This is a genomic window from Cellulomonas palmilytica (genome assembly GCF_021590045.1).
Classification (GTDB): Bacteria; Actinomycetota; Actinomycetes; order Actinomycetales; family Cellulomonadaceae; genus Cellulomonas; species Cellulomonas palmilytica.
Window position 1 is genome coordinate 1,257,520 of record NZ_CP062221.1, and the last position, 115,343, is coordinate 1,372,862.

Consider the following 115,343-nt stretch of genomic DNA (forward strand, 5'->3'; position numbering starts at 1 on the left):
TCCGTCCGGCAATCTCGTGGGCTCGCTCGTAGCCCATGCCGGTATCCATCAGCTCCGCCTCCGTCAGTTCGTGCTTCACAAAGTTCCGCTCGCCAGCGGTTAGTGACCTGCCCTCTGCCGCCGCAGAGCGCAGACGCGCTAGCATCGCATCGTTGGCGACGGAGGAATCCAGTCGTGCAAGGTGGGCCTCGATTCGCGCCGTATCGGCCAGTATTCCCTCGCTGCGACTCCCAGCAGTGAATAGACGTTGAATTCTGCCCACGAGGGACGCGATCCGGCTCCCCGTGCGAGCGACGCCTACGGGAGCGCCTGCACCACCCGTCGCAGCCGCCAAAGCAAGGTCGGGCGCAATTGTGCCATACGAGAACTGTAGATCGTAGATGAGGCCCTTGCCCGCGTTCGGATTGCGCACCTCAGGAAGGATCACGTTCAGTCGCTGAGCCCGCGCACCAGTAACTACTATCTCCCTCGCCCAGTATGCGAGGCCAGCCACCTGCGACTGAATAAGGTTGACGGGTACTGACTCTCCGTTTGAGTCCCAAAGTAGGTTGCGCGCGTACCTATAGGGCGCGCGAGCGAATTCCGCGATACTGGGCCGCCCGGCCTGGCTTGTTCGGGTGCGGTCGCGGATCCAGGCGGAGGTATCCGGGTCGAGACCGGTCGGGTCCGACCACGTGGTGGGGTTGTTGTTGGCGTAGGCGTAGCCGTTCCATTGTTGGGGGTCGGACAGGTCCAGCAGTGGGTCGAGGCTGATGAACCGGCCGGTGTGTTCGTCGTAGTAGCGGGCGCCGATGAGGGTCAGGCCGGTCTGGTCGCGGGTCTTGTCGAGGAACTGTCGGTCGCCCGGGACAGTCACGGGGGTGCCGCGGGTCGCGCCGAACGGGTCGGTGTACTGCTTGATGACCGACGTCGTCTTCCAGGACCCGTTGGGCACCGCGGCCAGGGTCGTGCCGTGCATGTCCGCGACCAGTGAGGTCACACCGCCCAGGCCGCGTCCTGTGCGCACGGCGACGCTCTGACCGGCGAAGGTGTAGTAGCGGGTCGCGGTGACCTTCCCGCCGCTGATCGACAGTTCCTGGCCACCGGGCAGGTAGACCGTCGTGCCCGTGCCATCGACGCGCACGAGGCGGTCACCGTTGGCGTCGTACACGGCCGAGGTGTCCGTGCCCACCGACGTCAGCTCACCTTCGGCGTCCCAGGTCAGATCGACCTTCGACCCGTTGGTCGTGCGCGTGCTCTGGTGGCCCGCCGGGTCGTACGCGTACGTCGCCGTGGCACTGGCCGCGCCGGTGGTGCTCGCCGCGAGCAGCTGGTGCGGCCTGGTCGAGGAGTACGTGTACCTCGTCGTCGTGACCGCACCGTTCACACCGGTGGCGGTCGCGGTCGTGCGGTTATCCAGGACGTCGTAGGTGTACGCCACGTCGTACGGCGCCGGACTGCTCGAGATGGCGTTCGTGGCGTTCTTCGCGCACTCACCGGTGTCGTTCGCGGTCCACGCCCGGGTGAGCCGACGCAACCCGTCGTAACGGAAGTTCTGCACATCGCAGCGGTGCACCCCCAGGGCCGTGTTCCCCGGCTCGTCGACAGCCGAGGTGAGGTTGCCCGCGTCGTCGTAGGTGTACGTGACGTCAAGGTCCGTCCCGCCGATCTGCTCGCGCATCAGCGCGACACCAGTCAGCCGGCGCGTCAGGTCGTCATAGGAGTAGGCGACCGCAGCACCGTACGTCGTACCCAGATCCAGGGCGTTCGGCTGACCGATGAAGTCGTAGCTGGAGTCCGCGACGTAGGTACCCCACCCGAACCCGCCCGCCATCCACCGAGGCTTGGACGCCTGGTCGTAGTACGTGCGCACGGTTTCCGCGCCCAGGACGCTCTCACCACCGGACGCGCCCTCGGTCGTCACCGCGGGCAGCGCGACGGACTCGACCTGACCGTCGGCCATGTACGTGTACGCGGTCGTGAACGACCGGTTCTCCAGCTCGCTCAGCGCGCCGACGGCGGGCAGCGTCACCGTCGTGCTCGTCGGACGGCCCGCGACGTCGTAACCGTCCACGGCCGTGGTGTACACGTCGCTGCCGATTGTCCGCGACGACGACGCGAGCTGACCGAGCGCCAGCCTCTCCTTCCCGACGAGCGGGGCGGTGTCGTAGACGAACGTCGCCGTGCTGAGGGTCGCACCAGCAGAGGTCTTCCCGACGACGGCGGTCTTGCGTCCGAGCTGGTCGTAGGTCGTCGACGTCGAGTACCCGCGCGCGTCGGTGACCTGGACGACCTGGTCGACGGCGTCGTACACGGTGCGCGTCGTGCCGTTGTCCGGGTCCTGCGAGGAGACCTTGCGGCCCGCCTTGTCGTACGTGTACGTCCAGGTCGGGCTCTCGCTGGTCGTGGAGTCCTGCACCACGGACTTCAGCTGGCCGGCCCGCGTGTAGGTGTACCTGGCCTCCACGTACCCGGCCGACGACGCCGTCCTCGGGTCCAGGGACACGGTGGAGTCGTTGAGAGTGATCTGGACGGTCGGGCGGGTCGTGTACTGCCGCGCCGCGACCGTCCTGCCCCTGCCGTCCACGATCGTCGTCGAGGCCGTCCCACCCTGAGGCGGCACCACCGTGGTGTACCGGCCGTCGTAGAGCGTGACCGTACGGAACTTCTCGTTGTTCGAGTTCGAGGTGGTGTTGTGCCAGACGATCTCGTCGGTGACCCGACCCGCCTTGTCGTAGCGGTACGTCGTGACCCGACGACTGGAGCTCGGCGTGTCCTGGGGCACCGCGGAGGGCACCGTCTTGGAGACGACCCATGGCCCCGCGACCTTCTTCACGCGGCCGGCGGAGTCGTAGTACGTGTGCGACAGGACCGTCCCACGCTGCGCGGCCGTCTGCCCCTTCGTGGTGACCGCGGGATTCTCGTCCTGCGTCTGGAACACACGCAGGAGCCCGTCGTACAGCGCCGCCTTGACGTGCTGGGTCTTGCCATCGGCGCCCAGGGTCCTGGTCACGACGGCGTTCTGCCCGCGTGCGTTGACCTCGTACTCGTACTGGATCGAAGCAGGGCCCGACCCTGCGTGCTGGGGGTACCTCACGCTCGCCAGTCGCCCGAGAGCGTCGTACTCGGCCGTGGTCACGAGCTTGTTCGCGTCGGTCGACCGCACCGGCCAACCGGTCTGCGGGACATAGGTGGTCGTCGTCGTGAGGCGGTCACCGTTGGCGGTCTGCGGGGTCGTGACCGACACGCTCTCGACGAGCGAGGCGCCCATGGGTGCGTACGCGGTTGTCGTGGATCTGCCGAGGGAGCCTGCCCCGGTTTCCCGGACACCTGCCGTGAGGTGACGATGTCACCTTCGAGAGGAGTCCTTGTGCCTGCAGCCAAGCCGCCGGAGTTCCGGCGCCGAGCAGTGGACCTGGCCCGCAGTGGCCAGCAGCCGGTCGCGAAGGTCGCGGCCGACCTAGGGATCAGCGAGTCGTGCCTGCGTCGGTGGATGGCCCAGGACGACGTGGACACCGGCCGTCGGGAGGGTCTGACCAGCGAGGAACGCAAGGAGCTGGTCGAGCTGCGCCGCCGGACCCGGGTGCTGGAGATGGAGAACGAGATCCTCAAGCGCGCCAGCGCCTACTTCGCCCGGGAGAACGTCCTCCCAAAATGACGTTCCGGCTGGTCCGTGAGCTCGCCGAGGACGGGGTGTCCGTCGCGGTGGCCTGCCGGGTGCTGAAGGTCTCCAGGTCCGGCTACTGGCAGGTCCGGCCGCCCTCGGCCCGGTCGCTGGCCGACGCCGAGCTCACCGCGACGATCGTGGCGGTCCACCAGATGTCGCGGTGCACCTACGGGGCTCCCCGGGTCCATGCCGAGCTGCGGCTCGGTCTGGGTCTGGCCAGCGGGCGCAAGCGCGTGGCCCGGCTGATGCGCTCCGCGGGCCTGGCCGGGGTGTGTCACCGGCGCAAACGTCGTGGACAGCGGCCGCTGCCTGCACCGCACGAGGACCTGGTCCGCCGGCGCTTCACCGCCGACAGCCCGGACCGGTTGTGGTGCACCGACATCACCGAGCACCCCACGAACACCGGGAAGGTCTACTGCGCCGCGGTCCTGGACGTGTTCACCCGCAAGGTCGTGGGGTGGTCGATCGCGGACCACATGCGCTCCGAGCTGGTCGTCGACGCCCTGCAGATGGCCATCTGGACCCGCCAGCCCGCGCCGGGCGTGATCGTCCACGCGGACCGCGGAGCCCACACCTCGTGGATCTTCGGGCACCGGCTGCGCTCGGCCGGCCTGCTCGGGTCCATGGGCCGGGTCGCCTCGAGCGTGGACAACACGATGATGGAGTCGTTCTGGTCGACCATGCAGCGCGAGCTCCTGGACCGGCGCACCTGGGCCAGCCGCGAGGAGCTCGCCGCGGCGATCTTCGAGTGGATCGAAGGCTTCTACAACCCCCACCGGCGCCACTCCGGCCTCGGCTACCGGTCCCCGAACGACTTCGAGGACCTTCACACCACCGCTACCGCGGCGGCATGATCAACCAACCCGAACTGTCCGGGAAACCGGGTCAGGCTCCCTGGCCAATGGGTGAGGAGTTGGTCTTCCAGTGACAGGGCCTGGGGCTGATGCACGAGTAGGTGACACCCACCTGTGGCGCCGGAGGCGCCGCTGGAAGGATGTGCATCGTGCCCAGACCCTATCCCCAGGAGTTCCGCGACGACGTCGTGGCCGTGGCTCGCCGCGGGGATGCTCCGATCAAACAGGTCGCAGCCGACTTCGGGATCGCCGAGTCGTGCCTGCGCAACTGGCTGCGTGACGCCGACGTCGCCGACGGCAACCGTCCCGGCGTGACCCGGACCGAGTCCGCTGAACTGCGCGAGGCGCACCGGCGGATCCGGCTGCTGGAGCAGGAGAATGAGGTGCTGCGCCGCCACCCGAACGGCTCGTGCGCCAGTCGGCGCGTGACCGTGTCCCGCACGAGGCCCTCCGCACCGCACTGGCGGCAGAACTCGTCGCCCGGCACCGGGACGACCCGGCACTCGAGCACCGTGCGGCGGTCGGTGACGTGCTGGCCGACGACGACCAGGCCGAGGTCGTCCAGACGGGCGAACGTGGTCAGGTCAGGCGGGCAGAAGGTAGCGTCGTCCAACGTCGAGGCCTTTCGGATGGGTTGGTGTGAGAACCCCCATCTTCGGAAGACCTCGACGCCTTCCCCCACCTCGACACGCCCGCCACCACGCCCGACGTCTCACGACATCGTCGACACTCCTACACCCTCATCTGTGATGAGCCCCATTCCCTCCGGACGGGGGCCGATAAATTGACTATCGAAATTCCGCCAATTGAAGAGCTCGATGACCTGGGCATCGTAGTCGAGTCGCTTGAGAGCGATACCGTCGCCGTGTGTCTCACGGCCTGGGCGGCGGACGGCGACATGGTGATGGTCACGTGGAGTGGCGAGCACAACTCAGTGAGTGTCCGATGGGAGCGAGAGGGCCGCGAGCTGCTTTTCATCGAACGGGAGTGCGTTCGCAAGGTGTCGGCACGAAAGTCCGGGCGAGTCGTCACCTTCCTGGCCTGGACTGTCCATGGGGAGGTTGGCGGAGAACTTTCTGTGGCTGTAGGTGACACCGTGTATGTTCGCGACGTGCTCCTGGAAGGACAGACCGTGCCGTAGCGCACAAGCAGGCTCGTCGCCGAGTTGCTCCAGGCGCGCGAACTCGGGGATTGGGCGGGTGTGGAACGAATCCAGGATCTTCTCGGCGCGGGCGCGGCCCGAGTCGGTGTGATTCACGCGGAAGGCGGCCTGCAGGTCCTGGGCGCCGCGCCAGGCGACGTAGACCTCTTCGTGGGCGTCGTGCGCGGTGATCGCTCGTTCGAGGCGGGCGAGCTGGCGGTCGGTGAGGGTCTCCGCACCGGCGCGCACGATCGTCTGGATGCCGAACAGAGCGTCGCCCATGCGTCCGTGGTGCCAGGTGGTGCCCTGCTGCAATCGACGGTGGACCTCGTCGACGACCTGGATGCCGAGTTTGCCGACGTGGAACGCGTCCAGGACTGCGGTCGCGTCGGCCAACTCGGCGTCGATCGCGGACGCGCACGTCGCCGGGCGGCACGTCGCGCAGCGACGCTCCAGCGAGCTCCAGCTGACCGCGACCATCCCGCAGTCCGGGCAGCCCTCCAGGTGCCAAGGCGTTGAGACCGTCAGGAAAGGGAGAGGGCGTAACATGTTTCTCTCGCGCGCGAAGGGCCAGCGGGTGTTGACGGCCCGGGTTGACGGCCTTGGTGCCGACGAAGTGTCACACCTCGTGTCAGAGGTGGTGGACGTCTGGACCCCGGCGTGGATCCAGATCGACGCGATTGCGGGCGCGGAGGGGGCTCCGCAGTGGGCGCTTGATCGGCTGCTCGCGCGCGCACCGAAGAACACGGGTGGTGCCGGCGTGGTTCTCACACCCACGGAACCCGATCGAGATGCGCTGATTGCGTTTGCGCCGTACTCGATCTACGTGCAGTTGGGTGAGAGGTCGGCTCGTCCATATCTCCAGATCGATGACGCGGACGACATCGCGCTGTATGTCGAGGCGCGCGATCCTGCGTTGCTTGACGTGAGACTCGACGTGCCGCCCTGGGAATGGGCTCGGCAGCGTCGCATCGGCTCTCGGTTCACAAGGGACGTCCCCTGACCTGGTCGAGAGCATTGGAGCGTCCCGACGATCACATCCCCTGGCGTCGCAGGAGTCTGGACGGACTCGAGGGCGTCGCTCGAGCGTCTGAAGGAACTGCGATTCCGACAGATGTTCGGCGCGGGCTCGTGGAAACGGGAATGTCTGATGCGAATGCGTGAGATGCGTGGCCGGCACGATCCGTGCCGGAGGGCGTCAGTCGGTTCGCGTCTCGGGTGCGGTCGGGAGCTCGACGCGGACGGTGGTGCCGCCGCCGGGGGTTTGGGTGAGGTCGACGTGGCCGTCGTGGGCGGTGACGATCGCGGCGACGATGGCCATGCCGAGTCCTGAGCCGCCGGAGTCGCGGCCGCGGGAGGCGTCGACGCGGTAGAACCGTTCGAACACGCGGGCGGCGTGCTCGGGGTCGATGCCGGGTCCGTGGTCGCGGACCTCGATCACGCCCACGGGCGTGTCGGGGCCTGCGGGCTCGTCGGGACCGGGCGTGCGCTGCGCGAGGCCGACGGCGATCTCGACGGGTGTGCCGGCGGGGGTGTGCTGCACGACGTTCCCGACGAGGTTGGCGACCACCTGGCGCACGTGCGCCTCGTCGCCCTGGACGACGACGGGGCCCGTGGCGCCGCCCGAGGTGAGCGGGACGATGCGCGTGGTGCGCGTCGGGTCGAGCGCGCGCAGGTCGCTGACCGCGTCGGCGGCCACCACGGTCAGGTCGACTGGCTCGCGCCGGGCCTCGCGCTTCTCGTCGAGCCGGGCGAGCGAGAGCAGGTCCTCGACGAGGGTGCCCATGCGGGTCGCGGAGCCCTCGATGCGGCTGAACGTGTCGTCGACCTGCTCCTTGGAGGTCAGCGCGCCCATCCGGTACAGCTCGCCGTAGCCGCGGATCGCGGCGAGCGGGGTGCGCAGCTCGTGCGACGCGTCGGAGACGAACCGCCGCATGCGCGCCTCGGAGGCGGTGCGCGCGGCGAACGCCTGCTCGACCTGCGCGAGCATCCCGTTGAGCGCGGCACCGAGCCGGCCGACCTCGGTGGACGTCGGTGCGGGCGGGACGCGCTGCGAGAAGTCGCCTGCGGCGAACGCGGCCGCGGTGTGCTCGATCTGCCGCAGCGGGCGCAACGACCGGCGCACCGCCCACCAGCCCGCGAGCCCGCCGAGCAGCAGGATCACCACGCCGGAGACGGCCAGCACCCCGATCATCGAGCGCACCGTGGCGGACACGTCCTCGAGAGGCAGCGCGATGATGATCGCGACCGTCTCACCGGTGGAGTTCTCGGTCCCCGGGTACGCGACCGCCCGCCACTTCGACCCCGTGTCCGATGACACCGTGAACGGTCGGCCCTCGCGCGCCTGTGCCTGCTCGACCGTCAGCGCGGGCAGGTTCGGCACACCGCGCTCGTGCAACGCCGACGTCCGCGGTGCGAACAGGGTGCCGAACCGGCCGTCCTTCACGTACACGCCGAGGTAGTCCGTGGGTGGGCCGGAGCCCTCCCACGGCGGCGTTCCAGCGGTCGCGTTGACGAGCGCGAGCCCCTCGGTGCGGAGCTTGTCGTCGACCTGTCCGACGAGCGTGCGCTGCAGCAGCGCGGTCGCGGTGACACCTGCGAGGACCAGCCCGACGAGCAGCAGCACCGTGGAGATGGCGACGAGCCGGCCCGACAGCGGCATGCCCCGCCACCAGTGCAGCCCGCCGGTCGTGGCGTCGGCCCGCTCCTCGGCGGTCGTCTGCTCGGTGACCGGCTCGGTCGTGCTCGTCGTCGGCGGGACGGGCGCGTTCGTCGCGGCACCCGCCGCACCGCCGCGGCGAGGAGGCGGGGGCGGGACGGGTCCCGGGTCCGTCAGGCTCACGACATCGAGCGCAGGAGGTAGCCGACCCCGCGCTTGGTGTGGATGAGGGGCGGCAGCTTCTCCCCGTCCGGGCCGGTGAGCGAGTCGACCTTGCGGCGCAGGTAGGAGATGTAGGACTCGACGATGTTCGCGTCGCCGCCCCAGTCGTACTGCCACACGTGGTCGAGGATCTGCGTCTTGGACAGCACGCGCCCGGCGTTGAGCATGAGGTAGCGCAGCAGCTTGAACTCGGTGGGGGACAGGTCGATCTCCTGGCCGGCGCGGTGCACCTCGTGCGAGTCCTCGTCGAGCTCGAGGTCCGCGTAGCGGATGAGGTTCGAGTCGTCCTGCTCGGCGGGGGACGTGCGGCGCAGGATCGCGCGGATGCGCGCGACGACCTCCTCGAGGCTGAACGGCTTGGTCACGTAGTCGTCGCCGCCGACGGTGAGTCCCTGCACCTTGTCCTGCGTGTCGTCGCGCGCCGTGAGGAACAGCACGGGCATGTGCTGGCCCTTCTCGCGCAGGCGGCGCGTCACGGTGAAGCCGTCCATGTCGGGCAGCATCACGTCGAGCACCAGCAGGTCCGGGTCCAGGTCCCGCGCGAGGCGCAGCGCCGAGTTCCCGTCCGCGGCGGCGTGCACCTCGAACCCCGCGAACCGCAGGCTCGTCGCCAGCAGCTCGCGGATGTTCGGCTCGTCGTCGACGACGAGGAGCCGGGCCTCGGCCTCGGACGCGTGCGTGCTCATGGAGCGATCTTCGCGCCGCAGGCTGGAGGTTGCCTGGGAAACGCCTGGGTGACGGCGGGTCGGCGCGGCACGCGTCGGTCCCCGTACGGGTGGCTTCGCCCGAATCGGTTGGTCCGACGGGCGGCCTGAGCAGCGCGTTTCGGACCGACGACCAGTAGCGGGTACCGTCGGCGGACGTGACCGTTCGACTGACCGTGGTGCAGAGCTCGCCCGAGGCCCCGCTCGACCGCCTCGCAGGCTGGTGGAGCGACGTCGAGCTGACCGTCGTGCGCGCCGACCAGGGGGATCCACTCCCGACGATCGACCGCGTCGGCGACGGGCTCGTCGTCCTCGGCGGCCTGATGAACGCCTACGACGACGCCGGCACCCCGTGGCTGCCCGGGCTGCGCGCGCTGCTCGCCGACGCCGTCTCCTCCCACGTCCCGACGCTCGGCATCTGCCTGGGTGCGCAGCTCCTCGCCGCCGCGACCGGCGGGCGCGTGCAGGTCGCCGCGCCGCCCGGACCCGAGGCGGGTGTGGTGGACATCTGGTGGCGCCCCGAGGCCGGCGCGGACGCGCTGTTCGGGCCGCTCGTCGCGGGCCTGCCCGGCCCCGCCGAGCGCAAGGTCAGCGCGCAGCCCACCCTGCACTCCGACGCGGTGGTCGACCTGCCGCCGGGTGCCGTGTGGCTCGCGTCGTCCAACCAGTACCCGTACCAGGCGTTCCGGGTCGGCTCCGCGTGGGGCGTGCAGTTCCACCCCGAGGTGTCCGGGCCGACGCTGCGCGGCTGGGCCGAGGGCCACGAGTCCGCCGACGCGGACGCGATCCTGGCCGACTACACGGCCCGCGAGGACGAGCTCGTCGCGACCGGCGCGCTGCTGGCCGCCTCGTTCCTCGACGTGGTCCGCGAGGCGGCCGACGCACCCGTCTCCGCCTGAGCCGCACGCGTGCCGTCGTACCGCGTGCGCGCGTTCGTCGGCACGTTGCGGCCCGGCACGTCCGCGCCCGAGCTGCTGCCGGAGGCGGTCGACCTCGCGCGGACCCTCGTGACCGTCGAGGCGTGGGACGTCGAGGTCGTGAAGCGCCGTGCGCGCGTCACGATCCGCTACCAGGCCGACGACGACGCGTCCGCCCGCCAGGCCGGCTGGGCGGTGCTGCACCACCTCGACGAGCGCGCCGAGATCGAGGGCCGCACCCTCACGCGCCGCTTCGGCTCCCGCTGGTACCCCGTCCGCGCCTGACCCGCCCGCGCTCGTCGTCGACCCCGACGACCCTCCCCGACGACCCTCCCCGACGACCCTCCCCGACGACCCTCCCCGACGACCCCGCGGTTGCTCCGGCTTCGTCGTCCCAGACCCGGAGCAACGACGGTCTCGTGCGAAAGGCCGGCCGCGACCCCGCGGTTGCTCCGGCTCCGACGTCGGATACCCGGAGGAATGACGGGGTCGCGGGCGAGGGGTCAGGGGGACGACGAGGGGGACGACGACGGTCAGGCGACGCCCAGGTCCTCGGCGTCCTTGATCGTGTACGCGTAGCCCTGCTCGGCCAGGAACCGCTGGCGGTGGGCGGCGAACTCCTGGTCCACGGTGTCGCGCGCGACGACCGTGTAGAAGTGCGCCGTCCGCCCGCTCGCCTTGGGCCGCATGATGCGGCCGAGCCGCTGCGCCTCCTCCTGCCGGGACCCGAACGACCCCGACACCTGGATCGCGACGGACGCCTCGGGCAGGTCGATCGAGAAGTTCGCGACCTTGGAGACGACGAGCTTGGTGATCTCCCCGGCGCGGAACGCGTCGAACAGGCGCTGCCGCTCGCGCACGGTGGTCTCCCCGGTGATGAGGTCCGCGCCGATGTGCTCGGCGAGCTCGTGCAGCTGGTCCAGGTACTGGCCGATGACGAGCGTCGGCTCGCCCTCGTGCTGCGCGACGAGCCGCTCGACCACGCGGTTCTTGCCGGACGCGGTCGCGGCGAGCCGGTACTTCTCCTCGGGCTCGGCCGTCGCGTACGCCATGCGGTCGGCGTCGGGCAGCGTCAGGCGCACCTCGATGCACTCCGCGGGCGCGATGTACCCCTGCGCCTCGATGTCCTTCCACGGCGCGTCGAACCGCTTGGGTCCGATGAGCGAGAACACCTCGTCCTCACGCCCGTCCTCGCGCACCAGCGTCGCGGTCAGGCCGAGCCGGCGACGGGCCTGCAGGTCCGCGGTCATCCGGAAGATCGGCGCGGGCAGCAGGTGCACCTCGTCGTACAGGACCAGGCCCCAGTCGCGCGCGTCGAGCAGCTCGAGGTGCGAGTAGACGCCCTTCCGCTTGGTGGTGAGCACCTGGTAGGTCGCGATGGTGACGGGCCGGATCTCCTTGCGGGCACCCGAGTACTCGCCGATCTCGTCCTCGGTCAGCGACGTGCGGCGCACGAGCTCGTCGCGCCACTGCCGCGCGGAGACGGTGTTGGTGACGAGGATGAGCGTCGTCGTCGAGGACTTCGCCATCGCCCCTGCGCCGACGATCGTCTTGCCGGCGCCGCAGGGCAGCACGACGACGCCCGACCCGCCGTGCCAGAACCCCTCGACGGCCTGCTGCTGGTAGGGCCGCATGGCCCAGCCGTCCTCCTCGAGCGCGATCGGGTGCGCCTCGCCGTCGACGTACCCCGCGAGGTCCTCGGCGGGCCAGCCGAGCTTGAGCAGCACCTGCTTGAGGTGGCCGCGCTCGGACGGGTGCACGACGACGTCGGTCGCGTCCAGCCGCGCGCCCAGCAGACCGGCGGTGCGCTTGGACTTCATGACCTCGGCCAGCACGGCCGGGTCGAGCGCGTGCAGCACCAGCCCGTGCACGGGGTCCTGCACGAGCTGCAGCCGCCCGTACCGCGCCATCGTCTCCGCGACGTCGACGAGCAGCGCGTGCGGCACCGGGTAGCGCGAGTACTCCAGCAGCACGTCGACGACCTGCTCGGCGTCGTGCCCCGCGGCGCGCGCGTTCCACAGGCCGAGCGGCGTGAGCCGGTAGGTGTGCACGTGCTCCGGGGCGCGCTCGAGCTCCGCGAACGGCGCGATCGCGCGACGGCAGGCATCGGCCTGGTCGTGGTCGATCTCGAGCAGCAGCGTCTTGTCGCTCTGGACGATGAGCGGTCCGCTCACGTGACCTCCTGGTCGTGGTCCTGGTCGTACCCGCTGTCGTCGGTCGCGCGCTGCACGACGCCGATCCGGTGGACGGCGACGGTCAGCTCGGACTCGCGCACGGGGTCGGCGGCACGCAGCCGCCCTCCCTCGACGCGCAGCGGTCGCAGCAGTCGGCGTTCGGGCCGCCCCTGGGGTCCGACGAGCTCGACCCACACGTTCTCGCGTGCGGCGGCGGCCTCACGCAGGAGTGCCAACGCGGCGGCGGGGTCGTCTGTTCCGGGGCCCGGTGCGGGGCTGCGCGCCGGGGCGGGGGTCGCGGCGGCCGGGTCGGTCGCGTCGGGCGTGGGGTGCTGGTCCGACGAGCGCAGCCGGCGCACCAGCGCGGCGGTGTCGGTGGTGCGCGTGACCACGGGCGCCGCGGTGCGCCGGGACCCGCGGCGGCGCGCGCGGCGGACCGTGCGCTCCAGGTGCAGCACCTGCCCGTCGGGGGCCTCGGCGACGGGCGAGAGCCCGTGCGCGCGCAGCGTCTCGACGAGCTCGTGCGTGGACGCCTGCGCCGCGAGCACGGTCGGCGCGAGCTGCACGAGGCCGAGGTCCGCGAGCCGTGGGTCGTCCGCGAGACCCGCCAGGAGCGCGGGGTCGTCGGCCCGCAGGTACGACGAGGCCGCGCCCGCCCGCAGGCGCCCGTGCCGCCGGGCCGCGTCCCGCACCAGGTAGTCCAGGGCCTGGGGGATCCCGCCGCGCGCGAATGCCGTCAATCGCTCGACGAGCTCGTCGGCCGTCAGACCGTCGTCCAGCGCGCGTCGCACCGACTCGGGCGTGAACCGCACGGTGACCGCGCCGCCGCGGGACTCGACGACGGCGGCACGCTCGAGCAGCGCCTCGAGCTCCGCGGCGGGCCGTCCGGGCACGATCCCGGTGAGGTCGCCCTGCAGCAGCAGGTCGCCGACCTCGGGCGCCAGCCCCGCCGCGAACACCGCCGCGGCCTGCACCCCGGCGCCGTCGCCGCCCGCGTCGAGCAGGGCGCGCGCGGCGTCGCTCAGCGCACCGGCACCCGACGCGCCCAGGCGCGACGCCTCCGTGAGCACCGCCTCGACCGCGCTGCGCGGCGGGACGGTCCGCGGCGTCGCCCAGCCCAGCGCGTCGACCACGGCGTCCGCCCCGGGCGCGCGGCCCGGCTCGCGGGCGAGCACGCCCAGCACCGCGCGGCGCAGCCGCGGCGCCCACGGCCGCGCGAGCTCCGGGTCCAGCGCGGCGATCAGCGACCCGCGCTCGTCGCGCGAGCCCACGAGCCACGGCGTGCGGGTCGTCGCGAGCCACGCGGACGCGAGCGCGACCCAGCGCTGCGGCAGGTCGAGCGTGGACCACGCGTCGGCGTCGGTCGTCGGGGCGAACACCGCCGGCTCGTCGTCGTCCACCGCGAGCAGCCCCGCCGCGAACGCGAGCTCGACGACGAACGCCGCCTCGCGCTCGTCCACCTCCAGGGTCGCGGCCGTGCGCCGCAGCTCGCGCACCGCCAGCCCGCCCGCGCGCAGCACGCCCGGCGGGTCCTGCTCCCACGCCCGCAGCAGCCGCGCGACCAGCCGGACGCACCGCTCACCGGCGCTCGCCGACTCCGCGGCCACGGTCGCGGGGGAGCGGTGCGGGACCTGCGTGAGGTCGGGCGGCACGGCCACGCCGCGGTGCGTGCGCCCGCCGCGCAGCGCGAGCGCGACCGACGCGGGCAGCAGCACGTGCCGCCCCGCGCCGCGCACGAGCAGGCGCCGCGCGACGAGCATCGCGACCGCGTCCCCGGCGGGTGAGCCCGGACCGGGCGCGAGGCCCACAGGCGGCCCCCACGTGAGGGCGTCGAGCACCGCGCGCGCGGGGGCGGCGAGCGGGTCGTCGTCGGACGGCAGCGCAGTCGGGTCGGCCGGGCCCGCGACCTCCAGCGCGAGACCGGCGGGGTGCGCGCCCAGCAGCTCCGCGACGCCCGGCGCGAGCACGAGCGCACCCTCGTCGTCCGGGTGCAGCAGCGCGAGCGCGAGCCCCTCGTCGGTGGCCCGCGCGACCTCGTCGTCCGGACCGCCCGCGACCGCCTCCTGGATCGCGGCGTGCGTCGCACCGCCCAGCGCGACGACGGCCTCGAGCACCTGCACGACGACCGCGTCGACCCCCGCCAGCGCGCGCTCCAGGCTCGCGCGGCCCGTGGCCCGCACCGCGAGCGACGTGAGGTTCCCCGGGAACGGGGAGGCGAGGTCCGGGCGCCGCGCGAGCAGCACCGCGAGCGCCTCGTCGGACGACGAGCGCAGGTGCGCGGTGAACGTGGGCATCCGCACCACGATACGTGCGCCACCTGCGCGCACGCAGCGCCGCCCGGCCGACCACTCCCTGCGGCGGGCGGTAGCGTCGGGCCCGACGAGCACGCGAGCAGCGGAGGATGACGTGGGAGAGCCGACCGGCCTGTACGACGACGCGCAGGCGATGCTGCCCGAGCTGGCGAAGCTGCGGCACGCACTGCACCGCGTCCCCGAGCTGGGGCTGCACCTGCCGCGCACGCAGGCCCTCGTGCTCGAGGCGCTCGAGGGCCTCGGGCTGGAGGTCACGACGGGCGAGTCGCTGACCTCGGTCGTCGCGGTCCTGCGCGGTGCACGCCCCGGCCCGGCGGTGCTGCTGCGCGGCGACATGGACGCGCTGCCCGTCACCGAGGACACCGGCGAGCCGTTCACCTCCCAGCACGAGGGCCTCATGCACGCGTGCGGTCACGACATGCACGTCGCGGGGCTCGTCGGCGCCGCGCGTCTGCTCGCCGCCCGCCGGGACGAGATCGCGGGCTCCGTCGTCCTCATGTTCCAGCCCGGCGAGGAGGGCGACGGCGGCGCGGAGTACATGATCCGCGAGGGCGTGCTCGACGCCGCGGGCGAGCGCGTGGTCGCCGCGTACGGCGCGCACGTCTCGGGCGGGCTGCTGCCCTACGGAGTCGTCGCGGGCCGTGCGGGCACCGCGATGGCCGCGCCCGACGACGTCACGGTGACGGTGCACGGCATCGGCGGGCACGGCTCCGCACCGCACCGCGCGGCCGACCCGGTGCCCGTCGCCGCCGAGATCGTGCTCGCGCTGCAGGCGATGGTCACGCGCCGGTTCAACGTGTTCGACCCGGTCGTCGTGACGGTCGGCGCGATCCACTCCGGCACGGTCAACAACGTCATCCCGTCGTCGGCGACGCTCGAGATCACCGTCCGCACGTTCTCGCAGGACACGTGGACCGCGGCGCCCGAGCGGCTGCGCGAGGTGTGCGAGCACGTCGCCGCCGCGCACGGCATGACCGCGACCGTCGACTACCGGCGCGGCTACCCGGTCACCGTCAACGACGCGCACGAGCTCGAGCGCACCGCGCGCCTCGCGCGCTCGCTGTTCGGCGACGACGCGTGGCTCGAGATGCCCGACCCGCTCGCGGGCGGCGAGGACTTCTCCTACGTCCTGCACGAGGTCCCCGGCGCGTTCGTGTTCGTCAGCGCGATCCTGCCTGGCGAGGACCCGCGCACCGCGCCCTACAACCACTCGCCGCAGGCGCGCTTCGAGGACGCCGCGCTCGCCCGCAGCGCCGCGCTGCTCGCCGGCCTCGCCCTGGACCGCCTCGCGGAGGGCTGAGACGACCCGCGGTTCGGGGGTCAGTCGCGCAGGGCCGCGGCGAGGGCCTCGGTCGCGGGGGCGAGCTGGCTGAACGACTCGCGGTACAGGGCGTCGGAGCCGCCGTACGGGTCGACGACGTCGTCCTCGCCCCGGTCGGCGAGGTGCCGCACGGCGGTCGCCAGGCGCGGCAGCGCACGGACGCGCTCCCCGGGGGTGTCGCCCGCGGCGCGCAGCTCGGCGGGGTCGACGTGGTCGAGCAGGCGCGCGAGCTCGAGCAGCGTGAACGTGCGGCGCACGAGCGCGGGCACGGTCTCGACGATCGCGGCCCGGTGCCGGCGCGTGAGGGCGAGGACGAGGTCCGCGTCGCGCGCGATGCCCGGGCTGAGGCGACGCGCCACGAACCCGTCCGCGCTCGCCCCGGCGGCCTCCACCAGCGGGACCATGGGCGGGCTCACGGGTGCGCCGACGACCGCGCGCGTGCCGGCGGACGCCACGACGACGTCCGTCCCCGCGAGCCGGGCCGCGAGCAGCCGCTCCACCGCGGGGGAGCGGCAGATGTTGCCCGTGCAGACGGCGAGGACGAGGGCGGGGTCCGGGGCGGTCGTCACCCGGCCATGATGCCGGAGGCCCGCGCGCCGCGGCGCCCGATCAGCGGCGGGCGGCCACGTGTGCGCCGCGCCTGTCCGAAGCGTCCCGGTTAGCATCGCCACGGGTCGGCGGGGCAGTCGGTCCGCGACGGCAAGTGTGGGGGCGCGGTGCAGCCGAGGCAGGACGGGCCGGGTGGCCGGCGAGGGGGGCGTCGCCGCCGCCGTCGGGTGCTCGCGGTCGCGGGTCTCGTGCTGCTGGCGGTCGTCGTCGTCGGGGCCGTCCTGGCGGTCGACGCATTGCGGGCGCGCGGCGCGCTCGAGGCGACGGCGACGGACCTGGCCCGGCTCCGTGAGCAGGTCGCGGACCCGGCGGGGCAGGACGCCGAGGCGACGCTGGCCTCCGCGCAGCGGCATGCACGCACCGCGCGTGACCACACGGACGGGCCGCTGTGGGCGCTCGCGGGCCGGGTGCCGGGGGTCGGGGCGAACACGCGCGCGGTCCAGGAGGTCGCGCGGTCCGTTGACGAGCTCACGCACCGGGCGCTGCCGTCGCTGGTCGAGGTGACCAGCGTCGTCGACCCGTCGGTGCTCGCGCCGGTCGACGGCCGGGTGGACGTCGCGCCGCTCGCGGCGGTCGCGGACCGGGTCGCGCGGGCGGACGAGGCGGTCAGGGCCGCCCACCGACGGGTCGCGGCGGTCGGCACGGACGGCCTCGTCGGGCCCGTCGCGGACGCGGCGCGGCGGCTGCGCGACGAGCTCGCGAGCGTCGCGGTGGACACGGGCACGGCCTCGCGCGCGGCGGCGCTCCTGCCGTCGATGCTCGGGTCGGACGGCCCGCGGGACTACCTGGTGCTCGTGCAGAACGAGGCGGAGCCGCGCGCGACGGGCGGCATCCCGGGTGCGGTGCTGCGGCTGCGGGCCGACGACGGGCGCGTGCAGGTGCTCGAGCAGCGCCGCGGCGGCGACCTCGCCGGGTTCGCCGAGCCCGTGGTCGCGCTGACGCCCGTCGAGCAGGACCTGTTCGGGCCGCGGCTCGCGACGGACATGCGCGACGTGACGTTCACGCCGGACTTCGTCCGCTCCGCACAGATCGCGCGCGAGGTGTGGTCGCGTGACACGGGCGTCGACGTGGACGGTGTGCTGTCGGTCGACCCGGAGACCCTCGCGCTGGTCCTGCGCGTCACCGGGCCGGTGACCCTCGACGACGGGACCACGCTCACGGGGGACGACGCGGTGCGCGTCCTGCTCAACGACGTGTACGTGCGCATGACCGACCCGCGGGACCAGGACGCGTTCTTCGCGGAGACCGCCGCGGCCGTGTTCGCGCGGGTCGTCGCGGGCTCGTCGGACCCGGCGGGTGTGATGGACGCGCTCGCGGAGGCGGCGCGGCGCGGCCGCCTCATGGTGTGGTCCGCGCACGACGACGAGCAGGCGCTGCTGCGCGGCACGGTGCTGTCCGGCGAGCTCGCGGGCCGTGTCGGGGACCGGCCGGTCGTCGGGCTGTTCCTCAACGACGGGACGCAGGGCAAGGTCGGGTACTACCTCGACGCGGACGTGTCGGTGGACGACGTGCGGTGCCTCGACGACGGCGCGCAGCGGTTCGTCATCCGGGCCGGCTACACGTTCGCGCCACCCGATGGGATCACGGAGCTGCCCTGGTACGTGGTCGGGGACGGCAGCGTCGTCGAGCCGGGGCTGCTGCGGACCAACCTGCTGCTGTACCTGCCGACGGGTGCGCGGATGGAGCATCTGGAGGTCGACGGTCGGCCCGCGCAGGTGCACGCCCAGGTGCACGACGGGCTCTCGGTCGGTGCGCTGACCTGGACGTTCGAGCCCGGCGCGCGCCGCACGATCGAGGTGCAGGTGGTGACCGGGCCGGACGCCCCCGGGCCGGTGCTGGTGCGCGGGACGCCGCTCGCCTCGGGCTTCGACCGGGTCTCTGCGGTTTCGTCCTGCCGGGATCGGGGTTAGTGTCCTGATTGCGACCGCCGTCGCCTGAGGCGACGGATCGCGTGCCAGTCATTCATCAGGGGGGAGATGTCATGAGAGTGCGTCGCGCGGTCGCCTCGGCCGCCATCGTGGGGGCGCTCGTCCTGTCCCCGTCCGCCGCGTTCGGGTACGGCGCGGAGGACTACACGGACACGGGCACGGCGTCGACCACGACGCCCGCCGTCGGGCAGAGCTTCACCATCACCGTGGTCGGGCCACCTGGTGCCCGAGTCACGCTCACCATCACGTCCAGCGCGAACATCCCGGACTCCGCGATCCAGATCGCCGGGACCAAGTCGCTCACGCGGACCGCGGACGCGTCCGGGACGGCCGTCTTCACGGTGACGCTGAGCCAGGCGGGTACGTTCACGGCCGTCGTGACCGACGCGGAGTCGGGCGAGGTGCTCAGCACCCAGACGTTCCAGGTCGCCGGCAGCGTCGCGGAGGCGCCCGGCGGCGAGCTGTCCTCCACGGGCAGCGACGTGCTGCCGCTCGCGCTCGGTGCGGGCGCGGTGCTCGTCCTCGGCGCGGGCGCGGTGGTGTACGCCACCAAGCGGCGCGAGCGGACGCAGGTCTGACGTCACGACCACGGGCGGGGAGGCCGCAGGGCCACCCCGCCCCTTCGTCGTGCCTCAGTACGCGTCGTGCCTCAGTACGCCCCCTCGCGCGCGAGGACGGCGCGTGCGGTGCGCGCCAGGATCAGCACGTCGCCGGCGAGCGTCCAGTTCTCGACGTACGCGACGTCGAGCCGCATCGCGGTGCGGGGGTCGAGGCTCGAGCGTCCCGACACCTGCCACAGCCCCGTCATGCCCGGCCGCACCAGGAGACGCCGGTGGGCGACGCGGTCGTACGTGGCGACCTCCGCCTCGATCTGCGGGCGCGGTCCGACGAGGCTCATGTCGCCGCGCAGGACGTTGACCAGCTGCGGGAGCTCGTCGAGCGACAGCCGACGCAGCACGCGACCGACGCGCGTCACCCGCGGGTCGTCCTTGAGCTTGTAGAACGCGCCGACGCCGTCGACGCCGTTCGCCGCGAGCACCGCGGCGAGCTCGTCGTGCGCGCCGACGCGCATCGTGCGGAACTTCAGCATGCGGAACCGCTCGCCGTCCTTGCCGATGCGCTCCTGCGCGTACAGCACGGGCCCGGGGCTGGTGAGCTTCACGAGCGCCGCGATGGTCAGCATGAGGGGGGCGAGCAGGACGAGCAGCGCGAGCGCGGTGCACCAGTCGAACAGCGACTTCGCGGCGTAGCGCGACCCGCTGAACCGCGGCTCGTCGACGTACATGAGCGGGAGCCCGTTGACGGGGCGCATGAGGACGCGCGGACCGGCGACGTCGGTCAGGGCGAGCGTCAGCGCGAGGTCGATCCCGGTGCCCTCGAGGTCCCAGCCGAGGCGTCGCACGGCGTCGGCCGTCATGGCGTCCGCGCCCGCGACGGCCACCGCGGCGACGCGCTCGTGCCGCGCGATCGCCGCGGCCTGCTCGTGCGTGCCGAGCACGCGCACGCCCCCGACGACGTCGGGTGCGCTCGCGGGCGCGTCGGACAGGCACACGCCGGTCACGCGGTAACCCGCACGCGGGTTGCGGTGGAACTCGTCGACGAGCGTGGTGACCTTGTGCTGCGGGCCGACGACGAGCACGGGGCTCACGTCGAGGCCCGCGTCGCGCCGCCGGTGCAGCGAGCGCCGCCAGGCCAGGCGGGACGCCAGGAGCAGGACGAGACCGAGCGGCGCGGCGATCCCGAGGAACCCCCGACCGAGGTCCATGCGCGCGAGGAACCCGACGATCGCGACGCCCGCGAACAGGTGCCACGTCACGACGCACACGCGGGACAGCTCCTCGGTCCCGGAGCCGAGCAGCCGCCGGTCGCGCGTCCGGCCGACGGTCAGGAGCGTGAACCACGCCGCGCACAGCGCGACCGACACCGCCAGGTAGGAGGGCGAGTACTCGCCGGACACCGCCATCGAGGACCGCAGGGGGAACTCCAGGCCGTACGCGACGGCCACGGCCGTCGTGATCGCGAGGGCGTCGGTGACCGCGATGCGTCGTGCGTACGGGACGCTCCACGACGTGAGCGCGCCCGGCGGGCTCACGGCCGGGACCGTGGGGCGGCGGCGCCCGACGAACGGGTGTGTCGTCGACGTCATGGGCCATCCCCCCGTGTGGCTGCCACTCGTCTCGGTGACGCCGAACGTAACAGGGGGCAACTGACATGGCGACCGCTCGGGGTCACCACGTCGCCCGAGGGTGGCGTCGCCGCAGGTCAGGGGCCGACGAGGACGAGCGAGCACACGAGCTCGTCGCCGTCGTGCACGCAGCCCGCGCGTGCGTGCGTGAGCGTGGGGTCCTCGAGGTTGGCCCGGTGCCCGGGCGAGCGTTGCCACGCCTCGACGACCTCCGCGGCGGGTGCGGCGCCGCGGCTGAGGTTCTCCGCCGCGGTCGTCAGCGGCACGCACGCGGCGAGCACGTCCTCCAGCGGCGCGTGCGTGAGGTGGTCGCCGACGAGCGCGCGGGCCCGGTCGCGCGCGAGGTCGCCGACGCACGGCGCGTCCCGCCACGCGGGGAGGCCTGCGGCCGTGTGCGCGGCGTCGGCCGCCACGAGCAGCTCGGCGGCGTACACGTCGGGGTCGACGCCCGAGTACGAGGAGACGCCCGGGCGGTCGTCGTGCCCGCGCGCGAGCAGGAGCGCCGCCCCGGCGAGCAGCGCCGCGACCAGGACGGCCACGGCGAGCACGGCCGTCCCCCGGCTGGTCCTGTCGCCCGCCCCCTGGCTGCGGGTGCCCCGCTCGCGGCTCATCCCCGCGATCGTCGCACGCGCGTCGGTGCCGCACGACAGGTCGGCACGAAAGGACGTGCGCGGGCCGGTAGCCTTGGGCGCGACTGGTTCTTCTCACGACAGGGGTCTGCCGTGCCTACCGGCAAGGTCAAGTGGTTCGACACCGAGCGAGGGTTCGGCTTCATCGCGTCCGACGACGGCGGCGAGGTCTTCCTGCACGCGTCGGCGCTGCCCGCGGGCGTGACCGCGCCCAAGCCGGGCGCCAAGGTGGACTTCGGCGTGGCCGACGGCAAGCGCGGCCCGCAGGCGCTCTCGGTCAAGCTCCTCGACCCGGTCCCGTCGGTGGCCAAGGCGCAGCGCCGCAAGCCCGACGAGATGGTGGTCGTCGTCGAGGACCTCATCAAGGTCCTCGACCGGGTCGGTGGTGACCTGCGCCGCGGGCGCTACCCCGACCCGTCGCGCGGCAAGGCGTACGCGCAGGCGCTGCGCGCCGTCGCCGACGAGCTCGAGGGCTGAGCGTGGCGACCGCCACGAGGACCCGCGACGCCGTGCTGGGCTCGGCGGTCGACCTCGCGCGCGAGGTCGCGGTCGAGATCGCGTCCGACCCGTCGGACGTGGGTGAGCACCTGGGCGTGGTCGTCGAGGGCGAGCGCCTCGTCTCGCACCGCTTCGCGTGCCTCGCACGCGGGTACCGCGGGTGGGAGTGGACGGTCACGGTCGCGCGCGTGCCGCGCGGTCGCACCGCGACGGTCTGCGAGGCCGAGCTGCTGCCCGGCCCCGACGCGATCCTCGGCCAGCCGTGGGTGCCGTGGGCGGACCGCCTGCGCCCCGGCGACATCGGCCCCGGTGACGTGCTGCCGTTCCGCGCGGACGACCCGCGCCTCGAGCCCGGCTGGACGCCCACGGGCGACCCGGAGCTCGACGAGGTCGCGATCGACGAGCTCGCGCTCGCCCGGGTGCGCGTGCTCGCGCCGCAGGGTCGCGACGAGGCCGCCGAGCGCTGGTACCGCGGCGCGCGCGGTCCGACGAGCGCGGGCTCGCTCGCGTCGTCGGGTGCCTGCTGGTCGTGCGGGTTCCTCGTGCCGCTGCAGGGTGCGCTGGGCACGGTGTTCGGCGTGTGCGCGAACGCGTGGTCGCCCGACGACGGCAAGGTCGTCTCGCTGGACCACGGGTGCGGCGCGCACTCGGAGACGGACGTCGAGCCCGGCCCGAGCGACTGGCCGGCGCCGGACCCGCTGATCGACGAGATGCGTCTCGAGCTGGTCCCTGCGCGCGCCGAGGAGCCCGAGGCTGTCGAGCAGTCGGCCGACGAGGCGCTGACCGACAAGCCGGTGGCCGACGAGGCGTCGGCCGACGAGCCGCCGGCCGACGAGCCGCAGACCGACGAGCCGCAGGTCGTCGCCGAGGGGGCCGACGCGACCGGGTCGGCGTCCCACGAGCAGGTCCAGCAGGACCAGCCGGGCACGGACGACCAGCCCGAACTGGAGCAGTGACGCCCGACGCGTTCGGCACCGCCGCGCTGCGTGCGGCGGTCCTGAGCGCGTGGCGCGCGTCGCAGTCGCGCCTGCGTGAGGACGCGAACCTCGAGGAGGACCACGCGCGCGGCTACTACCGCGACCGCGTGGTCGTCGAGCTCGCGCAGAACGCGGCCGACGCGGCGGTGCGCGCGGGCGTGCCCGGGCGGCTGCTGCTGCGGCTGACCCGCACGGACGAGGGGACGTCGCTCGTCGCGGCGAACACGGGTGCGCCGCTCGACGAGGCGGGGGTCGCGTCGCTCGCGTCGATGCGTGCGTCGACCAAGCGCGCCGACGGTCCGGCGGACGTCCGCGTGGTCGGGCGGTTCGGGGTGGGGTTCGCGGCGGTGCGTGCGGTGTCCGACGAGATCTCGGTGCTCTCGACGTCGGGGGCGGTGCGGTTCTCGCTGCGGGACACCGCCACGGAGCTGGAGGAGCTTGCGGCCCAGGTCCCGGCGCTGGCGACCGAGCTCGTGCGACGCGACGGCTCGCTGCCGGCGCTGCGGCTGCCGTTCGCCGCGCAGGGGCGCCCGCCGGAGGGGTTCGACACGGCGGTCGTGCTGCTGCTGCGCGACGAGGTCGCGGCCGACGAGGTGCGCGCGCTGCTGCACGCGGTGGACGACGCGCTGCTGCTCGCGCTGCCCGGGCTGACGGAGGTGGTCGTCGAGGACGAGACGTCCGACGGCGGGCCGCGGCGGCTCGCGGACGTGGACGCGCGCTGGTTCGTCGCCTCCGCGGAGGGGGACCTGCCGCGGGACCTGCTCGCGGACCGCCCGGTCGAGGAGCGCGACGCGACGGGCTGGCGCGTGACGTGGGCGCTGCCGCGCACCGACGCGGCGCGGACGGCGCGCGTGGACCCGTTCGCGGAGGCTGCCGCGGCGGGCCCGCGCGTGGTGCACGCCCCGACCCCGACGGACGAGCCGCTCGACGTGCCCGCGCTGCTCGTCGCGACCCTCCCGCTCGACCCGACGCGCCGCCACGTCGCCACCGGGCCGTTGACGGACGCGGTGCTGCGGCACGCGGCCGACGCGTACGCGGACCTCGCGCTCGCGCTCGTCGCGGACGGCGAGGACCCGCTCGCCCTGGTCCCGACGGCCCTGCCCGCGGGGCCGCTGGACGCGGCGCTGCGCCCGCTGCTCGTCGAGGCCCTGGCCGGTGCGGCGATCCTGACGCCCGCGGCCGACGGCGAGCCCGTCGCGCCGCGGCGCGCGGTCGCGGTGGCCGGCGGCGGTCCGCGCGAGGCGCTCGCGGCGCTGGGGGAGCGGGTCGGCGCGCTCGTCGTCGTGCCCGCGGGACGGGACGTGCAGGCGCGTGCGCTCGGCGTGGAGGTGCGCGCGCTCGCGGACCTCGTCGAGGACCTGCCGGGCGCGCCGGACGACGACTGGCCCGCGCTGTACGAGGCGCTGAGCGCGCTCGCGGCGGGCGACCCGGCCGGGCCGGAGTCGCTCGCCAACGTGCCCGTGCCCCTCGCCGACGGCCGCGTGGTGCGCGGTGCGCGGGGCGCGGTGCTGCTCGACGAGGCGCTCGCGCAGGCGGTCGCGCCCGTGCTCGACACGCTCGGACGCTGGGGGGTGCGTGTGGTCGACCCGGCCGCGGCGCACCCCCTGCTCGAACGGCTCGGCGCGCAGCGGCCCGACGCGCTCGGTCTGCTGCGGCTGCCGGCCGTGCGCGAGGCCGTGCTCGCGTGGGACGAGGACGACGAGCCCGACGAGCCGGACCTCACGACGACCGTGCTGACGCTCGTCGCCGCGCACCTGCCCCCGCGCGACCCGGGGCGCTGGTCGGCGACCACGGGCGCCGCCGACGCGCTGCCCGGTGACGTGCGCGAGTGGCTCGCGCTGCTGCCGGTCGGCGCCGCGACGGGCGATCTCGTGCCGGCCGACGGGCTCGTCGTGCCGGGGTCGCCCGCGCACCACGTGCTCGACGGGCGTGTGCTGACGGCCGTCGCGCGCGACGAGCTCGAGCGGTGGGGTGCCGCGACGCTCGTCGCGGCGGGCGTGCGCGAGGTGCTCGTGACGGTCACCGTGCCGGACGTCGTGACCGACGAGGAGCCCGCGCCCGACGCGCGGGGCGCGCTCACCGCGCAGGCGCTCGACGCGTGGCCGGAGTACCTCGAGCACCTGGCCGACGTGCTCGGGCCCGGTGCGTACGCGGGGGACCTGACGGCCGTCGCGGACCTGGACGCGGTTGCGACGCAGGCGTGGCCGCAGGTGCTGGAGCTGCTGTCCCACGAGCCGGCGCTCCGGCGCGCGCTGCTCGAGCCGGTGCGCGGTGACCGTGGGTCGGTCGCGCCGTCCTACACCGCGTGGTGGCTGCGCGAGCGTGCGCCCCTGCGGGTCGACGGCCCGTTCGTCGTCGGGGAGCCCGGTCCGCTCGCGGCGCTCCTGCCGCCGGCGCCCGCGGCCGTCGCGCACCTGGACGCGGAGGTGCAGCGCGCGCTGGGTGGGGTCGCCGCGCCGCAAGACCTGTCCGGGGCGGCGTGGTCCGACGTGCTCGACGCGTGGTCCGCGGGCGAGCGTGTGCCGGTGCGCGCCGCGGCGCTCGTGTGGCGCCACGCGCAGCCCGACGAGCCGCCCGAGCGGGTGCCCGCGCTCGTCGGCGACGGGCGCGTGCTCGTCGTCCCGGCGCACGACGCCGCGATCGCGCCCAGCCCCATGTGGTGGCAGCGCACCGACGTCGCGGCCCTCGTGCCCGCGCGCGACGACGCCGAGGCGCTGCGCCTGGCGCGCGCCCTGGACCTGCCGCGCGTCTCCGAGCTGACGCCCGGTGTCGTGACGCGCGACGACGGCCTGGCCGCACCCGTCCCGCAACCGGTGCGTGACCTGCTGCCCGACGCGCCCACGCGGTGGTGCGAGCACGAGGACCTGCGCGTCGACCACGTGGGCGTGGACTGGTGGGTCGACACCGTGGACGACGAGGTGCGTGTGCACGCGACGACGCTCGCGGGCCTGGCGGCGGCGCTCGCGCAGGCGACCGGCCGCTGGCACCTGCGGTACGCGGTCGAGGCGGTGCTCGCCGACGAGGAACGCGGCGGCGACGTGCTCATGGAGGTCGCGCTCGACGAGCACCCCACGCCCGCAGACGACTGACGCCGCCACCCAGAGGGGCGACGGCGTCAGCTGTGTGGCGTCAGGTGCGGGAGGCGTCAGGCCGAGTGCTTCGCCGGCCGGGCGTCGGAGGTGTCCTCGACCGCGGCGAGCGCCGGCAGGTTCGCGACCTTCGGCGTCTCGTGCGGGCGGTAGTGGTAGTACGTGTACGCGTCACCCACGGCCCGCTTCTGGCCGTTGACGACGACACCCAGCACGCGCGCACCGACCGTCTCGAGGGCACCCATCGACTCGCGCAGCTGGTCGCGGTGGATCTTCTGCGCACCCGCGATGACGAGCGCACCCCCCGACAGCTTCGCGAGGATCGCCGCGTCCGTGACGGGCAGCAGCGGCGGCGCGTCGATGATCACGTGGTCGTACTCGGCGGTCAGCCGGTCCAGCAGGCGGCCCATCGCGGCCGAGCCGAGCATCTCCGACGGGTTCGGCGGGATGACACCCGACGTGAGGACGTCCAGGCCGCCCTCGCCCCACGGCTGCACGACGTCCGCGAGCTCGGCCTGGCCGATGAGCACGGTCGTCAGACCCGCGGAACCCTCGAGACCCATGTACCGCGCGACCGACGGGCGGCGCAGGTCCGCGTCGACGAGCGCGACGCGGCCACCCGCGTCGGCGAGCGTGATCGCCAGGTTGATCGCCGTGGTCGACTTGCCCTCACCGGGCACCGACGACGTCAGGACGATCGAGCGCGGACGGTCCGCCAGGTCCAGGAACTGCAGGTTCGTGCGCAGGCGGCGCAGCGCCTCCGCACGCTCCGACTGCGGCGAGCTGTGCACGATCAGCGGGTGCGCGTCCGCGTCGTCGTCGAAGCCGATCGTCGCGATCACCGCGGCGTCGGTGACCTGCGCGACGTCCTGCGCGGTGCGGATGCGCGTGTCGAGCACGGCCCGCAGCACGGCGACGCCGATGCCGAGCGCGAGCCCGACCAGCAGGCCCAGCGCCACGTTCAGCTTCGTGTTCGGCGACGACGGGGCCGACGGCGCCGACGCGGGGCGGACCGTCGAGACCTTGACCGTCGACGCACCACCCTCCGACGGCGTCTCCAGCTCGTCGATCACCGCGGCGAACTCCGTCGCGACGGTGTCCGCGATCGCGGCCGCGACCGCGGGGTCCTCGTCCGTGACCTGGATGTTGATGAGCGAGGTGTTCAGCGGCGAGTTCGCCGAGACGCGCGCCGCGAGGTCCGACGACGAGAGGTCGAGCCCGAGCTCGTCGATCGCAGGGCCCAGCACGAGCGGGCTCTTCACGAGCTGCGTGTACGAGGTCACCTGCTGGCGCGAGTAGTTGCTGCCCTGGAGGAGGTCGCTGCTCGTGGCCCCGCCCTGCACGGACACGTACAGCTGCGTCGAGGCGGTGTACTGCGGCGTCGTCGCGAGGGACAGGCCGAGTGCCGCGCCTGCAGCGACGAGCGTGATGAGCAGGATCGAGAGCCACCGCTTGCGCAGGATGCCGAGGTAGTCGTGCAGCTCCACTGGTGGGATCTCCCAAGATGTCGTGAAAGGTCGGCTCCGATTGTCGCACTCGTCGAGCGGCGCGACCGGCCGAGGTCCGTCTTGGCTATCGACTGAACGGGTGGCAGCCTTGAGCGAATCGGACATCCCTCATACGGCGTATGACTCATATCACCCTCGCGGGTGGTCTTGGACAACTGTGCAGGTCGGACATGGACGTGGCGCGGATCACGTCCGCTGTTTCCGTTTCCTCCTCAACCTGGGCGACACAAATGCCGATGCCTCGGTCAATCCACCAATGTCGATTCCCAGGGGGACGCATGTCGATCGACACCAACCGGGCGGTGCCCGCCGGAGAGCGGCTCTCCACCGTGCCCACGCAGCGCGGCGCCGCACCCGAACCGCCGCCGTCGCTCACGCTCGGCCGCCGCCTGCACCGCGCGCTCGTCATCGGCGACGTCATCTGCGTCGCCCTCGCCATCACCACCGCCTGGGCCCTGCGCATCGGGTTCGAGGGCGACCAGGTCGTCTCCGGCGACCTCTCCGTGCACTACCTGACCGTCTCGCTGCTCCTCGCCGTCGCGTGGCCCGCAGCGCTCACCGCCACCCGCTCCCGCGACCGCCGCGTCATGGGCCAGGGCGGTGCCGAGTACCAGCGCGTCTGGGGCGCCACCTGGCGCCTGTTCGCCGTCGTCGCCGTCGTCGCGTTCCTGCTCCACGCCGACGTCGCCCGCGCCTACCTCGCGATCGCCGCCCCCCTCGGCCTCGGCCTGCTCATCGCCTGGCGCGCCCTCGCCCGCCGCCGCCTGCACCAGGCCCGCGCCCAGGGTCGCGGCCTGCACGACGTCGTCGTCGTCGGCCCGCGCGAGAAGGTCGCACGCTTCCCGCAGATGCTCGGCGACGGCACCGCGAGCGGCTACCGCGTCGTCGCCGCCTGCGTCCCGCACGGCGCCATCGAGCCCGACGAGCACGTCGCCGGCGTCCCCGTGCTCGGCGGCCTCGACGACGTCCGGCTCGTCGCCGAGACCGCCGGCGCCCGCATGGTCCTCGTCCTCGGCTCCGACGCCGTCTCCTCCCAGACCGTCCGCCAGCTCGGCTGGGACCTCGAGGGCACCGGCATCGACCTCGCCCTCAGCCTCGCGCTCGTCGACGTCGCCGGCCCCCGCATGACCGTCCAGCCCGTCTCCGGCCTGCCCTGGGCGTTCGTCGACGAGCCGCGCTTCACCGGCTGGCGCTACGTCCTCAAGAACCTGTTCGACCTCCTCGGCGCCGGCATCATCACCCTCCTGCTGTCGCCCGTGCTCCTCGCCGTCGCCGCGATCATCAAGATCACCAGCCCCGGCCCCGTGCTCTACCGCCAGGAGCGCATCGGCAAGGACGGCCAGCCGTTCCCGATGCTCAAGTTCCGCTCCATGGTCGTCGACGCCGACAAGCGCCTCGCCGAGGTGCTCGCCGCCGAAGGCCGCGAGGTCGGGATGTTCTACAAGCCCGTCAACGACCCGCGCGTCACGCCCATCGGCCGGTTCATCCGCCGCTACTCCATCGACGAGCTCCCGCAGCTGTTCAACGTCCTCCGTGGCGAGATGAGCCTCGTCGGCCCGCGCCCGCAGATCCAGGCCGAGGTCGACCTGTACGACCGCGCCGCGTTCCGCCGCCTGCTCGTCAAGCCCGGCCTCACCGGCCTGTGGCAGGTCTCGGGCCGCTCCGACCTGAGCCCCGAGGAGTCCATCCGTCTCGACGTCCGCTACGTCGAGAACTGGTCCGGCTTCGGCGACATGATGATCCTTGCGCGCACCGCCAAGGCCGTCGTGGCCGGCGAGGGCGCGAGGTGATGGTGCTCCGCGGCGCATCACGAGCAGCCACGGAGCACCTGACATCGAAGAGGACGATCCTGCCGCGACACGACGCCCGCGTCGCGCGGCTTCTCGAGGGGGCGTAACGAGCATGCCCGATCCGTTGCACCAGGGTCCCCGGGTGGTCCCGTGCTGATCCTCCTCGCAGCGGCCGCGTGCGTCGTCGCCGCGATCGTGCTTCCGATCTGGGGGGTGCGTCGCGCGATCTGCGCCGCACTGCTGACGTCGCTCACGATCGCACCGGCCCGCCTGCTCGGTGGAGGTAGCCCGGACGAGCAGTACCTCGTCGGCATCTCATATCCGGCACCCGCAGTCGCGACGTTCACGATCCTCCTGCCGCTCGCGACGATCGTCGCGCTGGCGCGACCGGAGGCTCGGCGACAGGCCGCGCTGGTCGTGCCCTTCCTGCTCTACGTGGCGGCGGGCACCGCCGGGTTCTGGCAGGGCTCCGGGCCTCTCGTGTCCGGTGCGGCGCAGGTGGGTCTGATTGCTCTGGCGTGGATCGCCGGGACCGGGCTCGCACCAGTCATGCGGAGCGAGTTCGGCGTGAAGCTCATCCTCGTTCTCGTCACGATCCTCGCGGGGTCCGTGCTCCTGCAGGTTGTGCAGGGCGTGGGCGCCGAGGACTACGGCTCCCGTGCCAGCGGGCTGTTCGGGCATCCGGCAACCGTCGGGAAGCTCGCACTTCCGCTGACGGCAATGCTGTTGCCGCAGACGGAAGCGAGCTCGGGACGAGCTCGCCGCCTCGCCTACGCGGGCATAGTCATGTGCGTCGCCATGACGATGCCGACACAGAGCCGCGCGAACATCTCGGGGATCCTGCTGCTCGTCCTCGGCTGGGTCGTCATCAACAGGACCAAGGACGGCCGCGGCCGGCGGTACGGGATCGCGCTCGTCGCTGCCATCGCCGCCGCGCCGTACATCCCCGTCGTCATCACACGGTTCGTCCGAGACCCGGAGGGAGGCGAGCGCCCGGAGCTGCTCGCAGCCGGCCTCCGAGAGTTCGCAGCCGCGAGGTGGACCGGCCTCGGCCCGAACAACTTCGTGCCGACAGCACAGGCCCGCGAGATCATCGTGGCGGTCACCGGCTACCCGGTGCACAACGCATTCGTCCTCGCGCTCGCGGAGCTCGGGCTCATCGGGTGCTTCCTGGCGCTGGTCCCGCTCGGCTATGCACTCATCAAGGCCATCGGCGGGATGCGGCTGCGCGCAGGGCATGTCGCTGAGGCAAGGGCGCTCGTCCTCCTGGTCGCTGCCGTGGCTCTCGTGAGCTGGTCAGGCTGGGGCACGCTGCGCTATCCGGTCGGTCAGCTCATTGCATTCGCGTGCGCCGTGCTGGCGACCGGCGTCCCGAGCCTTCGTGAGCAGCGCGACCGGATCACGGCCTCGAGGACATCGGTTCCACACGAGCAGGACGCATTGCGGGGCGGGCCGTCCGGTGCGCACCGGACGGTGCCCCGGGACGAATCACGCGGAGAGGCTGCGGAGCCGCACCACACAGCCAGAGGAGCGCTGAGCGCCTGATGCGCATTCTGCACGTGAGCCAGCCGATCGAGGCAGGCGTGGCCAACGTCGTCCGGGACCTGGCCGACCACCAGTCGAGTCTGGGCCACGAGGTCGCTGTGGCCTGCCCCGACGGGGGTCACCTCGCGCGCGAGTTGCGCTCGAGAGAGATCACCCACCTCCCGTGGGAGGCCACCCGCAACCCTGGACCTGGAGTTCTCCGGGAGTCGTCCGCGCTTCGGCGCTTGGTCGGGCAGTTCGCGCCGGACCTCGTCCATCTGCACAGCACCAAGGCCGGGCTGGCCGGCCGGCTGGCGTTGCGGGGACGGGTCCCGACGATGTTCGAGCCGCACGCGTGGGGCGACTGGGCTGCATCGGAGCCCGTCGCGACGGCCATCCGCGTCTGGGAGAAGATCGGCGCCCGATGGACGGATCTGACCATATGCCTGAGCGAGGCGGAGGCCGCGCACGCCGTCCGCCTGGGCATCCATCGGACGATCACCATCCCGAACGGCGTCGACACGAGCCGGTTCGCACCGCGCGACAGGGCCCGTGCGAGGCGGGAGCTGGGCGTGGACGACGGTGCCCGGGTGACGCTGTGCGTCGGGCGCCTCGCACATCAGAAGGGGCAGGACCTCCTGCTGCGATCCTGGTCCGCGACGGCTACCGACCCGGGTGCCCTGCTCGTGCTGGTGGGCGGCGGTCCCGATGAGCAGGCCCTGCGTGCACTCGCGCGCGAGATAGGCGAGTCGCGGGTCCGGTTCGTCACCGACTGCGACGACCCGCGCGACTGGTATGCGGCGGCAGACGTCGTGGTCGCGCCGTCGCGGTGGGAGGGCGCAGCGCTCGTGCCTCTAGAGGCGATGGCGATGGGACGTCCGGTCGTGGGTTTCGACGTCGGTGGACTCGCGACCACGATCGGGCCGAACGGCGCAGCCATCGAGCCTGGTGACGTCAACGGTCTGGAGAACGCGCTCGCGAAGATCGACCGAGGTGACGCGAGGTTGCCCGGGGCCTCGGCCATCACCGCGTACGTCAGCGAGCGCCACAGCGCGCGTGTGGCGTTCGATCAGATCACTGCGGCGGCGGCACGCTTGGTGGAGGAGAAGGCGTGATGTCGGATCAGAAGCCGAGGAACGTCTACCTGGTCCACTGGGGCCGGACGGGAGCTGGTCCTCTCTTCCTGCGCGAACTCACGTCGGCGTTTGTGGCTCGTGGCGATCGCACGGCGGTCTCCTACAACGTCGACGCCGAGGGCGCTGACCGCTTCCCTTCGGGAGCGCGCTCGCTCCCGGTCCGGACGTATCGCTCCGCGATGGGCGCCGTGCTCACGCTGCCGCGATCCGCGCTCAACGCGTGGCGGCTCTACCGCGACCTCAAGGGCGTACGCGATCCCGTGGTCATCGGGACGATGGAGCACCTGCACCAGTCCCTCATGATTCCGGTCGTGGCTCGTCGCGGTGGGACGTACGTGTCGATCATCCACGACGTGAAGCTGCATTCCGGCGACGCCAACATTCTGCGGCGGTTCAACCGCTGGGTAGAGTTGCGATTCGCCGATGTGGTGGTGACCCTGTCGAACGCCGACGAGCTACCTCCGCGTCAGGGGCAGCGGGTGCTCCAGAGTGTCCACCCGGCGTTCGGTTCGCCCGCGGCGGATGCAGAACGGGAAGCACGGAACCCTGGGGCGCCGGTCCGCGTCGGGTTCTTCGGGCGCCTGGTGCCCTACAAGGGGCTCGAGCTCATCCCGGAGATCGGTCGCCTGCTCGCGGAGGCACTCCCGAGCGAGCCGATTCGAGTTCACGGTTCTGGACCCCTCGCTGGCGCGAGCTACCTCGTCGACAGCCCCCACGTCGATCTTGACGCTCGCTGGATCCCTGAGGACGAGGTCCCCACGCTCGTCTCACGACTGGACGTGGTGGTCCTTCCGTACACCGAGGCGAGCCAGTCCGGCGTCATTGCGTTGGCAATGGGCCTGGGCGTGCCGTGCGTGGTGACGCCGGTCGGGGGACTGATCCAGCAGGCGAAGGAGACGGGTGCGGCACGCGTTGCCCGAGACGTCACCGCCGAGGCCGTCACGGAGGCACTCGTCGAGGTGCTGACCGACCCCGAGCTGTACGCGGGGCTCATCGAGAGCGGCTTGGCCTCCGCTGCGAACGAATACTCGTGGGGACGGCTCGCCGACGACATCCTGGGTTCCGTCGACGAGAACTCGGCTTCCCCAGGCGGTGCGCGTGGGTAGTCCGCTCGCCAGGCTGAAGAGGGCCGATCGCCGTCAACTCTGGGCGCTTGTCGAACGCGCCGCGCCTCGAGCCGCGACCGCGCTGACCTCCGTCGCGCTGGCGCTCCTCGTGAGTCCGGAAGAGGTGGGCGTGTTCGCCCTCGGGATCGTGGTGCTGACGCTCGTCCAGGCGCTGACGGATGTCGGCGCTCGCCAGTCGCTCCTTCTGCACTGGGCCCGCGGGGAGACCCGAGTCTTCATTCGGCGGTTCACGGCGATCGCGGTTCCCGGGTCCGTCCTCGCGATGGCCGGAGGCTTGACGGTCGTCGCGCTCGTGGCCACAGGAGCGGACCGGTCCTCGTTCGCGCTGCTGATCCCTCTGCTCGTCGTGCCCGGGCTCGCGATCCTGTCGATGCCGTACATGGTGGGCCTGCAGGCCGGGGGGCATTGGCGGCAGGCGACAACGAGCCAGGGCATCGGAGCCATCGCGGGGCTGGCCGTCGGGCTCGTCGTCATGATCGCGACGAGGTCGATCCTGGGTAGTGCGGTGCAGTTCGTCGTCGCTGAAGCCGTGACGCTGCTCCTCGCTGCGTCAGCCGGAAGGCGTCGTATCACTCCTGTCGACGGTGAGGACGCCCCGGGAGTCGCCCGGGACTACGTGCTCACGTCGTCGTACGCGGTGCTCGGCTGGGGGCAGGGGCAGGTCGATCGACTAGCGCTCGGTGCCTGGGCGGGTGCATCCACGCTCGGCCTCTACACGTTCGCGTCTCAGGTGTCGCGGAGTCTTGCGGAGGCGTCCGCTCAGGGAACGAGCTCGGTGCTGCGCGCTGACCTCGGGCAGACCGACTCGTCGGCGGACCGCCGTACGCTTGGCGGCATTGCCAGCCGTGCGATGGTGCGCTCGACGTTCCTGGTCGCGGGCGTTGCGACGGTGTCGATAGTCGGTGCCGCCGTGCTTGCTCTAGTCCTGGACCCTGACTGGCGCCCTGCACTGCTCGTCGTCCCTCTGTTCGCCGCGTCAGGCTTCGGCACCGCCGCGGCCTGGAACATCACCGCGCTCCTGCAGCGACTCGGACTGGTCGCTCGGGCGATGTGGGTGCGGATCATCGGCGTTGGGATGGCGTTCCCGATCGCGTGGGCCGCGTCCCACTCTCTCGGCCTGGCCGCGAGCCTGGTCGTCTTGCGAGAGATCGTGGTGGCATTGCTGCTCGGCCTCGCCTGTGGCCGCTCCGCTCCGGTTCGTGGCCTCGTGACCGCGTGCTCCTGGACGGCGGCATTCTCACTCCTGGGCGTGGTCGCCCTCTGGATCTTCTAAGGAAGCGCAATGCTCGGTGTGTACTGGTGGTCTCCGCTTCGTAGCGCTCGGACGCTCGCAGCAGAGGCGCGGTCGAACGCCAAGGCCTGGACGGTCATGGCGCGGCAGAACTCGGGCCGCATCTACAACTTCGGCGACGAGATCGCCCCCTACGTGCTTCGAGAGCTCACTGGCGAGAAGGTCTCCTGGCGCCCGCCGAGCCGAGCGGACGTCTTCTCGGTGGGTTCCATTCTCGAGATCTATGGGAAGCGGGCGCGGGGCGCGAAGATCTTCGGATCGGGAATCCGCTCCGGGTCCTGGCCCTTCGCGCAGGTGACATCCGACGTCGTCTGCTCGGTGCGGGGGACCTCCACTCGTGACGCCCTCGGCCTGCCGGAGAGCACGGTCCTCGGCGACCCGGGCCTGGCGGTGGCTGTGCTCGATGTCGGAACCGTTCGGCGCACCACGCGTCCTGCTGTCGTCCCGCACTTCGGCACGTTCAGCTCGATGGAGGGCCGAGCGACTCTGAGCTCGCTGCGAGCCCGCGGGTTCGACATCCTCCTTCCGAACACGAATGCGCTCGACATGGTGAGGCGGATTGCGGGCGCGTCGTACGTGGTGACCAGCAGCCTGCACGGCCTGGTCTTTGCCCACGCGCTGGGCGTTCCTGCTGTCCTGACGTCCTTCAGCGGCCATGCGGAGCCGACCTTCAAGTACGACGACTACATGAGCGTCTTCGGAATGCGAGCCGAGTTCCGGCCGGTCGATTCGGCCTATGTGCTCGGCGGCGACGCTGCCGTTGAGGTCCGCAAGGCAGAGGACGCCCAGAGGATCCTCGCCCTCGTACCCGAAGTGGTCGAGGGTATGCGAGAGGCGTCGCAGCGGCTCGTGCAGTAGAGCTGCCAACCACACGAACGAACTTCGTCGATCTGTGAGGGCCCGGACATGGGATTTGCTGAGACTCTGCGCGGTGACTGGGCCGCCAACACTCGCGGTGACCGATCGCGGTCAGGTGCGTTGGCCACGTTCCTGTCGGCGCGCTGGCAGAGCGTTCTGCTCTTTCGCTTGTCGCAGACCATTCCGGCGCCGGCATCGCCGCTCGCCAAGCTGGTGAAGCAGTTCAACCAGATGGTGACCGGCGCAGACCTCGCGGTGAGCGCGGACGTCGCCCCGGGCCTCGTGCTGTTCCACCCTGTCGGAGTCGTGATCGGGCCTGGAGTCAGCATCGGGTCGAACTGTGAGATCCAGCAGGGCGTCACCGTCGGTTCGCGCTACGGCGGCTGGGACGAGCACGACGACTGGCCGGTCCTCGGAGACGGTGTTCGGCTCGGCGCGGGCGCGCGTGTCCTCGGCGCTGTCCACATCGGTACCGGCGCGGTCGTCGGCGCCAACTCGGTCGTCCTGTCGTCGCTCCCGGACGGCGCGGTCGCGGTTGGCGCCCCCGCCCGGGTCGTGAAGGTCGTCAATGAGGCCCTGTGACATCGCCCGCCCGGCGAGTCCGATGACGGGGCTTCCGAGCGAGGATTCCACCACCACGCCCGCCTTGAGCGACGCGAGCACCCTCGCGAACGGGTTGCCGTCGGCCAGGTCGACGCAGATCGCTCGCGTGTGCGCGCCCTCGGGATGTCTGGAGGGCCGGCCCGCGAGGCTGTCTGCCTGAGCAAGACGTCCTGCACCAGAGCGTCTGGCGCCCTGGACACCGGCGTGGGACCGAGACCGTCGAGCGCAGGAACGCGCTCGACCGACCACCCCCAGCAGTCGCCGGACGGCTCCTTCGTGGAGGACTGCGTTGGTGTGATCGGCGACGAGATCTCGCGGCGGTGGCTGCGCCGTCGCGTCGCGAACTTGCGGGTACGCCGAAGGGGCGGCCCTTGCGGACCGCCCCTTCGGCATTGCTCGTGTCAGGTCGTCAGCTGGCCTTGACCGACTTCGACGCCGTCGACGAGGCGTAGTTCTTGTTCGTCGGCGTGAGCTTGACGGTCACCTTGTAGGTGCCGGCCTTCTTGGCCTTCGTGGCGAACGAGACGACGTTCGTCGTGTTCGCCTTGACGGAGACGGTCTTGGTGACCTTGAACCCGCTGGGGCCGGTGATCGTCACGACGGCCTTGCCGGCCTTCGACGGGACGATGCGCACGCTCGGGGTCTTGCCCTTGACGACGGAGGCCGACTTGATCGTGACCTTCGACGGGGCTGAGGTGACCTTGGCGGTCGCGGAGGCGGAGGAGGCCTTGAACTCGGAGCCCTTGGTCGGGGTGTAGTTCACCTTGACCGTGTAGGAGCCCTTGTTCAGGGTGCCGAGGCTGAGGGAGACCTTGCCGGCGGAGAGAGCGCGGACGTAGCTCTTGCCGTTGAAGGCGATCTTCACGGAGCCGGTCGGCGTGCCGGTGCCGGCGGACACCTTGACGGTGACCTTGGAGGTCTTGCCGTAGGTGACGGACGGCACGGAGGCCTTCGTCACCGTGGGGACGGTGTTGGGGTACTGGGCGGCGATCGTCGTGCTCGCGGCGCCGGCGACGGCGGCGGGCGTGGCGACGACCGGGGCGGCCTCGTCTCCGGCGGCCATGGCCGGGATCGCGAGGGCCGCGGGGACGGTCAGTGCCGCCGCCAGCGTCAGTGCAAGGGTCTTCTTCTTCAGCACGAGTGAGTCCTCTTCTCGTCAGCGGGTCGTACGAACACGTCCCGTAGGACTGGTCGCCTTCTAGATGATCGGTCATCCCATGGGTCCACCTGAGCCGGTCGGGCGAATCCCCAAGAATTGCCCCGGGATATCACCCGATCGGAGCAATGTCCGATCCGACATGCGGGACGATCAGCCAAAAGTGTGATCTGGGCCACGCCGGGATCGGTCATCCCGGGCACTGGGTTGCCACGTTCGGGTGATCGCCGTGAGCGGTCGGGGTGGTGCTCACGACGAGGTCGCCGGACAGCTCCGCGGGCACCGAGAACGTCGCCCGGACAGTCGTCCGCTCGCCCGGCGCGAGCTCCGTGGCCCACTGGGCCACGTCCAGCCCGAGGTACGTCGTCTCGAAGATCTCCTCGGGCTCGCCGTCGATCTCGACGGCCTCGAGGGCGCCGCCGGCGGGTGCGTAGAGGTCGTACGTCGTCCGCACGTTGCCGGGGGTGTCGAGGTAGTCGCCGACGACGTACGCCGGCAGCCCCGCGCCACCGGCGGGCCCGGTGTTCTCGAGCGAGAGCTCGACGTCGACCAGGCGCGAGCCGTCCGCCTCGCAGCGCCGCACCTCGGCGGAGACCGCCGTGTCGAGGTACCAGGACATCTTCGCGCCCGACCCGTCGTTGAGGTACACGCCGACGACGGGGGAGTCGCCCTCGCGGCCCGTGACCTCGCCCGCGATCCTCGTCCCCGCGAGGCGCGCCTGCTCCTCGTCGTGCGCGGACCACACCAGGAGCCGACGCTCGTCGACGGCCTGCCCCAGCCCGTCCAGGAGCGACGTCGTCGAGGCGCTCGACCCGGTCGAGACGAGACCGTCGAGCACCGCGCCAGCCGCCGTCGCGAAGTACGCGTCCTGCTCTGCGGGGTCGGTGATGCGCAGGTACACCTCGTTGAGGAACAGCCGCGCGGCGTTCTCGCCCGTGACGGTCGTGCCGTCCGGCAGGTCGACGGGCGCGGAGCGCTCCAGCAGATGACCCAGTGCGACCGGGTCGGTGGCCAGCACACCGTCCACCTGCGTGCCCGTTGCGCGCTCCCACATGGCACGCGCGAGCTCGGCGGCGCGCGGGAACTGCGGCGTGAGCGTCACGTCCTGCACGAACACGGCGATCTGGTCGCCGAACATCGCCTGCTCCTCCGCCGTGAGCGGCAGCACCGGCGCGGTGTCGGGCGTGTTGATCTGACCGGCGCCGCGCTGCTCGACGACGCTCAGCAGGCCGTCCTCGGCGTGCAGCTGCAGGATCGCGCCGGGGATGCCGCCGGACGCGCGCAGCTCCGCGTTGGACTGCACGAGCACCAGGTAGTCGCGCGGGCCGTCCGCGCCGAGCATGGGCGGCAGGAGTGCCGCGGCGCGTGCGGCACCCGCGGTGCTCCCGCTCACCGAGTCGACCGCGTCCTGCAGGCGGGTCACCGCGTCCGCGACGCGCTCGTCGTACTCACCACCGGCCACGCCGGCGAGCCGGACCTGCGCGCTGCGCACCGCGTCGTCGGCCGCGACGATCCCCGGCGCGACCTTCGCGATCGCGGCGACGTGGATCCGGCCGTCGTCACCGACGAGCGTCTCCGGGTCGAGGGTCTCGACGGCGTCGAGCACGCCGGGCATCGCCACCCCCGCGAGGTCGTCGACCGTCCGGGCCAGGGCCCGCACCGCCGAGACGTCGTCGCCGATCCCCGGCAGCGCCTGCGCGAGCGTCAGGGGCAGCCGGTGCGCCGCGGCGTCCGCGGAGGCCGCGGCGTCGGCCGCACGCTGCGCCGGGGAGCGTGCGCCGGCCGCGTCGCCCTCCAGTGCGAGGTCACGTGCGACGAGCACCTCGCGCGCCGCCTCGTCGAGACCCGTGTAGGTACGACGAGCGTCGACCGCACCCCACACCGCGAGCACGACGAGCAGGGCGACCACCCCGAGCGCCCACCACAGCGCGCGGCGCCGCCGCGCGGGCTTCCGCTCCTCGGGCTCCGGACCGGTCGCCGGGGCCGCCTCGTCGGGCGTGGGGGTGGTGGGGTTCTCGTCGTGCATCGGGCTCTCTCGGGTGTCGGCCCACGGCGCGCGCACGCGAGCGTCGGGCCGTCGTCGGTCAGGAGCGCCGGTCGAGGACCGGGCGGGCGGGCGCCGCCGACAGGCAGCTCACCGCGGAGCGGACAAATGCCGCTGCACCCGTTATCGGCACGCGCGGGCCCGGACATGAGCCCGGCTCGTCCGCGGTGTCGACCTCAGCGTCGTCGTGCCGCCCAGCGGAACGCGAGACCACCCAGCGCGACCCCCGTCGCGCACACCGCCGCCGGGACCCAGTCCGTCGTCCCGACGAGCGCGAGCACCGTCGTCACGACGAGCCCGACCAGCCACAGCGCGGACCCCACCACCGCGACGCGGGTGAGGTCGACCTCGACGGGAGGCGGGGGCGGCTGGTCGATCGGCACCCGCGAAGCCTAAGCCTCAGGCCTGGCCGGACAGCGCGTACGCCTCCTCGACGCGCGCCTTCGCCGGGCGCCACCAGTCCTCGTGCTCGCGGTACCAGGCCACCGTCGCTTCCAGGCCCGAACGGAAGTCCGTGTACCGCGGCTCCCACCCCAGCTCCGTGCGCAGCAGCGTCGAGTCGATCGCATACCGCAGGTCGTGGCCCGGGCGGTCCGTCACGTGGTCGAAGTCGTCGGCGTCCCGGCCGAAGATCTCCAGCAGCGTGCGCACCACCTCGAGGTTGTTGCGCTCGCCGTCCGCACCGATGAGGTACGTCTGCCCGATCCGCCCGTCGGTGAGGATGCGCCACACCGCCGCGTTGTGGTCCTCCACGTGGATCCAGTCGCGCACGTTCGCACCCGCGCCGTACAGCTTGGGCCGCACCCCGTCGATGAGGTTCGTGATCTGCCGGGGGATGAACTTCTCGACGTGCTGGAACGGGCCGTAGTTGTTCGAGCAGTTCGAGATCGTCGCCTGCACCCCGAACGAGCGCACCCACGCGCGCACCAGCAGGTCCGAGCCGGCCTTCGTCGACGAGTACGGCGACGACGGGTTGTACGGCGTCGACTCCGTGAACCGCTCCGGGTCGTCGAGCTCCAGGTCGCCGTACACCTCGTCCGTCGAGACGTGGTGGTAGCGCACACCGTGCCGGCGGACCGCCTCGAGCAGCGTGTACGTCCCGACGAGGTTCGTCTGCACGAACGGCCACGGGTTCGTCAGCGAGTTGTCGTTGTGCGACTCGGCCGCGAAGTGCACCACCGCGTCCGTGTCGGCGACGAGCCCGTCGACGAGCGCGGCGTCCGCGACGTCACCCTCGACGAGCGTCACGCGGTCGTCGAGCCCCGCGAGCGACGCGCGGTTGCCCGCGTACGTGAGCTTGTCCAGCACCGTCACCCGGACGTCCGGGTGCTCGGCGACGCTCTGGTGCACGAAGTTGGCCCCGATGAACCCGGCGCCGCCGGTGACGAGAAGACGCATGTCGGAAATGTACCCACCGCCTAGAGTGCTCCCGGGCGGACGAGAGGGTGACATATGCGCTGGGTGGTCGTCGGGGCTGCGGGGATGCTCGGTCGGGACGTCGTCGCACGCCTGCGTCAGGGCGACGACGAGGTCGTCGAGCTGGACCGCGCGGGGCTCGACATCACGTCGCCCGACGAGTGCGCCGCGGCCGTCGCCGGCGCCGACGTCGTCGTGAACTGCGCCGGGTACACCGCCGTCGACGACGCCGAGACGCACGAGGCCGAGGCGTTCACCGCCAACGCCGTCGGGCCGGCCACGCTCGCGCGCGCCACCGCCGACGCGGGCGCGCGGCTCGTGCAGATCTCCACGGACTACGTGTTCGACGGGCGTGCCACCACCCCGTACGACGAGGACGCGCCCCAGGCGCCTCGCGGCGCGTACGGGCGGACCAAGGCCGCCGGCGAGTGGGCCGTCGCCGCGTCCGGCGGCGACCACCTCGTCGTGCGCACCGCGTGGCTCTACGGCGCGCACGGCTCGAGCTTCCCCCGCACCATCGCGCGCGTCGCCCGGGAGCGCGGGTCGCTCGACGTCGTCGACGACCAGCGCGGGCAGCCGACCTGGACGGTGGACGTCGCCGACGCCGTCGCGCGGCTCGTCGCCGCCCGGGCGCCGCGCGGGACGTACCACGCGACGTCGTCGGGGGAGACGACGTGGTTCGGGTTCGCCCGGGCCGTCGTCGCCGCCGCGGGGCTCGACCCAGCGATCGTCGCGCCGACGACCTCCGAGAAGTTCGTGCGCCCCGCGCCTCGACCCGCGTACTCGGTGCTCGGGCACGGGGCGCTGGCGCACGTGGGGCTCGCGCCCATCGGGGACTGGCGCGAACGGTGGGAGGCGGCCGCCGGGGCCGTCCTGGGCGAGGAGGAGAGCTGATGGGCATGGAGCCGCTGGCCGTCGACGGCGCGTGGAGGGTCACGCAGCGCGTGTTCGGGGACGCCCGTGGGGCCTTCCTCGAGTGGTTCAAGGCCGACGAGCTCGAGCAGGTCACGGGGCGGCGGTTCGACCTGCGCCAGGCCAACCTCTCCGTCTCCGCCGCGGGCGTGCTCCGCGGCGTCCACTTCGCCGACGTGCCGCCCGGGCAGGCCAAGTACGTGACGTGCGTGCGCGGCGCCGTGCTCGACGTGATCGTCGACATCCGCGTCGGGTCGCCCACCTATGGAGCCTGGGACGCCGTGCTGCTGGACGACGAGTCGCGCGAGGCCGTGCTGATCTCCGAGGGGCTCGGGCACGCGTTCTGCTCGCTCGAGGACGGGTCGACCGTCGCGTACCTCTGCTCCGCGCCCTACAACCCGACCGGGGAGCACGGCGTCCACCCGCTCGACCCGGCCATCGGGATCGCCTGGCCGACCGTGGGGCGCGACGGGTCGCCGCTCGAGTACGTGCTGTCCGAGAAGGACGCCGCGGCGCCCACGCTGGAGGAGGCCCGGGTCGCCGGGCTGCTGCCGCCGCTCTCCGACGTGCGGGCGTTCGTGTCGACGCTGGCGCCGGTCGCGGGGTAGTCCGCTGCCGGCGGTCCGGGCGACCGTCTCTCGGGTCCTCGTCCACAGGTCGGGTCCGAGGGTTGTTCGAGCTGTCCTGATTGCGTAGAATCGTACACATGTTCGAGACGCCGCGTGACGAGGGTGCGCTCGCGGCCGGCGGTGCGGTCGCGGGCTCTGCGGCCATGTCCCGCGCGCCCGACGTAGGTCGGCGGCTGGAGGCGGTCGTCGATGAGCTGGTGGCGCTCGCCGGTGCCACGCGTGAGGCCGCAGGGTGGACCGGCGTCGAGCGTGCCCGGATCCTCGCGGTGCTCGACCGCGTGCCCGGGCTCGTGACGAGCGTGCGGGCGCCCGTGCTGGTCGCGCAGCAGCGGGCCGCAGCGCGGGTCGGGGCGGAGCGCGAGTTCGCCGACCAGCGGGCGCGGGCCATCGCCGGATCGCGGTTCCAGGCGGACCGTCAGGTGCGGGCCGCGCATGCGCTCACGCGCCTCGACGAGGTCCGCGACGCCGTGCACGAGCGGCGGATGCTCGAGCCCCACGTGGACGCCCTGGCGCGCGTGCTCGACACCGCGTCGACCGAGGTCGACGCGTTCCTCGCCTCGCCCGAGGGGCAGCAGCGGGTCGTGGCCCTGGCGGATGGCTCCGACGCCCGGCAGTTCGCCCGCGACCTCGCCGTGCTCGCCGCGAGCCACGACCCGCAGGCGACCGACGACGCGCGCGAGGCCGCGCGCAGGGCGCGGTTCCTCCACCTGACGCACGCGTCCGACGGGACGTTCCTGCGCGGCCGGCTCGACCCGCTTGCCGGGCGAGCGCTGCAGGCCGCCCTCGACGCGACGGGCCACCGCCCCGACGACGACCGCGCGCCTGAGCAGGCCCGCGCCGACGCGCTCACGGCCCTCGCCCGCCACGCCCTCGGCGCGCGGGCCGGGTCGTCATGCGCAGCCGCGGGCGCCTCCGGGCCCGAGCAGGCGGTCCCTGGCGTCGAGGACGAGCCGGTGGTGACCGCCGGCGGGCAGGTCGTGAGGCCCGGCGTGGTGCCGGACGGTGATCAGGACGGCACGCCGGGCGTGGTGCCCGACGGTGCTCAGGTCGTGACACCGGGCGTGGTGCCGCAGGTGAGCCTGGTCGTACCCGCAGCGACCTGGCACGCGGTGCGCGAGCGACTACGTCGCCGAGGTGCCGGCACCGTCGGCGACCAGAAGGGCGCGAGCCGGCGCGGAGCCGTGGGCGAGCGCGTGGCCGCGGGTGGTCGCGCCGACGGGGGCGTGAGTGCGTCGGAGCCCGTCGAGCGCGAGGACGCCGGCGGGTGGCCCGCCGACGGGATCGAGCCCGCGCGGAGCGATGACGGGACGGTCGTGACGTCGCACGAGCTCGCGGCCGCACTGTGCGACTGCGAGATGACGCGCGTGGTGACGAGCGCGCAGGGAGTGCCGCTCGACGTCGGCCGGACCCGGCGGATGTTCACCCCCGCGCAGCGACGGGCCGTCGTGGTACGCGACCAGGTGTGCGCGTGGAACGGCTGCTCCGTCGCGCCCGCGTACTGCCAGGTGCACCACATCGCGTGGTGGCACCGGGACGGCGGGCGGTCGGACCTGGCGAACGCGGTTCTGCTGTGCGACTTCCACCACCACGAGGTGCACCGCCTCGACCTCTCGGTCGTCCGCGAACCGGTCGGTCGGCAGCGGCGAGCAGCCGAGGCCGTGCGACCGGGCGGTCCGACGCGGGCCCGCTACACGTTCTGCGACCGCGCGGGCCGGACGCGCAACGCCCCGCCGCGCCCGACTGCCCCGCCGCGCCCGACTGCCCCGCTGCGCACGTGACGCCGGTGCCGCACAGCGCGAGGGAGCGTTCGCAAGGCGTCGGTCGAGGGCGGCGCTTCGGCGGAGGAGGCTCGGCGGAGCAGGCTCGGCTGAGGAGGCTTCGGTCGTGGGTGCTTCGGTCGCGGAGGGTCAGTCGAGGAGGCTCGGCCGGGGGTGCTTCGGTCGCGGGTGCTTCGGTCGCGGAGGGTCAGCCGAGGGTGCTTCGGTCGCGGAAGGTCAGTCGAGGAGGCTGAGGAGGTAGGTGCCGTAGCCGGACTTGCCCAGGGCGGCGGCGCGGGCGCGCAGGCCGTCGTCGTCCAGGAAGCCGCGGCGCCAGGCGACCTCCTCGGGGGCGCCGATCTTGAGGCCCTGGCGGTGCTCGATCGCGCGGACGTAGTCGCTCGCGTCGAGCAGGGACTCGAACGTGCCGGTGTCGAGCCACGCGGTGCCGCGGGGGAGGACCGAGACCTGCAGCGAGCCGCGCTCGAGGTAGACGCGGTTGACGTCGGTGATCTCGTACTCGCCGCGCGCCGAGGGCTCGAGGTCGCGGGCGATCGCGACCACGTCGTTGTCGTAGAAGTACAGCCCGGGGATCGCGTACGGCGAGCGGGGCTTCGCCGGCTTCTCCTCGATCGACAGCGCGCGACCTTCGTCGTCGAACTCCACGACGCCGTACGCGGTCGGGTCGGCGACGCGGTACGCGAACACCGCCGCGCCGTCGACGTCGGAGAACCGCAGGAGCTGGTCGCCCAGACCGGTGCCGTAGAAGATGTTGTCGCCGAGCACGAGCGCGACCTTCTCGTCGCCCACGAAGTCGGCCCCGATCACGAACGCCTGTGCGAGCCCGTTCGGCTCGGCCTGCACGGCGTACGAGATCGAGATGCCGAACTGGCTCCCGTCGCCCAGCAAGCGCTGGAACTGCTCGGCGTCGTGCGGGGTCGTGATGACCAGCACGTCGCGGACGCCCGCGAGCATGAGCGTCGAGAGCGGGTAGTAGATCATCGGCTTGTCCCAGACGGGGACGAGCTGCTTGCTGACGCCGAGGGTGATGGGGTGCAGTCGCGTTCCGGAGCCCCCCGCAAGAATGATGCCGCGCATCCACCGAGTATGTCTGAATCACCGGGAAGAGCGGGTGTGATGCGCGCCGCTCGCGGGACCACGATGTGACACGAACTGTCCACATGGGAAACCTGTGTCTGCCACACTTCGCGCATGGCTTCGACCCCTCCTGCGGCTGACGTCCGCGTCATTCCCCCCAAGAACGCCATCGACCGGTTCTTCAAGATCTCCGAGCGTGGGTCCACGATCGGCACGGAGATCCGTGGCGGTCTCGTCACGTTCTTCACGATGGCCTACATCATCGTCCTCAACCCGATCATCCTCGGCGGGTCCGACGGCACTGGCGCCCCGCTAGCGGAGCCGACGACCATCGCAGCGACCACGGCGCTCGTCGCCGGTGTGCTGACGATCCTCATGGGCGTGATCGCGAACTTCCCCCTCGCGCTCGCGGCCGGCCTCGGGCTCAACGCGGTCGTCGCGTTCTCGATCGCGATCCTGCCGGACGTGACGTGGCAGGACGCGATGGGCATCGTCGTCCTCGAGGGCATCGTCATCTTCGTCCTGGTGCTGACCGGGTTCCGCAAGGCGGTGTTCGAGGCGGTCCCGGCGTGGCTGAAGACCGCCATCAGCGTCGGCATCGGCTTGTTCATCGCGTTCATCGGCTTCTTCGACGCCGGCTTCGTCAACGTGCCGTGGAACCCGGACTTCCCGCCGTCGGTCCCGGTCGAGCTCGGCGTCGGCGGCTCGATCTCCACGTGGCCGGTCGCGGTGTTCGTCTTCGGACTGCTGCTGACGATCATCCTCATGGTCAAGAAGGTCCGCGGCGCGATCCTCATCTCGATCCTGGGCACCACGGTGCTGGCGGTCATCGTCAACGCGGTCGCCGACGTGCAGTGGAAGCTCACGACGCCCGAGGTGCCGGACAAGGTCGTCTCGACCCCGGACTTCTCGCTCGTCGGTCACTTCTCGCTGTTCGGTGCGTTCGAGAAGATCGGCGTCCTGTCGGTCCTTCTGCTGGTGTTCTCGCTCCTGCTCGCGGACTTCTTCGACACGATGGGCACCATGGTCGCCGTCGGTGGCGAGGCCGGGCTGCTCGACAAGGACGGCAACCCGCCGAAGACGCAGCAGATCCTCATCGTCGACTCGATCGCCGCGGCCGCGGGTGGTGCTGCGGGTGTCTCGAGCAACACGTCGTACATCGAGTCCGCGTCGGGTGTCGGTGACGGTGCGCGGACGGGTCTGGCCTCGGTCGTCACGGGCATCGCGTTCCTGCTGGCGACGTTCCTGGCCCCGCTCGTCGCGGTCATCCCGTCGGAGGCGGCCGCCCCGGCGCTCGTCGTCGTCGGCTTCCTGATGGTGACGCAGGTGCTCGACATCGACTGGCACGACTACACGATCGCCATCCCGGCGTTCCTCACGATGATCCTCATGCCGTTCGCCTACTCGATCACGGCGGGCATCGGCGCGGGCGTCATCCTGTTCGTGATCCTGCAGGTCGTCGTCGGCAAGGGTCGCAAGATCCACCCGCTGATGTGGCTGATCACGGTGATGTTCGTCCTGTACTTCGTGCGCGGCCCGATCGAGAACCTCGTCGGCTGACCGATCCGCGCTCGACGCACGTCAACGACGGGCCGGTTCTCCTGCGGGGGAGCCGGCCCGTCGGCGTTCGGCTCGGCGAGCCCGGCGGGCGTCGAGCAGGACGACGGCGGCTGCGCCGAGCAGGGCGCCGAGCGTGTTCATGACGACGTCCTGGACGGTCGGGACGCGCGTGGGCAGCCAGGTGCGCTGCGCGAGCTCGATCGCGCTGGACAGCACGAGGCCGGTGACCGTGCTGAGCGCGACCACGCGGGCGGGTCCGCGCAGGGGCGCGGGGGTCGGGTCGGTGCCGACGAGCAGCGTGAGCAGCACCCCGAGCGGCACGAACATCACGACGTTCGCGAGGGCCTCGGTCACCTCGAACGACAGGGGGACGCCGTGTGCGGCGAGCCACGTGCAGATTTCCCGGACGACTCCCAGCTCGTCGTCGAACTCGTCGGCGGGCCGCAGCGTGATCCAGGCGACGAGCATGGTCCAGCAGGTGAGAGCGCCGACGAGCACCCGGCGGCGTGTGTGCCAGGGGCGCCCGGAAACGGGCGAGCCGGACGAGACGGATGGGACCACGGGTGTGAGGGTAGGCCGGATCCGGCCGGTACCCTCGTGCGAGACCGTCCCTGGAACAGGAGTGCAAGTCGTGCGCATCAGCGTGATCGGTTGTGGGTATCTGGGTGCGGTGCACGCCGCGGCCATGGCGTCTCTCGGCCACGAGGTCGTCGGGATCGACGTCGACGAGCGCAAGATCGACGCGCTGCGTGCGGGTCGTGCGCCGTTCTTCGAACCGGGTCTGCCGGAGCTGCTGCTCGAGGCGGGCGCGGCGGGCGGTCTGACGTTCTCGACGGACATCGCCGCCGTCGCGGGCGCGCGCGTGCACTTCGTGTGCGTGGGCACGCCGCAGATGAAGGGCGAGTTCCGCGCGGACATGCAGTACGTCGACGCGTCGGTCACGTCGCTGCTGCCGCACCTGCAGCCGGGTGACGTGGTCGTCGGCAAGTCGACGGTGCCGGTGGGCACGGCGGAGCGGCTCGCGGAGCAGATCGCGCCGACGGGCGCGACGCTGATCTGGAACCCGGAGTTCCTGCGTGAGGGCTTCGCGGTGGAGGACACGCTGCATCCGGACCGGTTCGTGTACGGCCTGCCGACCGACGCGCAGGGTGTGGTGACGCCCGCGGGCGAGGCGGCCAAGGTGCTGCTCGACGAGGTGTACGCGACGCCGCTGGCGGACGACACCCCGCTCGTCGTGACGGACTACCCGACGGCGCAGCTCGTGAAGGTCGCGGCGAACTCGTTCCTCGCGACGAAGATCTCGTTCATCAACGCGATGGCGGAGCTGTGCGAGGCGACGGGCGGTGATGTCACGCAGCTCGCGGACGCGATCGGCTACGACGTGCGCATCGGCCGCAAGTTCCTCAACGCGGGCCTCGGCTTCGGCGGCGGGTGCCTGCCGAAGGACATCCGCGCGTTCATGGCGCGTGCGGGCGAGCTGGGCGTGGACCAGGCGCTGACGTTCCTGCGTGAGGTCGACTCGATCAACGGCCGGCGCCGGGAGCGCATGGTCGAGCTGGCGCGCGAGGTGTGCGAGGGCACGCTCGTCGGCAAGCGCGTCGCGGTGCTGGGTGCGACGTTCAAGCCGAACTCCGACGACATCCGGGACTCGCCGGCTCTCGCGGTCGCGGACATGCTCGAGAAGGCGGGTGCGCACGTCGTCGTGACGGACCCGCAGGGGATCGAGAACGCGCGGGCCGCGCGCCCGAACCTGCACTACGCGGACGACGTGCTGGACGCGGTGAAGGACGCGGACGTGGTGCTGCTGGGCACGGAGTGGGCGGAGTACCGGGACCTCGACCCGGACAAGCTCGCGGACGTGGTCGCCGCGAAGCACATCCTCGACGGCCGCAACGTGCTGGACCCGGCGCGCTGGCGTGCCGCGGGCTGGACGTACCGGGCACTGGGCCGACCCTGACCCGACGGCGTACGCGCCGCACGGACTCACGACGCCGCTCGTCCCCTGGTGGGGGCGGGCGGCGTCGTCGTGCGTGAGGCGCGGAACGGCCTTTTCCCAGAGTCATTACTACAGGTAATGAGTTATGCTCACGACCATGCCCTCCGACGCCCACGCCCTCGCCTCGGAGCTGCGCCCCGCCGTGATCATGGCCGCCCGTCGGATCCGCGCCGAGCGCGGCTCCGCCGACCTGTCCGACCCGCAGTACTCCGTCCTCGTCCACCTCGAGAAGCGCGGCCCCCTCACGCCGGGCCAGCTCGCCGACCTCGAGCGCATCCAGCCGCCGTCCATGACACGCACGGTCAACTGCCTCGCGGACGCGGGCCTCGTCGCGAAGGACGCGCACCCCACCGACGGCCGCGTCGTCGTCGTGAGCCTCACCGACGCGGGCCGCACCGAGGTCAGCGAGACCCGGCGCAAGCGGTCGCAGTGGCTCGAGGCGCAGCTCGAGGCGATGACGTCCGACGAGCGCCGGCGCCTCGACGAGGCGATCGCGCTGCTGCGGAGGATCGCCGAGGCATGAGCACGTTCGACTCCCTGAGGTTCTTCAACTACCGGCTGTGGTTCGCCGGCGCGCTCGTCGCGAACGTCGGCACGTGGATGCAGCGCGTCGCGCAGGACTGGCTCGTCCTGACCGACCTGTCCGACGACTCCGGCGTGGCGGTCGGCATCACCACCGCGCTGCAGTTCGCGCCGACCCTGTTCCTGTCCGCGTGGGCCGGCCTGCTCGCGGACCGCCTCGACCGGCGCAAGCTGCTCATCGCCACGCAGGTGGGCCAGGGCGTGCTCGCCGCCGCGCTCGGTGTGCTCGTGCTGTCGGGCCATGCGCAGCTGTGGCACGTGTACGTGTTCGCCGGCCTGCTCGGCTGCGTCTCGGCGATCGACGGACCGGTGCGCCAGACGTTCGTCGCCGAGCTCGTCCCGGCCGACAAGCTGTCCAACGCGGTCGGCCTGAACTCCGCGTCGTTCAACGCCGCGCGCCTCATCGGCCCCGGCCTGGCCGGGCTGCTCATCGCGTGGGTCGGCACCGGGTGGGTGTTCGTCATCAACGCGGTCTCGTTCGCCGCGACGATCCTCGCGCTCACCGGCATGCGCCTGACCGAGCTGCACACCATGCCGACCGCACCGCGCGGCACCAAGGGGCAGATCCGCGCGGGTATGCGGTACGTGCGGCGGCGCACCGACATCGTCGTGATCATGGTCGTCGTCGGCGTGGTCTCGACGTTCGGGCTCAACTTCCAGCTCACGAGCGCGCTCATGGCGCGCACCGAGTTCGGCAAGGGCGCCGGGGAGTACGGGATCCTCGGCTCGATCCTCGCGATCGGCTCGCTCACGGGGGCGCTGCTCGCCGCGCGACGTGAGCGGCCGCGGGTGCGCCTCGTGATCGGGGCGGCGTTCGGGTTCGGGCTCGCGTCCGGCGCGATGGCGCTCATGCCCACGTACGCGTCGTTCGCGGTCGCGTGCATCCCCGTCGGGCTCGCGTCGCTCACGATGATGACGGCCGCCAACGCGACCATCCAGATGACCACCGAGCCCGCGATGCGAGGGCGCGTCATGGCGCTCTACATGATGGTCTTCCTCGGCGCGACGCCCATCGGCTCGCCGGTCGTCGGCTGGATCGGGGAGGAGTTCGGCGCGCGGTGGTCGATCGGCATCGGCTCGATCACGGCGCTCCTGGTCTCCACGGGTGCCGCGCTGTGGGCGCGCAAGGCGTGGGACGTCGAGGTCCGCTACCACCTGCACCGCCCGCACCTGGAGGTCGTGCACCGCGACGGTTCGGGCGTCGCGGAGCGCGCGTCCGACGAGCACGCGCGCCTCGAGGGTGCCGCACGCTCGGCCGCCCAGGACACCGCCGACAAGGCCACCGCCGCCTGATCCCTGTCCCACCCAGTCAGGACCAGACCCGGACGACCCGGTCGCGACGACCCCGCACCCTCGACGACCCGGTCCCGACGACCCCGCCCCTCGACCACCCGGTCCCGACGACCCCGCCCCTCGACGACCCGGTCCCGACGACCCCGTCCTCGCTCGCGGACCGACCCCCGACGCCGCGAGCAGCAGACTCGTCGCGCCTCCCGCCGAGACCGTCATCACTCGCGGTATGGACGACGGAAGCCGGAGGAACCGCGGGTTCGTCGTCGCGCCTCCCGCCGAGACCGTCATCGCTCGCGGTATGGATGACGAAAGCCGGAGGAAGCGCGGGGTCGCGACAGACGGGCGGGGTCGGGAGTCGCTGACGAGGGCAACGGACCACCCGGACGGGGCAAGAAAACAGGTCGAAGGTATGGGAGCCGGTGGAAATCACCCGATCTGCCGCTAGGAGAGGTGGCCCGCGAGCGCGAGGATAGGTCCCGAAATGTACGAATCGTCCGAACTCTCCAGACGGTGGGTCGCCCTCATGCGCAAGCTCCTGCGGACCTGTCTCGCACTCATGATCGCCGTGCTCGTCGTGGGCGCGCCGTCGATGGCCTCGGCGGTCACCGAGCCGCCGCCCACGGACGGCTGCGAGATCAACGCCGACGCCCCCGCCGCCGACGGCGAGGGCGACTACGCACCGCCGCTGCCGTGCGAGCTGCGCGTCGTCACCAAGAACCCGATCTGCGACAACGACGTGCCGAAGCTGCAGTACGCGGTCGAGGCCATCGGGACGCCGAACACCACCGTGACGATCACGTGGATCAACCCGAGCGGCGCCGACGTCGTCCAGTCCGGCCTGCCGCTGTCCGGCACCGTGCTGTGGCCGGGTGCCGTGGAGCAGAACGGCAAGGGCGTCGACTGGCCGGGCTGGCGGCAGCTGCCGGACGGCACCTGGGTCGAGGGCGACGAGTACGACTGGGTCCGCCCGTCCGTGCAGGTGAAGTTCGAGGTCAACCCCGAGGCGACCGTGACCGTGGCGTACCCGCCGTCGAGCCCGCAGTGCCTGACGAGCCCTCCGGGCAGCTCGGTGCTCGCGGACGACCCGACGCCTGAGCTCTCCGCGACCGGGTCGAACGCGCTGCCCGTGGCGCTCGTGGGTGGCGGGCTCGTGGCCGCCGGTGCGATCGCGCTCGCCGCGACCATGCGTCACCGCCGCCGGGCGCAGCAGTCCTGACACCAGGCAGTCCTGACACCAGGCAGTCCTGACGTCAGACAGACCTGACGCAGCGGGCTCGTCCCGCGATCACGACGAAGGTCGCCGGCCACGAGGGGGTCGGCGACCTTCGTCGTGCCTGGACGTCGCGGGAGCCAGGCCCACGCGGGACCGGCGAGGGACGGGGCGAACGGCGGGCGAAGGACGGGCGAAGGACGGGGTCAGACGAGCTGGTCGACCACGTGGTCGATGCACGCCGTGAGCGCGAGGACGTCGTCCGGGTCGACCGCGGGGTAGGTCGCGATGCGCAGCTGGTTGCGGCCGAGCTTGCGGTAGGGCTCGACGTCGACGACGCCGTGCGCGCGCAGCGCCTTCGCGATCGTGGCGGCCTCGACCTCGGGTGCGAAGTCCACGGTCGCGACGACGGGGGAGCGCAGCGAGGGGTCCTCGACGAACGGGGTCGCCCAGTCGCGCGCCTCCGCCCACGCGTACACGTGGCCCGACGAGGTCGCGCTGCGGTTCGCGGTGAACTCGAGCCCGCCGCCGGCGAGCATCCAGTCGACCTGCTCGGCGAGCAGCAGGAGCGTCGCGATGGCCGGGGTGTTGAGCGTCTGGTCGAGGCGCGAGTTCGTCACCGCCGTGGTGAGCGACAGGCTCTCGGGCACCCAGCGCTCGCGCTCGAGCCGCTCGGCACGCTCGACGGCCGCGGGCGACAGCGCCGCGAGCCACAGTCCGCCGTCGGACGCGAAGGACTTCTGCGGCGCGAAGTAGTAGACGTCGGTCTGCGCGACGTCGACGGGCACGCCGCCCGCGGCGGACGTCGCGTCGACGACGACGAGCGCGCCCTGCTCGCGCGAGCGCTCCACACGGCGGACCGGTGCGACGGCACCCGTGGAGGTCTCGTTCTGCGGCCAGGCGTACACGTCCACGCCGTCCGCGTGCGCGGGCACGGCGACCGAGCCGGGCGCGGCCCGGGTGACGACGGGCTCGTCGAGGAACGGCGCCCTCGTCGTCGCCGCCGCGAACTTCGCGCCGAACTCGCCGAACACGCCGTGCGCGGCGCGCTTCTCGACGAGGCAGAACGTGGCGAGGTCCCAGAACAGCGTCGAGCCGCCGTTGCCGAGGGCGACCTCGTAGCCGTCGGGCAGCGACAGCAGCTCCGCGAGACCCGCGCGCACGCGGCCGACGAGCCGGCGCACGGGCGCCTGGCGGTGGGACGTGCCGAGCAGCGAGGCGCCGGACGCGGCGAGCGCCTCGACCTGCGCGGTGCGGATCTTGGACGGCCCGGAGCCGAACCGTCCGTCGCGCGGCAGCAGCTCCGCGGGGATCGTCAGGGTCGTGGGCGCGCCGCTCGCGGCGGTGATCTCGGGCACCCAGCGAGGATAGAACCGTCGGGGGGTGCCCCACGACCGTCCTTGGGACCAACTACCCTGTCACTGCGGCCGAGGACGCAGCGGCCGTTGCGACCTGGGAGGCAACGCGGTGAGCGACCTGATCGACACGACGGAGATGTACCTCAAGACTGTCTACGAGCTCACCGAGGAAGGCATCACCCCCCTGCGCGCGCGGATCGCGGAGCGCCTCGGCCACTCGGGTCCGACCGTCTCGCAGACCGTCGCGCGCATGGAGCGTGACGGGCTCGTCGTCGTGACGGGGGACCGTCACCTGGAGCTCACGGAGCTCGGCCACGCGAAGGCCGTGCGGGTCATGCGCAAGCACCGCCTCGCGGAGCGGCTGCTCACCGACGTCGTCGGCCTCGAGTGGCCGTACGTCCACGAGGAGGCGTGCCGCTGGGAGCACGTCATGAGCGAGCGCGTCGAGAAGCGCCTCGCGGCGCTGCTGGACCACCCGCACTTCGACCCGTACGGCAACCCGATCCCGGGCCTGCCGGAGATCGGGGAGGAGCAGACGCCGGTCGGGTTCCTCGACGGCGTCCAGTCGCTCACGCAGGCGACGGCCGGCGCCGACGGGCGCGCGGTCGTGTCGCGGATCGCGGAGCCGCTGCAGGTCGACGTGGAGCTGCTGACGCGGCTCGCGTCGGCGGGCGTGGTCCCGGGTGCGGAGATCACGGTCGAGAAGGCCGCGGGGGTCGTGACCGTGGGCGTGCCGGGGGCGGAGGTCGTCCTCGACCTTCCCGACGAGGTCGCGCGGCACATCTTCGTGGGCCAGCGCTGACCGCTGCGCGCCGTACCCCGCCCGGCCGCAGCGGGGGCGCCGTGATCTGCGCGTGATGTGGTCATCCGTCCGAATTGGTCGGATGCTGAGACGACCGCTCGCCGGGTGAACTGCGTCACGATCCGTGACGCACGCTCCCACCGCCTCTGGCCAGGACCTTCGCCCCGACCTGGCGCGCGCCTCCTGGGCGCGTGTCCAGACTGCCGCGGATTCGTCGTGATCGGAACGTGACAATCTCCGGGGGCCTCATGTACGTTCGACCTGCTTCACGGAACCCCTCCTCCGCGAAGCCCTCGAGCGGAACGCCTAGCCCTGCCGCCGCGAGAGGTCCGCACGAACCGCCGGCAGGGGCGGGGGACCCACATTCGGGCGCTACGGCGTCCTTGGGGTGAAGCCCCGTCGCAGACTCCGGTCCGCGGCGAGGCCGGGTGATCTCCCACCCGAACCCGACAGCTGACCTCGCAGGCGCTAGGAGACCACGCATGACGAATGCACGTCACCGGGCCGCACGCCGGCCCTCGACGCCGCTGACCGAGCTGGCCGCGGTCGCATCAGAGCAGATGGGTACCGTCGGTCGCCGTTCGGCCGTCGTCGCCGCCTCCGGCGGCCTCGTCGTCTCAATGCTCGGCGCGACCCCCGCTCTGGCCGCGACGTCGGACGACGCCTCCGTGGGCGCGCTCGCCGCCGTCGACACCGAGGCGCTCACCGCCTCCGCCCGCGCGCTGCTCGAGACCGAGGCCGTCGTCAGCGCCCCGGCCGACGCCGCGTGGACGATCGACGCCCCCGCGCTCAAGGTGTCGATCCCCAAGCCCAAGGCCCCGCCGGTCGTCGAGACCCGCACGGTCACGAAGTCGCCCTCGCGCTCGTCGCAGCGCGTCGCGAACAACCCGGTGCCGCAGAGCGTCTCGGGCAACGCGGTCCTCGAGATCGCCGCGCGCTACGTCGGCGTCCCGTACGTCTCGGGCGGCTCGAGCCCCAGCGGCTTCGACTGCTCGGGCTTCATCTCGTACGTGTACCGCCAGCTCGGCGTCTCGCTGCCCCGCACCTCGAGCGGCATGCGCTACGCGGGCACCGTGGTCTCGCGCGCCGACGCCAAGCCGGGCGACATCATCTGGAGCCCCGGCCACGTCGCGATCTACGCGGGCGGCAACCAGCAGATCGACGCGCCCCGCCCGGGCAAGACGATCCAGTTCCGCTCCATCTGGCAGAGCTCGCCGGTCTTCATCCGCATCGGCTGAGCTGCCCCGCACGTCACGAAGCCCCGGCGACACGAGCTGTCGCCGGGGCTTTGTCGTGTCCTCGCACCGTGAGGTGTGGTTAGTCTGATCGCGCACCGAAGCTCCTCGGACGGGCCAGCCAGGTCCGTCCCACCACGCAGGGAGGGCGCCGTGCCGCCGACAGTCGCCACATCAGGAGACGGACCAGGGGGCGCGCGGGCGCGCGTCCGGCGACGGGGGCGCCCGTGAGCGGCACGCTCGTCCTCAACGCCTCCTACGAGCCGCTGTGCGTGGTCCCCGTGCGGCGCGCGGTGCTCCTGCTCCTTTTGGAGAAGGCGGTCGTCGAGCGGCCGGGCGCGACCGTCCTGCACTCCGAGCGGCTCAGCGTCGTCGCCCCGTCGGTCGTGCGCCTGCAGCGCTACGTGCGCGTCCCGCACCGGTCGCACGTGCCGATCACGCGCCGTGCGGTCCTCGCACGCGACCACGAACGGTGCGCCTACTGCGCCGGACGTGCCGACACGGTCGACCACGTCGTGCCGCGCAGCCGCTCCGGTCCGCACGCGTGGGAGAACGTCGTCGCGGCGTGCGCGCGGTGCAACCACCGCAAGGCCGACCGCCTGCTGTCCGAGCTCGGCTGGGAGCTGCCCTTCACGCCGCGCGCGCCGCGCGGCCCGCTCGCGGGTCACACCGTGCACGTCCGGCAGCCCGACTGGGAGCCGTACCTGCTCGGCTGGGCGGACGCCTCGGTCGCCTGACGGCGGCGGGGACGGCACGTCACGCGGTCGGCGGGGGAGCGCCTCGCTCTTGAGGAACGCTTGGTGTTGACTTGAGGGAGGGCACCCGGGCAGCACCAGCGAAGGAGCAGGGCACATGACGCGCGACGACGTGATCCTCGTGGGGGTCGACGGGTCGACGGCGAGCCTCTACGCGCTCGACTGGGCCGTCGAGGAGGCGGTGCGCCGCGGCTGGCGCCTGCACCTCGTGTGCGCGTACGCGCTGCCGTCGTTCGCGGCTGCGTCCCTCGACGGCGGGTACGCCGCGCTCGACGACACCGCGATCCAGGAGGGTGCCGCCGCCGTCCTCGCCGAGGCCTCCGCACGCGTCGCCGACCGGGGCGTCCCGGTCACCGCGAAGGTCCACACCGGCGACGCCGCGGGCGTGCTCGTCGAGCTGTCGCGCGAGGCGCGGCTCGCGGTCGTCGGCACGCGCGGGCGCGGCGGGTTCGCCGACCGGCTGCTCGGCACCGTGTCGTCCGCGCTGCCCGCGCACGGGTACTGCCCGGTCGTCGTCGTGCCGCTGCGCGACGCGCAGGGCCACCAGCTGCCCGAGGACGCCGAGGTGCCGCCCGTCCCGCCCGTGCGCCGCATCGTCGTCGGCGTCGACGGCTCCCCGCAGGCCGAGCGCGCGCTGCGGTACGCGATCGACGAGGCCGGCGCGTGGGGTGCGCAGCTCACCGCGGTCTCGGGCGTGCCCGTGGGGTCCATGACCGGGCTGCTCGCGTGGCTGCCGTCCACGGTCGACCACGAGCAGGTGCTCGGGGACATGACCGAGGGGCTCAACGTCGTCGTCGACAAGGCCGTGGCCGGCACCGGCGTCGAGGTGCGGCGGTTCGCGCTCGACGGCACGGGCGCCGAGCTGCTCACCGAGTTCTCGACCGCGTGCGACCTCGTCGTGCTCGGGTCGCGCGGACGCGGCGGGTTCCGCGGGCTGCTGCTGGGGTCGACGAGCCAGGCCGTGCTGCACCACGCGTCGTGCCCCGTCATGGTCGTCGGGAGCCGCGCCGAGGACCTCGCCGACCAGGCCGCCGCCGCTGCCGAGGCCGCGCCCGACCCCGTCGAGCCCACGACCGACCCCACGGGCGAGCCCACGCCTGAGGCCTGACCGGAGCCGCCTGACCGGAGCCGCCTGACCGGAGCCGCCTGACCGTCGCCGGGCTTGCGGCGGGGCGACGAGCGCTACAGGGGCGTGACGTCCGGGCGGCGCACGAGCGCCGAGAGCACGACCGTCGACCGCGTGCGGGACACGAACGGCTCCGCCGCGAGCCGCTCCACCACCTGCTCCAGGTGCCGCATGTCACGCGCCCGGACCTGCACGACGAGGTCCACGTCGCCCGTCACCGTGCTCGCCGTCACCACCTCCGGGTACTGCTCGACCGCGGCGCGCATGGTCGCCGGGCTCGTCGAGCCCTGGCAGTAGATCTCCACGAACGCCTCGGTCTGCCACCCGAGCGCGGCCGGGTCGAGCCGGACCGTGAAGCCGCGGATCACGCCGTCGTCCCGCATGCGGTCCACGCGACGCTTGACCGCGGGCGCCGAGAGCGCGACCTGGGCGCCGATCTGGGCGTACGTCGCACGCGCGTCGGCCGCGAGGACGCGCAGGATCGCCGCGTCGAGGGGGTCGGTCATGCGCCCATGATCCCGCGGACGACGCCGTGCGTGACCAGGTGGCGACCCGGTGAGTCGGCGGTGAGTCGGCGGGTGGGTCGGCGGGTGGGTCGGCGGGCGGTCGGCGGGTGAATCGTCGGATGGTCCGGCGAGTGGTCCGGCGGGCGGCTTCAGTCGAGAGGCGGGCCTGCCGATGCCATTGCAGGATGTTTGCCACGAAAGCGACGGGAGGGACTGCGTGAACCAGCCGACGCCGACGACGGACGCGCCCGACGGCGCGAACGCCCAGGCGGCGGACCCGCGAGAGGTGGCTGCACCACAGCCCGCACGCGAGACCCCGCCGCCGAGCCCCACCGTCCCGACCCAGCGCCCCGCCCGCTCGGGCACGCCCGTGACCGCCGCCGACGCCGCGCACACGTCCTCGCACACGTCGTCGCACGCGTCCTCGCCCGCCGGCGGGTCGGCGCGGCCCGCCGGGGCCGTGCTGCCCCGGCAGCGCGCGCTCCCGACCGAGCCGGGCACCCCCTCGGGGGTCGAGACGCCCGTCCGGACCATCCCGACGCAGCGCGCGCAGCCCTCGTCGGGCGGCGCGCACGCCCTCGCGGGGATGCCCGCGGGCCTCGTCGCTTCGCCGACGACGCCCGCCCAGGACCCGCCGGCCGGGACCCCGTCCTCGACGCAGGCCGCGCTGCCGCCCGAGGTCGCGCGCCGCGCGCTGCGGGTCGCCGACGAGCTGCGCGCACCGCGGACGCTGCGGCCCGCGCACCGGCGTGCGCTGCGGGCGGTCGCCGTCGCGGGGATCGTCGCGCTCGCCGCGACCGCGACGGGCGGCTGGGTCGCGCAGGACCGCGCGCACCGGCAGGACGTCGCGCGAGCCGAGGCCCGCGCCCGCGTGGACGCGGTCACCGCCGCCGTCGAGGCGCAGGCGCCGTCGTCGTCGGGTGCCCGCGTCGAGGTCGCGACGTGGACGGGCGCGCGCTCGTCGGAGGTCGCCGCGCTCACCACCGCCGTCGAGGCCGCGGCCGCCGCGCTCGCGGCGACGACGCACGCGCCCGCCGACGCGCGCACCGCGCTGCAGCGCGCCATCGACACCGCCCGCACGACGGCGGCCGACGACGCGGCGAGCCTGCACGAGCTGCGCACGGCCCGCGCCGGGCTCGTCGGACCGCAGAAGACCGCCCAGGACGGCGAGAAGGCGTGGCAGAAGGCCGAGGAGGAGCGCAAGGCCGCCGAGGCCGCGGCCGCCGCCGAGCGGGCGCGTCAGCGCGTCGCCGCACCGCCACGCTCGACCACGACGAGGCCTCGCACCGGCGGCTCGACGCCCGTGCAGCGCGGGATCCCCGCGGGCGGGCTGGTCTGCTCGGGCACGGGCGGCTCCGGGGCACGTGAGGCCAGCGCGTCGACGCTGGGCGCCGCGATCAACTCCTACCGCGCGTCGCTCGGCCTGCCGAAGCTCTCGGTCTCCCGGTCCGGCTCGCTCACCTCGCACGCGCTCGACATGGGCACGCGCGGCGGCATCTGGCACTCGGGCGGCGACAACATCGTCGGCTGCGTGGGGACGAGCACCGCGTCGTACCTGGTCCAGGCGTGGGCTCGCTCCGCGAGCCACGACAAGCAGATGCGCCGTACGGACGTCTCGACGATGTACGTCGGCGCGGCGACCCAGAGCGGCTGGCTGTTCGGCGCGGTCCTCTTCCGCTGACCCGCCCCCGTCCCCGCCCCGCCCCGCGGCCCCGCCCCGCGACCCCAACCCGCGACCCCGCGCTTGCTCCGGCTCCGACCGCCGGAACCCGGAGCAACCGCGGGGTCGGCCGTGCCCGACCCGCCGAGACCGTCGTTGCTCCGGCTCCGGGGCGCGGGAGCCGGAGCTACGACGGTGTGGGGGCGGGACGGCCGGGGTGGGTCAGGACCGACCCCGCCACGGCTCCGGGAGTGGAGGGGAGTCACCGGAGGGATGACGGGGTCGGCGGCTGGGTCGGGCCGGGAGGCCCGGGGCGAGGTCGTCGTGCGGCGGGGTGGCCGGCGCGGCGGGGTCGTGGGCGGGGCGGTCGGGTCAGGTCAGACGGGTCAGACGGGTCCGCGGGGTCAGGGGGTCACGTCAGGGGGGGTCACGTCAGGGTGCGCAGGGCCGTGGCGGTGCGCGTGAGGGCCTCGGTGAGGTCCGCGGGGCTGATGGTCAGCGGCGGCGCCAGACGCAGCGTGCGGCCGTGCGTGTCCTTGGCCAGCACGCCCGCACCCAGCATCGCCTCGCACGCGGCCCGGCCGGTGCCGTGCGGCACGTCCAGACCGGCCCACAGCCCGAGGCGCCGGTAGCCGGTGAGCAGCCCCTGCGCGGTCATGGCGTCGAGCGCGGCGCCCAGCTCGAGCCCGCGGGCGCTCGCCGCGGCCTGCACGTCGCCGGGCGTCAGCAGGTCGATCACGGCGAGCGCGACCGCGCACGCGAGCGGGTTGCCGCCGAACGTCGAGCCGTGCGTGCCGGGGGTCAGCACGCCGAGCACGTCGGACCGCCCGACGACGGCCGACACGGGGAGGATCCCGCCGCCGAGCGCCTTGCCGAGCGTCACGAGGTCGGGCCGCACGCCCCACGTCTCGCACGCGAGCGTGCGACCGGTGCGGCCGAGCCCGGACTGGATCTCGTCGGCGACGAGCAGCACGCCGGCCTCGTCGCACGCGGCGCGCACGGCGGGCAGGTACCCGTCGGGCGGCACGACGACCCCGTGCTCGCCCTGCACGGGCTCGAGCAGCACGGCGACGACGGTCTCGTCGAGCGCGTCCCGCAGCGCGGCGGCGTCGCCGAACGGCACGGTCCGGAAGCCGGGGGTGAAGGGTCCGAAGCCGGTGCGGGCGTCGGGGTCGTCGGAGAACGACACGATCGTCGTCGTGCGGCCGTGGAAGTTCCCGGCGGCGACGACGATCGTCGCGCGGTCCGGCGCGATGCCGCGCGTCTCGTAGCCCCACTTGCGCGCGGCCTTGACGGCGGTCTCGACGGCCTCGGCGCCGGTGTTCATGGGCAGGACGAGCGGGTCGCCGCCCAGCGGACCGGGTGCCAGCAGGGGCCCGACGAGCGCGGCGAGCGCGTCCGCGAACCGCGGCAGCAGGTCGTGGTCGAACGCGCGGCTCGTGAGCGTGAGCCGGTCGAGCTGCGCGTGCGCGGCGGCGACGAGCGCGGGGTGCCGGTGGCCGAAGTTGAGCGCGGAGTAGCCCGCGAGCAGGTCGAGGTACCGGTGACCCTCGTCGTCGGTCACCCACGCACCCTCGCCCGAGACCAGCGTGACGGGCAGGGGCGCGTAGTTGCGCGCGAGCCGGCTGACGGACGTGGTCGTGGCGGTCATCGCGCTCTCCTTCGTCGGTCCCGTGAGCCGTCGCTCAGGCGCGGATCTCGAGGGTGCAGCACTTGGCCCCGCCGCCGCCCTTGAGCAGCTCGCTCGTGTCGACGGGGATCGGGGTGTAGCCGCGCTCGCGCAGCGCGGCGGCCAGGTCGCGCGCCCCGGGGGCGACGACCACGTTCTCGCCGTCGGACACGGCGTTGAGGCCGAGCGCGGCGGCGTCGGACGCGGTCGCGTGGATCGCGTCGGGGAACAGCTGGTCGAGCACCGCGCGGCTGCCCGCGGAGAACGCGGGCGGGTAGTACGCGACCTGCGGGGACGCGGGGTCCGACGAGATCACGGCGAGCGCGGTGTCGAGGTGGTAGTAGTGCGGGTCGACGAGCTCGAGGCTGATGACCGGGCGGCCGAACAGCTCCTGCGCCTCGGCGTGCGCGGCGCGGTCGGTGCGGAACCCGGTGCCGGCGAGGACCAGGTCGCCGACGACGAGGATGTCGCCCTCGCCCTCGTTGATCTGCGCGGCGGTGTGCGTGACGTAGCCGCGGTCCGCGAACCACTTCTGGTAGGCGGGGCCCTCGGGCTGGCGCTCGGGGTACCGGAACTTCGCGGAGTACACGACGCCGCCGACGACGGTCGCGCCGTTCGCCGCGTAGACCATGTCCGGCAGGCCGGGCAGGGGGTCGATGAGCTCGACCGTGTGCCCGAGGTCGAGGTACGTGTCCCGCAGCGTGCGCCACTGCCGCAGCGCGAGCTCCACGTCGGTGTACCGGGTCTTGTCCATCCACGGGTTGATCTCGTAGGAGACCGTGTAGTGCACGGGCTCGCACATCAGGTAGTGGCGGTCGGTACGGCCGGGGGCTCGTCGGGCGGTGGCGGTCATGGTGCTCCCTGGCTCGGGGACGGGGGTGCGCGGCGCGTGAGGCCGTGGTCGCTTCGAGCGTAGAGGCGCGCGGCCGCGCAACCGATGAACGGCGCTTGCGCATCGGGGCACGATCCGTTGCGTCCGACGAGCCCGGATGAACGATCTGTTGCGCGCCTACGCGCGGGCCGGGGTGCCTGCGCGTAGCTCGCGGCGCACCGCGCGCAGGGCGAGCGCAGCCGTCCCCGCGAGCACGGGTCGCAGCGCCGCGCGCGTGAGCGCCCGCGGCAGCGGACCGGCGAGGTGGACGTCCTCGAGCCACAGCACGTGCGACTCGTCGCCGTCGGCACGCACCGCGATCAGCGCACGCCCCAGCAGCAACGGTCCGCGCTTGGCGAACACCGCGACCCCCGCGCGGTCCCCGTCCGGCGGGTCGAGGCGCGTGATCGTCATGCGGTCCACCAGCACCCGTGCGGTCCTCGCCTCGACGCGCCCACCGACCGCGGGCGGGCCGTCGGTGGACACCGTCGTCCACGGGATCCACCGCGCGTGGTGGCGCGCGTCGACCAGCAGGTCCCACGCCTGGTCGGAGGTCACGGGGAGCGTCAGGGACGCACGGGCTGCAGACGTGGCCGGCCCCCTGTCCGGTTCGGAGAACGTGCTGCGGCGACGTTAACCTCCAGGCATGGAGACGCGCGCGCTGGGGCGGACGGGACGACAGGTCGGGGTCGTGGGGCTGGGCTGCTGGCAGCTCGGTGCGGACTGGGGCGAGGTCGACCAGGACACCGCGCTCGAGGTCCTCGCCGCCGCGGTCGACGCGGGCGTCACGTTCCTCGACACCGCGGACGTCTACGGCGACGGCCGCTCCGAGCGGCTGGTGGGCGAGTTCGTCGCGTCGCGCGGCGGGGCCGCCTCCGGGCTGACGGTCGCGACGAAGATGGGCCGCCGGGCGAACCCGCACGTGGCCGACGCGTACAGCCTGGACGCGTTCCGTGCGTGGAACGACCGCTCGCGCGAGAACCTCGGCGTCGACACGCTCGACCTGGTCCAGCTGCACTGCCCGCCCACCGAGGTCTACTCGCGCGAGGCCACGTGGGACGCGCTCGACACGCTCGTCGACGAGGGCCGGATCGCCGCGTACGGCGTCTCCGTCGAGACCGTCGACGAGGCGCTCACCGCGATCGCCCGCCCGCACGTCGCCTCGGTGCAGATCATCCTCAACGCGTTCCGACGCAAGCCCCTGGAGCGCGTGCTGCCCGCCGCGGCCGAGGCCGGTGTCGGGATCATCGCGCGCGTGCCTCTCGCGTCCGGCCTGCTGTCGGGCCGGTACGACGCGACGACGACGTTCGCCGAGAACGACCACCGCAGCTTCAACCGCCACGGCGAGGCGTTCGACGTCGGCGAGACGTTCTCCGGCGTGCCGTACGACGTCGGCGTCGAGGCCGCGCGCGAGGTCGCGGCGCTCACGCCCGACGGCGCGACGACCGCGCAGCTCGCGCTGCGCTGGATCATCGACCAGCCGGGGGTCTCCGTGGTGATCCCCGGCGCGCGCAACCCCGAGCAGGCGCGCGGCAACGCGGGCGCAGCGGGGCTCGCGCCGCTCACGCCGGAGCTGCAGGAGCGATTCGCCGCGATCTACGACGAGCGCATCCGCGCGCACGTGCACGACCGCTGGTGACCCGGACGCCGGACACCGCACACCCCTGGTGACGGTCCGCGCCGCCCGCTGACCCGCCGCACCGCGGGCCGGGCGGCGCCCCGGGGTGGTCGCCGTGGGTCAGCGGCGGCCGAGACGCGGCAGCCCGCGACGGCGCGGCGGCGGTCCGGCGGGCAGCGCGGGAGCGTCCGACGAGACCGGCGCATCCGACGAGACCGGCGAGCCCGCCGTGAGCTCGTCGCGCACCGGCTGTGCGGGGAGCTCGATCGGGTCGCGGAACGTGGCCGGAGCGGGGCCGAACGTCTTGCGCGTGCCCGCGATGACCTCGCGGCCCAGCGCGCGACCGCCCGTCGCCCCGACGACGACGCCGATCCCGTAGGGCAGCAGGCGACCGAAGAACAGCCCCGACTGCTTGGCGAGCTGCTTGCGCAGCAGGCGCCGCGTGAGGGTCGTGTTGACCTTCTTCACGGTCGCGACGGGCATGCGCGTCAGGAGCAGCCGCGCGACGTTCGTCGCGCCGATGCCTGTGACGTCCGTGAGCGCCTTCGCGCCGGACTCGCCGAGCAGCGCGGTCAGCAGGAGCGCGCGGCGCCGGTCGACGTCCTCGACCTCGATGCCGTGCACGGACGCGACCGCGAGCACGTACGCGGCGGACGCGCTGAAGAACGTCGCGACGTCGCTCGCGGTCAGGACGAGCGCGACCCCGGTGCCCACCGCGGGAGCCGCGGCGGCCGCACCGACGGCGCCGCCCGCGCTCGCGACGACGACGAGGAACTCCTTCTCGAGCAGCCGCACGAGCTGCTCGGGCGTCGCCTCGGGGTTGCGCCGTCGCAGGCTCGCGACGTGCTGGTGCACGGCGCTGGACGGCACCTGGACGGCGCGGGCGATGGCCTCCTCGACGATGCGGGGCACGGCGCTCAGCGCTCCCCGACGACGGTTAGGTCGACGGTCGCGCCCGCCTGGAGCGTGCGGCCCACGGTGCAGTGCTGGTCGATCGCGCGGTGCACGACCGTCAGCAGGCGCTCGCGCGCCGCCGGGTCGAGGGAGGACAGGTCGACCACGAGCCGCTCGGTGAGCGCCGGGTAGCGGTCCTCGGCCTCGTCGGCGAGACCCTCGACCTCGATCGTCACGGGCACGTCGTCGCCCAGGCGTCGCGCGAGCGCGGCGTCCGACGAGAGGCCCGAGCAGCCCGCGAGCGCGATCTTCATGAGCTCGCCGGGCGTGAACGCACCCTCGTAGGCGATGTCCCCGATCTCGACGCTCGCGCCGCGCGAGCTGCGTCCCACGTACCGGCGCGTGCCCGTGCGCTCGACCCACAGGCGGGTGCCGCCCGCGTTGGCGGGTTCGCGGGAGGGGATCGGCGCGGGGACGTGCGCGGGGGAGGCAGCGACTGCGTCGGGGGCCGGCGTCTGGCTCGTCATGCGCCGATCCTCGCACGGGGCGCGGCGCTGCGCGGCGGGTGCGATTGCGCAACGACTACGGATGGCGGGCTCGTCGGCGCTCGTTAGGCTCGCGGCGGTTCGTCCGGTCCGGGGGAGCCGTGAGGGGGTCGCCGGTGCACGTCGGGGTGCGGGTCGTCAGGCCCGTCGGGCTCGTCAGGGCGCGGTCGGCGCTGCGTGCCGGGGCTGCCGCGGCGCTCGTCGTCGCCGTCTGCGCGGGGTGCTCGCTGCTCGACCGCGACGAGGAGGTCGACCAGGTCTCGGTGTTCGACGTCGCCGTGGGGGACTGCTTCCGCGCGCCGGAGGACATCGAGCAGGAGCTGACCGAGCTGTCCCGCGTCGACTGCGCCGAGCCGCACGAGCAGGAGCTGTACGCGCTCGCGGTGTACGACGACGAGGGGGCGACCGACTTCCCGGGGGCGGAGGCCCTCAAGGCCTTCGCGGACGGGCGCTGCGCGCAGGAGTTCGAGGACTACGTCGGCGTGGACTACCGCGACTCGACGCTGTTCTTCACGTACCTGGTGCCGTCGCCGCGCAGCTGGGACCGGGACGCGGACCGCACGACGCTGTGCTTCATCACGACGACGGGCGAGCAGCTCACGGCGTCCGTGGCCGGGAGCGAGTGGTGAACCGGTGGTGACCCGATGAGCAGACCGGCGGTCGCGGCGACGGCCATGATGATGTGCAGCTTCGGGGCGGCGCCCGCGTCGCTGATCGTGCTGCCGACGTCGCGCGTGCTCGTCGAGGGCAAGCCCGCGGCGACGATCGTCGACGCGACCCCGCTGGTGAACATCCCGACGTTCGGCATGTGCACGTCGCTCGCGAACCCGACGGTCGCGGCGGCGACCGCGTCCGCGCTCGGGGTCCTCACGCCCATGCCGTGCGTGCCCGCGACGACCCCGTGGGTCAACGGCGCGACGACCACGGTGATCGGCGGCCAGCCCGCCCTGGTGCTCGGCGCCCAGTGCCAGTGCGCGTGGGGCGGCGTGATCCAGGTCCTCAACCCGAGCAGCACCCGCACGCTCGAGTCCTGACCCGCCCCCGCCGAGTGCGCACGTTCGTGTGCGAGTGCGGTCGTCGAGCGTGCGCGCTCGGCGCGGGACGTGCGCGCTCGACGGGCTGGGGCGGGCCGGTCCGGTGGGCAGGGAGTCAGCGGGGTGGGGGGTTGTGGGTCTTGGGCAGGGGGATGCCCAGGATCGTGCGTTCCGGGACCGCGAGACGGTCCAGGTCCTCCGGCACCTCGGGGAACGCATCCGGGGCCGGGCCGGCCCACACGCGCCACAGGACGCCGTGGCGGTCGTCGCCGTCACGCGGGACCTCGTGCACCTCGGGGTGGACGCAGCCGTGCACGACTCCCACGGCGTGCCCGCCTGGGAGCCGGGCGGTCAGCTCGGCCGTGCGGTCGGGCGGGACGAAGCCGACGATCATGTTCCGCCACACGACGACGAGCGCGCCCTCGCGCCCCTCCTCGAGCTCGAGCTCCGCGGGCACCGGGACGCCGCCGACCTTGTCCGCGCCCAGGACCTGCACGATCGCGCGCTGCAGCGCGGGCGCCTCGGCGACGTGGAATCCGTCGTCGACCTCGATCGGCACGCGTTCCTGACGACCCCAGAACCTCACACCCCCACCCTCCCACGGCCCACCCCACCCCCCGCGCCCCACCCCCGCCGAGCGCGCCCCCTCTGCACCCACTGCGCACGCTCGACGTGCGCACTCGTGGACCGACGTGCGCAGTCGCGCGTCGGCGCGGATGGGGGTGCGTGGGGGCGGGCACGGACCGGGCCGGGCCGGGCGCGCGAGGCGGGGAGATCGGGTCGGGTTCGGTCCGGGAGGTTCGCTCGCGCCCATCTGGCGAGTGCCGACGTTGCGCGGCGACTGCGCACGGTTGGCGTGCGCAGTCGGGTGTAAACGTGCGCGCTCGGCGGGGTGGGGGCGCGGGGGAGGGGGTGGGTGGGCGCGGCGGTCGCTGGGGGTCAGGGGTGGATGGGGCGGGGTCAGGGGTGGGTGGGCCAGTCGGGGTGGGAGATGCGGCGGCCGAGCTTTGCCGCCTCGCGGGTGGCGGCGAGGCGGACGTCGCGCATGCCGACGGGGCGGTGCTCGGCGACCGCGTCGTAGGCGGCGGCGAGGACGATGTTGCGGATGTCGCCGCCCGCGAGCTCGAGGGCGCGGGCGAGGAGCTCCACGTCGACGGGGTCGGCGGGGTCCGTCGTGGGCAGCTGGGCGAGGTGGTGCTTCCACAGGTGGGCGCGCGTGGTCTCGTCGGGGTCGGGGAAGTGGACCGTGAAGTGCAGGCGGCGGGCGAACGCGGGGTCGAGGTTGCCGCGCAGGTTGGTCGCGAGGATGGTCACGGCCTCGGACGCCTCCATGCGTTGCAGCAGGTAGGAGACCTCCTGGTTGGCGTACCGGTCGCGCGCGTCGGTGACGGCGGAGCGCGCGCCGAACAGCGCGTCGGCCTCGTCGAAGAACAGCACCGCACCGAGGGACTCGGCGTGCGCGAAGACGCGTTCGAGGTTCTTCTCGGTCTCGCCGATGTACTTGTCGACGACGGCGGCGAGGTCCACCTCGTACAGGTCGGCGCCCAGGGAGTCGGCGACGACGTGGGCGGCGAGCGTCTTGCCGGTGCCGGGGCTGCCGGAGAACAGCGCCGTGATGCCGGTGCCCTTGCCGCCCTTGCCGTGCAGGTCGCCGAGCGCGAGCACGTCGTCGCGGTCCCGTACCCAGGCGACGAGGCGCTCGACCTCGCGGCGGGTGCGCGGGGGCAGGACGAGGTCGTCGAGCGACGCGCCCGAGCCGGTGGACGTGCGGGACACGGTGCTCGTGGACAGGCGGCGGGCGGCCGCCAGCAGCGTGGCCGGCTCGGGCGCGGGGTCCCCGGCGAGCTCGGCGTCGGCGAGCGCACGCCGGGCGACGGCGTCGATCTGCTCGGGTGCGAGGCGCAGCGCGAGGACGTCGCGGGTCGCGACGCCGTCGCCGAGCACGTGGTCCCAGTGCTCGGCGCGGGCGGCGGTGGTGAGCCGGGTCGCGGTGACGGCGGCGGGGAGGGTCGCGGCCCAGCGCGCGTCCCACGCGGTGCGGCCGACGGCGACGACGGGCATGACGGCGCGGTCGAGCTCGACGACGTGCGGTCCGGCGACGTGCGCACCGGCGACGACGAGCACGGACCCGGTCATGCCCGCCTCGAGCGCGAGGTCGCGCAGCGTGCGGCGCACGAGGTCGGCGTCGAGGGGCGCGTCGGGGGCCGTCGGGAGGCGTTCGAGGTCGGCGACGAGCACGGCGACGTCGAGCGTGCGGCACGCTCCGACGGCCTCGGCGGTGCCCGCGGTGCCGAGCGGGGCGTGCACCCACACGAGGGGTTCCCCCGCCCGCAGGGCCGCGGCGACGGCGGCCGCGGCGGGGCTGTCGCACGGGACGGGGGCGACGAGGAGCCGGGCGAGGTGCTCGGGCGGATGCACCGCGCCGACGAGCCGCGCGGCGACCCGGGGTGGCAGGCGCAGGGTGCGGGCGGGCAGCGGGTCGTCGCCGGCGAGCTCGAGCAGGCCCGTGCGGCACAGCGGGCCTGCGGGGTCGACGAGGGCACGCGCCGCGACCGAGCCGAGATGCGCACCGGTGAGCTCGAGCGCGAGCGCGACGGTGGGCCGTCCCGCGCCGGCGGCGCCGGACAGCAGCCCGGCGAGCAGGTGGCCGGACGGGTGGACCTCGGCGAGCTGGGCGACCGCGAGGGCCCCGGCGGCGGCGTCGTCGAGGCCGAACAGGCCGACCACCTCGTCGAGCGCCGCGTCGGCCCCCGCGAGGGCGTGCGCGTCGCCGGTGATCACGTCGAGCGCGGAGCGCAGCAGCGCGGCCGTCTCGGGTGGCACGAGCGCCTCGCGGCGCGCGACGGCGGGGCCGAGCGCGTCCCGCACGCGCGCCGCCGCCGTCGTCGTCGTCATGGCTCGCCCCCTCGCTCCCCGATGAGCGCGATCTTGCCCGCCCCGTCGGCCCAGCGGAACCGCCCGGGCGGCCGCGCCGGGCAACTGCGGTAGCAATTACCGATGTCCGGCCTCCACGCCGGTTCCTACCGTCAGGTGTCCCGGCCGAGCCGCGCCCGCGGCCTCGTACGGCGCCCCGACGGGGCGAGTCGCCGGCGTGGGGGAAGACGTGGGGGAAGGCGTGGGGGAAGGGGGCGGCGCGTGCTGATCCCGGTCGTCGAGGACGGGCTCGAGCGGCTCCTGCGCGACACCCTGCCGCTGCCCGAGGACGCGGGGGACGTGTCCTTCGACCCGCCGTCGAGCGCATGGTCGGCGCAGGTCAACCGGCTCACCGTGAACCTGTTCCTGTACCAGGTGGGGCGCTCGGCGCAGCCGTCGCGCGGCCCGCAGGCGCGGCCGGGTGCGGGCGGGGTGGTCGAGCGGCGGTTCGCGCTGCCGATGGTCGACCTTGCGTACCTGGTGAGCGCGTGGGCGGGCTCGCCGCGCGACGAGCACTCGCTGCTGGGGGACGTGCTCACGCGGCTGCTCGCGTACCAGGTCCTGCCGTCCGAGCACCTGGCGCGGCCGCCGTCGTCGCCCGTGCAGCTCTCGCTCGTGACCGACGAGCGCAACCGGCCGCGTGAGCTGTGGTCGACGCTCGGCGGTGCGCTCAAGGCGTCGTTCACGCTCACCGTCACGGTCGCCGCGGACGCGTACGACTGGGAGGAAGCGGCCCCGCTGGTCACGCAGGTGGTCCCGGCGACGTCCCGGTGGGGCGCGCCATGAGGGTCTCGAGCACGGTCGAGCGGCTCGACGTCGCGCCCGGCGGCACGGGCGTCGTCCCGCTCGAGGTGGTGAACACCTCCGAGGTCATCGAGTCGCTGTCGGTGCGTGCGTTGGGCGTGCCCGAGGCGAGCGTGCGCGTCGAGCCGGACGCGCTCGCGCTGTTCCCGGACGCGGCGGGCGAGGTCCGGCTCACGGTGGGGCTGCCCGGGTCGTTCCCGGCGGGGACGTACCCGGTGACGTTCGTCGTCGCCGGGCGGGCGCCCGGTGCGCGCGAGGCGTTCCACGACGTCGACCTCGTCGTGCCCCCGAACCCGCACGTGCGCCTCGACGCGACGCCGACGCTCGTGCGCAGCCGCAGCCGCGGCGCGTTCACGCTCGAGGTCCGCAACGACGGCAACACCCCGCTCGACGTGGCCCTGCGCGCGCAGGACGCGGACCGCACGGTCCGCACGACGATCACGCCGTCGACGCTCGCGGTGCCCGCCGGGTCGGTCGGCACGGCGACGGCCCTGGTCAAGGGGCCGCGGCAGCTGCTCGGCGGGGACCGGGACCGGCCCGTGACGGTGCACGCCGAGGCGCCGGGCACGCAGTCGCGCGTCGACCTGGTGCTCAAGCAGCGGCCCACGATCAGCCGCGGGCTGCTGACCGCGCTGATCCTGCTCGCGATCGTCCTCGCGTGGGCGCTGGCGTTCCTGCTCGGCACGCGCGAGGTGCTGGGCGCCGAGCCGTACGCGAAGGTCGCGCCCGCGTCGTTCTTCGCGGCGACGCACGAGGAGTCCCGCACGGGCGACGAGCAGGCCGCCGCGGCGGCCGGTGGCGGCGGGGGAGCCGTCCGCCCGGCGGGTGCGGTGTCCAAGAAGGGACCGGTCCCCGCGGGCGTCGGCGCGACGCTCACCGGGACGGTGCGGGGGCAGGCGGACGGCCAGGGCCTGGGCCGGATCACGGTCGTCGTCGTGCGCGAGGGCCGCGACGGGCCGGAGCCGGTGGCGTCCGCGGCCACGAAGGCCGACGGGACGTACGCGATCACGGGGCTGTTCCCGGGCGAGTACGTGGTGCGCGTGCGGGCCGACGGGTACGACGCGGCCCGGTACCCGGCGTCCGCGTCCGGCACGGGCGCCGACCACGTCGAGGCGGCCGCCGGCCAGGTCACCAAGGGCGTGGACCTCACGCTCACGGGGCACCCCGCGACGTTGTCGGGCACGGTCGAGGTGGGTGAGGAGACTCCCGGCACCGAGGTGACGGTCACCGCCCGGCCCACGTGGGGCGGGGCCGACGCGGCGCTCGTGCGCGAGACGACCGCGGACCCCGAGGGCGGGTACACGTTGACCGACCTGGCGGCGCCGGGCACGTACGAGCTCACGTTCACCGCCGAGGGCTACCAGCCGACCACGACGACCGAGCGCGTGCTCGGCGGCCAGGAGCGGTTCGCGCTCGCCGTGCGGCTCGGCGCCGGGACCGGCTCGATCGCGGGGACGGTGACCGACGGCTCGGCGGGCGTGGGCGGCGTACAGGTCAGCACGTCCGTGGACGGCAAGGAGCTCGTCGTGGGCACGCCCACGGTCGGGTCGGTCGGGAGCTTCGTGCTGCCGAACCTGCCGACGCCCGCGACGTACGTGCTGACGTTCACGCGCGGCGGCTTCACCACGCGCACCCTCGCCGTGGACCTGCGTCCGGGCGAGGTGCGCGCGGACCTGTCGGTCGTGCTCACCGGCGGCGAGGGGACGGTCACGGGCCGCGCGGTCGACGAGGACGGCGCGGGCCTGGGCGGGGTCACGGTGACCGCGGGCGGCGCGGGCGCCACCGCGAGCACGACGACCCTCACGTCGGGTGACGTCGGGGCGTTCACGCTCACGGGGCTGGGGTCCGACAAGCCGGTGACGCTCACGTTCGCGCGCGAGGGGTTCACCTCGGTCACGGTCCCCGTGACGATCCCCGCGAGCGGTCCCGCGGCCCCGGTCGCGGTGACGCTGCGCCCCGCGGTCGGGACGGTCGTCGGACGCGTCACACGGGACGGGACCGGGCTGGTCGGCGTGACCGTGAACGCGACGGACGGCGAGGTCACACGGACCACCACGACGACCGCGACGGGCCGGCACCGGTCGGGGTCGTACGTGCTGAGCGGGCTGCCGCCGGCCACCTACACGGTGACGGTCGTGGTCGACGACGAGGTGGTCGCCACCTCGATCGTCACCGTCACGGGCGGCGAGGTCCGGCGCGACCTGCCGGTGGAGGGCTGATGCACCTCGACCTGGAGCCGCGCCGGCTCGTCGTGCAGCCCCACCAGGGGGCCTCGCTCGTCGCGACCGTCACCAACACCACGGACGTCATCGCGGGCTACGCGGTGCGTGTGCTCGGCGCCGACCCGTCGTGGGTGAGCGTCGACGAGCCGCAGCTGCGCCTGTTCCCGTCGGAGACGGCCGCGGTCGTCGTCACGCTGCGCCTGCCCGAGGGGCTGCCCGCGGGCGAGCGGCGGGTCGCGGTGCAGGTGCGCGACCTGGCCGACGAGAGCGCCATCGCGGTGCAGGACGTCGTGCTGGACGTGCCGCCCGTGCCCCGCACGTCGGTGCGCCTCGACCCGCCCACGGTCACCGCGGGCAAGGCCGCCGCGTACTCGGTCGTGGTGCACAACGAGGGCAACACGCAGCAGGTCACGGGCCTGCTCGCGCGGGACCCCGAGGCGGCGACGACGTTCACGTTCCGCCCGGAGAGCCTCACCCTCCCGCCCGGGCAGAGCGCGACGGTCGCGATGCAGGCGCGCGCCCGCCGCCCGTTCGCAGGCGACCCGCGGCTGCGGCCGTTCGAGCTGCGGCTCACCGGGCCCACCGCGCCGCCACCCGAGGCGCCGCCCGCGGCGGCGGGCGTGTTCGTGCAGAAGCCGCGGTTCGCGCGCGGCGTGATCGCGCTCGCGGGCCTGCTGCTCGCGCTCACGACGTTCGCGGTCGTCATCACCGTCGCGCTCAGCTCGGTCGTCAGCCGGTCCGCGGCCGACCGCCAGCTCGCGCTCGAGGTCGCGCAGGCCCGCGCGCAGGAGGACACGACCGGCAGCTCGTCGCTCACGGGCACCGTCACGGACCTGTCCACGGGGGAGGGCGTCTCCGGCCTGACCGTCGAGCCGTACGGCGACGGCTCGACGACGCCCCTGACGAGCACGACGACCGACGACGCGGGCGCGTTCACGTTCACCGCGATCCCCGCGGGCGAGTACACGCTGCGCGTGAGCGGCGCAGGGTTCACGGAGACCTGGTACCCGTCGGCACCCACCCAGGCAGACGCGCAGCCCGTCGCCGTGCAGGACGGCCAGACCGTGGCCGACCTGGGCGTGCTCGTCGGCGGCGTGCCCGCGACGCTCGCCGGGACCGTCACGGGCGACGACGTCGCGGGGGCCGTGCTCACGGTCGAGCTGCCGCTCGACACCGGACCGCTCGCGGGCACCCCGCCCGAGCCGGGCGAGGCCGCGTCGACGAGCAGCGGGGCGGTCGTGCGGACCGTGCCCGTCGGGGCCGAGGGCACGTTCGAGGTCGCCGACCTGCCGTCGCCCGGCGTGTACGACCTCGTCGTCACCAAGGAGGGCTTCTCGTCGTCCGTGCAGCGCGTCGACGTCGCGGCCGGCGAGGACCGTGCGGGCGTGCAGCTCGCGCTCCTGCAGGGCGACGGGTCGATCGCGGGCAGCGTGAGCGGGTTCTCGGGACCGGTCCCCGGTGCGACGGTCGTCGCGAGCAGCGGGCAGGTCGTCGTCGAGACCGTGACGCTCACGCAGGACGCCCCCGGCACGTTCGTCGTGCGCGGCCTGCCGACGCCGGGCGCGTACACGGTCGTCGTCGCCGCCGAGGGGTACGCGTCCGCCACGCTCGCCGTGACGCTCGACCAGGGGCAGGCGCTCACCGGGCTGGCGGTCGTGCTCGGGACCGACGAGGCGACGCTCGGCGGGCGCGTGACCGTCACCGGGTCGTCGGCGGGCGGCGTGGACGTCACCGTCACCGACGGTGCGGTGACGCAGTCGACCGTCACGCAGTCGACCGACCCCGAGGGTGCCTGGAGCCTGTCCGGGCTGCGCGTCCCGAGCACGTACACGGTGACGTTCTCGCGCGCCGACCTCGAGCCGCAGGTGCTGTCCGTGAGCATCGACGCGTACGGCACGGTCACGGCCGGTGCGCCCTCCGCGAGCGCCGTCGACGTGACGATGCGGGGCGCGACCGCGCGCATCCACGGGACCGTCGAGCAGGAGACGGGCTCGAGGTCCGACCTGCGGCCCGTCGGGAACGTGCGCGTCACCGTGAGCTCCGCGAGCAGGCAGCGCGTCGTGCACACCGCGTCCACTCCCGCCGGCGACGTGGGCCGCTTCGACGTCCGCGGGCTCGAGCCCGGGACGTACACCGTGACGTTCTCGCGGTCCGGCACGAAGCCCACGTCCGAGATCGTCGTGCTCGCGGCCGGCGAGGAGAAGCAGGTGTCCCCGGACCTCGTCGCGCCGGCCAGCGTCCACGGGCACGTGACCCTCGGGAAGGACAGCACGCCCGAGGACCTGGTCGTGCTGCTCTACCGCGCGTCCGAGTACGGCACGGCAGCGGGCCCCACGGCCACGACGACGACCGACGCCGACGGGAAGTACGAGTTCCTCGACGTCGACGCGCCCGAGAACTACCTCGTCGAGGTGCGTCTCACGCGCGACGGGCAGGTGCTCGCCACGTCTGCCGCGACGACCGTGACGGCGAGCGAGCGCCAGCAGGTGAACTTCACGATCGAGGCGGGCTGAGCGGCCATGGCCAAGGCACCGCGCCCCGGTCGCGTCGCGACGACCGTCCTGGTCGAGCCCGGCGCGCACGCAGCACCGGGCGAGCACGCGACCCTGCGGGTGGCCGCGCGCAACGTCACGACGACGACGCGGGACCTCGTCGTGTCGGTCGTCGGGCTCGAGGGGTCGTGGCTGCCCGCGCCCGTCGTCGTGACGGACGTCGTCGCCGACGCGACCGTGACCGTCGACCTGCCGATCCTGCCGCCCGTGGGCGCCACGCCCGGCGACTACCCGTTCGTCGTGGCCGTCGAGTCCGTGCGGCACGCGGGCGCCGCCGACGAGGCCGCGCAGGAGCGTGCGACGACGCTCGCGGACGGTGCGCTGCGCGTCGACGGCGAGTCCGGGCTGGTGCTCAGCGTCGAGCCCGCCGAGGTGCGGGGCGTGCGGTCCAAGCGCGTCCAGGTGGTGCTCGCCAACCGCGGTGAGACCACCACGCGCGTGCAGCTCGACGCGCACGCGCAGGACACCGGGTTCGTGGACCTCGCGGCGCGCGAGGTCGACATCGCGCCGCACGCGAGCGTGCGCGTCGGTGCGCGCGCCGGGACGCGGCGGGTCGCGCTCGTCGGGACCGCGCGGCGGATCGGCTGGCACGTGACCGCGACGGGCCAGCAGGCGCCGCACCGGTTCGACGCGGCGTTCACCGCCCGACCCGTGCTCACCGGGACCGCGCTGCGTGCGACCGCCGTCGTGACGCTCGGGCTGCTGTGGGTCGGGCTCGTGCTCGCGGCGCTGCCCTGGCTGTCCGGGCAGGTCACCGACTCGGCGCAGCGGGACGACACGGAGACGACCGCCCCCGCGACCCCGGGTGCCTCCCCGGGCGCGGGTGGGAACGACGGCGGCGGGGCCGGCGGGGGCGCCGGTGGTGGGGCCGGCGGACCAGGCGCAGGGTCCGGCGGCGGGTCCGCCGGCGAGGACGGCGGCGAGGACGGCGCCGAGGACGGCGCCGACGAGGGCGTGCGCATCGGCGGGGTCGTGACCTCCAGCGACCCGTCGGACGTGACGGTGCAGGTCGTGCCCGCGGGGGCGCTCACCGGCACGGACGCCCCGGACGGCTCGACGGACGGCTCGTCGGAGACCGGCGCCGCGGCGGGCGACGACGACGGCCTGACCGCGCGGGCGTCGCGCGCGCTCGCGGAGCACCACCCCGTCGGCGCGGCCGCGTGGCTCGTCGGCGCGTTGCGCGGCACGAGCACGAGCCGCGCGCCCGGGTCCTCGGGTGCCGGCAAGATCTCGGGACTCGCGCTCCCGGTCGAGCGCACCGACGTCACCCCGCAGCGCCGGTCCACCAGCACGGGCGACGACGGCGCGTGGGCGTTCGCGGGACTGTCGCCGACCGCGCGGTACCTGCTGACGTTCTCCAAGGCGGGCTACGAGACGCAGCGGTTCTGGGTCACGGGCGCCGAGGCCGCCGCCGCGCCGCTCGAGATCGAGCTCACGCCCGGTGACGGCACGCTGCGCGGCACGGTCCGCGGGCCGGACGGCCCGGTGGGCGGGGTCCGGCTCACGCTCTCGGACGGCACGACGACGATCACCACGCGCAGCGCGACGTCGGGCGCGGTCGGCCGCTGGGAGGTCGACGGCCTGTCCACGCCGTCGACGTACCTGGTGAGCGCGACGTCCGAGAAGCTCGGGGCACAGGCCGCGCTCGTGTCGCTGCCCGCCGCGGGCAGCCGCACGGTCGACCTCACGATGCGCGCCGGCGTGACCACATTGTCCGGCACCGTTGAGGGCCGCGACTCGCTCGGCGGGCAGGACGGGCTCGGCGGCGTCACGGTCACGGCGCGCAAGGGGTCCGTGGTGCGCACCGCGACGACCGTGACCGGTACCGCGCGCGGCACGTTCGTCCTGCCGGACCTGCCCGTCGGGGCGTACACGGTCACGTTCGAGGCACCCGGCTACGCGACGCAGACGCACCGGCTGCAGCTCGGCGTGGCGGGACGCGCACCCATGATCGTCAGCCTCACGTCGCTCGGCGGCACGCTCGGCGGCACCGTGAAGGACAGTGCGGGGCACGGCCTGACGGCGGTGGGACTGACGTTGAGCGGCCCCGCGGGCCGGTTCCGGACGATGTCCATCTCGGACGGCCAGGGCACGTTCACGTTCGTGGGCATCCCCGCCGGGCAGTACACGCTGGTCGGCGAGCTGTTCGGGCACAGACCCGCGTCGGCGCAGGTCACCGTCACGACGTCGGGCGCCACCGCGCACCTCGAGCTCGTCGAGCTCGACAACGACGGGGTGAGCGACGACGCGAAGATCGTCGGACGGGCGACGGACGCCCGCACCGGTGGGTTCCTCACGTGTCCGAAGGGCAGGTCCGACGAGGTGTGCACACTCACCGTCACCACGACGCGGCACCTGCCGGGTGGCGGCACGGAGCCCGTCACGGTCAGGGGGCCGGCGTCCGAGACGTACCGGCTGCCGGGCGCGCGGGACGGCGGCCTGCTCCCGGGTTCCTACCGGCTCACGCTGAGCGCGCCGGGGTACGAGCCCGGGCACGTCGACGTCGCCGTCGCCATGGGGCAGGTCGTCGAGGCGCCCACGGTAGCGCTCGACCTGGCGCCGTCGATCATCGGGTCCGTCGCCGCGCGCGTGGGTGTGGTCCCGACCAGCACGTGCGTCGTCGCCGTCGAGCAGGGCGAGCCCGGTCCCGGGCCCGACCCGTGCGCCCGCGAGGGCCGCGCCGGGTGCCACACGGACGAGGGCGCGTGCTCCTTCACGGGCGTGAACGGGTCGTTCGAGATCAACCGCCTGCGCGCACGCCCCTACGTCGTGTACGTCGTGCCGGCGCTGGGCGGCGAGTACGTCAGGCCCACGCCGGTCGGCGTGACCCTCAAGGCCGGGGAGCCGCGCCGGGTCGACTTCACGCTCGACCGGCTGGGCGTGATGATCGTGACGGCCCTGACGTCGGACGGCAACGGGGCCCTCTCCGCCGCTGCCGACGCGCAGGTCACGGCGAAGGGACCCGCGACGGTCTCGGGGTCGGCGCCCAACGGAGTGGTCGAGCTGCGCAGGTTGCCGGCGGGTTCGTACGAGGTGACCGGCCAGACCGTGGGAGCGTCGGGCACGGTGAAGGACGTCCAGATCAGCCTGAACCAGGAGCTCCCGGTCCAGGTGGTGCTCACCACTGCGGTGAGCACGGTGCGCAAGCAGGTCGTCGTGAACCTGGGGGCCTCCCCGACGAACGTCGCCGGAGCGACGGTGGAGGCCTCGGGTGTCGTCGGGTACCGCGGGGTGGTGCCGATCCCGGGCGCCGGCACCCGGCCGGCGTCGACGACGGACGGAGGCATGTTCGAGGTCTGCACGTTGCCCGACCCGAAGAGCTGCCCGGACCGCGACGACGTGATCCCCTTGCCGCTCGTCGAGAAGCGGGTCGACCTCCGCGTGACGAAGGACGGCTACGAGCAGTACGTGGCGAACGGTGTCAGCACGACGGACGAGGCCCCGATCGTGCTGACGCCGACCGGGCGCACGTTCGCGGGCAAGGTGACCCTGCAGGGCGCGACCGCCGCCGAGCTGCCCGCGGCGTACTCGAAGGTCACGTTCCGGGTGACCAAGGCCCCGCCCGGCGTCGGGGAGATCGCGGTCGTCGCCGACAATGCCGGCCGGCTTACCTGGAGCGACTCCGCACAACCCGCGGGCTCCGGCAAGATCCGGCCTGGCAGCTACACGGTGGCCGCGTCGCTGCCCGGCTACGTCTCGGACCCGGTCCCGCTCGAGGTCGCCGTGGGCGCGGACCCTCCCGAGCTGGAGGTGACGCTGCAGAAGAACGGCGTGCTGCGCATCAAGCTCGTCGACTCGGCGGACACCGACGTGCCCGTGACGGACGCGGTCGTGACGCTCACGGTCGACAACATCGAGCAGCGTCGTTCGGCGCTGCCGGGTACGGACTACGTGGACTTCGGTGAGCTCGCGCCGAACATCGACCCCGGCTACGACGTGGTGGTGCGGGCAGCCGGGTTCAGGACGTTCTCGGGCAAGGTCCCGCTCGCGGCGGGCCAGACGACCGGGGCGCCGTCGAAGCTGGCACTGGAACGGCTGGGCACCATCGCGGGCCACGTCGAGGCGGTGATCACGAGGACCATCAGCGAGAGCCTCGCGGGTGCCCAGATCACGGCCACGTCGGGGAGCACGACGTTCACGTCCACGACGAGCGCTGCCGGGACGTACACGGTGACGGGTACGACCGAGGTCGACGGGCTCGCCCAGGCAGAATGGAGCGTCAAGGCGACGGCGGACAACTACGTGGCGGCCTCGGGGACGTCCGACACCACGGTGGTACCCGTCACGATGCCCGGCAAGACCGAGCCCGCGCCGGAGCTCCTCCTGAGCCCGAAGCCCGCGAGCCTGACAGTTCTCGTCCTGTCCGGCAGCGAGGGGGTCGAGGGCCTCTCGGTCGAGCTCACGTACAACAACGGCACGAGCACGGACCGGCCGCAGCTGACCTCGCAGGGCGGCGGCTACTACCGGTTCGAGAACAACCTCGCGCCGCTGTCGTACACGCTCAACATCATCGGCTCGGGGTACTCGCCCGTGGTGATGGACGTCCCGATCGCCGCCGGACGGAGCCGCGCGATGACGGTGCAGGTGACCGCGCCGACCGGCTCCCTGGAGGGGGTCGTGCAGCGGCAGGCCGCGAACGGCGCGACCTCGGTGGTCCCGGGCGCGACGGTCGAGCTGTCCGGAGACGGCGTGACGAGCACTCAGCCCTCGGACGACGACGGGCACTACCTGTTCGAGGACGTCGCGGCGGGGACGTACACGCTGTCGGTCTCGGCGGGCGGGCTGTCGACGTCCCGGACGGTCAAGCTGCAGGCGGGCGCGGGGCTCGTCGTCGACCTGCTCCTGACGGAGACGACGCACGCGCTGAGGGTCACGGTGACGTCCGCCTCGGACCTCACGGGCGCGCTCGTGAGCCTCACGGGACCGTGGACGTCGGTCGCGCAACCCGTGGTGCGGGCCGGGCCGGGCACGTTCTCGACGACGTTCGCGCAGCTCGGCGACGGCGTCGGGACCGCGACGCTGTCCGGGCCGGCGGGGCACCTCGGCACGTGGACGACCGACGTGGAGATCGACGGTGCCGACGCGGAGATCGAGTTCGAGGTCGAGGAGACGCAGGTCCGCCTGCGCGCCACCGGCCCCGCGGGTGCGCCCGGCACGCTCACCGCGCGCGTCACGCCCGCGTCCAACGGGGTGGCCCGGAACTTCGTCGTGACCGTCGGCGGCAGCGACACGACCGTGTGGGTCCCGGACGCGGGTGCCACCGTGGCCGTCGCGGACAGCGGCGGGTGGGACCTGACGATCACGCCGACGAGCGTCCCGGCGGGCGTCGACTTCCAGCTCGTGACCCTCGCGCTGACGGCCCGCGCCACGACCATCGCGGTCACGAGCGCGCCGACGACGATCGTCGAGGGCACCACGCTGACGGTGGGCGTCCGGGTGACGGCAGGCACCACCGCTGTCACGGTGGGCGACGTGGTGCTCGAGCGCAGCACCAACGCGGGCACCTCGTGGACGCAGATCGACACGTCGCCGCTCGGCGGGAGCGGGACCGCGAACCTCACCGAGGACACGTCGGGCTGGCAGAGCGGCGCCCAGACCCTGCGCGTGCGCTACGCGGGCTCGGGCCGGTTCGCGGCGTCCGGCAACGTCGCGGTCACCGGCGTGACCGTCCAGATCCCGGCGACGATCGCGTTCACCACGGTCACGGCGTCGAGGCTCGTCGTGGCCCTCACCCGAAGCACGGCCGGGACCGGGACCCCCACCGGCACGGTGCAGTTCCAGTCGCAGTCCGGCACCACGTGGACCACCATCGACGGCTGCGACGCGGTGACCGCGGTGGGCGGGTCGGCGACGTGCAGCCCGGCGACCGACCTCCCGGCGGGCACGACCGTCCGTGCGACGCTCACCGGCTCGGGCATCTGGACCGACGCGGGTCCGGTCCAGGGCACCGTCCCGGCCGCCGCACCCTGACCGGTCCGGGTCTCGGCCCGGACCGGCTCAGAACAGCCAGACGAGCAGCAGGACGAGGGCCGCGGTCGTCGCGGCGGTCATCACGACCACCCACCAGGTGTCCGGGTGCCCGCACGGCGCGGGCGGGGGTGGCGGCTGGATCACGACGACGGGCGCGGGTGCGGGCGGGGGTGCCGGCACGGGCGGCGGCGGGGGTGTCATGGGCGACCCGCAGCGCACGCAGGTCACGGCGGTGGGCAGGTTGAGCTCGGAGCACACCGGGCACGCGAGCGTCGACGCGACCACCGACCCGGACGCGCCGGGGGCGCGCCAGCGCGCGTCGTCGCCGGACTCCTGCGGGGCCTCGTCGGTGCGGGTGGGGTGCGCCCAGAACAGCGGGTAGTCGCAGGTGGGGCAGAAGTCGCTCGCGAGGCGGCGGTCGCCGCGCACGCGCGTGACGGTGCCGCACTCGGGGCAGGTGACGCGCAGGCCGTCGTCGGGCTGGTCCAGCCCTGTCGGGGTGTCGTGCAGGTCGGTCATGACGCGAGCTCCTCCTCCTGCTCCGCGGCGGGCACCGGCCAGATGCGCTCCCCGCCGACGCGGACCTCGACGAGCACGTGCGCGGGCACCTCGTCGAGCACGAGCGCGAGGAAGTCGGCCTGCCCGAGCGGGCCGGTCGAGTCGACCTCGAGCACCACCCACGCGACGTCGTCGGGCACCTCGCCCTCGGCGAACACCCCGCCGCTGTCGGTGACGCGCGCGGGTCCGCCGGAGTACAGCTCGAGCAGCCGCGTGAGACCGGCGACGGTCCCGCGCCACTGCAGGGTCTGCGCGGCGGTGCGCAGGATGCGGCGCTGCGTCTGCGGCGGGTAGGACGCGTCGATGCCGGGCAGCCCGAGCCAGCGGGCCATCTCCTGCATCATCTGGGTCGGTGCGATGTCGATGTCGGCGAGGTACGGCAGGTTGTCGGCGTGCTGCAGGAGCGTGCCGGCCTGCTCCTGGAAGATCGACACGAACCGCACGAAGAACTCCTCCGCGAGCATGCCGTGCGGCAGCTGGCGCAGGAGCCAGTCGGAGGGGCGTGCGTTCACCGCACCACCACCCGGTGGTCGGCGGACAGGAACAGCGCGTTGTCGGACAGTGCGATGGCCTCGCGGCCGCCGCCGACGCGCCGCCCGGTGCGCAGGTCGTACTCGAACAGCTGCAGCTCGTCGACGGCGAGCACCCCGTCGATGCCTTCGACGACCTGCGCGACGGCGGTCGCGGTCAGGGGTGCGTCGAACGGCCAGCCGCCGCCGTCGGGCCCACCGGTGAGCGGGTGGATGAACCGGGTGAGCGCGTCGGAGATGCGTTGACGGACCATCGCGGCGGGCCGGCCGGGCAGCGCGCGCACGAGCGCCGCGACGCTCACGCCCTGGTAGTAGGGGGTGCCGAGCTCGACGGACGTGCCGATGGTGCGGCGCTCGTCGAGCGCGTCGGCGATCGCGTCGAACAGCTCGGCGGACAGCGCGAAGTCGTCGATGCGGTGCGTGCGCGGGTCGCTGCGCAGGGCGGGGACGACGAGCACGCGGACGGTCGCCGAGCCGGTCTGCGCGGCGGGCAGGCAGCGGGCGCGGGCGACCTCGACGGACGCCTGGCGCGTGATGGCCTCGAAGTCGGAGGCGGTGACGGCGCGCTGCCCGGTGCGCAGCGTGAGCGGCCCGCGGACCTTGGCCTCCTCGACGGACTCGGCGTCGACGCCGCCGGTCGCGGCGCGCGCGTTGGAGACGGACGCGACGAACGGCACGCCGCTGCGCAGCGAGACGAGCGTGCGCGCCCCGACGTTCCCGCGCGCTCCGCCGCCGGTGCGGTAGGCGGTCACGCGGATCTCGGCGCCGTCGGGCGGGACGGCGCCGTGCTGGCGCACGATGCCGTCGGGGTGCCGGATCGCAGGGCCGAACCGCACCTCGCCGGTGGTCGAGTCCCACACGACGTGCGGGTCGCCGGGTCCGGACGCCGAGAAGTCCGGCACCTCGGTCCAGCGTCGCGTCTGCCCGCGGTCGACGACGAGCACGCCCTCCTCGTCGCGGCGTGCGGCGACGGGCCACGACGACGCGCGCAGCACGAGCCCGGGCGCGCCGGTGGACCGGCCGAGCAGCTCGGCGGGGACGGTGGTGGCGTGCTCGGCGGGCACGGTCACGCCGATCGCGAGCAGGTGCGCCGACGAGATGCGCGGCGACGCCTGGAACGTCGGCTGGCCGGGCTGCGGGCGGGTCAGGCGCACGCGCAGCCAGTGCGCGAGCTCGCCCGCGAGCACGAGCGGCTCGTGCCGGTGCGGCACGAGCAGCACCACCGACCCGGACTTGTTGAGGCCGCCGGTGGAGTCGGACTCGACCTGGCACGCGACCCACGCCTCGCCGTCCCACGCCTCCCACGCGAGCGGCGGGTTGCGCGGGTCGACGCCGATGCCCTCGGCGCGCGCCGCGAGGTCGAGCCGCACCGCGTACCCGCCGAGCGAGCCCTTGGTGCCCAGGTAGAGCGCGTCGTCGGTGGCGACGGGGTCGGACGGGAAGCACAGCGCGGACGCGCCGGGGACGGTGAGGTCCTCCCACACGTCGTGCAGCTGACCCGCGGCAGTGCCGGCGAGCGCGGCGACCAGCTCGGGTGGTGCGACGACGGCCTCGTCGGACGTGGAGAACACCACCGGGTCGTCGCCGACCGTGGCGACCTGCGTGCCCGCGGGCACGCGCACGGGACGGTCCGCGGGTGCGGACAGCCAGAACGTCAGGTCGGCGTGCGCGACGCTCGGCGGGAAAGGCTCGATCCCGACCAGGTTGAGGAAGTGCACGTACATGCGCTCGGGCACCTGGTTGACGCGGAACAGCACCATCTCCGACATCCAGGCGAACAGCTCGATCAGCGCGACGCCCGGGTCGGACACGTTGTGGTTGGTCCACTCCGGGGTGAAGCGGGGGATGAGCCGCTTGGTCTCGTCGACGATGTCCTGGAACGTCCGGTCGTCGAGGTGCGGCGGGTCGAGCGGCATCAGGACTCCTCCCGGGGGATGACGTAGAACGGGAAGACGAGGTTGCGGCGGTCGTTGGTGGCCCGGACGCGGTAGTCGATCCGCACGCGCACGAGGCCGGCCTCGGCGTCGTCCTGCAGGGGCGTCACGTCGTCGACGACGATGCGCGGCTCCCACTGCGCGAGCGCGTCCCGCACCGCCTGCGAGATCAGCCCCAGCAGGTTCGCGGTGATCGGCTCGAACAGCAGGTCCCAGATGCGGCAGCCGAACTGCGGGCGCATGAGCCGTTCGCCGGGCGCGGTCAGCAGGACCACGCGGATCGAGTCCTCGAGGTCGCCGCCGGGCGCGGTGAGCGCGATCGAGCCCGTGTGGTCCACGTGCAGGGGCCAGGCGAAGCCGCGTCCGACGAAGTCGGGCGAGGCGGGCAGGAGCGGGGTCTCGGACATCAGTTGATCTTCACCATCGTTCCCTTGACCTCGGCGACGGCACCGGACTCGACGACCGTCGAGGCCGTGCCCTTGAACGTGGCGGTCATGCCCTGCAGCGCGAGCCCCGTGCCCGCCTTGACGGCGACGTCCGCGGACGACGAGACGTCGACCTTGGAGCGGGCCTTGAGCTCGAGCGTCGTGCCGGTGAGCGTGACCTTGCCGTTGCCGTCGAACGCGAGCGACGACTGCCCCGCGTTCAGCGTGAGCGGCACGCCGTCGGGCGCCTCGAGCACCACGGCGTCCTTGCCGACCCGCAGCCGCGCGCCGGACGCGAGGCTCAGCAGGATGTGCTGCTCGGCGTCGCTCGTCCCCTCGGACAGCTCGATGACGTGGCCCGTGCGTGTCTTGATGGCCTGCGCGACCACCGCGCCGTCCTCGCCGATCGCCGCGCGGTGCGGCGCCGCCTTCGTGCCGTACAGCCCGCCGATCACGACCGGCCGGTTCGGGTCGTCGTTCTCGAACCCGACGAGCACCTCGTCGCCCACGTGCGGCAGGAAGAGGTGCCCGCGCCCGCTGCCCGCGCCGGGCTGCGTGACGCGCGCCCACGCGGACTTCGCCTGGTCGCTCGCGGTCGACAGGGACACGCTCACGCGCCCGAGCGCGTCGGGGTCCTTGACGTTGTCCACCACGCCGACGACGAGCCCGCCGCGCCGGAACGTGGACGCCGCGCTCGTCGGCGGCGCGGCGACCAGCCGCACGGGGTCGCGGTCGCCCGCGACGAACGCCGTCGTCGACCCCGCGCGGTCCACCGTGTGCGTCACCTCGCGCACGTAGTAGGCGCCCGAGTTGGGACCCATGCCCGCCACGGACACCGTGGTGCCGGGCCGCAGCGTCGGCTGGTAGAGGCAGCGCCCGCGCGCGACGATCCGGCCGGTGCGCGCCGCGAGGCCCGTGGCGACGGCCTGCGCGTCCTCCTGCGAGGACGTGCTCGCGTGCGCGTCGGTGCGCGTGAACGTCGCGTCGCTGTTCTGCGGCTGCCGTCCCGCGCGCGGGCTCGGGGTCTGCGCGCTCGCCGTGACCGCCTCCTGCGCCTTCGGGTCCCAGCCGCGTACCGTCACCTCGGTCGTCGCGTCGGTCACCTGCCGCACCGCGAACGCCAGCAGGTTCACCCCGGCCGTGAGGTCGTCTGACGTGCCCAGCGAGCCCGACGACGCCGACCACACGTGCAGCGCCTGCCCCTCGACGACCCAGTCGCACCCGTACCGCACCGCGATGTCGTCGATCGTCGCGAGCGCGGTGTCGCTGCGCAGCGCGAACGCCACGGGGGCCGTCGGCAGCTCCGCGACCTCCGCCGTCAGGCCCGCGTCCCCGACGAGCTGCGCGACGACCTGCGTGTACGACATCTCGTGGAACGTCGTGACCTCCGCGCTGCGCGTGAGCCCGACCCCGAAGTCGTCGACCGTCACCGTGAGCTGCAGCTCGCCGCGCTCCGTGAGCGCCGACTCGACCGCCGTCACCGTCCCCGTCAGCAGCGTCGTCGACGCCAGCCCCTGCGTCGTGACCGACGAGATCTCCACCGCCTCGCCGATCGCGAACGTGCTCGACCCTGCGAGCGCGTACGCCGAGTCCGTGAACCGCAGCCACGCCCGCCCGATCGTGCGCAGCGCCCGCTCCACCCGCAACGACTCGAGCTGGTCCGTCCACTCCTCGGCCAGCTCTTGCCCGGCCACGAGGATGCGCGGCCAGGTGAGCGCCTTCTCGTCGCGCAGGACCGTCACGAGTCGATCCTCGGGACCGTGAGGAGGGACCCGGGCCGCAGCGCCAGCGGGTCCGTGATGCCGTTCGCCGCCGCGAGCGTGCGCCAGCGCGTCGAGTCGCCGTAGTACGTCGCCGCGATCCGGTCGAGCGTCTCGCCCGACTGCACGCGGTGCACCCGGTGCGGCTTCGGTGTCCCCGACGTCGGGTTCTGCCGCCCGAACGCCTGCGACTCCTCGTACTGCCGCAACGTCAGCGACACCGTCGCGCGCAGCGGCGTGCCCGACCCGGAGAAGTACGTGAACGTCAGGTCCAGGTCCGTGACCACCGCCTTGAACGAGTGCAGGTCGCCCCAGTGGAACGTCACGTACGGCGGGCGCGCGTTGTGGCTCGACTCGTCCGTGCCCGGCAGCGACGGGTCCACGTCCATGAGCGCGACGACCTTGCCCGTGTGCGCCGCCACCGACGACCCGTCGTTCGTCGTGTCGAAGAACAGGTCCACGTGCAGCACGCCCGACGACGCCCCCGTGTACCGCAGCCGCGGCACCCCGCGCCCCGGCACCGGCGCACCCGCCCACGAGTTCGACCGCGTGAGCTGCAGCTGCGCCGGGTTGAACAGGCACGGCACGCGCGTCCCGCCCTCGATCTCGAGGAACGCCTTCTCGATGCCCGTCATCAGAACACCTCCGACCCCACCCGCCACGCGCGACGCTCGGTCTCCTCCTCGAGCCGCCGCTCCACGAGCCGCAGCACGTGCTCGTCCAGCTCGTCGCGGTTCCAGCGCTCCAGCTCGGCGATCCGCTCGACCAGCCGGCGTTCGACCTCGTCGACCAGCGACGACGGGTCGCCGGCGACGGGCGCGGGGACGAACCCGTCAGGGGCGGGCAGCGACATGGCACCTCCCGGGAGGGACGAGGGTGGTCCGACGAACGGGTCGCCGACGACGAGCGGGGCAGCGTGACCGGTGACCGCCGCGGGCCCGGTCCACTGCGCGGCGAGCGAGGCGATCGCGCTGCTCGCGAGCGTCGGGTCGGCGGTCCCGCGCGCGGCGTCCGCGAGCGCGAGCGCGGCGGTGGGGGACAGCCCGTCCGTCGCGGCCGCGGGTCCGCCCGACGCGGCCGCGTCGGTGCGGTGCGACGCCACGGCCGGACGGCCGGGCTCCCGCAGGGACGCGCCCCGCGGGGGCGCGACGTTCCACGACGTCGGCAACGGGGGAGCGGCGAGCGCGCTCGCGGGCGGTGCCGTCCGGGGCGTCGTCCGCGCGCGCGGCCGAGCGGGCCGCCCACCGAGCCGCCCCGACACCCACCTCCGCACGACCGCCGAGACCGACCCCGGGAGCTCAGCAGCACCGCCCGGCTGCGACGAGCCCATGCCCGTCACCCCGGACGACGCACCGACCGCACTGCTCACGCCTGCGCCCAGGACCGCCCCGGGCCCGACGACGCCGCGCGACGTCCCCGCCGCGTCGGCGGACCCCGCGCTCGCGGGCGCGGAGCCCGACCGCGAGGTCGCCGCTGAGCCGATCGACCGCCGGACCACCGGAGCACCCGCGGGAGCGATGGGCGACGAGGACCCCCCGACAGACGACGCAGACGTCGTGCCCGTCGACCTCGACGCCGGCAGCGCCGACCGCCCAGCCGCCCACCCGGACGGCGACGATGCGGGACCGGCTGACCACCCGGATGACGACGACGCGGGACCGGCGGACCACCCGGATGACGACGACGCCTGGCCCGCCGACCACGCACCCGTGGTGGCTCCAGGGTCGAGCGCGCTGCGTCGGACGACGCCCGCCGCGGCGAGAGCGGACGGCGCGGGTGCGGGAGCAGCCCCCGAGGCCGGGCGCACCGTCACCGGAGCGAGCGCGGCCAGCACCGACCCGGGTCCGTGGCCCACGAGCCCGCCGGCCGGCCCGCCGACCTCCCACGAGGCCACGGCCGCGAGCCCGCCGCCGCCCTGCCACGAGGCCACCGCTCCGGGCCCGCCGCCGACCTGCGACGGGGCCCTCGCTCCGACCCCGCCGCCGACCTGCGACGGGGCCCTCGCTCCGACCCCGCCTCCACCGCGTTCCGATGCGGCCCCGGACCACGCAGCGCGGCCCGTGCCACCCGGCGCTGCGCGGCCTCCGCCGCTCGCGGGGTCGACCGTCGGTGCGTAGCCGGACCGTGGGGTGCGCGGACCACCAGGACGGCTGGGCCCAGGCGCGCCTCGTCCGCCGTGGCCGGGAGCGCTCGGCGTGGATCGCGTGGCGCGTCGGATCGGGCCGGGCTCGATCCCGAGCGGACGGCCGGGGTCGTCGGACCAGTCCGGCCGGTGCCCCGCCCGCCGGTGCCCCGCACCGGGCAGCCGCCCGACCCCGTGCGCGCTCGACCGCCGCACCAGCCCGCCGCCGTCCGCCGCCCCGCCGTGCGCACCCGACCCGGCGTCGCCCCCCACGGGACGCACCGTCGAGCTGCCGGGACCCGTCGCCCGCGAGGACGCGGCAGCCGACGAGGCCGCGGCCGAGGGTGCAGTCGTCGAGCCCGAGCGCGAGGACGCGGCCAGGGTGCTCGTCGGGTCTGGGCGCGGCGAGGAGGTGAGTGCGCTCGTCGTCCCGCCGGGGCGCGACGACGAGGGGAGAGCGCTCGTCGTCGCCCCGGCCGAACCGCTGGGCGTCTTCTCCGACGCGCGCCGCGCGAGCTCGGACGCGATCGGGGCGTTCGGCGCGACCGACCGTCGTGCCCGTGCGGTCGGATCACCGGTGGTACCGGTCGAACCCGGGACCGACCGCCCCAGCACCCGGGTCACAGCGCCCACGAACCGCCGCACCACGGCAGGCAGCGGCGCCGCGGCGTCGCCGGTCGCCCGCGCGAGCCTCCCCACCGACCGACCACCCCCGTCATCACTCAGGGAACGACCACCCGCAGCCGGAGCAACCCCGGCCTCGACGGACCTCCTCCCCACGACCCCGTGCTCGCTCCGGGAATGACCCACCGAAGCCGGAGGAACCGCGGCCTCGACGGACCGCCTCCCGACGACCCCGTCGTCGCTCCGGGAATGAGCCACCGAAGCCGGAGGAAGCGCGGGGTCGGCGGAGCGCCGTCCGGTGACCCCGTGGTTGCTCAGGGACTGGCCCGTCGGAGCCGGAGGAAGCGCGGGGTCGAGTGAGCTCGTTCCCGCGGTCGTCCCTGGTGGGTCCGACGACGGTCCGGACGATGCGTTGCCGGCCCCCGCCGTCCCGCCGGCTCCGACGACCCCGTGGTTGCTCCGGGTGTGAGTCGTCGGAGCCGGAGGAAGGGCGGGGTGGGCGGGGTTCGTCGCGACGAGACCGTCGTTGCTCCGGGAATGGCCGGGCGAAGCCGGAGAGATGGCGGGGTCGGCGGGGGTGGCTGCTCGGGCGGTGCGGGCGGCGGCTGCAGCCGAGGCGAGCGCGCGGCGGCGCAGGAGGCGGCCGCCTGGCAGCGGCGCCGGGGACGCCGGGCCCAGGGCGCGGTCCGCCGCCACGGTCGTCGAAGTCGGGGCGGCGGCCACGGTCGGGGTCGGGGTCGGGGCCAGCGCCGGGGTCGGGGCCAGCGCCGGGGTCGGGGTGGTGGGGGTGGGGTGCAGGGGGGAGCGGCGGAGGGAGGTCGTCGTCGGCGCGCTCGTCGGAGTCCGGGTGCCCGCGGCGGGCGCGGGGGACGACGCTCGCCCGGACCCCTCGCGGTCCCCCGGGGGACCGGGCCGGGGCTCGGGCAGGGCGTGTGGCTCGGGCAGGGCGCGGGTGGAGCGGGGGCGGGCGCCGTCGGCGGAGGTGAGCATGCGGCCGGCGGCGCGCACGTCGTCGGCGACGCGCACGCGGATGGTCTGCGGTGCGAGGCGCGCGGGCGCGGCGCCGGGCTGGCGGGACTCCTGGGTGGGGATGCGCTGGACCATGAGCGGCAGGCCGCGCGGCACCTCGCCGGCGTCGGACTCGGGGAGGTCGTGCTGGTGGCGCACCGCCGCGGTCTGCGCCCACCAGCGCGGCGGTGCGACGTCGGCGCCGCGGGACCGGACGTGCACGGGCGAGGGGCCGGCGAGCGCGCGGCGGACCTCGACGGGTCGGCCCCAGCCGGTCGCGAACCGCACGGACGACGACGCGAGCGACCCGATCGGCGAGGGCCGCGCGTGCCCGGGCCGGGGGCCGGGTGGGGCCATGCGGCGCGCGACGGCCCGGCCGAGGCGGTTGCGGTCGTCGGACGAGCCGGTGGCGGCGGGCACGCCGGCGACCGTCGGGAGCCCGACGGTCGCGCTGCGCGGCTGCTCGCTCACTCGGTCTGAGGTCCTCTCGTCGTCGTACCCGGAAGAAGCCGCGGTCAGGAGGCCGCGGCGCGGAAGCCGTTGTGCGCGACCTCGAGGGTCTCGACGAGCGACTCGGCGACCTCGGCGGACAGGCGCGGACCGGACCACGCGACGGCGAACACCCCGTCGAGCTGCCAGGACCGCAGGCGCTTGCCGGTGCCGTCGACGACGGTCACGGCGCCGGTGGCGCGGGTGAGCGCGTTGCCGTTGCCCGCGAACTCGTCGCCGGAGGTCTTGGTGACCCACGAGAACAGGGCGTCGGAGTTGACCAGGCCCCGCCGGAACACGAGGTTCGGCCAGCGCATGACGCCGGGGAACCGGTGCACGTACTGGTTCTGCCCGCCCTCGACGTACTCCTGCGTGGTCACGACGAGCTCGAGCCCGCTGACCTCCTTGAACGCGCCGATCTCGACGCCGTCGACCTCGAACACGAAGTTCGCCGCGACGGGGGCGTCGCCGCCCAGCGGTGCCTCAGGCACTGTCCCGCACCGCCTCCCACGCTCGGGCGTTCATGGCCGAGACCGCGCGCACCATGCGCACACGGTCCATGTGCTCCAGGTCCAGCAGGTCGGGCAGCGGCCAGTGCAGGTGGTACGCCAGGTAGGCGATCTCCTGCCAGAGCGCCTCGACGGGGTAGCGCAGCATGCCGCCCTCCTAGCGACCCTCCGCGCGGATCTCCTCGATCGCGGCTCGTCCCGGCCGGGGCAGCGGGACCGCGGCACCGTCGAGGTCGGTCTCGTCGGCGGCCTCGACCACCGGTTCGGGGACCGTCCCGGGTGCCGCGCCGAGCGCCTGCTGGGCCGCGACGAACTGCGCGAACTCCTCGGCGGTGCCGAAGTTGATGACGCCGTAGAAGTCCTGCAGGTACGCCAGGTCGGCGGCGAACAGGCCCTCGATCTCGTGCGGGGTGACCTGCGTGAGCGTCCCGAGGCTCTCCACGACGCGGGCGAGGACGACGATCGTGAGGCGCGGGTCGTCCGGGCCCGTGACGGTGGGGTCGCGCAGCGGCTCCAGCTCGTCACGGGCCGTCGCGAGGCGCATCACGCCGTCGCGGTGGACGGCCCCGTCGCGGTCGACGTAGCCGCGCGGCAGGGTGAACTCGTAGCGGGTCCGCAGGGTCACTTGATCCGCTCGAGGGACTCGATCGTGAGCGTGACGTTCTCCTTGACGGGGTCGTTGGAGTCGACGCTCAGCTGGTCGGTGGCGATCTTGCTGGGCCAGCCGTTGGTGAAGTTGAACCGCGCGACCTCCACGTGCGTGGAGTCGTAGAGGACGATCGAGCCGTTCTTGCGGTTGTTGGTGCGGTCGGACTGCAGGATCCCCTTGCTGCGGATCTCGTGGAACCACTGCCAGAGCTTGTCGGCGGTGGCGTCCGGCGGCGCCATGCGCGTGAGCGTGAGGTCGCCCTGCTTGTTGCGGCCGGCGAGGGTCTTGATGGTCTGCGACTTGCCGTCCTTGCCGACCTGCTGCGTGGAGGCGACCTCCATCTCGATGTCCAGGCCGGACACGGAGGCGAGGATCGTGACGACGGAGCCGTCGATCTCCAGGAAGAAGTTCTGGGCGATGAGCGGGTCACCGTCGATGAGGTCGTTGGGCATCGGGATCTCCTTGGGTCAGTGGGTCAGTCGGTCGCGCGAGCGGTCTCAGCTCGCGACCTGCTTGTTCTGGCTGATGCGGAAGATGACGAACTCGGCGGGCTTGACGGGTGCGATGCCGACCTCGACGACGAGCTTCCCGGCGTCGATCGACTCGGGCGGGTTCGTCGTCTCGTCGCACTTGACGAAGAACGCCTGGTCGGGCGACGAGCCGAACAGCGCGCCGGCCTGCCACAGGCCGCGCAGGTAGGCGTTGAGGGTGCGCTTGACGCCTTCCCAGAGCGCGACGTCGTTCGGCTCGAACACGGCCCACTGGGTGCCTTCGAGGATCGTCGACTCGATCATGTTGAACAGGCGGCGGACGTTGATGTACTGCCAGTCGGTGTCGGACGCGAGGGTGCGTGCGCCCCAGACCCGGATGCCGCGCGTGCCGAACGGGCGGATCGCGTTGATGCCGATCGGGTTGAGGATGGCCTGCTCGTTCTGCGTGATGGAGCGTTCGACGTCGAGCGCGCCGCGGATCGTGTCGTTGGCGGGGGCCTTCCACACGCCGCGCGTCTCGTCGGTGCGCGCCCACACGCCTGCGACGTGACCCGAGGGCGGGACGAGGATCTCGGCGTTGCCGTTGGTGCCGGTGGGGTTCTCGACCCTGATCCACGGGTAGTACAGCGCTGCGAACGCGGAGTCGTACTGCGCGGCGTCGCTGCGCCACTCGCGCACCTGCTGCGGCGTGAGCCCGGGCGGGGCGTCGAGGATCGCGACGCGGTTGGCGTGCTGCTCGCAGTGCGCGATGAGGCTGGTCTGGACGGCCTTCCACAGCCCGAGGTCGAGCGTGCCGTCGGCCTTGGTGGCGGCGGTCAGCAGGTCGGGGACGGCGACGATCGTGACGTCCTCGGCGATCGCGAGGCCGTTGATGCCGGAGCGGGCGGTCTCGGAGCCGGCGAACTTGCGGCCGGAGACGGGCACGGGCTTGGGCGCGGCCTTCTCGAGGCGGTACTGGCCGGGCTTGAGCAGCTCGAGCTGGCTGGACAGGTCGATGTCGTCGGCGACCTTGACCTCGACCTTCACCTTGGTGGAGGTCGCGTTGATGACGGTCGCGGCGTCGCGCGGTCCGCCGAGGGTCAGGTCGGGGAACGTCTCGACCGCGTCGTTGCCCTCGATCACGGTGATGGTGAACGGTGCGGGGCCGTCCTCGTCGTCGGGCGCGTCCTGGGACTCGACGAGGACCGTGAGGTCCGCGTCGGGCTCGACGGACTCGACCGCGAGCGGCAGGCCGAGCGCGCGGTCCTGCGCGGGCAGCTCGAGGCGCGCGGGCTCGCCGGACGGCTCGGCGTTGGGCACGCGGACCACGTAGGCCTGCGCGCCGCCGTTGAGGAAGAAGCCGTACACGGACAGGGGCAGCAGTGCCCCCTCGACGAAGCCCCCGTACAGGGCCTCGAACTGCGGCCAGCTCGTGACGAGCCGGGGCGCGAGGCCGTCGGGGTCGTTCGGGTCGTCGGTGGGCGCGGTGGCCGTGAAGCCGACGAACGCCGCCACGGCGGTCGGGGCTGAGGTGAGGACCTTCTGGGAGGAGGGGATCTCCTCGACGTACACGCCGGGCGCTGCGTAGGTGGGCACGGCCATCCTTCTTTCGGCTGCGAGGTCCCCGCGCCGGCGGCGTCGTCGGCACGGGCGGGTTCCCCCTGCACGAGGGTGGGTCGTTGCTGACGCTAGGAACGCGGTGGTCGCGGGGCATCGGTAATCGCTACGCAACGTCCGTCGCGCCCTGGTCCAGGTCAGGCGTTCAGCCTTTCGGGGAATACCTGCCGGGTGGATGAAATGTGGTCGTTCACCCTCTGACCCTCTTGCTTCACCCTCTCGTGGCGGCAAGATGGCGGAATCGTCCCCTTTCGCTGGGAGACTCTGTGACAGCGTGGTCATCCCCTTTGCCGGGGGCAATCGACGTCGTGCCGGGTGGGCAGCCGGCCCACGGCTTCGCCCGGCACGGTTCGCGTGGCCCGCGGCAGTGGGTGGCGCCGCCGTCGCGGCGGCGCGCGGTCGAGGAGCTGCGCGAGAGCCTGCGCGCGCAGCGCTCGGTGATGGTCGTCGGCGAGGCGGGGGTGGGGAAGACCGCGCTCGCGGCGCGCGCGCTCGAGGGGCTGACGGTCGACGGGCAGGCGCCCGTGGCGGTCGCGCTCACGGGGGCGTCCGCGCGTGCGGGGCTGCCGCTGTCCGCGCTGGAGCCGCTGCTGGGCGACGAGATCCTCGCGTACGGGAGCTTCGCGCGGACCGTGCGCGCGCTGCACGACTCGCTGGCCCAGCTGAGCGCCGGGTCGCCCGTGGTGCTGCGCCTCGACGACGCGCACCTGCTCGACGACGCGTCCGCGCAGGCGCTCGCGTGGGTGGTGCGGCAGGACGAGGTGGTGCTCGTCGCGACGATGCGGCCCGCGGGCGCGTCCGGCTCGCCGTGGCTCGAGCTGTGGAAGGACGACGTGGTCGAGCGCGTCGACGTCTCGCCGTTCACGGTGAGCGAGATGGAGCAGTGGCTCGCGGGCGAGCTCGGCGGCACGCCCACGGCCGACACCGTGCAGCGCGTGTGGGGCGAGACGCAGGGCAACGTGTTCCACGCGCGCGAGCTGGTGCGCGCCGAGAAGGCGTCCGGGGCGCTGCGCGAGTACGAGTCGGTGTGGGTGTGGACCGGGCGGGCGACGCCCGGGGCGCGGCTGCTGGAGATCGTCGAGAACGACGTGTCGCGCCTGTCGTCGGACGCGCACCGCGCGCTCGAGGTCGTCGCGATGCTGTGCCCCGCGCCGCTGTCGCTGCTGCTGGACGCGGTCCCGCAGGCCGCGGTCGACGAGCTCGTGCACGGCGGGGTCGCGACGCTGCGGCCCGAGCGGTCCGCCGGGGGCGGCAGCGAGATCGTCGTCGACCTGGCGCACGCCCTGTACGCGGAGGCGGTGCGCGCGCGGGTGCCCGGCGGTCGTCGTCGCGAGGTGCTGGACCTGGTCGCGGACTCGACGCACGCCGCGACGGGCGCGTCCCTGCTGCGCTCGGTGCTGCTCGCGATGGACGCCGGGCTCGCGGTGGGGCCGCACCGGTTGGAGTCCGCGATCGAGGAGGCGTTCACGCTCCAGCAGCCGGACGTCGTCGTACGGCTCATCGACCTGGCGCTGCGCTCGGCGACCGTCGGCGGGGACCGGTGGGCGCAGCTCATGAACTGGCGCGCGCAGGCGTGGTGGGCGCAGACGGACCTGGTGCGCGCGCAGCACGACGCGGAGACCGTGATCGACACGCTGCGCGCGCTGCCCACGCTGGACGCGGGGCTCGCGCTGCGGCTCGCGGACGCCGTGCAGGTGGTCGCCGCGTCGTTGCACGCGTCGGGGATCGACGTCGCGGAGGCGCTGCGCGTGGTCGACGACGCCGCCGCGCACCTGGAGGCCGTGCGCGCGCCGGGGACGTGGCGGGCCGAGCTGCGCGCCACGCGTCTGACGCGGCTGGGGTGGGGCGGGTACGACGAGCGTGCGCACGACGAGGCGCTCGCGCTGCTGGCCGCGCCGCGCGTGCCCGCGACGGCCGTGCGGCTGGTGGCGCCCACCGCGCTGCGCCTGGCCAACGCCGGCCGGTTCGCCGAGGCGCACGCGCTGTGCGAGCGGCACGTGCCCATCGCGGTCGCGTACGGCGAGCGGTACCGCTGGGGTGTCGGGGAGATCGCGATGCTCGACGCGGTCATGCGCCTGTGGTCCGGGGACGTGCGGCCGCTCGCGATGGCGGAGGACCCCGAGGCCGGGGCGCCGCTGGACTGGGTCGCGACGCAGATCGCGCGCGGCATCACCGGCATCGCGTTCGGCGTGTGGTCGCAGGCCGCCACGGACCTGCGCGCCGCGAACGCGCGCCTGCGCGTCGACGACTCCCGCGCCCTGACCGCCTACACCACGGCCGCCGAGGCCCTGGCCATGGCGGCGAGCGGCACGACGCGCGCCGCGCACCACCTGCTCGACCAGCTGCGCACCGTGCCCCTGCGCGCCGCGGCGGCGCTCGAGCCCGAGATCCGGCTCGTCCGCCTCGACACCCTGACGTGGCTGCACGACGAGGACCCCGCGCGCGAGGCCGCGTCGCTGGCGGTGTGGGCGCGCGAACGTGGTGCGCTGCGCGTCGAGCTCGAGGCCCTGCACCGCTACGTCCGCGCCGGCCACCACGCGCCGGACGTCATCGCGCGCGTCGACGAGCTCGCGACGCTCGTCGAAGGCCCCCGCGCCGCCGCGGTGGCCGCCCACGTCGCCGCGCTGGCCGCGCAGGACGCGGACCTCGCGCGCATCGCCGAGCGCGAGCTCAACCGCTGCGGCCTGTGGCTCCCGCCCGTCGAACCACCCGTGGCCCTCACTCCTCGCGAGCGTGAGATCGCCTCGCTCGCGGCGGGCGGCATGACGAGCCGCGCGATCGCCGCCCGCCTGACGCTCTCGGTGCGGACCGTCGACTCCCACCTGGCGCGCGTCTTCACCAAGACGGGCGTGCACTCCCGCGAAGGCCTGATCGCGGTCCTGCGCTGACACGCGCAGGGGCGGGACCGCTGGTGCGGCCCCGCCCCGGTGGTGCGTGTGTGTCAGTGGTGCGTGTGTGTCAGCAGAACGCGCTGGGCGTCCAGTTCACGTTGTTCGGACCCTTGTAGTAGGTCACGCCGAACGTGTTGCCGGCACCGTTCGGGGTGAACGTGTTGCCGTTGCGGTTCGCGTTCCAGTGGTTCTGGATCGACTGGCCGTTCGACGGGTACACCGTCACCGTCCAGCTGTTCGAGCCGGAGACCGAGTAGGTGACGTTGAAGCGGTCACCCCACTCCTGCGTCTTCGTCGCGGACACCGTGCAGGAGCCGCCGCCGCCGGTGTTGCCGCCACCGCCGGTGTTCCCGCCGCCGCCGGTGTTGCCACCGCCGCCCGAGCCCTCGGACACGGTGATGTTCGACGAGCCGGAGGACTGGTACCCCTCGGTCGCCAGGATCTGGTAGTTCTGCGAGCCCAGGTTCATGCCCTTCGACGCCCACGCGTTGAAGTGGTTCGCGGCCGTGATCGTGCCGCCCGTCCGCTTCTGCTGGCGCACCGACCAGTACTGGTAGAACGTGGCCGTGCCCTGGATCGAGGGCTGGTTCACGCGCTGCGTGCGGTAGATGTCGTACGTGCCACCGTCGGAGTTCACGGTGCCCATGTACGAGCCCGTCGGGCGGTACGTGCCCCAGTTGTCGACGATGTAGTACTCGATCAGCGGACCCGTGGTCCACCCGTACAGCGTCAGGTACGCGTTGCCCGACGGGTTGAACTGCCCGCTGTAGGACACCGCGCGGCCCGACCCCGTCTGCCAGCCCTTGCCGGCGACGAAGTTGCCCGTGTTGCGCCACGACGTCGAGTAGTTACCACCCGAGCCGAGCTCCATCGACACCGTGCCCTGCGAGTCCGTCCAGAACGAGTAGTAGTACCCGCCGCTGTTGCCGGTCTGGTTGGACGTGACCGCCGCCGACGCCGGCAGCGCGATCGCGAGACCCGTCCCGACGAGACCGGCGACGGCCACGCCTGCGACGAGCTGCTTCACGGACCGACGACGATGCTTCGGACGCCGGAGGGTTGCGAAACTTGCGGTCATTCTGCACTCCTTCGTGCGGAATCGTGGATCGGGGAGACGCGAGGGTCGTTGGCCGCTGCACTATGCCGCTGACCTGCGGCGATGCGGCTCGATCCACACCGATGACCTGCCTGAGGACCTTCCCCTGCAGGACCTTGCCCGAGGAGTGTGGGCGCGTTGCCCCGAGATGGTCAAGATGTCTGAGATGAACTTTCGTCCGCTGAACCGGTTATTTTTCGAACTCTCGCTGGCCCCTGGCAACCGACCGCCCCTCGCCCGAGCGCAGCGCTCCGCACCGACGACCCTCCCGCCGGCCGGTAGGCTGGCCTGCGCCGCCGCGACCCCGCGTCGCACGCGGCAGCCCGGGCCCCGGCCCGAGCGCCTGTAGCTCAGGGGATAGAGCACCGCTCTCCTAAAGCGGGTGTCGGCAGTTCGAATCTGCCCAGGCGCACAGAGTGTCTTCGCAGGTCAGCCGCCTGTACGGTGCCTCGGACGCCGGGACCGCTTCGTCCGCCTGGGGCTCGTGGTCAGCGTGTGGTCAGCGACTCGTCTCAGGACGTGGACGGACGCCGGCGGACGGGGCCGGCCATCGGGGCGGTGGCTCGGCGCCGCTGGCGGCGCCAAGTCCTCTAGGTCATCCGGGCATCGGTGAGCCGAGTCGGGTGCGCCGGACGACGTTGCGATCCCTTCCAGTCACTCGAAAACCACAGGCGTGGTCCTCGCAGCCGGCTGCAGCCCGAGGTGGAGGATGCCGACGGCAAGGCGCCGCGTACGGGCAAGTTCGACCGTGCCAAGTCCGCGGCCCTGCATCCCCTGTCTGCCGCCTTGAGAGGATGATCGCGTGGACCTCCGGTATGCCCTGGCCTTGATGGGCTCGCCCATCAATGTGTTTGGCCGCAGCGACGCGACGTTGGCGGCAGAGGCGCAGCAACGGCTCAAGAGTTCCATCGCGTTCGGCCTTCCGTACCTCGACGGCGGGATCACCGTGCGGCCGGTGCAAATCCTGCACGAGCTCGCCGTCGCGACGAGGTTCGCGTACGCGCCTGACGTCTTCGAGGTGTATCGGTACTGGGCTCTCATGCGCTACGTCGGGGGGTTCGACCGGACCAAGGCCATGCCGCCCGCTCTCACGCTTTCAGCCGCGGCGCGGAAGGTGCGCGGTCACCAGCGAGCGATCATGAGCGAGGAGTTCGGGGTGGGAATGTCCGTCGTCCTGGCGCGGCGTTGGTTCGAGCACACCTTCCCGGGCCTCGTGATGGACACCGTCGACGTCGATGTGGCGATCGCCTCCGGCATGGTCGACAAGCCGAAGGGCCGGCGAGCGGACTTCGTCTTGAGCGCCACCGCCCCAGGCGCTCGCAGGATGTCGGCGCACGGCGTGCTGGAATCAAAGGGCGCGACGCGGTCCGACAAGCACGCGCGGGATATCCCGGCTGGAGCCGGGCAGGTCGAGGCCACGACAATCCAGGGGAAGGCGGTGCCCGGCATCGTGGGAGGGGTGCTCGCGGGCGCCGAACTTCGGTACGCCGCGGTGGGGGTGCAGCCCCTACACAGCGGAGGGCCCGTCGACCTCGGCGAGGTCGGCAGACTCGATGGCGGCACGCGCGTGGCTAAGCAAGTGGACGCGTCACGTGCAGCCACCGACGTGTTCGGCACCGTGCTTGCCCGGTATGCCGAGATCGCAGACGTGCCGGAGTTGTTCCTTCGTCTCGCACCCGCGCGGCTCCGGGCGCAACGCCGTCCCACCGGCCGTCGCGGCCAAGCGGCGCAGGAGGTCGTGAATCAAGTCGTGTACACCGGTACCCGTTCCAGGGTGCCGCTGCCCGGCGGCGAAATGGAGGCCTTCCTCGGCGTCGATCGGGAACTGATCGGCGCCCTCTGGGAAGGCGACTTTGCGACCATCAATCGCGTGCGGGCACGCCCTAGCCGGAGAGGCGACGTGACGGCCCCGGCCCCTGACGCGCAGGCAGCGCGGGATGAGATTGTGAGCACCTCCACGCCCGCCACAGCCCTCGTGCTGCGGGCCCTGCGCGACTGACTGGAGAGTTCTCCCACCGGGGAGATGGCCTGGGGTCCGGGTGCTGCCGGCCCGCTCCCGACCCCAGGCCCTCGCCGATCACCTCGCGAGCATCTGAGTGACCCACTCGCGAAACACCCACACGCCTGCGCCCAGCACCGTCAGCCTCACGGCCAACTCGACGAGGCCGTCGACCAGCTTCTCCATGTCCTCCACCTCCCAACTTGCTCGATCTGTCGGACCCGTCCAGGGCGCCCCGGTCGCGCTACCGACAGGGAGCATCGGTCGCTCCCGCGGCCTTACTTGCGCTTGCCCTTGGTCGACTCGTTCACAGTCGTCCTCGGCGACTTCTTGACGGTGGACTGCTTCACGAACCGCCCAGAGATCGCGCTGCGCCCACGCTTGCCGCTGCCCTTGCTCGTTGCCATGTGATCACCTCCTTCCCCTCCGTCGTCGGCGCCGTCACGCCTTGCGGATGAGCTTCCAGGTGACCGCCGCGGCTGCGTACGGCGGCATCGTGTTGCCCTTGGCGATGGGGGCGGTCGTGGATGGCGTCCCGACGGCCTGCCACACGCCGCTCTCCGGGCAGGTCTCGCCGGTACGGGCCGTCGTGCCGATCTCAGCCATGGTGATCCTCTCTCGTGTCAGTGATCCGATATCGAACCACGGTGCCGACGCTAGCCCGTCGGCGTGCCGGAATGCAACCGCTGTTCCGAAAGTGCGACACTGGAGGCTGGACGATCAGGAGGGAGCCTCATGTCGAAGGCCCGGATCGATGCCGCAGCTCTGCAGAACGCACTGGAGCAGGCGCGTCTGACGAAGGGGCTGTCGTGGCGACAAGTCGCCGCCGAGAGCGGCGTGACACCGTCGCTCCTCTCGCGCCTCCGGAACGGATACAAGCCGGACGCCGACGGATTCATGACGCTGGTCACGTGGCTCGGGCTGCCGGCGGAGGACTTCCTCATCGAGGAAGGCGAAGCACGCGCCGCTTCCGAGCCCGAGCTGACGGTGCGCCTCGCGCCGCTGCTCCGAGCGAGCAAGGACTTGGAGGAGGAGGACGTCGCAATGCTGCAAGAGCTCATCCAAGCCACGCTGCGACGTGCAGCCGTCAGGCGGCAGGAGCGCGGGTGAATAAGGCGGGGCTGAAGCGGCTCGCATTGGAGGTGCGGGAGGAGATTGGGCTCGGCCCGCACGACCCACTGGATCCGCTTCAGCTCGCCGACGCTTACGGGATTGATGTCCTCCCGCTGTCCCAACTCGGGTGCTCGCCCACGGTGCTCGCCCACTTCCAGTCCGCCAGGCAGTCGGTGTTCTCGGGGGCGCTGGTGCCCCTCAGTGATGGCAGCACGGTGATCGTGGAGAACGACACGCACGCACCCGAGCGGCGCGTGTCCACTGCGAGCCACGAGATGGCCCACGTGATCCTCGAGCATCCCTTCACCGCCACGCTCATGGACGGGAAGGGCTGCCGCATCTCCGAGCCGGCACACGAGGCGGAGGCTGCAGAGCTCGGTGGTGAGTTGCTGATCCCAACGGACGCCGCACGGCGGCTCGCCTACCTCAACGTCGCTGATGTCGATGTGGCGCGTAGGTTCGGTGTGAGCGTCGAGATGGCGAGGTGGCGGATGACCGCGACCGGCGCGCGCAAGGTGGCAGCCCGTGCGCGTGCGAAGCGAGCAGGTCAGCGAGCGCGGTAGGAATCGCTTGGAAGAGGCCGTGGCCTGTGTTTGTCTGCGGGTGGCACGGAGGACGCAGGTGAGTCGATAAGCCTCGGCACCTGCATCAGCGGTATCACCGGTAGCCGCTCCATCGCCTGCCAGGTCGCCTCGCTGAACAGATGCCCGTACAGGTCCATCGTCATCGTCGCCGTCGAGTGCCCGAGGATCACCTGCACCGCCTTGGAGCCTGACCCGGTTTCCCGGACAGTTCGGGTTGGTTGATCATGCCGCCGCGGTAGCGGTGGTGTGTGTCGACGACGCCTGAAGACTGATCAGGGATCGACGGCTGAAATCTGACCAGGCTGCCGTGATCCTGAGGAGGGTGATCGGTGTGGAGGACTGGGCAGAGGTCCGTCGGCTGCGTCGCGTCGAGGGCAAGTCGATCTCGGCGATCGCGCGTGACCTCGGGATCGCGCGGAACACCGTGAAGAAGGCGCTGGCCAGCGACCGGCCGCCGAAGTACGAACGCCCGGCGAAGGGCTCGCTGGTCGACGCGGTCGAGCCGCAGATCCGCGAGTTGTTGGCGTCGTGCCCGAGCATGCCTGCGACGGTGATCGCGCAGCGGATCGTCTGGGAGCACTCGTTGACGATCTTGAAGGACCGGGTGCGGGTGCTGCGCCCGTACTACCTGCCCCCGGATCCGGCGTCGCGCACGACCTACGAGCCGGGGCACCGGTTGCAGTGCGACCTGTGGTTCCCGCCGGTCGACGTGCCGCTCGGGGCGGGGCAGGTCGGGTCCCCGCCGGTGCTGGTGATGGTGGCGGGCTACTCACGGATGATGTTCGCGCTCATGCTGCCCTCGCGGCAGGCCCCGGACTTGATCGCCGGGCACTGGGCGCTGCTGACGTCGATGGGCGCGGTGGCTCGTGAGCTGGTCTGGGACAACGAGGCCGCGGTCGGGTCCTGGCGGGCCGGCAGACCGAAGCTGACCGAGGAGTTCGAGGCGTTCCGCGGGGTCCTGGGCATCGGGGTCCACCAGTGCCGCCCGCGCGATCCGGAAGCCAAGGGGCTGGTCGAGCGCGCGAACGGCTACTTGGAGACCTCGTTCCTGCCCGGGCGGGTGTTCACCAGCCCCGAGGACTTCAACGCCCAGCTCGCTGACTGGCTGCCGGTCGCGAACGCCCGCCAGCACCGCGCTCTGGGTTGCCGGCCGTTGGACCGGTGGGCGGCCGACCGGGACGCGATGCTCACCTTGCCGCCGGTCACCCCGCAGCTCGGATCACGCGCGCGGGTCCGGTTGCCGCGTGACCACTACGTCAGAGTCGGGTCGAATGACTACTCGGTCGACCCGGTCGCGGTCGGCCGGTTCGTCGAGGTCGTCGCCGACCTTGAGCAGGTCACCGTGCGCCTGGGCGCGAAGGTCGTCGCGTCGCATCAGCGGTGCTGGGCGCGGTGGCAGACGGTCACCGACCCCACCCACAAGGCCGCCGCCCTGGCGCTGTCCCACGCGGCCGCGCACCGCGCGCCGGCGACGGACCTCGACGAGGTCGAGCAGCGTGACCTGGGCGCCTACGACGCCGCGTTCGGCCTGACCGAGGTCGCCTGATGCCCGCCACGAGGGCCCCGGCCCGGGACGTGACCAGCGAGCTCGCGTTCTTGACCCGCGCGCTGAAGGCCCCGACGCTGCGCGAGGCGGTCGAGCGGCTCGCCGAACGCGCCCGCGCGGAGTCCTGGACCCACGAGGAGTTCCTCGCGGCCTGCCTGCAACGCGAGGTCGCCGCCCGCGAGACCCACGGCGGCGAAGGACGCATCCGCGCCGCCCGGTTCCCCGCCCGCAAGTCCCTGGAGGACTTCGACTTCGAGCACGCCCGCGGCCTGGCCCGCGACCAGATCGCCCACCTGGGGACCTTGGACTTCGTGACCGCCCGCGAGAACGTCGTCTTCCTCGGCCCGCCCGGCACCGGCAAGACCCACCTGGCCACCGGGATCGCGATCCGCGCCTGCCAGGCCGGGCACCGGGTCCTGTTCGCGACCGCCTCACAGTGGGTCGACCGCCTGGCGACCGCGCACCACGACGGGCGCCTGCAAGACGAGCTACGCCGCCTGGGCCGCTACCCGCTGCTCGTGATCGACGAGGTCGGCTACATCCCCTTCGAACCCGAGGCCGCGAACCTGTTCTTCCAGCTCGTCTCAGCCCGCTACGAACGCGCCTCCCTGATCGTCACCTCGAACAAGCCGTTCGGCCGCTGGGGCGAGGTCTTCGGCGACGACACCGTCGCCGCCGCGATGATCGACCGCCTCGTCCACCACGCCGACGTCATCGCCCTCAAAGGCGACTCCTACCGACTCAAGAACCGCGACCTCGGCCGCCCACCCGCGGCCAGCACAGACTGACGACAACCAAGGCAGGGTGGTCAACTTTCAGACGTCGATCCCTGATCAGGATTCAGCCGTCGTTGACAGTGTGAAGGTCCTCGAAGTCGTTCGGGGACCGGTAGCCGAGGCCGGAGTGGCGCCGGTGGGGGTTGTAGAAGCCTTCGATCCACTCGAAGATCGCCGCGGCGAGCTCCTCGCGGCTGGCCCAGGTGCGCCGGTCCAGGAGCTCGCGCTGCATGGTCGACCAGAACGACTCCATCATCGTGTTGTCCACGCTCGAGGCGACCCGGCCCATGGACCCGAGCAGGCCGGCCGAGCGCAGCCGGTGCCCGAAGATCCACGAGGTGTGGGCTCCGCGGTCCGCGTGGACGATCACGCCCGGCGCGGGCTGGCGGGTCCAGATGGCCATCTGCAGGGCGTCGACGACCAGCTCGGAGCGCATGTGGTCCGCGATCGACCACCCCACGACCTTGCGGGTGAACACGTCCAGGACCGCGGCGCAGTAGACCTTCCCGGTGTTCGTGGGGTGCTCGGTGATGTCGGTGCACCACAACCGGTCCGGGCTGTCGGCGGTGAAGCGCCGGCGGACCAGGTCCTCGTGCGGTGCAGGCAGCGGCCGCTGTCCACGACGTTTGCGCCGGTGACACACCCCGGCCAGGCCCGCGGAGCGCATCAGCCGGGCCACGCGCTTGCGCCCGCTGGCCAGACCCAGACCGAGCCGCAGCTCGGCATGGACCCGGGGAGCCCCGTAGGTGCACCGCGACATCTGGTGGACCGCCACGATCGTCGCGGTGAGCTCGGCGTCGGCCAGCGACCGGGCCGAGGGCGGCCGGACCTGCCAGTAGCCGGACCTGGAGACCTTCAGCACCCGGCAGGCCACCGCGACGGACACCCCGTCCTCGGCGAGCTCACGGACCAGCCGGAACGTCATTTTGGGAGGACGTTCTCCCGGGCGAAGTAGGCGCTGGCGCGCTTGAGGATCTCGTTCTCCATCTCCAGCACCCGGGTCCGGCGGCGCAGCTCGACCAGCTCCTTGCGTTCCTCGCTGGTCAGACCCTCCCGACGGCCGGTGTCCACGTCGTCCTGGGCCATCCACCGACGCAGGCACGACTCGCTGATCCCTAGGTCGGCCGCGACCTTCGCGACCGGCTGCTGGCCACTGCGGGCCAGGTCCACTGCTCGGCGCCGGAACTCCGGCGGCTTGGCTGCAGGCACAAGGACTCCTCTCGAAGGTGACATCGTCACCTCACGGCAGGTGTCCGGGAAACCGGGGCAGGCTCCGTCGTTCGAATACCTCAGCGCGATGGCCGACGTCACACCGCTGCTCTCCGAGACGACGTGGCATCGGATGTTGGACGAGCGTGAGCTCGGCTGGCGAGGCCGGGTTCTGATCTTCCTGGACTATGTCGCACGTGAAGACGCCCAATACTGCACAATCCCCGACCATGCGACCTACGAGAGTCAGAGGCGCATCACCATCCAGCTGGCCGATGTCGCCCGCCGCATCGAAGTGCAGACAGGCGCCGGCGGAAGGAGGTCGTCGGCGGATACGGCTAGGGGCTAGTTGCGACCGAGTCCGGCGCAGCGAAGGGTGCACGTAGAGGCCCGTCTAGGCGATGCTGCGCAGCGAAGGGACTGGTCCCGGTGGCTACGCCGTGGGCCAGGGCCGCTGGCGAGCAGCCCTCTCCCGGGCCGCATCCGGGTGAGTGAGCACTCAGCTAGTGCCTACGTCACCCTTCTGGAGCGCCCTCATCAGTTGCGTCGGCTTCGTCGATGATGGTGATCGCGTGGACGCGGGGCTCCTCAACAACCCGCCATTGCAGCGACTCGCCGAGTTCGACTCGCGCCCTGGGCTCCGACCCCTTGGACGGATGTGTGAAGACACCGACCGCAACGCCTACGTCGGCGAGGGGCTCCAGCTCCTCTTTCGCTTCGGGCTCTCGCAGCGCGTCCAGGCTGTGGAGACGGTCGACCAAGATGACCTTTCCATCCAAGCTGTCATCGAACAGTGGAAACACTCGAATCGCCGACTGATTCAGGCGCACCTCGCCCGTCTCGAAGTCCCGCACGCCAAGTGTGGCGAGGGCCTCATAGGAGGAGGCTATTGCTACCGGTTCGATCATGTCGGTCGCGAGGCCGAAAAGCAGAGCGGGCAGGTCTGCGACCCGCGCACTGTGCTCGTGGCCTAGGTCGAGGCATTGCTCAACGATGGACGCCTCTTCGCCGCGAACCATTGCGTTGGCCAACTGTCGGCCCAGGTCCTCTGGCGGCGCTATCGTCCGGGGCGACTCGACGAAGAACACCTTGGGCACGATCACGTTCATGCCGAGCACCCGCCTTTGGCCGACGGTGGACCAAGAGGCCGAAGACGTTTGTCCGACGAAGAGATCGAGAAGCCTTGGCGGGTCCACCAGAGACTGACGAAGCGTGTTCACGAAGGCGTCCACTCTCGAGTCGTCGAGAGGTAGTTCGGCGAGGATCCGGTTCTGCTTTTCCTCCCACTCGCTGATCATCTTCCTAAGAGCCTCGACCGTGGTCTCCACCTTGTACTTCGCCGAGTCCGTTGCGCCGCCTAGCGGGGCGGCTTGTCCCGACGCGTGCACGAGTCGCTGTGCGAGGCTAAGGTCTTCATCGTTGCGGATCGTGAAGCCAGGGGATCCGCGCATGGCCAGTAGCCCGACCCGCACCGCAAAGGAACCTAACTCGAGTGACTGGGCTACTAGCGGTAGGGCGTCGCGCGTTTCCCAGAAGCGCCATTGCCCAGCAGACTCGTGTCGTTCGTCGAGAACTTCGAGCGCCTCTCCAACGGACCGCCGGTCGAGGCGCTCCAAGAGCGGTGCTGGGTCGACTCCCGCGAGCTTGCCGAGTTTCTCCTGGGAGTACATGACCCAGGCTGCAAGCGCGATCAAGCCGGCATTCTTGTGGACGAGGGCTGCGTCGAGGTCGCGACGGCCGAATCGGTATAGGTTCGACATGTAGTCGAGTGCGCGAAGAGCGCGCGAGTCCAGGCCTGGGCCGTCGAGGGAGTGCTTGATCATCTCTACGTAGGTCCAGATGCATGCCTTTGCGCTGTCGACCGCCGCGCTTTGGTCGGCCAACTCCGCGGGAATCATAAGTTCGGCGATGTTCTGAAGAGCCACGAGCGCGTGCTCCTGGGCGTCTTCGCCGGAGGCCGGTTGGTCCAGGAGCAGACGCCAGGCGTGAGGGAACGTGAGGAGGGCAGCCTGCAGGGCGGGGAGGTCGTTCGACCTGACGGCTCTCGTGCACCTGGCTTGCGCTGCGCTCGTGGCCGCCATTGCGAACCTTGAGCCAGCCTGCACTGCGGCGTCGTCGACCTCCCAGGTCTGCGACTCAATCCAGCGCAGCTGCTCGGGTGCCGCTTTCGAGCCTCGCCGGCGCGTCTCGGACCGGATCCAATCGATCACCTCGCGGTAGTAGGTGTACCCACGCTCGGTGCGCCCGAGACGCCCGGCTCGAATTGCCTCCAAGACGCCGTCTTCCAGGTCAGCCATTTCGGCACGGATGCGGGCACGCCAATCGTTTCCCCCGGTTATGGCTGCGGCGAGGAGGGCGCGCTGCGCTCCCTGGAGTCGGCGTGGCTCCATGTCGGGCCGGATCCCGGACACGCGCAGGATTGGGTTGCCCGGCATTACGGGTGCGCCCGGACGCAGGAGGAGCCTAACCCGTGCCCCCGTGACGTCCGCCTCCTCCGGGGCGGGCGATTCGCTGGCCTTCGGCCCTATTGGTCCGTCGAGTAGCGCCTTAGCGTTGTCCAGCCGGGTGAAGTCCCACCGAACGAGTGTGGTCGGTTCTCCTTGGTAGGTGACTGCGAAGCCTTCGTCAGGCGAAGTGCCGCTGCGTTCGATCAAGTAGGGGCGGGCGTTGACCCCGTCCCAGTGCGCGGCGACCGCTTCGGCATCCTTCTCCATTCCGAGAACCTCGAGCAATAAGCCCTTTCTCAGGTTCGCAACCGTCAGTACCTCAATCTGGTGCGGATCGGAGAAGATGCGCGCGAGCCGTGCGTAAGCGATCAAGACGAGCACCACCGACGGGGCGAGCACGAAGACGGTCCCCAGCACGACGTTCAGGTCCGAGGCTAGCCACACGGCTCCTATCGCCAGCAGCGCGTTGGCTGCCGCTCCTTGGAGTAGCAGGCCGCGATACGCGATGAAGTCGACCACGGCGCGTCTCGCGGGCCCTGCTGCCAGCGGAGGCTCGGGAAATGCCTGAAAGGCTATGGCGATACCTGCTACGCCGATCGAGAGGAAGGCCGTGTGGATCTGCCAGGCATGGCCGAGTGCCTCGTGCGGCTCTGGGGCCCACTGTGCAAATAGGTGCGGCTCGACCAGCGAGCCGACCACGGTCAAGATGCCGAGCGCTACGACGAGAAGCGCTGCCTGTGGCGTCGTAAGGACCCAGAGGTAGCAACGGTCGAGCGTGCCGTCCTTGAGGTCCACCTTCCGGAGAGTAGTGGGCGCGATGACGAGGAGGCAGTGCTTGGGACCCCTGCCTGCCAGCCATCCGCACGCGTGTCCCGCGCTGCGCCCGGGGGCGCCGGCCGTGGGTGGTGCGGCTCGCGGGCGAGGGAGTAGGAGTCGAGCTGAGTCCCGAGGCGGCACGACTGTGGTCAGTGTGTGGTCAGCCGGTACCCCGGAACGGGGTCACCGGACGAACTACCCGCATGTAGTTCCGCAGGTCAGCGCGTTATCCACAGTCCAAGATCGAACTCCTAAAGCGGGTGTCGGCAGTTCGACTCTGCCCAGGCGTACAGAGGTTCGTCGCAGGTCAGGCGACGGGTTGGTGCCCGGGTAGCAGCGTTAGGGCTCTGGTTCCGGAGCCTTGAAGCCGCGGAAGACGCCATCGGTGTCGGCGGCATCCGCGAACTCGAAGAAGTCCAGGTTGCCGATCGCGAGGTTCGCCGTGATGGGCTCGACCTCCTGCGGTACCGCCCGGAAGGTGCGGCCGACCTCCTCGTTGTAGTCGTTGATGTCGACGAACATGACCGTCAGGTCCTTCATCGTGCGGGCGTCCGCGACTGCGAGGTGAGAGAGGTAGCCGTCGCGAGGCAGCCGCACCAGGTCGGGCGCCGTCAGGCCGGCCGACTCGGGCGACTCGAACGGTTGCAGCGAAGCGCCGGCTCGGTCGAAGTCTCCGGCGTCGTAGACGGCGGTCGCCGCGTTGACGGCCGCCTGCCAGGCGACATCGTCGGAGTAGTCCGTACGAAGAAGCAGTGTGCACATGTCGGCTGGCTTGGCCAGAAGCATGTTCCGAGACTAGGTCTCCGTCTCCTCTGGAGGCGGCCATCTACGGTCCTGGATCCGAGCGAGGGCCGAGCCTCGGCGGCGCTCCCTATGGCAGCAGGTCGAGGTACTTCCGGCGGGCTGGCATCGCGTGGATGACGATCTCGTCACCGCTCTCGAGCGTGAGTACCACCGTCTCGAGCAGGCGGGCCTGGGTGTCGAAGCCGAGGCGCAGCTCGCGATAGGGCGGGCCGTCGTCGTCCAGTGGCTCGATCCACAGCGACCACGCGGCCGCCTGGATCGCGTCATCCTCCGCGACGCCGTGCTTCCGCGCGCTGCGGTGGACCCTCACGCAGCGAAGTGGGCGAGCGCGGCCCGGATCGCCTCGGACCGGGTCATGTCCTGCTTGGCTGCCGCGGCGTCGAGGGCGTCGAGCTCCTCAGCCGTGAGTCGGACGGCCACGACCTGCATCGGCTCAGCCCCGCGGCCAGGGCGCCCGCGCCCTCGACGCCTCAGCGCGTGGACGTCGTAGCCCGCCTCGGCCTCATCGGCCCACTGCTGGATCTGGTCGTCGCTCACCACGCGCATATCGTATGACGAAAACTCGCGCGCGGGTAGGCCGTGCACGCTCCGAGCGTCGGCACGAGCAATCCGTCATCATGGGTGGCGTGTGCGGGCGCTCCACGGCCGACTTTCTGGCGTCGACGGCCGACCTGGCGCGTGCCGTGATCCACGCCGATGACGGCTGGCCGACGTACGACGCCGGCATGCGCTTCCTTGGCATGGCGATGGAGGCCTTGTCGCCGACAGTCGGAGTTCCAGCCGAGGAGCTGTCAGGGGGCTCTACCTCATCTGGGGTGCCCTGACGGACGCCATGGACGCGCCCGGGCGTGGCGGTGTCGAGCAGGATGTCGCCGCCGTCGCACAGATGAAGCGTGCTGCGGCGGAATGGCTCGAGGCTCTCGGCGCGGACAGCGCGAGGCGCGCCTACCTGGATCGCTGGGTCCACGAAGAGTGCGGGTACGTGCGGCGCCTGTGACTCGGGCCAGGCCGGGAATGAGAGCCGACGTGAGCCGTCGGGCTCCAGCCCCGTGGCGCAGATCAGGACGGTGGCTCGATCGCCCGGGTCGCCTGCATCAGCGAGATCACGGGCAGCCGCTCGTCGCCTGCCCCGTTGCCTCGCTGAACAGGTGCCGTAGATGCATCGTCATCGTCGCGGCGGAGTGCCCGAGGATCACCTGCACGGCCTTCACGTCCGTCCCGGCGGCGATGCGCAGCGACGCGACCGTGTGTCGCAGGTCGTGGATCTGACGCCGGTACGGGCTCAGGCGTTGGAGAAGGTCCGCAGGATGTCCGCGCCGGAACTGAGGACGACCGCGTCCTGTGCCAGGTCCTCAGGCAGGTGCTGCCGCACCTCTTCGCGGAAGAGCATCGTCGGCACGCCAGGGGCCATCAGAACCATGTCGCCGGCCGACGCGATCCGGGCGAACAGCTCCCAGGCCAACTGCCCGCTCACATGGTTCACCATGAAGCCTGACCCTGGCTCGGCAACCCCGTAGAGGTCGGCAGTCCCGTCGTCGAAGTGCAGCTCGGCGAAGTCGAACTCCGGCTGGACCCTCATGAGGTGTGGCGCCAGGAGCTCAGCCAGCACACCGTTCTCCGCCTCGGCCGGCTCACCGCCGACGAAGCGCTGCGCGTACACCTCGAAGCTCATGGCCGGAGCGTTCCACTCAGCGCTCGGCACCTCAAGAGACCTCGGGCCGCGCAGCCGTGCCTGAGCGGGGTGTCGGCAGTACAGCTAGTGACGAGGGATCTGCTGCGCGTACTGGTCGAGCACGTTCAGGATCCCTGAGTGCTGCCAGATGCGGTTGCGCTTCATGCCCGTGCGTTCGGTCAGGACCCCGGCGTCGGTGAGCTGCGCCAGCGCTCGCTGCGCGGCGACCTCGTTGGTGCCGAAGCGCCCGACGAGCAGCCGGGCGTTGACCACCGGGTTCGAGATGAGCAGGGGAACGACCCGCCAGGCGGAGGCCTGAGGTCGCAGCCGTCGAGCCGTCAGTGCCTCGCGGGCGGCGTCGACCTGAGCGGCCAGGTCGTCGACGAGCCTCACTCCGGTGGAGGCTGCGTACCGGCTCGCGCGGGTGAACTGCTCGACGATGGGCCGGGCGTCACCGCGGCGGTACGCGCCGAGTGCCGAGAAGTACGCCTCGGTGTCCGTCAGGAGCCCCGCCGAGATGGGCGCCGTCGTGCGGGTCATGACGCCCTTCCCGCGCAGGATCGCGTGGACCAGTGCCCGCCCGGTGCGGCCGTTGCCGTCGGCGAACGGGTGGATGGTCTCGAACTGCGCGTGTGCGATGGCGGCCTGGACGATGACCGGCACGTCGTCACGGGCCAGGTAGCGGACCAGGTCGGCCATCGCCTCGGGCACCTGCTCGGCCTGCGGGGCGACGTGCGACGCGCCCCGCGGGCTGATCCTGCTCCGGCCGACCCAGACCAGCTCGTCGCGGTACGTGCCGGCGTGGTCTTCCCAGCCTCGCTGTCCGCCCAGGAGCCGGGCGTGCATTGCGAGGATGGCGCTCTCGTCGAGGTGGTCGGCGAGGGCGAGCGCGGCCTCCATCGTGCGGACGTTGGCGACGACGACCTGCGCGTTCTCGCTGCCGGACTGGTCGATCTCGGCCAGCGCGAGCTGGCGGGCGCCCACCGTCAGGTTCTCGATCTGCGACGACGAGGCCGACTCGGTGCGCAGCAGGATCGACGACATCGGGCCGAGCGTCGCGCTCTCGGCGCCGAGCTTCGCGCTTGCGTACAGGTCGAACCGTGCGAGTGCGGCGGTCGCCTCGTCGACGTCCGCCCCGAGGTCGGAGGGGATGGTCACGGAGTGGTCGGCGATCCGCGCGGGCACGCTGGACTCGTACGGGCCGGAGGCGCTCGAGAGCTGCGCGCGCGAGCTCATGCCGTCGGTCTGCGCGAGCCAGTGGTGCGACTCGTAAGCCGTCGCTGGAACCGCGAGCGTCGCGACTTCCGTTGCCATGCACGCAATCGTACTAACAGTTATTGCCGAAGTGTTAGCAAGAGCCGGACGGTCTTCATGGGAGGCGCGGGCTTGGGCTTTGGTTTGTGAGCGCGCTCGTCGCGAACATGACCGCTCGTTCAGTGCCTCGCCGCCGCGTACCGCCGTCGAGGAGATCGACGCACTCCACGAGCTCGGGCGGGCTGGTCACGGTCACGTCGTAGCCGAGCATGTCGACGGCGACGATCTCGACGCTGTCGCCGCCGGTGAGGAGACCCAGCCCGTACGCTCGGCGCGTGACGAACGACGCGCTGGCACCCGACGGCGAGCGGCGAGCGAGCGCCCAGGAGGCCCCGCGTCAAGCGCAGGCCGACCGCCTGGATGGCGAGCCGCGGAGGTCTGTCGAGCCGCGCTCCGTCGCGCGCGCACTTCGTTCGATCCGACGGCGGCGGATGCCTGATCGACAGGGGGTCGCCGTGAGTCGCCCAAGGCCGGACGCCGCCAGGATGAAGGCGCTCCGCGAAGCTCTGCTTGCGACATTCGGACCCCAGCAGGTCGTGCGCGTCGAGTACGTGACCGCCTTCAGCGAGCCGTTCCCGTTCTGGGTGTGGCTCGGCACGACGACCGACGTCGAGCGCGACGAGCTCGCGCGCGACTCGTCGGCCGGCGGGCGGGTCGCAGAGGTGGCAGGCAGGTTCGGGTTCGATGCCCTGTGCGAGGGGTTCACCGTCGAGTCCCAGGAGACGGTCGACCGTGACTACGCCGGGAACTGGTTCTACCGCCTGCGCTGACCGTCCCGGCGGTGTTCTCCCGTCGGCCTGTTCGGTTGTGTTCCGGCGTGAGAACGGGGCCCACGCAGTGCCCCTTTGAGTGACCTCCCGCGGCGAGCCTTCGCGCTCGTCCCGCTACCGCCGAGATCTGTTCTGGTCGGGACGGGCGGATGCTCCTGCGTCGTCGTTGACGCCCCGGAATGTCCTACCGACGTTCGACAGCCATACCCCGGGCCGCACCCTCGTCGTGCACCAGTTCTTCCCGGGGAAGAGCCGGCCTGGGTCGAGCTTCGCGGAGCGCCGCGTCACCGACAACGCGCGGCTCCGGGTAGTGCAGGCACATGCCGGCCAGTTCGCAGTCGACACCGTTCGCCGCTCGAACCGGTCGTCGGCCGTCATCGTGCAGCCACTTTCAGTGTGTCGCCGCCGCGTACCGGCGGCCGAGGACGGCGACGTACTCCGCGAGCTCGGGCGGGTTGGTGACGGTGAAGTCGTAGCCGAGCATGCCGATGTAGACGGCGACGATCTCGACGCTGTCGCCGCCGGTGACCAGGACGCACTCGGTGTCGGAGACGGGTTCGACGACGCCGACGGCGGGGTTGATGCGGGCGAGGACCTGCTCGGCTGAGGCGTGGACGGTGATGCGGGTGTGCACGGCCCAGCCGGCGCGGGCGACCTCCCGGGCGACGAGGCCCGTGTAGTCCTCGCCGGGGAGCGGGGTGGGGGTGAAGCGGCGGCCGTTCGGGGTGCGCAGGGTGATGCGGTCGAGGCGGTGCGGGGCCCAGGTGTCGGTGGCGGGGTCGCGGGCGACGACGTACCAGCGGCGCTGCCAGGTGACGAGCTTGTAGGGCTCGACGGTGCGGGGCGCCTCGTCCTCGAGGAGGCGCAGGGACTCGTGGTCGCGGATGGCAGCGGCGATGGTGGCGATGAGCGCGGGGTCGACCTCCGGGTCGGGGACGTTGCTGTCGGTGTTGAGCGGGCCGTGCTCGAACGCGTCGCGGAGCGCGGCGACGCGGCGGCGCAGGTGGTGGGGGAGCACCTGCTCGAGCTTCGCGCGGGCGCGGTCCGCGGTCTCCTCGATGCCGCGCAGGCCCGCGACGGCGCCGAGGCTGACGGCGATCGCCACGGCCTCGTCGTCGTCGAGAAGAAGGGGCGGCAGCGTCGTGCCGACGCCGAGCTGGTAGTAACCACCGGTGCCGCGCACGGAGTCGACGGGGTAGCCGAGGGTGCGCAGGCGGTCGACGTCGTGGCGCACGGTGCGGGTGGTGACGCCGAGGCGTGCGGCGAGCTCGTCGCCGGTCCAGCGAGCGCGCGACTGCAGCAGGGCGAGCAGGCGCAGGAGCCGGGCGGAGGTCTCGAGCATGCGGTCTCCGATGATCGTCGGAACATCCCCACCATAGAGGAACGAACTGTGCCGGAACGGTGCATAACGTGACTGTCATGACGACGACGCAGCAGCCCACCCTGACCGTCCGACCGTTCCAGGTCTCCATCGACCAGGCCGTCCTCGACGACCTGCACGACCGGCTCGCCCGCACCCGGTTCGCGACGCCCGCACCCGGCGACTCGTGGGACTACGGCACCCCGGAGTCGTACCTGCGCGAGATGGTCGCGTACTGGCGCGACGAGTTCGACTGGCGTGCGCAGGAGGAGCGCATGAACGCCTTCCCGCACTTCCTCACCGAGATCGACGGCCAGACGATCCACTTCATCCACGTGCGCTCGTCGGAGCCGGACGCCACGCCGCTCCTGCTCGGGCACACCTACCCGGGGTCGTTCGTCGACTTCCTCGACATGATCGGCCCGCTCACGGACCCCGTCGCGCACGGCGGCCGCGCGCAGGACGCGTTCGACGTGGTCATCCCGTCGATGGTGGGGTTCGGGTTCTCGACGCCCGTCGTCGAGCCCGGGTGGACGATGGCGCGCCTCGCGCGGACCTGGGACACGCTCATGCGGGGGCTCGGGTACGAGTCGTACGGGGTGCACGGCAGCGACGGCGGCGCGATGATCGGCCGCGAGCTCGCGGTGACGGACCCGCCCGGGTTCCTCGGTGCGCACGTGCTGCAGCTGTTCTCGTTCCCGTCCGGTGATCCCGCGGAGTTCGAGAAGCTCACGCCCGCCGACCACGCGGCCCTGGAGTTCCTCGGCTGGTTCCAGCAGCGTGCCGGCTTCGCCGCTGCCAACTCGTCGCGACCCCAGACCGTCGCCGCGGGGCTCGCGGACTCGCCCGTCGGGCAGCTCGCGTGGAGCGAGCTGTTCGAGAACTTCGGCAACGGGACGAGCCTGCTCACCCGCGACCAGGTGCTCACCCAGGTCTCGCTGTACTGGCTGACGAACACCTCGTCGACCGCCGTGCGGTTCTACTACGAGGAGGCCCGCGCACAGGCTGAGCCGCAGGTCAGCCACGGCCGCACCGGGGTCTCGGTCTTCGCCGACGACTTCAAGACGATCCGCCCGTTCGCCGAGCGGGACAACACGAACATCGTCCAGTGGACCGAGCACGAGCGCGGCGGGCACTTCGCGTCCATGGAGGTGCCGGAGGACGTCGTCGACGACCTGCGCACGTTCTTCCGCGCCTGACCTGGCATCCCGACGAGGGGCCCGCGCCTGCGAGGACGCGGGCCCCTCGTCGTCGGTCCGGTTGCTCCTTGCCCGTCCTTGACGTCCTGGAATGCCCTACCTACGTTGGGCAGCCACACCCGGACCGCACGCTCGTCGTCCGCGCGGCGCTCTTCACCGATGAAGAACGCCGGGACGCGCAGGGCTGCCGGTCAGCGACGACACGGCCGCCCCGGGTGGTGCGGGTGGTGGGCGGGCCGAGGCCCGCCCGATCCGTAGGGGGACGAGAGGGAGTGACCATGACGGCACGTACCGCACGACGACGTGAGGGTGCTGGGACGGCACCGAGCAGAAGACGACTGGTGACGCGGCTGGTGGGCGCGGGGGCGGTGGTCGCGCTCGCGGCGGTCGGGTTCGCGACGCCGGTGCAGGCCCACCCGGGCGGTCCCGCCCCGGCGCCGGCGCACCCCGGCCACCCGAAGCCACCGGGGCACAGCGACACGTTCCGCGTCGCGATCCGCGTCGAGGGGCACGGCAAGGTCACGGGCGCGGGCAAGTACAAGGCGGGCGACACGGTCCAGCTGACGGCCACGCCGCACAAGAGCGACGTGTGGGGCGGCTGGACGTCCACCGAGCTGAACTGGATCGGCGCGCGCGTCGACGAGTTCACGATGCCCGCGCAGGACGTGACGCTGACGACGACGTTCCGCCCGCGCATGGAGTCGCTGAAGAAGGCGTACCGCGACTACTTCGACGTCGGGAACATCTGGTCCCACCCCGGCACGTACGCCGAGGGCTCGCCGAACTCGGAGACCATCGCGCGGCACTACAGCGTGATGACCGCCGAGAACGCGATGAAGCCCGACCAGCTGCTGCCGAACGACAACATCGACCCTGAGACGGGCGAGTTCACGTTCCGGTGGGAGCAGGCGGACCAGTTCGTCGACGAGACGCTCGCACACGGCATGAAGGTCCACGGCCACGTGCTCGTCTGGCACGGGCAGTCCCCGCCGCGGCTGAACACCGGCACCACGGGCGGCACGCGCGCGCTCGCCAAGGCGAACATGGAGCGCTACATCAAGGAGGTGCTCACGCACTTCAAGGGCCGCACGGTCTCGTGGGACGTCGTCAACGAGGCGTTCGTCGACGGGCTCGACGAGTTCGACCCCGCCACGCAGGACTGG

General features: G+C 73.0%; 97 protein-coding genes, 1 tRNA gene, 3 pseudogenes and 1 riboswitch (2 of these 102 only partly in view). Of the genes and pseudogenes, 50 read left to right on the forward strand and 51 right to left on the reverse strand.

What is annotated here, in order from left to right; genetic code table 11:
- A protein-coding gene (locus F1D97_RS05935; protein ID WP_236122958.1) for an RHS repeat-associated core domain-containing protein crosses the window boundary here: on the reverse strand, positions 1–3,250 show its 5' portion. 95 nt of this gene lie to the left of the window's left edge; the window shows 3,250 of its 3,345 coding nt (coding positions 1–3,250); its start codon is at positions 3,248–3,250; the stop codon falls past the left edge of the window.
- Between the two features lie 99 nt (positions 3,251–3,349).
- Here F1D97_RS05935 and F1D97_RS05940 point away from each other — a divergent pair, with 99 nt between their 5' ends.
- From F1D97_RS05940 to F1D97_RS17530, 3 genes and pseudogenes are all read left to right on the forward strand, one after another.
- Entirely contained in the window at positions 3,350–3,637 is a 288-nt protein-coding gene (locus F1D97_RS05940) for a transposase (protein ID WP_186811418.1), read from the forward strand.
- Entirely contained in the window at positions 3,634–4,500 is an 867-nt protein-coding gene (locus F1D97_RS05945) for an IS3 family transposase (protein ID WP_236122554.1), read from the forward strand. The genes F1D97_RS05940 and F1D97_RS05945 overlap by 4 nt, the downstream gene beginning before the upstream one ends.
- Before the next feature lie 140 nt (positions 4,501–4,640).
- Positions 4,641–4,820, forward strand: a pseudogene (locus F1D97_RS17530) (transposase); the annotation flags it as partial.
- 62 nt (positions 4,821–4,882) lie between these two features.
- On the opposite strand, the pseudogene F1D97_RS05955 reads toward F1D97_RS17530, so the two are convergent.
- Both F1D97_RS05955 and F1D97_RS17560 read right to left on the reverse strand, forming a co-directional pair.
- Positions 4,883–5,113: pseudogene (locus tag F1D97_RS05955) on the reverse strand (ISL3 family transposase); the annotation flags it as partial.
- A gap of 558 nt (positions 5,114–5,671) precedes the next feature.
- A pseudogene (locus F1D97_RS17560) lies at positions 5,672–6,055 on the reverse strand (transposase); the annotation flags it as partial.
- Positions 6,056–6,188: 133 nt separating this feature from the next.
- Here F1D97_RS17560 and F1D97_RS05965 point away from each other — a divergent pair.
- Positions 6,189–6,644 (forward strand): hypothetical protein, encoded by a 456-nt coding sequence (locus F1D97_RS05965; RefSeq protein ID WP_236122960.1) that lies wholly within the window; start codon positions 6,189–6,191, stop codon positions 6,642–6,644.
- Positions 6,645–6,839: 195 nt separating this feature from the next.
- On the opposite strand, the gene F1D97_RS05970 is transcribed toward F1D97_RS05965, so the two are convergent.
- Together F1D97_RS05970 and F1D97_RS05975 are read right to left on the reverse strand one after the other, a co-directional pair.
- Positions 6,840–8,483, reverse strand: coding sequence for a sensor histidine kinase (locus F1D97_RS05970; protein WP_236122961.1), 1,644 nt, complete (start codon positions 8,481–8,483; stop codon positions 6,840–6,842).
- On the reverse strand, positions 8,480–9,208 hold the full coding sequence (locus tag F1D97_RS05975; protein WP_236122962.1) for a response regulator transcription factor: 729 nt from the start codon (positions 9,206–9,208) through the stop codon (positions 8,480–8,482). The genes F1D97_RS05970 and F1D97_RS05975 overlap by 4 nt, the downstream gene beginning before the upstream one ends.
- 176 nt (positions 9,209–9,384) lie before the next feature.
- Here F1D97_RS05975 and F1D97_RS05980 point away from each other — a divergent pair, with 176 nt between their 5' ends.
- Together F1D97_RS05980 and F1D97_RS05985 are read left to right on the forward strand one after the other, a co-directional pair.
- Positions 9,385–10,125, forward strand: coding sequence for a type 1 glutamine amidotransferase (locus tag F1D97_RS05980; protein WP_236122963.1), 741 nt, complete (start codon positions 9,385–9,387; stop codon positions 10,123–10,125).
- Between the two features lie 9 nt (positions 10,126–10,134).
- Positions 10,135–10,428, forward strand: a complete 294-nt coding sequence (locus F1D97_RS05985) for a hypothetical protein (protein WP_236122964.1) — start codon at positions 10,135–10,137, stop codon at positions 10,426–10,428.
- Between the two features lie 248 nt (positions 10,429–10,676).
- On the opposite strand, the gene F1D97_RS05990 is transcribed toward F1D97_RS05985, so the two are convergent.
- Together F1D97_RS05990 and F1D97_RS05995 are read right to left on the reverse strand one after the other, a co-directional pair.
- Positions 10,677–12,317 (reverse strand): DNA repair helicase XPB, encoded by a 1,641-nt coding sequence (locus tag F1D97_RS05990; protein ID WP_236122965.1) that lies wholly within the window; start codon positions 12,315–12,317, stop codon positions 10,677–10,679.
- Complete coding sequence (locus tag F1D97_RS05995; protein WP_236122966.1) at positions 12,314–14,611, reverse strand: helicase-associated domain-containing protein; 2,298 nt, start codon at positions 14,609–14,611, stop codon at positions 12,314–12,316. Before F1D97_RS05995 ends, F1D97_RS05990 begins: the two co-directional genes overlap by 4 nt.
- 151 nt (positions 14,612–14,762) lie before the next feature.
- Here F1D97_RS05995 and F1D97_RS06000 point away from each other — a divergent pair, with 151 nt between their 5' ends.
- The gene (locus F1D97_RS06000) at positions 14,763–15,929 is read left to right on the forward strand and encodes a M20 metallopeptidase family protein (protein WP_236123503.1); all 1,167 of its coding nucleotides are present in this window, start codon (positions 14,763–14,765) and stop codon (positions 15,927–15,929) included.
- Positions 15,930–15,949: 20 nt separating this feature from the next.
- Here F1D97_RS06000 and F1D97_RS06005 read toward each other — a convergent pair whose 3' ends face one another.
- Positions 15,950–16,519, reverse strand: coding sequence for an arsenate reductase/protein-tyrosine-phosphatase family protein (locus F1D97_RS06005; protein WP_236122967.1), 570 nt, complete (start codon positions 16,517–16,519; stop codon positions 15,950–15,952).
- A 207-nt stretch (positions 16,520–16,726) separates the two neighbouring features.
- Here F1D97_RS06005 and F1D97_RS17415 point away from each other — a divergent pair, with 207 nt between their 5' ends.
- Positions 16,727–18,469, forward strand: a complete 1,743-nt coding sequence (locus F1D97_RS17415; RefSeq protein WP_263008799.1) for a DUF4012 domain-containing protein — start codon at positions 16,727–16,729, stop codon at positions 18,467–18,469.
- Positions 18,470–18,540: 71 nt separating this feature from the next.
- Positions 18,541–19,065 carry a peptidase gene (locus tag F1D97_RS06020; RefSeq protein WP_236122968.1) on the forward strand — a complete coding sequence of 175 codons (525 nt, stop codon included), beginning with the start codon at positions 18,541–18,543 and terminating at the stop codon, positions 19,063–19,065.
- A gap of 71 nt (positions 19,066–19,136) precedes the next feature.
- Here the strand turns inward: F1D97_RS06020 and F1D97_RS06025 are convergent, their stop codons facing one another.
- Together F1D97_RS06025 and F1D97_RS06030 are read right to left on the reverse strand one after the other, a co-directional pair.
- On the reverse strand, positions 19,137–20,633 hold the full coding sequence (locus F1D97_RS06025; RefSeq protein WP_236122969.1) for a sugar transferase: 1,497 nt from the start codon (positions 20,631–20,633) through the stop codon (positions 19,137–19,139).
- 116 nt (positions 20,634–20,749) lie between these two features.
- Positions 20,750–21,283, reverse strand: a complete 534-nt coding sequence (locus tag F1D97_RS06030; protein ID WP_236122970.1) for a CAP domain-containing protein — start codon at positions 21,281–21,283, stop codon at positions 20,750–20,752.
- A 111-nt stretch (positions 21,284–21,394) separates the two neighbouring features.
- Here F1D97_RS06030 and F1D97_RS06035 point away from each other — a divergent pair, with 111 nt between their 5' ends.
- From F1D97_RS06035 to F1D97_RS06045, 3 genes are read left to right on the forward strand one after another with little or no spacing between them, the layout of a single operon-like run.
- On the forward strand, positions 21,395–21,778 hold the full coding sequence (locus F1D97_RS06035; protein WP_236122971.1) for a cold-shock protein: 384 nt from the start codon (positions 21,395–21,397) through the stop codon (positions 21,776–21,778).
- Positions 21,779–21,780: 2 nt separating this feature from the next.
- Positions 21,781–22,755 carry a DUF3027 domain-containing protein gene (locus tag F1D97_RS06040; RefSeq protein WP_236122972.1) on the forward strand — a complete coding sequence of 325 codons (975 nt, stop codon included), beginning with the start codon at positions 21,781–21,783 and terminating at the stop codon, positions 22,753–22,755.
- Entirely contained in the window at positions 22,752–25,865 is a 3,114-nt protein-coding gene (locus tag F1D97_RS06045) for a sacsin N-terminal ATP-binding-like domain-containing protein (RefSeq protein ID WP_236122973.1), read from the forward strand. Before F1D97_RS06040 ends, F1D97_RS06045 begins: the two co-directional genes overlap by 4 nt.
- A 56-nt stretch (positions 25,866–25,921) precedes the next feature.
- Here F1D97_RS06045 and F1D97_RS06050 read toward each other — a convergent pair whose 3' ends face one another.
- Entirely contained in the window at positions 25,922–27,352 is a 1,431-nt protein-coding gene (locus F1D97_RS06050) for a polysaccharide biosynthesis tyrosine autokinase (RefSeq protein ID WP_236122974.1), read from the reverse strand.
- A 299-nt stretch (positions 27,353–27,651) separates the two neighbouring features.
- Here F1D97_RS06050 and F1D97_RS06055 point away from each other — a divergent pair, with 299 nt between their 5' ends.
- From F1D97_RS06055 to F1D97_RS06085, 7 genes are all read left to right on the forward strand, one after another.
- Positions 27,652–29,163 (forward strand): sugar transferase, encoded by a 1,512-nt coding sequence (locus F1D97_RS06055; RefSeq protein ID WP_236122975.1) that lies wholly within the window; start codon positions 27,652–27,654, stop codon positions 29,161–29,163.
- Between the two features lie 150 nt (positions 29,164–29,313).
- Positions 29,314–30,708, forward strand: coding sequence for an O-antigen ligase family protein (locus F1D97_RS06060; protein WP_236122976.1), 1,395 nt, complete (start codon positions 29,314–29,316; stop codon positions 30,706–30,708).
- A gap of 14 nt (positions 30,709–30,722) precedes the next feature.
- Complete coding sequence (locus F1D97_RS06065; RefSeq protein WP_236122977.1) at positions 30,723–31,802, forward strand: glycosyltransferase family 4 protein; 1,080 nt, start codon at positions 30,723–30,725, stop codon at positions 31,800–31,802.
- Positions 31,802–32,929, forward strand: coding sequence for a glycosyltransferase family 4 protein (locus F1D97_RS06070; RefSeq protein WP_236122978.1), 1,128 nt, complete (start codon positions 31,802–31,804; stop codon positions 32,927–32,929). The genes F1D97_RS06065 and F1D97_RS06070 overlap by 1 nt, the downstream gene beginning before the upstream one ends.
- A complete protein-coding gene (locus tag F1D97_RS06075; protein WP_236122979.1) occupies positions 32,922–34,223 on the forward strand; it encodes an oligosaccharide flippase family protein in 1,302 nt (433 codons plus the stop codon). The genes F1D97_RS06070 and F1D97_RS06075 overlap by 8 nt, the downstream gene beginning before the upstream one ends.
- 9 nt (positions 34,224–34,232) lie before the next feature.
- Positions 34,233–35,099, forward strand: coding sequence for a polysaccharide pyruvyl transferase family protein (locus tag F1D97_RS06080; protein ID WP_236122980.1), 867 nt, complete (start codon positions 34,233–34,235; stop codon positions 35,097–35,099).
- A 120-nt stretch (positions 35,100–35,219) separates the two neighbouring features.
- The gene (locus F1D97_RS06085; RefSeq protein WP_236122981.1) at positions 35,220–35,681 is read left to right on the forward strand and encodes a serine O-acetyltransferase; all 462 of its coding nucleotides are present in this window, start codon (positions 35,220–35,222) and stop codon (positions 35,679–35,681) included.
- Between the two features lie 430 nt (positions 35,682–36,111).
- Here F1D97_RS06085 and F1D97_RS06090 read toward each other — a convergent pair whose 3' ends face one another.
- From F1D97_RS06090 to rfbB, 4 genes are all read right to left on the reverse strand, one after another.
- Positions 36,112–36,840, reverse strand: a complete 729-nt coding sequence (locus F1D97_RS06090; protein WP_236122982.1) for an Ig-like domain repeat protein — start codon at positions 36,838–36,840, stop codon at positions 36,112–36,114.
- Positions 36,841–37,048: 208 nt separating this feature from the next.
- Positions 37,049–38,884, reverse strand: a complete 1,836-nt coding sequence (locus tag F1D97_RS06095) for a DUF4012 domain-containing protein (RefSeq protein ID WP_236122983.1) — start codon at positions 38,882–38,884, stop codon at positions 37,049–37,051.
- A 194-nt stretch (positions 38,885–39,078) separates the two neighbouring features.
- Complete coding sequence (locus F1D97_RS06100) at positions 39,079–39,285, reverse strand: DUF2530 domain-containing protein (RefSeq protein ID WP_236122984.1); 207 nt, start codon at positions 39,283–39,285, stop codon at positions 39,079–39,081.
- A gap of 16 nt (positions 39,286–39,301) precedes the next feature.
- Entirely contained in the window at positions 39,302–40,300 is a 999-nt protein-coding gene (rfbB, locus tag F1D97_RS06105) for a dTDP-glucose 4,6-dehydratase (protein WP_236122985.1), read from the reverse strand.
- 54 nt (positions 40,301–40,354) lie between these two features.
- Here rfbB and rfbD point away from each other — a divergent pair, with 54 nt between their 5' ends.
- The 3 genes from rfbD (at position 40,355) to F1D97_RS06120 (ending at position 43,637) form a co-directional block, all read left to right on the forward strand.
- Positions 40,355–41,212 (forward strand): dTDP-4-dehydrorhamnose reductase, encoded by an 858-nt coding sequence (gene rfbD, locus F1D97_RS06110; RefSeq protein WP_236122986.1) that lies wholly within the window; start codon positions 40,355–40,357, stop codon positions 41,210–41,212.
- The gene (locus tag F1D97_RS06115; RefSeq protein WP_236122987.1) at positions 41,212–41,838 is read left to right on the forward strand and encodes a dTDP-4-dehydrorhamnose 3,5-epimerase family protein; all 627 of its coding nucleotides are present in this window, start codon (positions 41,212–41,214) and stop codon (positions 41,836–41,838) included. Before rfbD ends, F1D97_RS06115 begins: the two co-directional genes overlap by 1 nt.
- Positions 41,839–41,936: 98 nt before the next feature.
- Positions 41,937–43,637, forward strand: a complete 1,701-nt coding sequence (locus F1D97_RS06120; protein ID WP_236122988.1) for an HNH endonuclease signature motif containing protein — start codon at positions 41,937–41,939, stop codon at positions 43,635–43,637.
- 216 nt (positions 43,638–43,853) lie between these two features.
- Here the strand turns inward: F1D97_RS06120 and rfbA are convergent, their stop codons facing one another.
- Entirely contained in the window at positions 43,854–44,714 is an 861-nt protein-coding gene (rfbA, locus tag F1D97_RS06125) for a glucose-1-phosphate thymidylyltransferase RfbA (protein ID WP_236122989.1), read from the reverse strand.
- Between the two features lie 114 nt (positions 44,715–44,828).
- Between rfbA and F1D97_RS06130 the strand changes: the two genes are divergently transcribed.
- Complete coding sequence (locus F1D97_RS06130) at positions 44,829–46,274, forward strand: NCS2 family permease (protein ID WP_236122990.1); 1,446 nt, start codon at positions 44,829–44,831, stop codon at positions 46,272–46,274.
- A gap of 21 nt (positions 46,275–46,295) precedes the next feature.
- On the opposite strand, the gene F1D97_RS06135 is transcribed toward F1D97_RS06130, so the two are convergent.
- The gene (locus F1D97_RS06135) at positions 46,296–46,772 is read right to left on the reverse strand and encodes a VanZ family protein (protein ID WP_236122991.1); all 477 of its coding nucleotides are present in this window, start codon (positions 46,770–46,772) and stop codon (positions 46,296–46,298) included.
- A 133-nt stretch (positions 46,773–46,905) separates the two neighbouring features.
- Between F1D97_RS06135 and F1D97_RS06140 the strand changes: the two genes are divergently transcribed.
- From F1D97_RS06140 to F1D97_RS06155, 4 genes are all read left to right on the forward strand, one after another.
- Positions 46,906–48,231 carry a UDP-glucose dehydrogenase family protein gene (locus F1D97_RS06140; RefSeq protein ID WP_236122992.1) on the forward strand — a complete coding sequence of 442 codons (1,326 nt, stop codon included), beginning with the start codon at positions 46,906–46,908 and terminating at the stop codon, positions 48,229–48,231.
- 136 nt (positions 48,232–48,367) lie between these two features.
- On the forward strand, positions 48,368–48,793 hold the full coding sequence (locus F1D97_RS06145; protein WP_236122993.1) for a MarR family winged helix-turn-helix transcriptional regulator: 426 nt from the start codon (positions 48,368–48,370) through the stop codon (positions 48,791–48,793).
- On the forward strand, positions 48,790–50,145 hold the full coding sequence (locus tag F1D97_RS06150) for an MFS transporter (protein WP_236122994.1): 1,356 nt from the start codon (positions 48,790–48,792) through the stop codon (positions 50,143–50,145). Before F1D97_RS06145 ends, F1D97_RS06150 begins: the two co-directional genes overlap by 4 nt.
- Before the next feature lie 523 nt (positions 50,146–50,668).
- Positions 50,669–51,361 carry a peptidase gene (locus F1D97_RS06155; RefSeq protein ID WP_236122995.1) on the forward strand — a complete coding sequence of 231 codons (693 nt, stop codon included), beginning with the start codon at positions 50,669–50,671 and terminating at the stop codon, positions 51,359–51,361.
- Between the two features lie 200 nt (positions 51,362–51,561).
- Here F1D97_RS06155 and serC read toward each other — a convergent pair whose 3' ends face one another.
- Positions 51,562–52,713 (reverse strand): phosphoserine transaminase, encoded by a 1,152-nt coding sequence (gene serC / locus F1D97_RS06160; RefSeq protein ID WP_236122996.1) that lies wholly within the window; start codon positions 52,711–52,713, stop codon positions 51,562–51,564.
- Positions 52,714–52,822: 109 nt separating this feature from the next.
- Between serC and F1D97_RS06165 the strand changes: the two genes are divergently transcribed.
- From F1D97_RS06165 to F1D97_RS06180, 4 genes are all read left to right on the forward strand, one after another.
- The gene (locus tag F1D97_RS06165) at positions 52,823–53,515 is read left to right on the forward strand and encodes a metal-dependent transcriptional regulator (RefSeq protein ID WP_236122997.1); all 693 of its coding nucleotides are present in this window, start codon (positions 52,823–52,825) and stop codon (positions 53,513–53,515) included.
- Between the two features lie 334 nt (positions 53,516–53,849).
- A riboswitch (cyclic di-AMP (ydaO/yuaA leader) is annotated at positions 53,850–53,980 on the forward strand.
- Between the two features lie 17 nt (positions 53,981–53,997).
- Positions 53,998–54,753, forward strand: a complete 756-nt coding sequence (locus F1D97_RS06170; protein ID WP_236122998.1) for a C40 family peptidase — start codon at positions 53,998–54,000, stop codon at positions 54,751–54,753.
- 224 nt (positions 54,754–54,977) lie between these two features.
- Positions 54,978–55,487, forward strand: coding sequence for an HNH endonuclease (locus tag F1D97_RS06175; RefSeq protein ID WP_094181890.1), 510 nt, complete (start codon positions 54,978–54,980; stop codon positions 55,485–55,487).
- 115 nt (positions 55,488–55,602) lie between these two features.
- Positions 55,603–56,613 carry a universal stress protein gene (locus tag F1D97_RS06180; RefSeq protein ID WP_236122999.1) on the forward strand — a complete coding sequence of 337 codons (1,011 nt, stop codon included), beginning with the start codon at positions 55,603–55,605 and terminating at the stop codon, positions 56,611–56,613.
- Between the two features lie 74 nt (positions 56,614–56,687).
- On the opposite strand, the gene F1D97_RS06185 is transcribed toward F1D97_RS06180, so the two are convergent.
- Positions 56,688–57,137, reverse strand: a complete 450-nt coding sequence (locus F1D97_RS06185; RefSeq protein WP_236123000.1) for an Lrp/AsnC family transcriptional regulator — start codon at positions 57,135–57,137, stop codon at positions 56,688–56,690.
- Between the two features lie 217 nt (positions 57,138–57,354).
- Between F1D97_RS06185 and F1D97_RS06190 the strand changes: the two genes are divergently transcribed.
- A complete protein-coding gene (locus tag F1D97_RS06190) occupies positions 57,355–58,818 on the forward strand; it encodes a hypothetical protein (protein WP_236123001.1) in 1,464 nt (487 codons plus the stop codon).
- A 406-nt stretch (positions 58,819–59,224) separates the two neighbouring features.
- Here F1D97_RS06190 and rocD read toward each other — a convergent pair whose 3' ends face one another.
- From rocD to F1D97_RS06205, 3 genes are all read right to left on the reverse strand, one after another.
- Positions 59,225–60,448: an ornithine--oxo-acid transaminase gene (gene rocD / locus F1D97_RS06195; protein WP_236123002.1), complete on the reverse strand. Its 1,224-nt coding sequence runs from the start codon at positions 60,446–60,448 to the stop codon at positions 59,225–59,227.
- A 34-nt stretch (positions 60,449–60,482) separates the two neighbouring features.
- Positions 60,483–61,319: a dimethylargininase gene (gene ddaH, locus F1D97_RS06200; protein ID WP_236123003.1), complete on the reverse strand. Its 837-nt coding sequence runs from the start codon at positions 61,317–61,319 to the stop codon at positions 60,483–60,485.
- Between the two features lie 156 nt (positions 61,320–61,475).
- The gene (locus F1D97_RS06205) at positions 61,476–61,895 is read right to left on the reverse strand and encodes an SRPBCC family protein (protein ID WP_236123004.1); all 420 of its coding nucleotides are present in this window, start codon (positions 61,893–61,895) and stop codon (positions 61,476–61,478) included.
- 88 nt (positions 61,896–61,983) lie between these two features.
- On the opposite strand from F1D97_RS06205, the gene F1D97_RS06210 reads away from it, so the two are divergent.
- The gene (locus F1D97_RS06210; RefSeq protein ID WP_236123005.1) at positions 61,984–62,976 is read left to right on the forward strand and encodes an aldo/keto reductase; all 993 of its coding nucleotides are present in this window, start codon (positions 61,984–61,986) and stop codon (positions 62,974–62,976) included.
- A 99-nt stretch (positions 62,977–63,075) separates the two neighbouring features.
- Here the strand turns inward: F1D97_RS06210 and F1D97_RS06215 are convergent, their stop codons facing one another.
- Positions 63,076–63,867: a hypothetical protein gene (locus F1D97_RS06215; RefSeq protein ID WP_236123006.1), complete on the reverse strand. Its 792-nt coding sequence runs from the start codon at positions 63,865–63,867 to the stop codon at positions 63,076–63,078.
- 5 nt (positions 63,868–63,872) lie between these two features.
- A complete protein-coding gene (locus F1D97_RS06220; protein WP_236123007.1) occupies positions 63,873–64,376 on the reverse strand; it encodes an OsmC family protein in 504 nt (167 codons plus the stop codon).
- A 119-nt stretch (positions 64,377–64,495) separates the two neighbouring features.
- On the opposite strand from F1D97_RS06220, the gene F1D97_RS06225 reads away from it, so the two are divergent.
- Positions 64,496–65,023, forward strand: a complete 528-nt coding sequence (locus F1D97_RS06225; protein WP_236123008.1) for a septum formation family protein — start codon at positions 64,496–64,498, stop codon at positions 65,021–65,023.
- A 15-nt stretch (positions 65,024–65,038) separates the two neighbouring features.
- Positions 65,039–65,428, forward strand: coding sequence for a DUF4280 domain-containing protein (locus F1D97_RS06230; protein WP_236123009.1), 390 nt, complete (start codon positions 65,039–65,041; stop codon positions 65,426–65,428).
- Positions 65,429–65,543: 115 nt separating this feature from the next.
- On the opposite strand, the gene F1D97_RS06235 is transcribed toward F1D97_RS06230, so the two are convergent.
- Both F1D97_RS06235 and F1D97_RS06240 read right to left on the reverse strand, forming a co-directional pair.
- Positions 65,544–66,014 carry a hypothetical protein gene (locus F1D97_RS06235; RefSeq protein ID WP_236123010.1) on the reverse strand — a complete coding sequence of 157 codons (471 nt, stop codon included), beginning with the start codon at positions 66,012–66,014 and terminating at the stop codon, positions 65,544–65,546.
- 374 nt (positions 66,015–66,388) lie between these two features.
- Positions 66,389–68,323, reverse strand: a complete 1,935-nt coding sequence (locus F1D97_RS06240) for an ATP-binding protein (RefSeq protein ID WP_236123011.1) — start codon at positions 68,321–68,323, stop codon at positions 66,389–66,391.
- Positions 68,324–68,563: 240 nt separating this feature from the next.
- Between F1D97_RS06240 and F1D97_RS06245 the strand changes: the two genes are divergently transcribed.
- Genes F1D97_RS06245 through F1D97_RS06260 form a run of 4 tightly spaced genes read left to right on the forward strand, consistent with a single transcriptional unit; the run spans position 68,564 to position 79,889 of the window.
- Positions 68,564–69,127, forward strand: coding sequence for a DUF4255 domain-containing protein (locus F1D97_RS06245; RefSeq protein WP_236123012.1), 564 nt, complete (start codon positions 68,564–68,566; stop codon positions 69,125–69,127).
- Positions 69,124–71,364, forward strand: a complete 2,241-nt coding sequence (locus F1D97_RS06250) for a carboxypeptidase-like regulatory domain-containing protein (protein ID WP_236123013.1) — start codon at positions 69,124–69,126, stop codon at positions 71,362–71,364. The genes F1D97_RS06245 and F1D97_RS06250 overlap by 4 nt, the downstream gene beginning before the upstream one ends.
- Positions 71,364–73,880: a carboxypeptidase regulatory-like domain-containing protein gene (locus F1D97_RS06255; RefSeq protein ID WP_236123014.1), complete on the forward strand. Its 2,517-nt coding sequence runs from the start codon at positions 71,364–71,366 to the stop codon at positions 73,878–73,880. The genes F1D97_RS06250 and F1D97_RS06255 overlap by 1 nt, the downstream gene beginning before the upstream one ends.
- Before the next feature lie 6 nt (positions 73,881–73,886).
- Positions 73,887–79,889 (forward strand): carboxypeptidase-like regulatory domain-containing protein, encoded by a 6,003-nt coding sequence (locus F1D97_RS06260; RefSeq protein ID WP_236123015.1) that lies wholly within the window; start codon positions 73,887–73,889, stop codon positions 79,887–79,889.
- A gap of 27 nt (positions 79,890–79,916) precedes the next feature.
- Here the strand turns inward: F1D97_RS06260 and F1D97_RS06265 are convergent, their stop codons facing one another.
- The 12 genes from F1D97_RS06265 to F1D97_RS06320 form a co-directional block, all read right to left on the reverse strand.
- Positions 79,917–80,408: a hypothetical protein gene (locus F1D97_RS06265; RefSeq protein WP_236123016.1), complete on the reverse strand. Its 492-nt coding sequence runs from the start codon at positions 80,406–80,408 to the stop codon at positions 79,917–79,919.
- Entirely contained in the window at positions 80,405–80,959 is a 555-nt protein-coding gene (locus tag F1D97_RS06270; RefSeq protein WP_236123017.1) for a phage tail protein, read from the reverse strand. Before F1D97_RS06270 ends, F1D97_RS06265 begins: the two co-directional genes overlap by 4 nt.
- Positions 80,956–82,893: a putative baseplate assembly protein gene (locus tag F1D97_RS06275; protein ID WP_236123018.1), complete on the reverse strand. Its 1,938-nt coding sequence runs from the start codon at positions 82,891–82,893 to the stop codon at positions 80,956–80,958. The genes F1D97_RS06270 and F1D97_RS06275 overlap by 4 nt, the downstream gene beginning before the upstream one ends.
- Positions 82,893–83,318: a GPW/gp25 family protein gene (locus tag F1D97_RS06280; RefSeq protein ID WP_236123019.1), complete on the reverse strand. Its 426-nt coding sequence runs from the start codon at positions 83,316–83,318 to the stop codon at positions 82,893–82,895. The genes F1D97_RS06275 and F1D97_RS06280 overlap by 1 nt, the downstream gene beginning before the upstream one ends.
- A complete protein-coding gene (locus F1D97_RS06285; protein WP_236123020.1) occupies positions 83,318–85,078 on the reverse strand; it encodes a phage baseplate assembly protein V in 1,761 nt (586 codons plus the stop codon). The genes F1D97_RS06280 and F1D97_RS06285 overlap by 1 nt, the downstream gene beginning before the upstream one ends.
- Entirely contained in the window at positions 85,075–85,731 is a 657-nt protein-coding gene (locus F1D97_RS06290; RefSeq protein ID WP_236123021.1) for a CIS tube protein, read from the reverse strand. Before F1D97_RS06290 ends, F1D97_RS06285 begins: the two co-directional genes overlap by 4 nt.
- Positions 85,731–86,465, reverse strand: a complete 735-nt coding sequence (locus F1D97_RS06295) for a hypothetical protein (protein WP_236123022.1) — start codon at positions 86,463–86,465, stop codon at positions 85,731–85,733. Before F1D97_RS06295 ends, F1D97_RS06290 begins: the two co-directional genes overlap by 1 nt.
- Positions 86,466–89,365: 2,900 nt before the next feature.
- Positions 89,366–89,830, reverse strand: coding sequence for a phage tail protein (locus F1D97_RS06300; protein WP_236123023.1), 465 nt, complete (start codon positions 89,828–89,830; stop codon positions 89,366–89,368).
- The gene (locus F1D97_RS06305) at positions 89,823–89,996 is read right to left on the reverse strand and encodes a DUF6760 family protein (protein ID WP_236123024.1); all 174 of its coding nucleotides are present in this window, start codon (positions 89,994–89,996) and stop codon (positions 89,823–89,825) included. The genes F1D97_RS06300 and F1D97_RS06305 overlap by 8 nt, the downstream gene beginning before the upstream one ends.
- Positions 89,997–90,005: 9 nt before the next feature.
- Positions 90,006–90,473, reverse strand: a complete 468-nt coding sequence (locus tag F1D97_RS06310) for a hypothetical protein (protein WP_236123025.1) — start codon at positions 90,471–90,473, stop codon at positions 90,006–90,008.
- On the reverse strand, positions 90,470–90,949 hold the full coding sequence (locus F1D97_RS06315; protein ID WP_236123026.1) for a phage tail protein: 480 nt from the start codon (positions 90,947–90,949) through the stop codon (positions 90,470–90,472). The genes F1D97_RS06310 and F1D97_RS06315 overlap by 4 nt, the downstream gene beginning before the upstream one ends.
- 45 nt (positions 90,950–90,994) lie before the next feature.
- The gene (locus F1D97_RS06320; RefSeq protein ID WP_236123027.1) at positions 90,995–92,563 is read right to left on the reverse strand and encodes a phage tail sheath family protein; all 1,569 of its coding nucleotides are present in this window, start codon (positions 92,561–92,563) and stop codon (positions 90,995–90,997) included.
- A 329-nt stretch (positions 92,564–92,892) separates the two neighbouring features.
- Between F1D97_RS06320 and F1D97_RS06325 the strand changes: the two genes are divergently transcribed.
- On the forward strand, positions 92,893–95,472 hold the full coding sequence (locus F1D97_RS06325) for a helix-turn-helix transcriptional regulator (protein WP_236123028.1): 2,580 nt from the start codon (positions 92,893–92,895) through the stop codon (positions 95,470–95,472).
- Positions 95,473–95,542: 70 nt separating this feature from the next.
- Here the strand turns inward: F1D97_RS06325 and F1D97_RS17480 are convergent, their stop codons facing one another.
- Entirely contained in the window at positions 95,543–96,502 is a 960-nt protein-coding gene (locus F1D97_RS17480; protein ID WP_317618962.1) for a glycoside hydrolase family 11 protein, read from the reverse strand.
- Between the two features lie 408 nt (positions 96,503–96,910).
- Between F1D97_RS17480 and F1D97_RS06335 the strand changes: the two genes are divergently transcribed.
- Together F1D97_RS06335 and F1D97_RS06340 are read left to right on the forward strand one after the other, a co-directional pair.
- Positions 96,911–96,983: transfer RNA gene (locus tag F1D97_RS06335), tRNA-Arg, on the forward strand.
- Between the two features lie 390 nt (positions 96,984–97,373).
- The gene (locus F1D97_RS06340; RefSeq protein ID WP_236123029.1) at positions 97,374–98,570 is read left to right on the forward strand and encodes a hypothetical protein; all 1,197 of its coding nucleotides are present in this window, start codon (positions 97,374–97,376) and stop codon (positions 98,568–98,570) included.
- A 278-nt stretch (positions 98,571–98,848) separates the two neighbouring features.
- Here F1D97_RS06340 and F1D97_RS17370 read toward each other — a convergent pair whose 3' ends face one another.
- Together F1D97_RS17370 and F1D97_RS06345 are read right to left on the reverse strand one after the other, a co-directional pair.
- Entirely contained in the window at positions 98,849–98,977 is a 129-nt protein-coding gene (locus F1D97_RS17370) for a hypothetical protein (protein ID WP_255701587.1), read from the reverse strand.
- A 34-nt stretch (positions 98,978–99,011) separates the two neighbouring features.
- Positions 99,012–99,176 (reverse strand): hypothetical protein, encoded by a 165-nt coding sequence (locus F1D97_RS06345; protein WP_236123030.1) that lies wholly within the window; start codon positions 99,174–99,176, stop codon positions 99,012–99,014.
- 129 nt (positions 99,177–99,305) lie between these two features.
- Here F1D97_RS06345 and F1D97_RS06350 point away from each other — a divergent pair, with 129 nt between their 5' ends.
- The 4 genes from F1D97_RS06350 (at position 99,306) to istB (ending at position 102,601) form a co-directional block, all read left to right on the forward strand.
- The gene (locus tag F1D97_RS06350) at positions 99,306–99,680 is read left to right on the forward strand and encodes a helix-turn-helix domain-containing protein (RefSeq protein ID WP_236123031.1); all 375 of its coding nucleotides are present in this window, start codon (positions 99,306–99,308) and stop codon (positions 99,678–99,680) included.
- Positions 99,677–100,246, forward strand: coding sequence for an ImmA/IrrE family metallo-endopeptidase (locus tag F1D97_RS06355; RefSeq protein WP_236123032.1), 570 nt, complete (start codon positions 99,677–99,679; stop codon positions 100,244–100,246). The genes F1D97_RS06350 and F1D97_RS06355 overlap by 4 nt, the downstream gene beginning before the upstream one ends.
- 343 nt (positions 100,247–100,589) lie before the next feature.
- Positions 100,590–101,813 (forward strand): IS21 family transposase, encoded by a 1,224-nt coding sequence (gene istA, locus F1D97_RS06360; RefSeq protein WP_236122558.1) that lies wholly within the window; start codon positions 100,590–100,592, stop codon positions 101,811–101,813.
- Entirely contained in the window at positions 101,813–102,601 is a 789-nt protein-coding gene (gene istB / locus F1D97_RS06365; RefSeq protein ID WP_236122557.1) for an IS21-like element helper ATPase IstB, read from the forward strand. The genes istA and istB overlap by 1 nt, the downstream gene beginning before the upstream one ends.
- A 52-nt stretch (positions 102,602–102,653) precedes the next feature.
- Here istB and F1D97_RS06370 read toward each other — a convergent pair whose 3' ends face one another.
- Together F1D97_RS06370 and F1D97_RS06375 are read right to left on the reverse strand one after the other, a co-directional pair.
- The gene (locus F1D97_RS06370) at positions 102,654–103,514 is read right to left on the reverse strand and encodes an IS3 family transposase (protein ID WP_236123033.1); all 861 of its coding nucleotides are present in this window, start codon (positions 103,512–103,514) and stop codon (positions 102,654–102,656) included.
- Positions 103,511–103,798, reverse strand: a complete 288-nt coding sequence (locus tag F1D97_RS06375) for a transposase (RefSeq protein ID WP_186811418.1) — start codon at positions 103,796–103,798, stop codon at positions 103,511–103,513. The genes F1D97_RS06370 and F1D97_RS06375 overlap by 4 nt, the downstream gene beginning before the upstream one ends.
- 88 nt (positions 103,799–103,886) lie before the next feature.
- On the opposite strand from F1D97_RS06375, the gene F1D97_RS06380 reads away from it, so the two are divergent.
- Complete coding sequence (locus F1D97_RS06380; protein ID WP_236123034.1) at positions 103,887–104,147, forward strand: hypothetical protein; 261 nt, start codon at positions 103,887–103,889, stop codon at positions 104,145–104,147.
- A gap of 166 nt (positions 104,148–104,313) precedes the next feature.
- Here F1D97_RS06380 and F1D97_RS06385 read toward each other — a convergent pair whose 3' ends face one another.
- From F1D97_RS06385 to F1D97_RS06415, 7 genes are all read right to left on the reverse strand, one after another.
- Complete coding sequence (locus F1D97_RS06385; protein WP_236123035.1) at positions 104,314–107,040, reverse strand: hypothetical protein; 2,727 nt, start codon at positions 107,038–107,040, stop codon at positions 104,314–104,316.
- A gap of 360 nt (positions 107,041–107,400) precedes the next feature.
- On the reverse strand, positions 107,401–107,847 hold the full coding sequence (locus F1D97_RS06390) for a DUF6924 domain-containing protein (protein ID WP_236123036.1): 447 nt from the start codon (positions 107,845–107,847) through the stop codon (positions 107,401–107,403).
- An 85-nt stretch (positions 107,848–107,932) separates the two neighbouring features.
- Positions 107,933–108,175, reverse strand: a complete 243-nt coding sequence (locus F1D97_RS06395) for a toxin (protein WP_236123037.1) — start codon at positions 108,173–108,175, stop codon at positions 107,933–107,935.
- Positions 108,172–108,411, reverse strand: a complete 240-nt coding sequence (locus tag F1D97_RS06400; protein WP_236123504.1) for a ribbon-helix-helix protein, CopG family — start codon at positions 108,409–108,411, stop codon at positions 108,172–108,174. The genes F1D97_RS06395 and F1D97_RS06400 overlap by 4 nt, the downstream gene beginning before the upstream one ends.
- A 557-nt stretch (positions 108,412–108,968) precedes the next feature.
- Positions 108,969–109,151, reverse strand: coding sequence for a tyrosine-type recombinase/integrase (locus F1D97_RS17535; protein ID WP_396022580.1), 183 nt, complete (start codon positions 109,149–109,151; stop codon positions 108,969–108,971).
- Positions 109,148–109,537, reverse strand: a complete 390-nt coding sequence (locus F1D97_RS06410) for a hypothetical protein (RefSeq protein ID WP_236123038.1) — start codon at positions 109,535–109,537, stop codon at positions 109,148–109,150. Before F1D97_RS06410 ends, F1D97_RS17535 begins: the two co-directional genes overlap by 4 nt.
- Positions 109,538–109,621: 84 nt before the next feature.
- Complete coding sequence (locus F1D97_RS06415) at positions 109,622–110,851, reverse strand: Fic family protein (RefSeq protein WP_236123039.1); 1,230 nt, start codon at positions 110,849–110,851, stop codon at positions 109,622–109,624.
- 275 nt (positions 110,852–111,126) lie between these two features.
- Here F1D97_RS06415 and F1D97_RS06420 point away from each other — a divergent pair, with 275 nt between their 5' ends.
- Entirely contained in the window at positions 111,127–111,621 is a 495-nt protein-coding gene (locus F1D97_RS06420) for a hypothetical protein (protein WP_236123040.1), read from the forward strand.
- 391 nt (positions 111,622–112,012) lie between these two features.
- Here the strand turns inward: F1D97_RS06420 and F1D97_RS06425 are convergent, their stop codons facing one another.
- The gene (locus F1D97_RS06425) at positions 112,013–112,963 is read right to left on the reverse strand and encodes a helix-turn-helix transcriptional regulator (RefSeq protein ID WP_236123041.1); all 951 of its coding nucleotides are present in this window, start codon (positions 112,961–112,963) and stop codon (positions 112,013–112,015) included.
- Between the two features lie 77 nt (positions 112,964–113,040).
- Between F1D97_RS06425 and F1D97_RS06430 the strand changes: the two genes are divergently transcribed.
- Positions 113,041–114,180 carry an epoxide hydrolase family protein gene (locus F1D97_RS06430; protein ID WP_236123042.1) on the forward strand — a complete coding sequence of 380 codons (1,140 nt, stop codon included), beginning with the start codon at positions 113,041–113,043 and terminating at the stop codon, positions 114,178–114,180.
- Positions 114,181–114,521: 341 nt separating this feature from the next.
- Positions 114,522–115,343, forward strand: the 5' end (the start) of a protein-coding gene (locus F1D97_RS06435) for an endo-1,4-beta-xylanase (RefSeq protein ID WP_236123043.1). It continues 1,035 nt past the right edge of the window; only the first 822 of its 1,857 coding nucleotides appear in the window; its start codon is at positions 114,522–114,524; its stop codon lies off the right edge, out of view.

Coding starts and splice junctions, on each gene's coding strand:
- F1D97_RS05945 (WP_236122554.1), top strand. CDS start 3,634: ATGACGTTCCGGCTGGTCCGTGAGCTCGCCGAGGACGGGGTGTCCGTC.
- F1D97_RS05965 (WP_236122960.1), top strand. CDS start 6,189: ATGTTTCTCTCGCGCGCGAAGGGCCAGCGGGTGTTGACGGCCCGGGTT.
- F1D97_RS05975 (WP_236122962.1), bottom strand. CDS start 9,208: ATGAGCACGCACGCGTCCGAGGCCGAGGCCCGGCTCCTCGTCGTCGAC.
- F1D97_RS05995 (WP_236122966.1), bottom strand. CDS start 14,611: ATGCCCACGTTCACCGCGCACCTGCGCTCGTCGTCCGACGAGGCGCTC.
- F1D97_RS06000 (WP_236123503.1), top strand. CDS start 14,763: ATGCTGCCCGAGCTGGCGAAGCTGCGGCACGCACTGCACCGCGTCCCC.
- F1D97_RS06020 (WP_236122968.1), top strand. CDS start 18,541: ATGAGAGTGCGTCGCGCGGTCGCCTCGGCCGCCATCGTGGGGGCGCTC.
- F1D97_RS06025 (WP_236122969.1), bottom strand. CDS start 20,633: ATGACGTCGACGACACACCCGTTCGTCGGGCGCCGCCGCCCCACGGTC.
- F1D97_RS06030 (WP_236122970.1), bottom strand. CDS start 21,283: ATGAGCCGCGAGCGGGGCACCCGCAGCCAGGGGGCGGGCGACAGGACC.
- F1D97_RS06055 (WP_236122975.1), top strand. CDS start 27,652: ATGTCGATCGACACCAACCGGGCGGTGCCCGCCGGAGAGCGGCTCTCC.
- F1D97_RS06070 (WP_236122978.1), top strand. CDS start 31,802: ATGTCGGATCAGAAGCCGAGGAACGTCTACCTGGTCCACTGGGGCCGG.
- F1D97_RS06080 (WP_236122980.1), top strand. CDS start 34,233: ATGCTCGGTGTGTACTGGTGGTCTCCGCTTCGTAGCGCTCGGACGCTC.
- F1D97_RS06095 (WP_236122983.1), bottom strand. CDS start 38,884: ATGCACGACGAGAACCCCACCACCCCCACGCCCGACGAGGCGGCCCCG.
- rfbB (WP_236122985.1), bottom strand. CDS start 40,300: ATGCGTCTTCTCGTCACCGGCGGCGCCGGGTTCATCGGGGCCAACTTC.
- rfbD (WP_236122986.1), top strand. CDS start 40,355: ATGCGCTGGGTGGTCGTCGGGGCTGCGGGGATGCTCGGTCGGGACGTC.
- F1D97_RS06115 (WP_236122987.1), top strand. CDS start 41,212: ATGGGCATGGAGCCGCTGGCCGTCGACGGCGCGTGGAGGGTCACGCAG.
- F1D97_RS06120 (WP_236122988.1), top strand. CDS start 41,937: ATGTTCGAGACGCCGCGTGACGAGGGTGCGCTCGCGGCCGGCGGTGCG.
- rfbA (WP_236122989.1), bottom strand. CDS start 44,714: ATGCGCGGCATCATTCTTGCGGGGGGCTCCGGAACGCGACTGCACCCC.
- F1D97_RS06130 (WP_236122990.1), top strand. CDS start 44,829: ATGGCTTCGACCCCTCCTGCGGCTGACGTCCGCGTCATTCCCCCCAAG.
- F1D97_RS06145 (WP_236122993.1), top strand. CDS start 48,368: ATGCCCTCCGACGCCCACGCCCTCGCCTCGGAGCTGCGCCCCGCCGTG.
- F1D97_RS06150 (WP_236122994.1), top strand. CDS start 48,790: ATGAGCACGTTCGACTCCCTGAGGTTCTTCAACTACCGGCTGTGGTTC.
- F1D97_RS06155 (WP_236122995.1), top strand. CDS start 50,669: ATGCGCAAGCTCCTGCGGACCTGTCTCGCACTCATGATCGCCGTGCTC.
- F1D97_RS06170 (WP_236122998.1), top strand. CDS start 53,998: ATGACGAATGCACGTCACCGGGCCGCACGCCGGCCCTCGACGCCGCTG.
- F1D97_RS06180 (WP_236122999.1), top strand. CDS start 55,603: ATGACGCGCGACGACGTGATCCTCGTGGGGGTCGACGGGTCGACGGCG.
- F1D97_RS06185 (WP_236123000.1), bottom strand. CDS start 57,137: ATGACCGACCCCCTCGACGCGGCGATCCTGCGCGTCCTCGCGGCCGAC.
- rocD (WP_236123002.1), bottom strand. CDS start 60,448: ATGACCGCCACGACCACGTCCGTCAGCCGGCTCGCGCGCAACTACGCG.
- ddaH (WP_236123003.1), bottom strand. CDS start 61,319: ATGACCGCCACCGCCCGACGAGCCCCCGGCCGTACCGACCGCCACTAC.
- F1D97_RS06210 (WP_236123005.1), top strand. CDS start 61,984: ATGGAGACGCGCGCGCTGGGGCGGACGGGACGACAGGTCGGGGTCGTG.
- F1D97_RS06220 (WP_236123007.1), bottom strand. CDS start 64,376: ATGACGAGCCAGACGCCGGCCCCCGACGCAGTCGCTGCCTCCCCCGCG.
- F1D97_RS06230 (WP_236123009.1), top strand. CDS start 65,039: ATGAGCAGACCGGCGGTCGCGGCGACGGCCATGATGATGTGCAGCTTC.
- F1D97_RS06240 (WP_236123011.1), bottom strand. CDS start 68,323: ATGACGACGACGACGGCGGCGGCGCGCGTGCGGGACGCGCTCGGCCCC.
- F1D97_RS06250 (WP_236123013.1), top strand. CDS start 69,124: ATGAGGGTCTCGAGCACGGTCGAGCGGCTCGACGTCGCGCCCGGCGGC.
- F1D97_RS06255 (WP_236123014.1), top strand. CDS start 71,364: ATGCACCTCGACCTGGAGCCGCGCCGGCTCGTCGTGCAGCCCCACCAG.
- F1D97_RS06260 (WP_236123015.1), top strand. CDS start 73,887: ATGGCCAAGGCACCGCGCCCCGGTCGCGTCGCGACGACCGTCCTGGTC.
- F1D97_RS06265 (WP_236123016.1), bottom strand. CDS start 80,408: ATGACCGACCTGCACGACACCCCGACAGGGCTGGACCAGCCCGACGAC.
- F1D97_RS06275 (WP_236123018.1), bottom strand. CDS start 82,893: ATGCCGCTCGACCCGCCGCACCTCGACGACCGGACGTTCCAGGACATC.
- F1D97_RS06280 (WP_236123019.1), bottom strand. CDS start 83,318: ATGTCCGAGACCCCGCTCCTGCCCGCCTCGCCCGACTTCGTCGGACGC.
- F1D97_RS06290 (WP_236123021.1), bottom strand. CDS start 85,731: ATGACGGGCATCGAGAAGGCGTTCCTCGAGATCGAGGGCGGGACGCGC.
- F1D97_RS06305 (WP_236123024.1), bottom strand. CDS start 89,996: ATGCTGCGCTACCCCGTCGAGGCGCTCTGGCAGGAGATCGCCTACCTG.
- F1D97_RS06315 (WP_236123026.1), bottom strand. CDS start 90,949: ATGCCCAACGACCTCATCGACGGTGACCCGCTCATCGCCCAGAACTTC.
- F1D97_RS17370 (WP_255701587.1), bottom strand. CDS start 98,977: ATGGCAACGAGCAAGGGCAGCGGCAAGCGTGGGCGCAGCGCGATCTCT.
- F1D97_RS06345 (WP_236123030.1), bottom strand. CDS start 99,176: ATGGCTGAGATCGGCACGACGGCCCGTACCGGCGAGACCTGCCCGGAG.
- F1D97_RS06350 (WP_236123031.1), top strand. CDS start 99,306: ATGTCGAAGGCCCGGATCGATGCCGCAGCTCTGCAGAACGCACTGGAG.
- istB (WP_236122557.1), top strand. CDS start 101,813: ATGCCCGCCACGAGGGCCCCGGCCCGGGACGTGACCAGCGAGCTCGCG.
- F1D97_RS06370 (WP_236123033.1), bottom strand. CDS start 103,514: ATGACGTTCCGGCTGGTCCGTGAGCTCGCCGAGGACGGGGTGTCCGTC.
- F1D97_RS06380 (WP_236123034.1), top strand. CDS start 103,887: ATGGCCGACGTCACACCGCTGCTCTCCGAGACGACGTGGCATCGGATG.
- F1D97_RS06390 (WP_236123036.1), bottom strand. CDS start 107,847: ATGCTTCTGGCCAAGCCAGCCGACATGTGCACACTGCTTCTTCGTACG.
- F1D97_RS06400 (WP_236123504.1), bottom strand. CDS start 108,411: ATGCGCGTGGTGAGCGACGACCAGATCCAGCAGTGGGCCGATGAGGCC.
- F1D97_RS06410 (WP_236123038.1), bottom strand. CDS start 109,537: ATGAGCTTCGAGGTGTACGCGCAGCGCTTCGTCGGCGGTGAGCCGGCC.
- F1D97_RS06415 (WP_236123039.1), bottom strand. CDS start 110,851: ATGGCAACGGAAGTCGCGACGCTCGCGGTTCCAGCGACGGCTTACGAG.
- F1D97_RS06425 (WP_236123041.1), bottom strand. CDS start 112,963: ATGCTCGAGACCTCCGCCCGGCTCCTGCGCCTGCTCGCCCTGCTGCAG.
- F1D97_RS06430 (WP_236123042.1), top strand. CDS start 113,041: ATGACGACGACGCAGCAGCCCACCCTGACCGTCCGACCGTTCCAGGTC.